At 59.9% G+C, this 112327-nt stretch carries 109 protein-coding genes, 1 pseudogene and 1 riboswitch; of the genes and pseudogenes, 55 read left to right on the forward strand and 55 right to left on the reverse strand.

All coding sequences use genetic code 11. The features are described 5' to 3' along the window. Positions 1 to 220 precede the first annotated feature (220 nt). From BMS17_RS13625 to BMS17_RS13635, 3 genes are read left to right on the forward strand one after another with little or no spacing between them, the layout of a single operon-like run. Entirely contained in the window at positions 221 to 1036 is an 816-nt protein-coding gene (locus BMS17_RS13625; RefSeq protein ID WP_175649028.1) for an HDOD domain-containing protein, read from the forward strand. Between the two features lie 28 nt (positions 1037 to 1064). Then, positions 1065 to 1877 (forward strand): bifunctional DNA-formamidopyrimidine glycosylase/DNA-(apurinic or apyrimidinic site) lyase, encoded by an 813-nt coding sequence (mutM, locus tag BMS17_RS13630; protein ID WP_046032338.1) that lies wholly within the window; start codon positions 1065 to 1067, stop codon positions 1875 to 1877. Positions 1878 to 1931: 54 nt separating this feature from the next. Beyond that, the gene (locus BMS17_RS13635) at positions 1932 to 2255 is read left to right on the forward strand and encodes a hypothetical protein (RefSeq protein ID WP_046032339.1); all 324 of its coding nucleotides are present in this window, start codon (positions 1932 to 1934) and stop codon (positions 2253 to 2255) included. 268 nt (positions 2256 to 2523) lie between these two features. On the opposite strand, the gene BMS17_RS13640 is transcribed toward BMS17_RS13635, so the two are convergent. From BMS17_RS13640 to BMS17_RS13665, 6 genes are all read right to left on the reverse strand, one after another. Next, positions 2524 to 3216 (reverse strand): IS110 family transposase, encoded by a 693-nt coding sequence (locus tag BMS17_RS13640; RefSeq protein WP_256577177.1) that lies wholly within the window; start codon positions 3214 to 3216, stop codon positions 2524 to 2526. A 143-nt stretch (positions 3217 to 3359) separates the two neighbouring features. Then, on the reverse strand, positions 3360 to 3611 hold the full coding sequence (locus BMS17_RS13645) for a YfhL family 4Fe-4S dicluster ferredoxin (protein WP_007945532.1): 252 nt from the start codon (positions 3609 to 3611) through the stop codon (positions 3360 to 3362). A 102-nt stretch (positions 3612 to 3713) separates the two neighbouring features. Then, positions 3714 to 4193 carry a pantetheine-phosphate adenylyltransferase gene (gene coaD, locus BMS17_RS13650; RefSeq protein WP_007945531.1) on the reverse strand — a complete coding sequence of 160 codons (480 nt, stop codon included), beginning with the start codon at positions 4191 to 4193 and terminating at the stop codon, positions 3714 to 3716. Positions 4194 to 4308: 115 nt separating this feature from the next. Further along, a complete protein-coding gene (locus BMS17_RS13655) occupies positions 4309 to 5904 on the reverse strand; it encodes a GMC family oxidoreductase (RefSeq protein WP_077431099.1) in 1596 nt (531 codons plus the stop codon). Between the two features lie 184 nt (positions 5905 to 6088). Further along, a complete protein-coding gene (locus tag BMS17_RS13660) occupies positions 6089 to 6634 on the reverse strand; it encodes a hypothetical protein (protein ID WP_046029691.1) in 546 nt (181 codons plus the stop codon). Positions 6635 to 6662: 28 nt separating this feature from the next. Beyond that, complete coding sequence (locus BMS17_RS13665) at positions 6663 to 8093, reverse strand: coniferyl aldehyde dehydrogenase (protein WP_046029692.1); 1431 nt, start codon at positions 8091 to 8093, stop codon at positions 6663 to 6665. Between the two features lie 165 nt (positions 8094 to 8258). Between BMS17_RS13665 and BMS17_RS13670 the strand changes: the two genes are divergently transcribed. Further along, on the forward strand, positions 8259 to 8927 hold the full coding sequence (locus BMS17_RS13670) for a TetR/AcrR family transcriptional regulator (RefSeq protein WP_046029693.1): 669 nt from the start codon (positions 8259 to 8261) through the stop codon (positions 8925 to 8927). Between the two features lie 35 nt (positions 8928 to 8962). Beyond that, positions 8963 to 9817: a sulfurtransferase gene (locus BMS17_RS13675; protein WP_046029695.1), complete on the forward strand. Its 855-nt coding sequence runs from the start codon at positions 8963 to 8965 to the stop codon at positions 9815 to 9817. A gap of 47 nt (positions 9818 to 9864) precedes the next feature. Here the strand turns inward: BMS17_RS13675 and BMS17_RS13680 are convergent, their stop codons facing one another. The 5 genes from BMS17_RS13680 to BMS17_RS13700 are packed head-to-tail and all read right to left on the reverse strand — an operon-like array spanning position 9865 to position 15211. After that, on the reverse strand, positions 9865 to 10704 hold the full coding sequence (locus tag BMS17_RS13680; protein WP_046029698.1) for an AraC family transcriptional regulator: 840 nt from the start codon (positions 10702 to 10704) through the stop codon (positions 9865 to 9867). Positions 10705 to 10707: 3 nt separating this feature from the next. Beyond that, the gene (locus tag BMS17_RS13685) at positions 10708 to 11706 is read right to left on the reverse strand and encodes a hydrolase (protein ID WP_046029700.1); all 999 of its coding nucleotides are present in this window, start codon (positions 11704 to 11706) and stop codon (positions 10708 to 10710) included. Between the two features lie 55 nt (positions 11707 to 11761). Further along, the gene (rsmD, locus tag BMS17_RS13690; RefSeq protein ID WP_046029702.1) at positions 11762 to 12373 is read right to left on the reverse strand and encodes a 16S rRNA (guanine(966)-N(2))-methyltransferase RsmD; all 612 of its coding nucleotides are present in this window, start codon (positions 12371 to 12373) and stop codon (positions 11762 to 11764) included. Continuing rightward, entirely contained in the window at positions 12373 to 13863 is a 1491-nt protein-coding gene (locus tag BMS17_RS13695; protein ID WP_077431100.1) for a pitrilysin family protein, read from the reverse strand. Before BMS17_RS13695 ends, rsmD begins: the two co-directional genes overlap by 1 nt. Beyond that, positions 13856 to 15211, reverse strand: coding sequence for a pitrilysin family protein (locus BMS17_RS13700; protein ID WP_046029708.1), 1356 nt, complete (start codon positions 15209 to 15211; stop codon positions 13856 to 13858). Before BMS17_RS13700 ends, BMS17_RS13695 begins: the two co-directional genes overlap by 8 nt. 344 nt (positions 15212 to 15555) lie before the next feature. Here BMS17_RS13700 and ftsY point away from each other — a divergent pair, with 344 nt between their 5' ends. The 4 genes from ftsY (at position 15556) to rpoH (ending at position 19730) form a co-directional block, all read left to right on the forward strand. Then, a complete protein-coding gene (gene ftsY, locus BMS17_RS13710; RefSeq protein WP_077431101.1) occupies positions 15556 to 17076 on the forward strand; it encodes a signal recognition particle-docking protein FtsY in 1521 nt (506 codons plus the stop codon). Further along, a complete protein-coding gene (gene ftsE / locus BMS17_RS13715; RefSeq protein WP_008026149.1) occupies positions 17073 to 17744 on the forward strand; it encodes a cell division ATP-binding protein FtsE in 672 nt (223 codons plus the stop codon). Before ftsY ends, ftsE begins: the two co-directional genes overlap by 4 nt. Beyond that, a complete protein-coding gene (gene ftsX / locus BMS17_RS13720) occupies positions 17741 to 18763 on the forward strand; it encodes a permease-like cell division protein FtsX (protein ID WP_046029714.1) in 1023 nt (340 codons plus the stop codon). The genes ftsE and ftsX overlap by 4 nt, the downstream gene beginning before the upstream one ends. A 112-nt stretch (positions 18764 to 18875) precedes the next feature. Then, positions 18876 to 19730, forward strand: coding sequence for an RNA polymerase sigma factor RpoH (rpoH, locus tag BMS17_RS13725; protein ID WP_007897890.1), 855 nt, complete (start codon positions 18876 to 18878; stop codon positions 19728 to 19730). A gap of 206 nt (positions 19731 to 19936) precedes the next feature. On the opposite strand, the gene mtgA is transcribed toward rpoH, so the two are convergent. Beyond that, positions 19937 to 20659, reverse strand: coding sequence for a monofunctional biosynthetic peptidoglycan transglycosylase (gene mtgA / locus BMS17_RS13730; RefSeq protein ID WP_046029718.1), 723 nt, complete (start codon positions 20657 to 20659; stop codon positions 19937 to 19939). A 74-nt stretch (positions 20660 to 20733) separates the two neighbouring features. On the opposite strand from mtgA, the gene BMS17_RS13735 reads away from it, so the two are divergent. The 5 genes from BMS17_RS13735 to BMS17_RS13755 all read left to right on the forward strand — a co-directional run bounded on the left by BMS17_RS13735 (position 20734) and on the right by BMS17_RS13755 (position 23958). Beyond that, positions 20734 to 21105, forward strand: a complete 372-nt coding sequence (locus BMS17_RS13735) for a DUF423 domain-containing protein (RefSeq protein ID WP_046029720.1) — start codon at positions 20734 to 20736, stop codon at positions 21103 to 21105. A 90-nt stretch (positions 21106 to 21195) separates the two neighbouring features. Continuing rightward, positions 21196 to 21396 carry a sulfur carrier protein ThiS gene (thiS, locus tag BMS17_RS13740; protein ID WP_175648963.1) on the forward strand — a complete coding sequence of 67 codons (201 nt, stop codon included), beginning with the start codon at positions 21196 to 21198 and terminating at the stop codon, positions 21394 to 21396. Positions 21397 to 21458: 62 nt separating this feature from the next. Further along, positions 21459 to 22253, forward strand: coding sequence for a thiazole synthase (locus BMS17_RS13745; protein ID WP_046029722.1), 795 nt, complete (start codon positions 21459 to 21461; stop codon positions 22251 to 22253). Positions 22254 to 22262: 9 nt separating this feature from the next. Continuing rightward, the gene (gene trmB / locus BMS17_RS13750; protein WP_046029724.1) at positions 22263 to 22988 is read left to right on the forward strand and encodes a tRNA (guanosine(46)-N7)-methyltransferase TrmB; all 726 of its coding nucleotides are present in this window, start codon (positions 22263 to 22265) and stop codon (positions 22986 to 22988) included. A 178-nt stretch (positions 22989 to 23166) separates the two neighbouring features. Continuing rightward, on the forward strand, positions 23167 to 23958 hold the full coding sequence (locus BMS17_RS13755; protein ID WP_046029726.1) for a hypothetical protein: 792 nt from the start codon (positions 23167 to 23169) through the stop codon (positions 23956 to 23958). 12 nt (positions 23959 to 23970) lie between these two features. Here BMS17_RS13755 and BMS17_RS13760 read toward each other — a convergent pair whose 3' ends face one another. The 10 genes from BMS17_RS13760 to BMS17_RS13805 form a co-directional block, all read right to left on the reverse strand. Beyond that, positions 23971 to 24294, reverse strand: a complete 324-nt coding sequence (locus BMS17_RS13760) for a DUF3392 domain-containing protein (protein ID WP_046029728.1) — start codon at positions 24292 to 24294, stop codon at positions 23971 to 23973. 22 nt (positions 24295 to 24316) lie between these two features. Further along, entirely contained in the window at positions 24317 to 25522 is a 1206-nt protein-coding gene (gene hemW, locus BMS17_RS13765) for a radical SAM family heme chaperone HemW (RefSeq protein WP_046029730.1), read from the reverse strand. Then, the gene (gene rdgB / locus BMS17_RS13770) at positions 25519 to 26115 is read right to left on the reverse strand and encodes an RdgB/HAM1 family non-canonical purine NTP pyrophosphatase (RefSeq protein ID WP_046029732.1); all 597 of its coding nucleotides are present in this window, start codon (positions 26113 to 26115) and stop codon (positions 25519 to 25521) included. Before rdgB ends, hemW begins: the two co-directional genes overlap by 4 nt. Further along, the gene (locus tag BMS17_RS13775) at positions 26112 to 26546 is read right to left on the reverse strand and encodes a DUF4426 domain-containing protein (protein WP_046029733.1); all 435 of its coding nucleotides are present in this window, start codon (positions 26544 to 26546) and stop codon (positions 26112 to 26114) included. The genes rdgB and BMS17_RS13775 overlap by 4 nt, the downstream gene beginning before the upstream one ends. A gap of 26 nt (positions 26547 to 26572) precedes the next feature. Further along, positions 26573 to 27193 (reverse strand): methionine biosynthesis protein MetW, encoded by a 621-nt coding sequence (metW, locus tag BMS17_RS13780; RefSeq protein WP_046029734.1) that lies wholly within the window; start codon positions 27191 to 27193, stop codon positions 26573 to 26575. A 7-nt stretch (positions 27194 to 27200) separates the two neighbouring features. Continuing rightward, a complete protein-coding gene (locus BMS17_RS13785; RefSeq protein WP_077431103.1) occupies positions 27201 to 28340 on the reverse strand; it encodes a homoserine O-acetyltransferase in 1140 nt (379 codons plus the stop codon). 183 nt (positions 28341 to 28523) lie between these two features. Further along, positions 28524 to 28820, reverse strand: coding sequence for a DUF167 domain-containing protein (locus BMS17_RS13790; RefSeq protein ID WP_046029736.1), 297 nt, complete (start codon positions 28818 to 28820; stop codon positions 28524 to 28526). Then, complete coding sequence (locus tag BMS17_RS13795; RefSeq protein ID WP_046029737.1) at positions 28820 to 29407, reverse strand: YggT family protein; 588 nt, start codon at positions 29405 to 29407, stop codon at positions 28820 to 28822. The genes BMS17_RS13790 and BMS17_RS13795 overlap by 1 nt, the downstream gene beginning before the upstream one ends. Positions 29408 to 29431: 24 nt before the next feature. After that, complete coding sequence (gene proC, locus BMS17_RS13800) at positions 29432 to 30250, reverse strand: pyrroline-5-carboxylate reductase (RefSeq protein ID WP_077431104.1); 819 nt, start codon at positions 30248 to 30250, stop codon at positions 29432 to 29434. A gap of 36 nt (positions 30251 to 30286) precedes the next feature. Then, entirely contained in the window at positions 30287 to 30973 is a 687-nt protein-coding gene (locus tag BMS17_RS13805; protein ID WP_046029739.1) for a YggS family pyridoxal phosphate-dependent enzyme, read from the reverse strand. 57 nt (positions 30974 to 31030) lie between these two features. On the opposite strand from BMS17_RS13805, the gene BMS17_RS13810 reads away from it, so the two are divergent. After that, positions 31031 to 32065, forward strand: a complete 1035-nt coding sequence (locus BMS17_RS13810) for a type IV pilus twitching motility protein PilT (protein WP_046029740.1) — start codon at positions 31031 to 31033, stop codon at positions 32063 to 32065. Positions 32066 to 32130: 65 nt separating this feature from the next. Here the strand turns inward: BMS17_RS13810 and BMS17_RS13815 are convergent, their stop codons facing one another. Further along, entirely contained in the window at positions 32131 to 32751 is a 621-nt protein-coding gene (locus tag BMS17_RS13815) for a C40 family peptidase (protein ID WP_046029741.1), read from the reverse strand. A gap of 250 nt (positions 32752 to 33001) precedes the next feature. Between BMS17_RS13815 and BMS17_RS13820 the strand changes: the two genes are divergently transcribed. Next, the gene (locus BMS17_RS13820) at positions 33002 to 33430 is read left to right on the forward strand and encodes a TM2 domain-containing protein (protein WP_077431105.1); all 429 of its coding nucleotides are present in this window, start codon (positions 33002 to 33004) and stop codon (positions 33428 to 33430) included. Between the two features lie 112 nt (positions 33431 to 33542). Here BMS17_RS13820 and BMS17_RS13825 read toward each other — a convergent pair whose 3' ends face one another. The 7 genes from BMS17_RS13825 to gshB all read right to left on the reverse strand — a co-directional run bounded on the left by BMS17_RS13825 (position 33543) and on the right by gshB (position 39566). Next, on the reverse strand, positions 33543 to 34814 hold the full coding sequence (locus BMS17_RS13825; RefSeq protein WP_046029743.1) for a dihydroorotase: 1272 nt from the start codon (positions 34812 to 34814) through the stop codon (positions 33543 to 33545). Continuing rightward, positions 34811 to 35815, reverse strand: coding sequence for an aspartate carbamoyltransferase catalytic subunit (locus tag BMS17_RS13830; protein ID WP_046029744.1), 1005 nt, complete (start codon positions 35813 to 35815; stop codon positions 34811 to 34813). Before BMS17_RS13830 ends, BMS17_RS13825 begins: the two co-directional genes overlap by 4 nt. A gap of 26 nt (positions 35816 to 35841) precedes the next feature. Next, positions 35842 to 36345 (reverse strand): bifunctional pyr operon transcriptional regulator/uracil phosphoribosyltransferase PyrR, encoded by a 504-nt coding sequence (gene pyrR / locus BMS17_RS13835; RefSeq protein WP_046029746.1) that lies wholly within the window; start codon positions 36343 to 36345, stop codon positions 35842 to 35844. An 88-nt stretch (positions 36346 to 36433) separates the two neighbouring features. After that, entirely contained in the window at positions 36434 to 36871 is a 438-nt protein-coding gene (ruvX, locus tag BMS17_RS13840) for a Holliday junction resolvase RuvX (RefSeq protein WP_003195067.1), read from the reverse strand. Then, positions 36871 to 37443 carry a YqgE/AlgH family protein gene (locus BMS17_RS13845; protein ID WP_077431106.1) on the reverse strand — a complete coding sequence of 191 codons (573 nt, stop codon included), beginning with the start codon at positions 37441 to 37443 and terminating at the stop codon, positions 36871 to 36873. Before BMS17_RS13845 ends, ruvX begins: the two co-directional genes overlap by 1 nt. A gap of 192 nt (positions 37444 to 37635) precedes the next feature. Continuing rightward, positions 37636 to 38535, reverse strand: coding sequence for an energy transducer TonB (locus BMS17_RS13850; RefSeq protein WP_077431107.1), 900 nt, complete (start codon positions 38533 to 38535; stop codon positions 37636 to 37638). Between the two features lie 77 nt (positions 38536 to 38612). Further along, positions 38613 to 39566 (reverse strand): glutathione synthase, encoded by a 954-nt coding sequence (gshB, locus tag BMS17_RS13855; protein ID WP_046029757.1) that lies wholly within the window; start codon positions 39564 to 39566, stop codon positions 38613 to 38615. A 223-nt stretch (positions 39567 to 39789) separates the two neighbouring features. Here gshB and pilG point away from each other — a divergent pair, with 223 nt between their 5' ends. From pilG to BMS17_RS13885, 6 genes are all read left to right on the forward strand, one after another. Then, positions 39790 to 40194 carry a twitching motility response regulator PilG gene (pilG, locus tag BMS17_RS13860; protein WP_027926573.1) on the forward strand — a complete coding sequence of 135 codons (405 nt, stop codon included), beginning with the start codon at positions 39790 to 39792 and terminating at the stop codon, positions 40192 to 40194. Between the two features lie 57 nt (positions 40195 to 40251). Beyond that, positions 40252 to 40617 (forward strand): twitching motility response regulator PilH, encoded by a 366-nt coding sequence (pilH, locus tag BMS17_RS13865; protein ID WP_008068134.1) that lies wholly within the window; start codon positions 40252 to 40254, stop codon positions 40615 to 40617. Between the two features lie 10 nt (positions 40618 to 40627). After that, positions 40628 to 41161 (forward strand): chemotaxis protein CheW, encoded by a 534-nt coding sequence (locus tag BMS17_RS13870; protein ID WP_077431108.1) that lies wholly within the window; start codon positions 40628 to 40630, stop codon positions 41159 to 41161. 137 nt (positions 41162 to 41298) lie between these two features. Beyond that, a complete protein-coding gene (locus BMS17_RS13875) occupies positions 41299 to 43356 on the forward strand; it encodes a methyl-accepting chemotaxis protein (RefSeq protein ID WP_046029762.1) in 2058 nt (685 codons plus the stop codon). Positions 43357 to 43405: 49 nt separating this feature from the next. After that, positions 43406 to 49321, forward strand: a complete 5916-nt coding sequence (locus BMS17_RS13880) for an Hpt domain-containing protein (protein ID WP_077431109.1) — start codon at positions 43406 to 43408, stop codon at positions 49319 to 49321. After that, positions 49314 to 49784, forward strand: a complete 471-nt coding sequence (locus BMS17_RS13885) for a chemotaxis protein CheW (RefSeq protein WP_046029767.1) — start codon at positions 49314 to 49316, stop codon at positions 49782 to 49784. Before BMS17_RS13880 ends, BMS17_RS13885 begins: the two co-directional genes overlap by 8 nt. 150 nt (positions 49785 to 49934) lie before the next feature. Here the strand turns inward: BMS17_RS13885 and BMS17_RS13890 are convergent, their stop codons facing one another. Further along, positions 49935 to 50321, reverse strand: coding sequence for a DUF6124 family protein (locus tag BMS17_RS13890; RefSeq protein WP_077431110.1), 387 nt, complete (start codon positions 50319 to 50321; stop codon positions 49935 to 49937). A 434-nt stretch (positions 50322 to 50755) separates the two neighbouring features. Between BMS17_RS13890 and BMS17_RS13895 the strand changes: the two genes are divergently transcribed. The 10 genes from BMS17_RS13895 (at position 50756) to madM (ending at position 58972) form a co-directional block, all read left to right on the forward strand. Further along, positions 50756 to 51385 (forward strand): transcriptional regulator, encoded by a 630-nt coding sequence (locus BMS17_RS13895; protein ID WP_077431111.1) that lies wholly within the window; start codon positions 50756 to 50758, stop codon positions 51383 to 51385. A 316-nt stretch (positions 51386 to 51701) separates the two neighbouring features. Next, positions 51702 to 53372 (forward strand): malonate decarboxylase subunit alpha, encoded by a 1671-nt coding sequence (mdcA, locus tag BMS17_RS13900; RefSeq protein WP_077431112.1) that lies wholly within the window; start codon positions 51702 to 51704, stop codon positions 53370 to 53372. Next, the gene (locus BMS17_RS13905; protein WP_077431113.1) at positions 53372 to 54247 is read left to right on the forward strand and encodes a triphosphoribosyl-dephospho-CoA synthase; all 876 of its coding nucleotides are present in this window, start codon (positions 53372 to 53374) and stop codon (positions 54245 to 54247) included. The genes mdcA and BMS17_RS13905 overlap by 1 nt, the downstream gene beginning before the upstream one ends. Further along, complete coding sequence (locus BMS17_RS13910) at positions 54247 to 54546, forward strand: malonate decarboxylase subunit delta (RefSeq protein WP_046029774.1); 300 nt, start codon at positions 54247 to 54249, stop codon at positions 54544 to 54546. Before BMS17_RS13905 ends, BMS17_RS13910 begins: the two co-directional genes overlap by 1 nt. Beyond that, complete coding sequence (locus BMS17_RS13915) at positions 54539 to 55402, forward strand: biotin-independent malonate decarboxylase subunit beta (protein WP_077431114.1); 864 nt, start codon at positions 54539 to 54541, stop codon at positions 55400 to 55402. The genes BMS17_RS13910 and BMS17_RS13915 overlap by 8 nt, the downstream gene beginning before the upstream one ends. Then, entirely contained in the window at positions 55399 to 56202 is an 804-nt protein-coding gene (gene mdcE, locus BMS17_RS13920; protein WP_077431115.1) for a biotin-independent malonate decarboxylase subunit gamma, read from the forward strand. The genes BMS17_RS13915 and mdcE overlap by 4 nt, the downstream gene beginning before the upstream one ends. Then, the gene (locus BMS17_RS13925; RefSeq protein WP_077431116.1) at positions 56196 to 56816 is read left to right on the forward strand and encodes a malonate decarboxylase holo-ACP synthase; all 621 of its coding nucleotides are present in this window, start codon (positions 56196 to 56198) and stop codon (positions 56814 to 56816) included. The genes mdcE and BMS17_RS13925 overlap by 7 nt, the downstream gene beginning before the upstream one ends. After that, a complete protein-coding gene (mdcH, locus tag BMS17_RS13930; protein ID WP_077431117.1) occupies positions 56813 to 57724 on the forward strand; it encodes a malonate decarboxylase subunit epsilon in 912 nt (303 codons plus the stop codon). The genes BMS17_RS13925 and mdcH overlap by 4 nt, the downstream gene beginning before the upstream one ends. A 65-nt stretch (positions 57725 to 57789) precedes the next feature. Continuing rightward, complete coding sequence (madL, locus tag BMS17_RS13935; RefSeq protein WP_077431118.1) at positions 57790 to 58206, forward strand: malonate transporter subunit MadL; 417 nt, start codon at positions 57790 to 57792, stop codon at positions 58204 to 58206. Between the two features lies 1 nt (position 58207). Beyond that, complete coding sequence (gene madM / locus BMS17_RS13940; RefSeq protein WP_046029781.1) at positions 58208 to 58972, forward strand: malonate transporter subunit MadM; 765 nt, start codon at positions 58208 to 58210, stop codon at positions 58970 to 58972. Positions 58973 to 59085: 113 nt separating this feature from the next. On the opposite strand, the gene BMS17_RS13945 is transcribed toward madM, so the two are convergent. Then, positions 59086 to 60000, reverse strand: a complete 915-nt coding sequence (locus BMS17_RS13945; protein ID WP_077431119.1) for a LysR substrate-binding domain-containing protein — start codon at positions 59998 to 60000, stop codon at positions 59086 to 59088. Positions 60001 to 60183: 183 nt separating this feature from the next. Here BMS17_RS13945 and BMS17_RS13950 point away from each other — a divergent pair, with 183 nt between their 5' ends. Next, positions 60184 to 60801 (forward strand): hemolysin III family protein, encoded by a 618-nt coding sequence (locus tag BMS17_RS13950; protein ID WP_046029783.1) that lies wholly within the window; start codon positions 60184 to 60186, stop codon positions 60799 to 60801. Between the two features lie 85 nt (positions 60802 to 60886). Here BMS17_RS13950 and BMS17_RS13955 read toward each other — a convergent pair whose 3' ends face one another. Both BMS17_RS13955 and BMS17_RS13960 read right to left on the reverse strand, forming a co-directional pair. Beyond that, a complete protein-coding gene (locus tag BMS17_RS13955; protein WP_046029784.1) occupies positions 60887 to 61606 on the reverse strand; it encodes a 16S rRNA (uracil(1498)-N(3))-methyltransferase in 720 nt (239 codons plus the stop codon). Between the two features lie 146 nt (positions 61607 to 61752). Further along, positions 61753 to 63159 carry an adenosylmethionine--8-amino-7-oxononanoate transaminase gene (locus BMS17_RS13960; protein WP_077431120.1) on the reverse strand — a complete coding sequence of 469 codons (1407 nt, stop codon included), beginning with the start codon at positions 63157 to 63159 and terminating at the stop codon, positions 61753 to 61755. Positions 63160 to 63380: 221 nt separating this feature from the next. Here BMS17_RS13960 and BMS17_RS13965 point away from each other — a divergent pair, with 221 nt between their 5' ends. The 3 genes from BMS17_RS13965 to BMS17_RS13975 all read left to right on the forward strand — a co-directional run bounded on the left by BMS17_RS13965 (position 63381) and on the right by BMS17_RS13975 (position 66562). Then, complete coding sequence (locus BMS17_RS13965; RefSeq protein WP_077431121.1) at positions 63381 to 65132, forward strand: flavin monoamine oxidase family protein; 1752 nt, start codon at positions 63381 to 63383, stop codon at positions 65130 to 65132. 262 nt (positions 65133 to 65394) lie between these two features. After that, positions 65395 to 65946 (forward strand): cytochrome b, encoded by a 552-nt coding sequence (locus tag BMS17_RS13970; protein WP_046029787.1) that lies wholly within the window; start codon positions 65395 to 65397, stop codon positions 65944 to 65946. A 31-nt stretch (positions 65947 to 65977) separates the two neighbouring features. Next, on the forward strand, positions 65978 to 66562 hold the full coding sequence (locus BMS17_RS13975; protein WP_046029788.1) for a YceI family protein: 585 nt from the start codon (positions 65978 to 65980) through the stop codon (positions 66560 to 66562). A gap of 167 nt (positions 66563 to 66729) precedes the next feature. On the opposite strand, the gene BMS17_RS13980 is transcribed toward BMS17_RS13975, so the two are convergent. The 4 genes from BMS17_RS13980 to ahcY form a co-directional block, all read right to left on the reverse strand. Further along, positions 66730 to 68607 carry a DEAD/DEAH box helicase gene (locus BMS17_RS13980; protein ID WP_077431122.1) on the reverse strand — a complete coding sequence of 626 codons (1878 nt, stop codon included), beginning with the start codon at positions 68605 to 68607 and terminating at the stop codon, positions 66730 to 66732. Positions 68608 to 68829: 222 nt separating this feature from the next. Then, positions 68830 to 69645: an ABC transporter substrate-binding protein gene (locus tag BMS17_RS13985; protein ID WP_077431123.1), complete on the reverse strand. Its 816-nt coding sequence runs from the start codon at positions 69643 to 69645 to the stop codon at positions 68830 to 68832. Positions 69646 to 69769: 124 nt separating this feature from the next. Continuing rightward, positions 69770 to 70615 (reverse strand): methylenetetrahydrofolate reductase [NAD(P)H], encoded by an 846-nt coding sequence (metF, locus tag BMS17_RS13990; RefSeq protein WP_046029791.1) that lies wholly within the window; start codon positions 70613 to 70615, stop codon positions 69770 to 69772. Between the two features lie 192 nt (positions 70616 to 70807). Then, the gene (gene ahcY / locus BMS17_RS13995) at positions 70808 to 72217 is read right to left on the reverse strand and encodes an adenosylhomocysteinase (RefSeq protein WP_046029792.1); all 1410 of its coding nucleotides are present in this window, start codon (positions 72215 to 72217) and stop codon (positions 70808 to 70810) included. A gap of 23 nt (positions 72218 to 72240) precedes the next feature. Further along, positions 72241 to 72343: riboswitch (S-adenosyl-L-homocysteine riboswitch) on the reverse strand. Between the two features lie 198 nt (positions 72344 to 72541). On the opposite strand from ahcY, the gene BMS17_RS14000 reads away from it, so the two are divergent. Both BMS17_RS14000 and BMS17_RS14005 read left to right on the forward strand, forming a co-directional pair. After that, positions 72542 to 72940 (forward strand): acyl-CoA thioesterase, encoded by a 399-nt coding sequence (locus BMS17_RS14000; RefSeq protein WP_046029793.1) that lies wholly within the window; start codon positions 72542 to 72544, stop codon positions 72938 to 72940. 168 nt (positions 72941 to 73108) lie between these two features. After that, positions 73109 to 73993: a formate/nitrite transporter family protein gene (locus tag BMS17_RS14005; protein ID WP_046029794.1), complete on the forward strand. Its 885-nt coding sequence runs from the start codon at positions 73109 to 73111 to the stop codon at positions 73991 to 73993. Between the two features lie 115 nt (positions 73994 to 74108). On the opposite strand, the gene BMS17_RS14010 is transcribed toward BMS17_RS14005, so the two are convergent. Next, entirely contained in the window at positions 74109 to 75278 is a 1170-nt protein-coding gene (locus BMS17_RS14010) for an MFS transporter (protein ID WP_046029795.1), read from the reverse strand. Between the two features lie 218 nt (positions 75279 to 75496). Between BMS17_RS14010 and BMS17_RS14015 the strand changes: the two genes are divergently transcribed. Next, positions 75497 to 76330: an EamA family transporter gene (locus BMS17_RS14015; protein WP_046029796.1), complete on the forward strand. Its 834-nt coding sequence runs from the start codon at positions 75497 to 75499 to the stop codon at positions 76328 to 76330. Positions 76331 to 76369: 39 nt separating this feature from the next. Further along, positions 76370 to 76753 (forward strand): MAPEG family protein, encoded by a 384-nt coding sequence (locus BMS17_RS14020; protein WP_046029797.1) that lies wholly within the window; start codon positions 76370 to 76372, stop codon positions 76751 to 76753. A 145-nt stretch (positions 76754 to 76898) separates the two neighbouring features. On the opposite strand, the gene BMS17_RS14025 is transcribed toward BMS17_RS14020, so the two are convergent. Beyond that, positions 76899 to 78083, reverse strand: coding sequence for a murein transglycosylase A (locus BMS17_RS14025; RefSeq protein WP_046029798.1), 1185 nt, complete (start codon positions 78081 to 78083; stop codon positions 76899 to 76901). A gap of 128 nt (positions 78084 to 78211) precedes the next feature. Between BMS17_RS14025 and BMS17_RS14030 the strand changes: the two genes are divergently transcribed. Continuing rightward, positions 78212 to 78661, forward strand: coding sequence for a cytochrome c (locus BMS17_RS14030; RefSeq protein WP_077431124.1), 450 nt, complete (start codon positions 78212 to 78214; stop codon positions 78659 to 78661). Between the two features lie 59 nt (positions 78662 to 78720). Here the strand turns inward: BMS17_RS14030 and BMS17_RS14035 are convergent, their stop codons facing one another. The 5 genes from BMS17_RS14035 to BMS17_RS29840 all read right to left on the reverse strand — a co-directional run bounded on the left by BMS17_RS14035 (position 78721) and on the right by BMS17_RS29840 (position 83484). Continuing rightward, the gene (locus tag BMS17_RS14035) at positions 78721 to 79116 is read right to left on the reverse strand and encodes a DUF1090 domain-containing protein (RefSeq protein ID WP_077431125.1); all 396 of its coding nucleotides are present in this window, start codon (positions 79114 to 79116) and stop codon (positions 78721 to 78723) included. 98 nt (positions 79117 to 79214) lie between these two features. Further along, the gene (gene ligB / locus BMS17_RS14040) at positions 79215 to 80888 is read right to left on the reverse strand and encodes an NAD-dependent DNA ligase LigB (RefSeq protein WP_077431126.1); all 1674 of its coding nucleotides are present in this window, start codon (positions 80886 to 80888) and stop codon (positions 79215 to 79217) included. 148 nt (positions 80889 to 81036) lie between these two features. Further along, positions 81037 to 82227, reverse strand: coding sequence for a methionine adenosyltransferase (metK, locus tag BMS17_RS14045; RefSeq protein WP_046029802.1), 1191 nt, complete (start codon positions 82225 to 82227; stop codon positions 81037 to 81039). A gap of 18 nt (positions 82228 to 82245) precedes the next feature. Further along, positions 82246 to 83241: a metalloregulator ArsR/SmtB family transcription factor gene (locus tag BMS17_RS14050; RefSeq protein ID WP_046029803.1), complete on the reverse strand. Its 996-nt coding sequence runs from the start codon at positions 83239 to 83241 to the stop codon at positions 82246 to 82248. 12 nt (positions 83242 to 83253) lie between these two features. Next, positions 83254 to 83484 carry a hypothetical protein gene (locus BMS17_RS29840; protein ID WP_139348088.1) on the reverse strand — a complete coding sequence of 77 codons (231 nt, stop codon included), beginning with the start codon at positions 83482 to 83484 and terminating at the stop codon, positions 83254 to 83256. A 30-nt stretch (positions 83485 to 83514) separates the two neighbouring features. Here BMS17_RS29840 and tkt point away from each other — a divergent pair, with 30 nt between their 5' ends. From tkt to BMS17_RS14100, 10 genes and pseudogenes are all read left to right on the forward strand, one after another. Further along, positions 83515 to 85512 (forward strand): transketolase, encoded by a 1998-nt coding sequence (gene tkt, locus BMS17_RS14055; RefSeq protein WP_077431127.1) that lies wholly within the window; start codon positions 83515 to 83517, stop codon positions 85510 to 85512. Positions 85513 to 85643: 131 nt separating this feature from the next. Further along, entirely contained in the window at positions 85644 to 86723 is a 1080-nt protein-coding gene (epd, locus tag BMS17_RS14060; RefSeq protein ID WP_077431128.1) for an erythrose-4-phosphate dehydrogenase, read from the forward strand. A 17-nt stretch (positions 86724 to 86740) separates the two neighbouring features. Beyond that, the gene (locus BMS17_RS14065; protein ID WP_046029806.1) at positions 86741 to 87904 is read left to right on the forward strand and encodes a phosphoglycerate kinase; all 1164 of its coding nucleotides are present in this window, start codon (positions 86741 to 86743) and stop codon (positions 87902 to 87904) included. Positions 87905 to 87938: 34 nt separating this feature from the next. Further along, positions 87939 to 88160 (forward strand): hypothetical protein, encoded by a 222-nt coding sequence (locus tag BMS17_RS14070; protein WP_046029807.1) that lies wholly within the window; start codon positions 87939 to 87941, stop codon positions 88158 to 88160. A gap of 56 nt (positions 88161 to 88216) precedes the next feature. Next, the gene (locus BMS17_RS14075) at positions 88217 to 88549 is read left to right on the forward strand and encodes an MliC family protein (protein ID WP_077431129.1); all 333 of its coding nucleotides are present in this window, start codon (positions 88217 to 88219) and stop codon (positions 88547 to 88549) included. Positions 88550 to 88813: 264 nt separating this feature from the next. Then, complete coding sequence (gene fba / locus BMS17_RS14080) at positions 88814 to 89878, forward strand: class II fructose-bisphosphate aldolase (protein ID WP_007945427.1); 1065 nt, start codon at positions 88814 to 88816, stop codon at positions 89876 to 89878. 749 nt (positions 89879 to 90627) lie between these two features. Next, positions 90628 to 90891: pseudogene (locus tag BMS17_RS14085) on the forward strand (class II fructose-bisphosphate aldolase); the annotation flags it as partial. A gap of 1139 nt (positions 90892 to 92030) precedes the next feature. Further along, a complete protein-coding gene (locus BMS17_RS14095) occupies positions 92031 to 92375 on the forward strand; it encodes a peptidylprolyl isomerase (protein ID WP_218191585.1) in 345 nt (114 codons plus the stop codon). 25 nt (positions 92376 to 92400) lie between these two features. Continuing rightward, positions 92401 to 92550 (forward strand): peptidylprolyl isomerase, encoded by a 150-nt coding sequence (locus tag BMS17_RS30935; protein WP_371916726.1) that lies wholly within the window; start codon positions 92401 to 92403, stop codon positions 92548 to 92550. 333 nt (positions 92551 to 92883) lie between these two features. Next, positions 92884 to 93117, forward strand: a complete 234-nt coding sequence (locus BMS17_RS14100; RefSeq protein WP_077431132.1) for a ubiquitin-like protein — start codon at positions 92884 to 92886, stop codon at positions 93115 to 93117. Between the two features lie 90 nt (positions 93118 to 93207). On the opposite strand, the gene BMS17_RS14105 is transcribed toward BMS17_RS14100, so the two are convergent. Continuing rightward, positions 93208 to 93876 (reverse strand): polysaccharide lyase family 7 protein, encoded by a 669-nt coding sequence (locus BMS17_RS14105; protein ID WP_046029815.1) that lies wholly within the window; start codon positions 93874 to 93876, stop codon positions 93208 to 93210. A gap of 319 nt (positions 93877 to 94195) precedes the next feature. Here BMS17_RS14105 and BMS17_RS14110 point away from each other — a divergent pair, with 319 nt between their 5' ends. The 3 genes from BMS17_RS14110 to BMS17_RS14120 are packed head-to-tail and all read left to right on the forward strand — an operon-like array spanning position 94196 to position 97178. Further along, positions 94196 to 96319, forward strand: a complete 2124-nt coding sequence (locus BMS17_RS14110; protein ID WP_077431133.1) for a bifunctional diguanylate cyclase/phosphodiesterase — start codon at positions 94196 to 94198, stop codon at positions 96317 to 96319. A 45-nt stretch (positions 96320 to 96364) separates the two neighbouring features. After that, entirely contained in the window at positions 96365 to 96856 is a 492-nt protein-coding gene (locus tag BMS17_RS14115; protein ID WP_046029818.1) for a M48 family metallopeptidase, read from the forward strand. A 25-nt stretch (positions 96857 to 96881) separates the two neighbouring features. Then, on the forward strand, positions 96882 to 97178 hold the full coding sequence (locus tag BMS17_RS14120) for a helix-turn-helix domain-containing protein (RefSeq protein ID WP_046029819.1): 297 nt from the start codon (positions 96882 to 96884) through the stop codon (positions 97176 to 97178). A 173-nt stretch (positions 97179 to 97351) separates the two neighbouring features. Here the strand turns inward: BMS17_RS14120 and BMS17_RS14125 are convergent, their stop codons facing one another. Then, entirely contained in the window at positions 97352 to 97804 is a 453-nt protein-coding gene (locus tag BMS17_RS14125) for a GNAT family N-acetyltransferase (RefSeq protein WP_046029820.1), read from the reverse strand. Positions 97805 to 98060: 256 nt separating this feature from the next. Here BMS17_RS14125 and BMS17_RS14130 point away from each other — a divergent pair, with 256 nt between their 5' ends. Next, entirely contained in the window at positions 98061 to 98798 is a 738-nt protein-coding gene (locus tag BMS17_RS14130; RefSeq protein ID WP_046029822.1) for an ABC transporter substrate-binding protein, read from the forward strand. Between the two features lie 152 nt (positions 98799 to 98950). On the opposite strand, the gene yccS is transcribed toward BMS17_RS14130, so the two are convergent. The 8 genes from yccS to betB all read right to left on the reverse strand — a co-directional run bounded on the left by yccS (position 98951) and on the right by betB (position 112257). Next, positions 98951 to 101134, reverse strand: coding sequence for a YccS family putative transporter (yccS, locus tag BMS17_RS14135; protein WP_046029823.1), 2184 nt, complete (start codon positions 101132 to 101134; stop codon positions 98951 to 98953). Between the two features lie 222 nt (positions 101135 to 101356). Next, positions 101357 to 102535, reverse strand: coding sequence for an NAD(P)/FAD-dependent oxidoreductase (locus BMS17_RS14140; RefSeq protein ID WP_046030057.1), 1179 nt, complete (start codon positions 102533 to 102535; stop codon positions 101357 to 101359). 159 nt (positions 102536 to 102694) lie between these two features. Continuing rightward, entirely contained in the window at positions 102695 to 104032 is a 1338-nt protein-coding gene (dbpA, locus tag BMS17_RS14145; protein ID WP_371916727.1) for an ATP-dependent RNA helicase DbpA, read from the reverse strand. Between the two features lie 231 nt (positions 104033 to 104263). Next, entirely contained in the window at positions 104264 to 105691 is a 1428-nt protein-coding gene (gene mdtD / locus BMS17_RS14150; protein ID WP_046029825.1) for a multidrug transporter subunit MdtD, read from the reverse strand. A 187-nt stretch (positions 105692 to 105878) separates the two neighbouring features. Beyond that, positions 105879 to 107216: a TldD/PmbA family protein gene (locus BMS17_RS14155; RefSeq protein ID WP_077431134.1), complete on the reverse strand. Its 1338-nt coding sequence runs from the start codon at positions 107214 to 107216 to the stop codon at positions 105879 to 105881. Next, positions 107216 to 108658 carry a TldD/PmbA family protein gene (locus tag BMS17_RS14160; protein ID WP_077431135.1) on the reverse strand — a complete coding sequence of 481 codons (1443 nt, stop codon included), beginning with the start codon at positions 108656 to 108658 and terminating at the stop codon, positions 107216 to 107218. Before BMS17_RS14160 ends, BMS17_RS14155 begins: the two co-directional genes overlap by 1 nt. 266 nt (positions 108659 to 108924) lie before the next feature. Beyond that, positions 108925 to 110628, reverse strand: a complete 1704-nt coding sequence (gene betA, locus BMS17_RS14165; RefSeq protein ID WP_077431136.1) for a choline dehydrogenase — start codon at positions 110626 to 110628, stop codon at positions 108925 to 108927. Between the two features lie 156 nt (positions 110629 to 110784). Then, positions 110785 to 112257: a betaine-aldehyde dehydrogenase gene (gene betB / locus BMS17_RS14170; protein WP_046029834.1), complete on the reverse strand. Its 1473-nt coding sequence runs from the start codon at positions 112255 to 112257 to the stop codon at positions 110785 to 110787. Between the last annotated feature and the right edge of the window lie 70 nt (positions 112258 to 112327).

Raw genomic sequence — 112327 nt, forward strand, 5'->3', positions numbered from 1 at the left:
CGGAAAAAAGAGCGGGAGTATAGCGTGTTGCGCAAGGCCACGGTTTGGCGGATGGACATGCGGTGAAGGTCGCGGCTGAAGATGAAACTTCAACAGATGGACCGTCCAAGGTGTCGGATCCAACTTTTAGAAGCTAGAATCTGCGCCTGGCCCAGAGTGTGTACTTATGTCCCAAGAGCTGACTACCGAACAGATCCAACAGTCCCTGCAAGGCATCAGCGTGCCCGCACAGCCGCAAATCATGGTGGATTTGCAGATGGAGCAGTACATGCCCGATCCGGATCTGGAGGTGATTGCGAAGCTGATCTCCCAGGACCCCGGCCTCTCTGGCGCCTTGCTGAAGATCGTCAACTCGCCGTATTACGGCTTGAGCAACAAGATCACCTCGATCCAGCGTGCGGTGAACCTGCTGGGCAGTCGTTCAATCATCAACCTGATCAACGCGCAGTCGATCAAGGGTGAGATGAATGACGACACCATCGTTACCTTGAACCGTTTCTGGGACACGGCTCAAGACGTGGCGATGACCTGCCTGACGCTGGCCAAGCGCATTGGTGCGCAGGCCGGCGATGAAGCGTATGCCCTGGGGTTGTTCCACGATTGTGGCGTGCCGTTGATGCTTCAGCGTTTCCCTGAGTACATGACCGTGCTCGAACAGGCTTACGCCAATGCCGGCCCTGAGTGCCGAGTGGTGGACACCGAGAACCGGGTGTTCAACACCAACCACGCCGTGGTCGGCTACTACACTGCCAAGTCCTGGCGTCTGCCGGACCATGTGACCGCCGCTATCGCCAATCACCACAACGCGTTGGCGATCTTCAGCGATGAGTCGTCGCGCAATGCCCAGCTCAAGAACCTGCTGGCGATCCTGAAGATGGCCGAGCACATTTGTGCGTCCTACCGGGTGTTGGGCAACCAGACCGAAGACCACGAATGGAACAGCATCGGGCATCTGGTGCTCGACTATGTCGGCCTCTCGGACTACGACTTCGAGACGCTCAAGCAAACGATTCGCGACCTTGGCACTCACCGCTGAGTGTTGGATACCCTGATTCGAGTGCGCCATGCCTGAACTGCCAGAAGTCGAAACCACCCGCCGCGGGATTGCGCCGTACCTGGAAGGCCAGCGGGTCTGCCGGGTGATCGTGCGTGACCGGCGTTTGCGCTGGCCGATTCCCGAAGACCTCGATGTGCGCTTGTCCGGGCAGCGCATCGTGCTGGTGGAACGGCGTGCCAAGTACCTGCTGATCAATGCCGAAGTCGGCACACTGATCAGCCATTTGGGCATGTCGGGGAATTTACGCTTGGTGGAAGCCGGACTGCCGGCGGCCAAGCACGAGCATGTGGATATCGAGCTGGAGTCCGGGCTGGCGCTGCGTTACACCGACCCGCGCCGGTTTGGCGCAATGCTCTGGAGCCTCGACCCGCTTAACCACGAATTGTTGATTCGCCTGGGGCCGGAGCCGTTGACCGACCTGTTCGACGGTGAACGCCTGTTCCAGCAGTCGCGCGGGCGATCCATGGCGGTCAAGCCGTTCATCATGGATAACGCAGTGGTGGTAGGTGTCGGCAATATCTACGCGACTGAAGCGCTGTTCGCCGCCGGCATCGATCCGCGCCGCGAAGCCAAAAGCATCTCCCGGGCGCGATATTTGAAACTGGCGATCGAGATCAAACGCATCCTCGCCGCGGCCATCGAGCGTGGTGGCACCACCCTGCGCGACTTTATCGGGGGTGACGGTCAGCCGGGTTACTTCCAGCAGGAACTGTTTGTGTACGGTCGAGGCCATGAGCCCTGCAAGGTTTGCGGCACAGAACTGCGGGATGTGAAGCTAGGCCAGCGCGCCAGCGTCTTTTGCCCACGCTGTCAGAGCTGAAAAACCCCACGGTCTATAGTCAGTGTTCTCACTGCCTTGCATAAGGACCGTGCCATGAGTCTTTTTCGAACCCTTGCCGTTGTTTTGCTGCTGGGCGTGGGTACCTCCGCGCTGGCGTCCAGCAGTGGCAGTGGCGATCCGCTCTACACCATCCACAATCCTCCGGCGTACGCCATGATCGGTGATTTGCTGATTGCCCGACCTTTGTTGGTCGTCGCGACGGTGATCGGTGCGGGCGTGTTTGTGGTGTCTTTGCCGTTTACCGCGCTGGGTGGCGGGGTGGGCGATGCGGGACAGGCGTTGGTCGTTGATCCGGCGAAAGCCGCGTTCGTGCGCTGCCTGGGGTGTATCGGGGAGGGGTTTGAGCAGCAGGAATGAAGGCTGTGGGTTTTTCCGTGTGGCTGATGGCCTCATCGTCGGAACGCCGCCCGGAGCAAGCTCGGCTCCTACATCTATGGTTACCCCCTTTTCTGCAATACTGTTTTTGATGTCGTGTTTGGCTTGCTTTCATCTATCCGGCGTCTGAGTGGGGCTGTCACCCCGCGCCTCGATGAGAATCGATGCCCAACGACCCTAATTAGTTGAACGGCCTTACAGCCGTGTAGGAGCTCAGGGTTGTCGTCAGGCCGGTTGGCCGTTCACGTCATCAGTTATCCAGCATCGCAAAACCAGGTGTGATCGGGCCGACACACGGCATGGTCATCAAACGAGCCGCCAGATCATCTTCAGCGGCCCGGCATTCCACCTCCTTGTCCAGCGCTTTGACCTTCCCATCCAGATAGTTGAAGTGCTCATGCAGCCCCATCAGAATTTTTTTGATGGAGCCGGAAAATGAACTCATCTCAAGCAACGCTGGAAGTTCTTTGATGGATTTGAAGCCGGGAGCCAGGCTGATACCCACCTCCAGCAGGGCTGCATGAATCCGATTGACGGTGGCGGTACGGTCTTTGATGAAGGCATCGCGGGTGGAGTTGAGCATCGCCAGCGCCTGCTGAGCCTGGGTTTTGGGGGGCACGAAGCGCATTGTGGGGCGAGACGCCGCCTCGCAGATCGCTTCGGCATCAGCGAAGTCGTTCTTGTTGCTTTTCACGTAAGGGCGTACCAGATGTGGCGCAATAAGCTTGGGCGTATGCCCCAGCTTGGCGACCTCCTGTGCCATGAAGTGGGCGCCGCCACAGGCTTCCATCACGACGGTGCAGGGTTCCAGTTTCGCCAGATATTGGGTGAGCGCTGCCCGCGTAAACTTTTTGCGGTGAACCTCGTGGCCGCGATCATCTTGGGCATGCAGATGAAAGGAGTGTTTTCCGAGGTCGATGGCGGCAATAGCTACGTTGTTCATGGCAATGATCTCCGATGAGCCCCCTGTGAAAGCTTAGTGGGCGATCACAGGGGGCAGCGGGGGTAGCCATTTCATTAGTTGATCGCGTGAATCTGTAGGAGCCGAGCTTGCTCGCGATGGCGGCATGGCAGGCAGAAAAAATCTCAAGCCTTGCCAGTAATCTTCCGGTACTTCTCCATCAACTCGTCTTCAGTCTCCGGATGCGCTTCGTCCAGCGGAATGCAATCCACCGGGCACACTTGCTGGCACTGAGGTTCGTCGTAGTGGCCGACGCACTGTGTGCACAGGTTCGGGTCGATCACGTAGATCTCTTCGCCTTGGGAAATAGCGGCGTTCGGGCACTCGGGTTCGCAGACGTCGCAGTTGATGCAATCGTCGGTGATGATCAGGGACATGCTAACTCCAGCCAGGGCGACAGGCCCGGGCGCAATAAACCAATGCGCACAATTGTGCCGCATTGGCGCCCGCAGTGCACGCAGGCGCCGATTCAGCGGTCGTTACTTCTTGAAGCGCTCGGTGAGGGCATCCGCCACCGCAGGGTGGACGAACTTGGTGATATCGCCGCCAAGCGCTGCGATTTCACGGACCAGCGTCGAGGAAATGAACGAATAACGCTCGGACGGTGTAAGAAACAGGCTTTCTACATCCGGCGCCAGTTGACGGTTCATGTTGGCCAGCTGGAATTCGTATTCAAAGTCCGACACCGCGCGCAAGCCACGCAGGAACACGTTGGCGTTCTTCTCTTTGGCGAAGTGCGCGAGCAGCGTCGAGAAGCCGACGACTTCAACGTTCGGCAGGTGTTTTGTGACCTCGCGGGCCAGCTCCACACGTTGCTCCAGAGGAAACAACGGGTTTTTCTTCGGGCTGGCGGCGACGGCAATGATGACATGATCGAACAGGCGCGCGGCGCGTTCGACCAAGTCGCCATGGCCCTTGGTAATAGGGTCGAAGGTACCTGGGTACAACACTCGGTTCATCGCGTCGTCCTGGCGGGAGTCCGTTGGGGAGTCGGATGGTATCGCAGCCTTCCCGGTCGGCCAAGTCGCCTGTTGGGTAAGAAAGCACTATAGACGATACGAATATTCTCCATTCTTATGGGTTTTTCAAACGTTCGGCCAGCGAAGTGGCCAATTGCGCTGTCAGCCCATAGACCGACAATTGCGGGTTCGCACCAATGCTGGTGGGAAACAGTGAGCCATCATGGATCGACAGATTGCTCAGCTGATGATGACGGCCAAGGCTGTCGGTCACGGCGTTTTTCGGGTCTTCGCCCATCGCGCAACCGCCCATCACATGGGCACTGCCCAGGCGTGTGCGATACAGCTCAAGACTCAAGCCATCGATCAGCGTGCGTGCTTCAGCCAGGGTTTTCACGTAGCGAGCGTCGGCGTGCATGGGCATGACCGCACTGGCGCCGCCGGCAAACTGGATCTCGGCCATGCTGTGAAAGGCTCGGCGCAGGCCCTCCCAGGCATAGGGCGAGACCTGATAGTCGAGCACCGGCGTATTGTCGCCGCGCAGCTCGACGCTACCGCCGGTGCTCTCTGGATGAAAACCGTCGCGCAACAGCGCCAGCATCGCATGGGTATGGGGCAGGTGCTCCATGTGCTGGGCGTTTTCCGTGCCGAAACCACCGAGCAGGGTCGTCGCCAGTGCCGGGTGCAGTGGCGGGACTTCAAGTTTGTAGGACATCTTGCCGGTGGTGCCGTCCTGCCATTGGAAATGGTCGGAATAGATCGACTGGGGCGCGCCGTAGAACGGGTTGACCACCTCGTCGAACAAGGCAGCGGACATGTTCACCAAATGCAAAAACGTTCGTTTGCCCAGGCGTTTATGGGGATCGGGCGCGTCGGAACGCAGGAGCAGCGCCGGGCTGTTGATGCCGCCGCCGGCCAATACGTAATGCCGCGCCTTGACCGTGATCGTGCGTCCGGTCGGCGCAACGCAACGGTCATCCATCGCTACGCATTGCAAGCCGGTGACTTTGCCATCCTTGATCGACAGCTGTTGCGCGCGGGCCAGGTACAACAGCTCGCCACCTTTTTCCAGCGTGGCGGGAATGGTCGTGACCAGCATCGATTGCTTGGCGTTGGTCGGGCAGCCCATGCCGCAATAGCCCAGGTTCCAGCAGCCACGCACGTTGCGCGGAATGACGTGCCAGCTGTAGCCGAGCTTTTCACAGCCTTTGCGGATCACGTCGTTGTTGGCGTTGGGCGGCACCCTCCACGGCGCGACACCGAGACGTTGTTCCATTTTCTCGAACCACGGCGCCATTTCGGCGGGGGAGTGGCCTTTGACATCGTGCTCCTTGGCCCAGTGTTCGAGCGTCGGGGTCGGCGTGCGAAAGCTCGACGTCCAGTTGATCAGCGTGGTGCCGCCCACGGCCCGGCCCTGGAGGATCGTGATCGCGCCATCCTTGCTCATGCGCCCGATGCCTTCCTGATAGAGGCTGGTGTAGGCCTGGTCTTCGAGCATCTTGAAGTCGCTGCTGGTCTTGAGCGGGCCTTCTTCGATCAGCAGCACTTTGTAACCGGCTGCACTGAGGATTTCAGCCGTGGTACCGCCGCCGGCACCGCTGCCGATGATCGCCACGTCCGCTTCGAGGGTCAGGTCTTGGGTCAGTTGCGAGCCATTGTAGGTTTTCCAGCCACGGGACAGGCCTTCTCGGAACGGATCGGGTACAGGCATCTTCAAGTTCTCTTTTTATTTTGTTTTTGGTGGTGAGGCGACTGGCGCCATCGTCGGAATGCCGCCCAGACCAAGCCCGGCTCCCACAGGATTTGAGGTGGGCCACCCTTTTATGAACGACTCAAACCCCTGTGGGAGCCGGGCTTGGTCTGGGCGGCATTCCGACGATGGGGGCGCCTCGATCTCAAACGGTAGGCGGCCCGGGATATCCGCAATGCACCCACGACTCCGCCCGGCTGTACCACGCCATCATCACCAGTTGCAGCAATGAGCTATGCCCCATGCGCAACAAGCTCAACGAGCTGTTTTCCCAGCGATCAAGAAAATGCCGGATCTCTTCGCTGCTGGCGTTTTCCCAGCTGCCCCAGATGCCGGTCAGCGGGCCGCGCGTCACCGTCATTCCCAGCACATCGAACAATTGCTGGGTCAGCTTGAGCATTTCCGGCGACAGGTGATTCAAGGCGTTATCCAGGCAGTGCAAGGTCTCGTCGACCGATGCCGGCATCTTTCCGGCGGCGACGCTGCCCTCGAGCATCACCGGGATCAGTGCGCGCAAAAACAGCAGGTCGCCGCTGCGCAGGATCACGAAGCCGTTCGCCGCAACACTCGACGAGCAGCCGGTGAGGCTCGCACCCAGTCCGGCGGTGGCGAGAAAGGCGGTGGCGCCGAGGCTGAATTTCAGCAGGCCGCGCCGTGACAGCGCGGGTGTATCGGTCAGGCTTGGGCTCATTATTGTTTTTACCCGGTGGTGGCGATCGTTAGCGGATGAACAGTTTCTGGATCAGTTTTTGAATGGACTTTCCGTACGGCGGGTAGATCAGTTTTGCTGCGTTGAACCGCTGCTTGATCAGTACACCTTTGGCCTTACTGAAGGTCAGGAAGCCTTCGTGGCCGTGGTAATGGCCCATGCCCGAAGCGCCGATACCGCCAAACGGCATGTCGTCTTGGGCGACATGGAGCAGGGTGTCATTGAGGCAAACCCCGCCGGAATGGGTTTCGTGGAGCACACGGTTTTGTTCACGCTTGTCGTAGCCGAAGTAGTACAGAGCCAGTGGGCGAGGGCGTTGGTTGATGTAGGCAAACGCCTCGTCCAGATGCTTGTACGGCACGATCGGCAGCAGCGGGCCGAAGATTTCGTCCTGCATCACCGTCATGTCGTCGGTGACATTGAGCAGCAGGCTGTGGCTCATGCGACGGCCCTGACCTTGATCGAACAGCGGGATCAGCAGCGCACCTTTGCTGGTGGCATCGCTGACGTAGCCGTTGAGGCGCGCCAGTTGCCGCTCGTTGATGATGGCGGTGTAGTCCGGGTTGTCAGCCAGTGTCGGATAAAAACCGCGAACCACCTGGCGATAGGCTTCGACAAACCCGCCCACGCGGTCTTCCGGCACCAGTACGTAGTCCGGGGCCACGCAGGTTTGCCCGGCGTTCAGGGTTTTGCCGAAGGCGATGCGTTCGGCGGCGTCTTTGAGGGGCACGTCGTGGGACACGATGGCCGGGGACTTGCCGCCGAGTTCCAAGGTGACCGGGGTGAGGTTCTCGGCCGCCGCACGCATCACGTGTTTGCCGATGCTGGTGGCACCGGTGAACAGCAGGTGATCGAAACGCAGGCGGGAGAATGCGACGCCGACATCGGCTTCGCCCAGCACCACGCAGACCAGGTCCTGAGGGAAGATCCGGGCGAACAGTTCCTTGAGCAGTGCACCGGTGGCGGGGGTTGATTCGCTGAGTTTGAGCATCACTCGGTTACCGGCCGACAGCGCGCCTACCAATGGACCGATGGCCAGGTACAACGGGTAGTTCCAGGGCACGATCACACCCACCACGCCCAGCGGTTGGTACACCACTTTGGCCGCCGCCGGCTGGAAAGCGATGCCCACTTTACGTCGCGAGGCCTTCATCCAGCCCTTGAGGTGCTGGCTGGCGTAATGGATGCCGTGAAGGCTGGGCATCAGTTCAGCGAGCAGGGTTTCGTCAGCGCTGCGGTGGCTGAAATCCTGGCTGATGGCCTCGATCAAGGCCTGACGTTCGCTGCTCAACAGATCGCGCAGGGCCTTCAGCCATTGCTGGCGCTGGGCGGCCGGCGGCATCGGGTTGGCGGCGTAAGCTGCGCGTTGCGCGTCGAACAGTGCCTGCATTTCTTCCAGAGGCTGATTCGAGCTCTGGAGGTAGGCGATGTCAGCAGTCATGATCGGCTCCGGATTTATTGTAGTGAGGCACTTTTTATTGTAGTGAGGCACTTTTTAGAGTCTATGCTCTATAAAGTCAAATGACATCTTGCGCGGGGTTGTTTCATCCGCTTGCGGATAGGTCGTAAGATGCCCGTCATCGCACTCTGAATTAAAGCTCAAGCCATGGCCCCTCGGATCAAAACCAGCGAGCGCATCGTGCAGAACAGCCTGGAGCTGTTCAATCAGCAGGGTGAGCGCAGCATCAGCACCAACCACATTGCCGCCCACATGGAAATTTCACCGGGCAACCTGTACTACCACTTCCCCAACAAGCAGGCGATCATCGCCGTGTTGTTCAGTGAGTACGAAAGCCTGGTGGACAGCTTCCTGCGCCCCCCTCAGGGTCGCGCGTCTACGGTCGAGGACAAGCGCTTCTACCTTCAGGAGCTGCTGGCGGCCATGTGGCGCTACCGGTTTTTGCATCGCGACCTCGAGCACTTGCTCGACAGCGATCCCGAACTGGCGGCCCGGTACCGACGGTTTTCCCAGCGCTGCCTGATTCATGGCACGCACATCTACGCGGCCTTCGTCGAGGCCGGCATCCTGCAAATGGACAAGGTTCAGATTGAGTCCCTGACGCTCAATGCGTGGATCATCCTGACGTCCTGGGTGCGGTTCCTGTGCACCACGCGGGAGAATTCCAACCACCTGAGCGAGCAGGCCATCAAACGGGGTGTGTATCAGGTGCTGGTGCTTGAGGCCGGGTTTGTCACGGATCAATCCCGCGACGCGGTCAATGCACTCTGCGAAGAGTTTTATGTGCCGTTGGCCCAGGCACTGGAAGAAGTGTAGTAGGACTCAATTCGACTTAATCACTGGAGCCCGTTATGCCCATTGCGCAACTGATCAGCCCGCAAGCACTGGACCTGAAAAAGGAGCAGTCGGGGCTGGTGATTCTGGATTGTCGTTTTGCCCTCGAAGACCCGGACTATGGCCAGCGTAGCTACGCCGAAGGGCACATCGCCGGGTCGAGCTTTGCCGATCTGGAACGTGATTTGAGTGGTGTTGTGGTCAAGGGGGTCACCGGGCGCCATCCCTTGCCCAAACCTGAAGACTTGATCGAACGCCTGCAAGCCTGGGGCATCAACGCTGACAGCGAAGTGGTTTTGTATGATGACGGTCCGGGTGCCTACGCGGCACGGGCCTGGTGGTTGCTGGCATGGCTGGGCAAGCGTGATGGCGTGTTCATTCTGGATGGCGGGCTCAAGGCCTGGCACGCGGCGGGGTTGCCGCTGAGCCTGGATGCGTGCGAGAGCAAGCGGGGCACCTTCACCGGTGTGCCGGACAACGCGTTGACCCTGAATGCGCAACAACTTCTGCAACGTCTCGGCCAGCCTGCGCTGACCTTGCTGGATGCCCGTGGCTTGCCGCGTTTCAAAGGCGAAGTTGAGCCTATCGATCCGATTGCCGGGCATATTCCGGGTGCGCAATGTGCAGCCTTTACCGACAACCTTGGCGCCGATGGGCGATTCCTGCCGGCGGATCAGCTCAAGCAGCGTTTTGCCGCAAAACTTGCCGATCGCTCGCCGAACGATCTGGTGGCGTACTGCGGTTCAGGCGTAACGGCGTGCCACAACCTGTTTGCGCTGTGCCTGGCGGGTTATCCGTTGGGGACGTTGTATGCCGGATCGTGGAGCGAGTGGATCAACGATCCTGCGCGGGGCATTGCTACCGGCGAATAAACGCAGCCTTACCCTGTGGAGTGAGCAGGCTCACTCCTAAGTAATGCTCATTTTCTGAGCGACTCCCGGGCACTGCGATACGCCCCCGGCCCCACCCCATAAACCTGCTTGAACTGCCGGCTCAGATGACTCTGGTCGGCAAATCCCAATTGCGTGGCCACTTCCAGCGGCAAACACCCGTTTTGTAACAGTGCCCTGGCCCGGGCGATGCGTTGTTGCATCAGCCAGGTGTGCGGCGGCATGCCGGTGGCTCGGCGGAACACCCGGGCAAAGTGAAACGGTGAAAGGTTCACCGCCGCCGCCAATTCCTCCAGTGACGGTGGTGCCGCCAACTGCGAATGCAGCAAATCCTTGGCCCGCGTCACCGCTCGATGCTCATTGCCGGGTTTGCCGGCAATCGGCACGGCCGCGTGTCGTTGCAGCAATAACAGCATCATTTCTCGCCAGACGGTTTGCTGTTGCAGGGCCGTGGATGGACTTTCCAGCAGACAATGCAGCTGGCAGAAACCCTTCACCAGGTCCGGGTCGCGATACAGCGTGGCGCCGAATGCCGGCAAGTGGTGGGTCGGCAATTCCAGCTCCGCCAGCAACGAAAGTAACTGGCTACTGTCCGGATAAAACGCCCGGTACAACCAGCCATCCTCCGTGCCTTTGTGGCCGGTGTGCAGTTCATCCGGGTTGATCAATACCAGCGTGCCACTGCCGGCCAGGTGTTCGGCTCCGCGATAGCGATAACGCTGGGCGCCGGCCATGATCATGCCGATCACATAACCCTCATGCACATGGGGTGCGAAGCGGTGCTCAATGTAGCGCGCGGACAACAACTCGACCCCGGCCAGCGGCGCGGTTTGCCAGAAGCGGATCGACTCGCCCTGATCGGCGTCCATGACCTATTCGCGCCCCACGGCGGCCAGCCACTGCGGGATGCGCCGTTCCAGGTAATAACCCGGTTGTCTGAACGAACCATCCACGAAACCAACATGCCCGCCCTTGGCCTGTAATTCGAGCAGTGTGCAGGCCGACAGTTCGTCGGCGTGGGGCAGGCTGTGGGGGAAAACAAAGGGATCGTCGGCCGCCTGAATAATCAGGGTCGGTGTGCGAATTTCCCCAAGGAAATAGCGGCTCGAGGCGCGGCGATAGTAATCCTCGGCATCGATATACCCGTTCAAGGGCGCCGTGACCCGGCCATCGAAATCCCAGAAGGTGCGCATGTTCTCCAGCGAACCCAACGCGGCCAGCGCCGCCAGGCCATCCTCGCGCCCGTCATGCTGGAACTGGCGCTGTTTGTTTTTGATGTAGGCGAGCATTTCGCGCATGAAGTGCGCCTGATAAACCTTGGAAAAGCCCTGGCCGATGCGATCTGCACATTGGTCGAGACGGAACGGCACCGAGACCGCCACTGCGCCGACCACGCCGCTGTCACTGCCGGACTCGCCCAAATGTTTAAGCAGGACATTACCGCCCAGGGAGTAGCCGACCGCGTACAGCGGCGCCAATGGACGTTTGGCCCGCAGGTGCCTGATGGTTTCGGCGAGGTCTTCACTGGCACCCGAATGGTAGCTGCGCGCCAACAGATTCGGCTCGCCGGAACAGCCACGCCAGTTCAGCGCGACACTGGCCCAGCCTTGGGTGGCAAGGGCCTTTTGCACGCCGGCCACATACGGTGAGTTCGATGAGCCCGTCAGGCCGTGCAACACCAGCACCAAGGGCGATGTCGCGCTGTGAGGGCCGTGCCAGTCGAGGTCGAGGAAGTCGCCGTCTTCGAGCCACAAGCGCTCGCGCTCGCGTTCAATATGCGTGGTTTTGCGCCAAAGCGGTCCCCACAAGGTTTGCAAGTGCGGGTTGCCCAGGCCCAAGGCGGGGGTAAAGCGTTCTGGCGGATGGGACACGATCACTCTCGATGCAGCGGTGCGCAACGTGTGCGCACCTTTTCAGGCCGGTCGATTAACCGGCGATCTCTGCCATACGTTGCCACAACGCGTAGTAGACCCGCCCGGATTTCTGTTCACGGTGCAGGCGCCAGTTGCCTGGCAAACCGAGGGACGACGGCGCGTTTTCGCTTTCAGTGTAGATCCAGGCTTCGTTGGCCAACCACTGACGCTCTTCCAGCAGCGTGCAAACGGAAGGCAGCAGGTCCTGGTTGAACGGCGGGTCGAGGAAGACCAGGTCGTACGCAGTCGCTGTCTGGGTTTCCAGATAGCGCAGGGCATCGGCAGTCTGAACGTGGCCGGTGGTGCAGCGCAGTGTGCCCAAGTGTTCCTTGATGCTGGAAACCGCAATGTTGCTGGCGTCCAGCGCCTGGCCCATGGCCGCGCCACGGGACAGGGCTTCTAGAAACAGTGCGCCGCTGCCGGCGAACGGGTCCAGCACCTTGGCGCCCGGGACATAAGGCGCGAGCCAGTTGAACAGGGTTTCACGCACCCGGTCCGGGGTCGGACGCAGGCCTGGGGCATCCGGGAAGCTCAGTTTGCGGCTGCCCCATTCGCCCCCGATGATGCGCAGTTGGTTCACGCCGTTATGGACGTTATGAACAGGTTTTTTTGGACGCGTGGCCATTAATGCTCCGGAACCCCGAGCGGTTGCTCGGCAGGTTTATCAGATGGGGCCGGTAACGGCTTTTGTGGCACGGTCGGGCCAGCGCTGACGATGACCATTTTGTCCGTGCTCAGGTGTTTGTTCAGTGCAGTCTTGACCTGTTCGATGGTCAGGCTCTGGGACTGACGCATGAAATCATTCAGATAACTGAGCGGCAGGTTGTAGAACCCCATGGCGCCCAACTGGCCGACGATATCGGCGTTGCTGGCGGTGGACAGCGGAAAGCTGCCGGCCAGTTCTCGCTTGGCGTCATCGAGTTCTTTCTGGGTCGGGCCGGTTTTAAGGTAGTCGGCCAGCACGTCTTGTACCAGCTTCAGCGTGCCTTCGCTCATCTCGGCGCGAGTTTGCAGGTTGATCATGAACGGGCCGCGCGCCTGCATCGGGGTGAAACCCGAGTACACGCCGTAGGCCAGGCCACGCTTCTCGCGGACTTCGCTCATCAGTCGGGTGCCGAAACCACCGCCGCCAAGGATCTGGTTGCCTAACGACAGAGCGGCGTAGTCCGGGTCGTCACGGTCGATGCCCAGTTGCGCGAGCATCAGGTTGGTTTGCTTGGACGGGAACTCGATGTGACCAATGCTGGCTTTGGGTTCTTCGGGCTGCGCGATTTTCGCCAGTGCCGGGCCTTTTGGCAGCGCGCTGGAGACTTGCGCGGCAATCGCTTCGGCCTCGGCGCGAGACAGGTCGCCCACCAGCGCAATCACCACGTTGCCCGCTGCGTAGGCTTTCTCATGGAACGCCTTCAGCTGAGCCTGCGTGATGGCGGGAACGGTTTTCGCCGTGCCGTCACTGGCGTGCGCGTAAGGATGATCACCGTACAAGCGGTTCATCAGCTCCAGACTCGCCAGTTTGCCGGGGTTTTGTTTCTGATACTCGAAGCCGGCCAGCATCTGATTCTTGATGCGTGCGAAGGAACCGGCGGGGAAGGTGGGTTTGCCGACCACTTCAGCGAACAGCTTCAGTGCCGGTTCGCGCTTGTCCTTGGCACTGAGGCTGCGCAAGGACGCGAGTGCCATGTCTTTGAACGCCCCGTTGCCAAAGTCCGCCCCCAGGCCTTCGAAGCCTTGCGCAATGGCGCCGACATCTTTCCCGGCTACCCCTTCGTTGAGCATCGCGTTGGTCAGCAGGGCCAGGCCCGGTGCATTGCCGTCCTGGCTGCTGCCGGCGGCGAAGATCAGGCGCAAGTCGAACATCGGCAGCTCGCGGGCTTCGACGAACAACACCTTGGCGCCTTCGGCGGTGTTCCAGGTCTGGACGTCGAGTGAGCGGTGGCTCGGTGCCTTGCCATCGAGTTCAGTCAGCGATTGCAACTTCTGGCTGGACTTGGCTTTGTCCAGGGCTTCGCTGGCCTTGGAGTCGCCGCTTCTGCTCAGGTAGAAGGCCGCGGAGCCGATCAGGGTGACAGCGATCAGGCCGATCAGGGCCAGGCGTGGTTTTTTACGCTCACTCATGAGTCGTCTCCAGTGGCAGGACATGGGCGACGCTGAGACGTTCGCGGGTGAAATACAGCTTGGCGGCTTTCTGGATGTCTTCTGGCGTTACGCTTTCCAGGTCGGCCAGTTCGGTGTCCATCAACTTCCATGACAGGCCGACGGTTTCCAGTTGACCGATGGACGTGGCCTGGCTGGTGATCGAATCACGTTCGTAGACCAGGCCGGCAATCACCTGAGCCCGCACGCGCTCCAGCTCTTCAGCGGACGGCGCAGTGGTTTTCAGCTGTTCGAGCAGTTTCCACAGACCGGCTTCGGCCTGGGCGATGGTTTTCTTTTTCTGTGAATTAGGGCTGGCCGACAAGGTGAACAGGCTGTCGCCGCGCGTGTAGGCGTCGTAACTCGACGAGCCGCCGGACACCAGCTCTTCGCCGCGTTCCAGTTGGGTCGGGATGCGGCCGCTGTAGCCGCCATCGAGCAGGGCCGCGATCAGGCGCAAGGCGTTCACCGAACGCTTGTCTTCGGCGGTGGCGATGCTCGGTACGTTGAAGCCCAGCATCAGGCTCGGCAGTTGGGTTTGCACATGCAGGGTGATCAGGCGTTCACCCGGCTCGGCCAGTTCCAGCGGGATTTTCGCCGGCGGTACGTCGCGCTTGGCGATCGGGCCAAAGTAGCGCTGGGCCAGGGCTTTGACCTCGTCTGGAGTCACGTCACCGACGACCACCAGCGTGGCGTTGTTCGGGGCGTACCAGGACTGGTACCAGTGGCGCAGTTCTTCGACTTTCATGCGATCCAGGTCAGCCATCCAGCCGATGGTCGGCGTGTGGTAACCGCTGGCGGGGTAAGCCATGGCCTTGAAGCGCTCGTAGGCTTTGGACATGGGCTTGTCGTCGGTACGCAGGCGACGTTCTTCTTTAATGACTTCGATTTCCCGGGCGAACTCGTCAGACGGCAGGCGCAGGCTGGCCATGCGGTCCGCTTCCAGTTCAAAGGCTACGCCCAGGCGGTCGCGGGCCAACACTTGGTAGTACGCGGTGAAATCGTCGCTGGTGAACGCGTTCTCTTCGGCGCCCAGGTCGCGCAGGATCAACGAAGCTTCGCCGGGGCCGACTTTCTCGCTGCCTTTGAACATCATGTGTTCGAGGGCATGGGACAGACCGGTCTGGCCCGGTGTTTCGTAGCTGGAACCGACCTTGTACCAGATCTGGGAAACCACCACCGGCGCGCGATGGTCCTCGCGCACGATCACTTTCAGACCGTTGTCGAGCGTGAATTCGTGGGTGGGTTGTGGATCGGCAGCCAAGGCTGACAGTGGCAGACAAACTGTGCTGAGCAGCAGGCCTGCAGCGCGGCGGGCTAGAGCATTCATTCGTTTTTTAAACCTGTTGGGCTGCCCGCTTGGTCTTAGCGTCAGCGGGCGAGAGGGTGCTAGGATAACGGTCCGTTTTACTGGCGGCCACGCCTATCAGGCCTTTGATCGGTCTGCAGGTTGTTTGGGTTTTCGGCTCGAGCGTTGAGTTTGTCAGCTAAACTCTGCGTTTTCGCCGACGATGCCGTTCCAGTCCTTCGAATTAGTCGACCTTTGGGGTGCGATTTGCACCCCGACAAAATGTTGCGCGTGAACAAGCTGGGTCAATCGCAGTCTGTTCTGCATCGAATATTTATTTGCCGGGGCGCCATTGGCGCGTCGCTACCGTGAGATAGCCGTCCTCCATGTTTGGTTCCAACGACGACAAGAAAGCCCCAGCTGCGGCTGGCGAGAAGAAAAGCCTGTTCGGATGGCTGCGCAAAAAGCCGCAGGAACCCGTCGTCGAACAGCCACAACCACTTCCTGAGCCCACGCCGGCGCCGGTTATAGAAGAAACACTCGCGCCGATCGTGTTGCCCGTCGCCGAACCGGTGCTGCAACCGGTGGTCGAGCCCGATCTCGTCGCTGAAGTTGTCACCCAAGCGCCCCTGACACCGATTGCCGAACCCTGGCTGACGCTGCCGGTGGCCGAGGAACCGGTGGCATTGGTTGAAGATGAGTTGGCGCCGCACATTACGCCGCCGATTCCCGCGCCGACTGCGTTTGCACCTGCTCCCGTTCAGGTTTCGGTGGTTGAGCCGGTCGTCGCGCCAGCCGTCGTGGCCGAGCCTGAACCGGTTGTTGCAGAGGCGGTGATTCCTGCTTTCGTTGCTCCGGTTGCTCCGGTTGCTCCGGTTGCTCCGGTTGCTCCGGTTGCTCCGGTTGTGCAGGCGCCAGCACCGGTCGCCGCTGTCATCGAAACACCTGTCGAACCGCCGCGTACAGAAGAAACCAAAGCCGGCTTCTTCGCCCGTCTCAAGCAGGGCCTGTCCAAGACCAGCGCCAGTATCGGCGAAGGCATGGCCAGTTTGTTTTTGGGCAAAAAGGCCATCGATGACGAGCTGCTGGAAGATCTCGAAACCCGTCTGCTGACCGCCGACGTTGGCGTCGAGGCCACTTCCGTGATCATCCAGCGCCTGACCCAAAAGGTTGCGCGCAAAGAGCTGGCCGATTCCGATGCGCTGTACAAATCCTTGCAGGCTGAGCTTGCCGCCATGCTCAAGCCGGTCGAGCAGCCGCTGAAAATCACGTCGCAGAACAAACCGTTCGTCATTCTGGTGGTAGGCGTCAACGGCGCCGGCAAGACCACCACCATCGGCAAACTGGCGAAGAAGCTGCAACTCGAAGGCAAGAAAGTCATGCTCGCCGCCGGTGACACCTTCCGCGCGGCAGCGGTCGAGCAGTTGCAGGTCTGGGGCGAGCGCAACAAGATCCCGGTCATCGCCCAGCACACCGGCGCCGACTCGGCTTCGGTTATCTTCGATGCCGTACAGGCCGCCAAGGCCCGTGGCATTGACGTGCTGATCGCCGACACCGCCGGTCGATTGCACACCAAAGACAACTTGATGGAAGAGCTGAAGAAAGTCCGCCGGGTCATTAGCAAGCTCGATGCCGATGCGCCGCACGAAGTGCTGTTGGTGCTTGATGCCGGTACGGGTCAGAACGCTATCAACCAGGCCAAACAATTCAACCAGACCGTCGAACTGACCGGCCTGGCGCTGACCAAGCTCGATGGCACCGCCAAGGGCGGGGTGATTTTTGCCCTGGCCAAGCAGTTCGGCCTGCCGATCCGCTACATCGGCGTCGGTGAGGGCATCGACGATTTGCGTACCTTTGAAGCTGAACCCTTTGTCCAGGCATTGTTTGCCGAGCGGGAGCGTTCATGATTCGTTTCGAACAGGTCGGTAAACGCTACCCGAACGGACACGTCGGCTTGCATGAGCTGAGCTTTCGAGTCCGTCGGGGCGAGTTTTTGTTTGTAACCGGCCATTCCGGCGCCGGTAAAAGCACCTTGTTGCGCCTGTTGCTGGCCATGGAGCGTCCGACCACCGGCAAGTTGCTGTTGGCCGGCCAGGACTTGGGCACCATCAGCAATGCGCAGATTCCTTACCTGCGTCGACAGATCGGCGTGGTGTTCCAGAATCACCAGTTGTTGTTCGATCGCACGGTGTTCAACAACGTCGCACTGCCATTGCAAATCCTCGGGCTGTCCAAAGCCGAGATCGCCAAGCGCGTGGATTCGGCCCTGGAGCGCGTGGCGCTCTCGGACAAGACCGATTTGTACCCGGGCGACCTGTCGACGGGGCAGCAACAGCGCGTCGGCATTGCCCGCGCCATCGTTCATCGCCCGGCCTTGCTGCTGGCGGACGAACCGACGGGTAACCTCGACCCGCGCCTGGCTGCCGAAATCATGGGCGTATTTGAAGACATCAATCGTTTGGGCACCAGTGTGCTGATTGCCAGCCACGACCTGGCGCTGATCGCTCGTATGCGTCACCGCATGCTCACACTGCAACGTGGCCGATTGATTGGCGATGGGGAGGCGGGCGAATGAGTGCGACACGCAGCCCTAAAGTTTCCGAACGTGTAGCCCCGAAGGCTGCCGAACCGCAACCGCAGAAGAAAAAACACGACGATGACGACGGCCCGGATTTCCCGACGTTGTTTCGGGCCTGGGTCGAAAGCCATCGCGCCAGCCTGCTGGACAGCTTGCGTCGCTTGGGCAAACAGCCGATCGGCAGCTTTTTCACCTGCCTGGTGATGGCCGTCGCGCTGAGCCTGCCCATGGGTCTGTCACTTTTGCTAAGTAACGTCGAGCGTCTGGGCGGATCCTGGCAACGTGCGGCGCAGATTTCCCTGTACCTGCAACTGGAAGCCAGCCCTGAGCAGGGTGAGTCGTTGCGCGAGCAAATCAAAGGGATGCCCGGCGTCGCTGATGCCGAGTACGTGGGGCGCGACCAGGCGCTGGAAGAGTTTCAGCAGCAATCTGGCTTGGGTGAGGCGCTGAAGGAATTGCCGGAAAACCCGCTACCCGGCGTGGTTCTGGTCACCCCGAAGGAAGTCGACAAGCCGGCGCTTGAAGCATTACGACAAAAACTTTCCGAGTTGCCGAAGGTACAACAGGCACAACTTGATCTAGTCTGGGTCGAGCGTCTGGCCGCGATCCTCAAGCTGGGCGACCGTTTTGTCTTTGGTCTGACCGTGCTGCTGGTTTCTGCATTACTTTTGGTGATAGGCAATACCATTCGTCTTCATATTGAAAACCGCCGCACAGAGATAGAAGTGATTAAACTCGTCGGCGGCACTGACAGCTATGTGCGCAGGCCCTTTCTATATATGGGTGCGCTTTATGGCTTCGGTGCGGGGATTCTGTCTTGGGGCGTACTGGCGTTTGGCCTGAACTGGCTCAACGACGCGGTGGTAGGACTGGCCGGTTTATACGGCAGTGATTTCGCACTGGCCGGAGTGCCAGTTGCCGACGGTCTGTCTCTCTTGCTTGGCGCGGTGCTGTTGGGGTATATCGGTGCATGGATTGCAGTCGCACGCCACCTGAGGGAGCTTGCGCCTAAGTAGTATCATTTTGCTCGTATTGACCTTTCAGCGTTTATGGGAACTTGTTTTTCGGTTTCCGGTCAATTTTCGCAGTGCTGAACTGCACGAGTTTGTAAGTGGGAGGTTTTTTCGTATGACCAATTCTTTGCAACCTGCATATGCTCTGGTCCCGGGTGCGAACCTGGAGGCCTATGTGCACACCGTCAACAGCATTCCATTGCTGACGCCGGAGCAGGAGCGTGAACTGGCCGAGAGTCTCTATTATGAGCAGGATTTGGGGGCGGCTCGGCAGATGGTGCTCGCCCACCTGCGTTTTGTCGTACATATCGCCCGTAGCTATTCCGGCTACGGTCTGGCTCAGGCTGACCTGATCCAGGAAGGCAACGTCGGGCTGATGAAGGCGGTCAAGCGCTTCAACCCGGAAATGGGTGTGCGTCTGGTTTCGTTTGCTGTGCACTGGATCAAGGCGGAAATCCACGAGTTCATCCTGCGCAACTGGCGCATTGTGAAAGTCGCGACGACCAAGGCCCAGCGCAAGTTGTTCTTCAACCTGCGCAGCCAGAAGAAGCGCCTGGCGTGGCTGAACAACGAGGAAGTCCATCGTGTGGCGGAAAGCCTCGGTGTAGAGCCTCGGGAAGTGCGCGAGATGGAAAGTCGCCTGACCGGCCATGACATGGCCTTCGACCCGGCCGCGGAAGCGGACGACGACAGTGCCTTCCAGTCGCCGGCCAACTACCTGGAAGACCACCGGTACGACCCGGCCCGTCAACTGGAAGATGCCGATTGGAGCGACAACTCCAACCACAACCTGCACGAAGCGCTGGAAGTGCTGGACGACCGCAGCCGCGACATCCTCTACCAGCGCTGGCTGGCGGAAGAAAAAGCCACGCTGCACGACCTGGCGCAGAAGTACAACGTGTCGGCCGAGCGTATCCGTCAGCTCGAGAAGAGCGCGATGAACAAGCTCAAGTTGTCGATTGCGGCATAACCGGCGCGAAGGCAATAAAAAACGCCCCGATCATTGATCGGGGCGTTTTTGTTTGTGCCCGGATTTATGCCTCACCCTGGCCCTTGTGGGAGCGAGCTTGCTCGCGAAAGCGGTGTATCAGTCAATAACTGTAGCGACTGACCAGACGCTATCGCGAGCAAGCTCGCTCCCACAGGGGATTTTCAGTGTTCGGGAATTGTGTTCGGCTACTGGGCCCAAGGCGCTCGGCGCGAATCATTGAGACCCACCAGATAACTGTCGCCACCCAGCTGACTCATCTGTTTGCGAATCCAGCCGGCTCGCCGCGCCACATAAGAGGTGGGATGGCTTGCACTCCAGACACGCGGGTTTGGCAGTACGGCGGCCAACAAGCTCGATTGTTGGCGACTGAGGCCTTTGGCGCTCACACCAAAGTGGTGTCTGGCTGCCGCCTCTGCGCCAAATACCCCGTCATCCCATTCCACACTGTTGAGGTACACCTCAAGAATCCGCTGCTTGGGCCACAACACCTCGATCAATCCGGTAAACCAGGCTTCCAGGCCTTTGCGCAGCCAGCTACGGCCGGACCAGAGAAACAGATTCTTCGAGACTTGCTGGCTCAAGGTGCTGGCACCTCGAATCGAGCCACCGAGCTCGTTGTGAGCCAGTGCTGCCTGAATCGCACCGAGATCAAACCCCCAGTGTTCCGGGAATTTTTGGTCTTCGCCGGCAATCACCGCGACTTTAAGGTCGTCGGAGATTTCATCCCACGGCTTCCAGGTGCGTTGCAGGTCAATGGGCTCGCCGTCGAACCAGGATTCGATCTTGCGCTCGACCATCAGCGCAGTCCCCGGTGGCGGGACCACGCGAAAGATCAACACCAGCAATACGCTGCCGCCCATGAACCAGAGCACGGCCTTCGTGAAACGACGGAAATAGATACGCAGCATAGAGATGGCTTGGCCGAACCCGTTGAGCGGGCCATTATACAGACCCTGTTGATCGAGTCTGACTGGAGTTCTTAATGCTGCGTGGCTTTCTGATGCTGGCCGCTTTCTTCGGCTTCACCGGCGTTGCCTTGGGCGCGTTCGCCGCCCACGGCTTGAAAAACCGTCTGACCCCCGAGTATCTGGCGATATTCCACACCGGCGTCACTTACCAATTGGTGCACACCCTGGCGTTGCTGGGCATTGCGTTACTGGCCACGCAAATTCAGGGGCGACTGATCACCTGGGCGGGCGCGTCGTTTGCCATCGGCATCCTGCTGTTTTCCGGCAGCCTGTACCTGCTTACCCTGACCGGTGTCAGCAAGCTCGGAATCATTACGCCCTTCGGCGGGCTCGCATTCCTGGTGGGCTGGGCGTGCCTGGGGCTTGCCGCCTGGCGGTTGAGCTGACCGGGTGGTCCATTTCATGACGAATGGCTTGGGTCACCAAGACTGATCGGGCTAGAATGCCAGCCCCTAAAAATGATGACGGCATTCGGTATGCGCATTCAGTTGAACGGCGAATCCCTTGAACTGCCCGACGGTGAAACCGTTGCGGCCCTGCTGACCCGTCTGGAACTGACCGGACGCCGGGTAGCGGTCGAACTCAATCTGGATATCGTCCCGCGCAGTCAGCATGCCGGAACTGCACTGAACGACGGCGACAGCGTCGAAGTCGTTCACGCCATCGGCGGCGGCTAGTCTGCACCCAGTCCGAAAGGGCAAGAATTCTGCAAGAACCTCACCCCTACAGAGGATTTCCCATGAGCATCGTTCGTAGCGACAAGCCTTTCGTCCTGGCCGGTCGTACTTACCAGTCGCGTTTGCTGGTCGGTACTGGCAAGTACCGTGACATGGAAGAAACCCGCCAGGCTATCGAAGCCTCGGGTGCCGAAATCGTCACCTTCGCCGTGCGCCGCACCAATCTGGGCCAGAACGAAGGCGAGCCGAACCTGCTCGATGTCCTGTCGCCGGATCGCTACACCTTCCTGCCGAACACCGCCGGTTGCTTCGACGCTGTCGAGGCCGTGCGCACCTGCCGCCTGGCTCGTGAACTGCTTGGCGGGCACAATCTGGTGAAGCTGGAGGTGCTGGCGGACCAGAAAACCCTGTTCCCCAACGTGATCGAAACCCTCAAGGCCGCCGAAGTGCTGGTCAAGGAAGGCTTCGACGTGATGGTGTACACCAGCGATGACCCGATCATCGCCCGTCAATTGGCGGAAATCGGCTGCATCGCGGTCATGCCGCTGGCCGGCCTGATCGGCACAGGCCTTGGGATCTGCAACCCGTACAACCTGCAGATCATCCTCGAAGAAGCCAAGATCCCGGTGCTGGTGGATGCCGGTGTCGGTACCGCGTCCGACGCCACCATCGCCATGGAACTGGGTTGCGAAGCCGTGCTGATGAACTCGGCCATCGCCCATGCCCAGCAGCCGATCATGATGGCTGAAGCCATGAAACACGCCATCGTTGCAGGTCGTTTGGCCTACCTCGCCGGCCGCATGCCGAAAAAACTCTATGCCAGCGCCTCCTCGCCGCTGGATGGTCTGATCAAGTAAGAGCCATTGATGACTGAATCAAACGACACGCCAATCCAGACGGAAGAAGGCGAAGAGCGCCAACACCGCCGCATCAAGAGTTTTGTGATGCGCGCCGGGCGCATGACCGAAGGCCAGCAAAAAGGCCTGGAGCAGGGCACGCCGCTGTTTGTCTTGCCGTTGGCCGATGCGCCGGTGGACTTCGATCAAGTGTTCGGCCGTTCGGCGCCGCGCTCGCTGGAAATCGGTTTCGGCATGGGCCATTCGCTGCTGGAAATGGCTGCTGCCTCGCCGGAGCAGGATTTCATTGGCGTGGAAGTTCACCGTCCGGGTGTGGGTGCGCTGCTCAATGGCGTGCTGACTCAGGGCCTGACCAACCTGCGGGTCTACGATTGCGACGCGATTGAAGTGCTCAATCGCTGCATCGCCGACAACAGCCTCGATCGCCTGATGCTGTTTTTCCCGGACCCGTGGCACAAGAGCCGTCACCACAAGCGTCGTATCGTTCAGGCGTCGTTCGCTGAACTGGTACGCAGCAAGCTGAAGGTGGGCGGTGTGCTGCACATGGCTACCGATTGGGAGCCGTACGCCGAGTACATGCTGGAAGTGATGAACGTCGCGCCGGGTTATCGCAACCTCGCCGAAGACGGCAAGTGCGTTCCGCGCCCGGCCGAGCGTCCGATCACCAAGTTCGAACGCCGCGGCGAACGGCTTGGGCACGGCGTGTGGGACCTGAAGTTCGAGAAACAGTCCTAAGCCTTACGCAACAAACTGTGGGAGCGAGCCTGCTCGCGAAAGCTTCATGACATTCAACACTTCGTTGATTGTCAGGCCTTCGCAAGCCGGCTGGCTCCCACCGTCGTTGTGTGTGGTGTTCAAGTTCAGTGGCGATCCGCCGACAACTCTACGCCCCCACTTGTAAAGGAAGACAGGTTTGAAAGCCCTCTTCGCCTGCACGTTGCTTTTGAGCCTGTTGGCCTCGACAGCCTGCGGCCCCGCCGTAACCCCCGATGAGTATTTTGCGCGCGCCCAGAAAGCGGCCGCGGATCTGCAGCGTAACGCCGATGAAATAATCAGGCTGGAGGCGGCAGGACAGCTCGATCTGACCAACAGGCCCGAGCAGTTGGAGAATGCAGAAAGTACCCTCGAAGTACTCGCAGATAATCTCAAGCGCGCATCTGATGGCGGGCACACGCTCGCGACGTACTTTCTGGCTAACCTACAAAGCAATCCGATGTATTCCGGGCAGTCGCCGAAAGAGGCCTGCGGCCTTTACCAAAAAGCCATGGACCAAGGCTTGTTGGCAGCCGCCATTGGCTATTACAACGTGTGCGATCGGGCCTACGAAAGGTTTGATCTGCACAACGCCGATCACCTGAAATACTTGCAAACACTGGAGCAGTTGCTTCAGAAGCCCGACATAAAGGGCGGCGGCTATCCGTTGATGGCCACGCGTTCCCTATGTTTCCAGGACGTGAATGCACCATTGCCCCAGCAAGGCATCATGGAGGCTATGCAGGCCCGCGCCGCCGCGCTGCTGCTGACAGAAGCGCAATATCGCGCCGAGGCCAATTACATTCTGGCGCTGACACGCGTGAACAAAAATGACCGTCCCGATAGCCAGAATATTGTCTATCTGGATAAAGCCGAGGCATTGGGCTGCAAAGACTTTCTGGGGCTGAGCGCCATGATGCGCAACGCAGTCATGGCGGCAGAGGCTAAATAGAAGGCGTTGACGTCAGCGGCGGTCAGCCACGACACCAATCAGCACCAGCACCACCAGCAACACGGGGGCCAGGCTGTAGTTGTTGAACTGGCTCAAGCCGCGAACGATCCATGGCGTCGCGTAAATCAGCGCGGCGCCGCTACCGATCATGCACAGCAGGGCCATCAGTGGCACGCGCAAGGCGCCGGCAATGCTGCCCAGCCGTTGCTCGACCCAACCTTTGAAGTCCGAACCAAACAGCACCAGCAGACAGCCCACCAAGGCCAAGGCGATTTCCGACAGGTTGCTGCGGCTCCAGCGGGACACGGTGGCGAGCAGGTCGAGTATCAAATCCATTCGTTTTCCCTTAAGGCTGAAATCAGCTCAGAAATGTCTGCAACAAGTCATTGAGAAACAGTTGTCCGCGCGTCGTGGCCGCCAGACGTGACGGTTCGACCTGCAACAAGCCACTTTGTTCGGCTTCGCGACGGTGTTCGGCAAGGCTTTCCAGGCTCAGCCCGGTGCGCTCCGGATACAGTCGCGATTCGACGCCCTCGGTCAGGCGCAGCGCGTTCATCAGGAACTCGAACGGCATCTCATCGTTGGTCAGCGCCTTCTCGCCCGCCTTGAAGCTTTTGGCCGGATTGAGGTAATCCTTGGGCAAGCGGGTCTTCCAGGTGCGCACGATGCGCCCGTCCGGATGGCTGAGCTTGCCGTGGGCACCCGCGCCAATACCGATGAAGTCGCCAAAGCTCCAGTAATTGAGGTTATGCCGCGCCGGGCGACCCGGCTGGGCATACGCTGACACTTCGTATTGCGCGTAACCGTGTTCGGCGAGCAGCGCCTGACCCGCTTCCTGAATGTCCCACAGGGTGTCGTCTTCCGGCAGCGTCGGTGGCTGGTTCCAGAACACCGTGTTCGGCTCCAGCGTCAGCTGATACCAGGATAAATGAGTCGGTTTCAGGGCGATGGCGGTACGCAGGTCGTTCAGGGCATCTTCCAGGGACTGATCGGGCAGGCCGTGCATCAAGTCCAGGTTGAAGTTATCGAACCCGGCCTGACGGGCCATGCCAGCGGCGCGTACCGCTTCGTCGCCGTTGTGAATCCGCCCCAGGGCCTTGAGTTTCTCTTCCTGAAAACTCTGGATGCCGATCGACAGGCGATTGATCCCCAGTTTCCGGTACGCCACGAACTTGTCTTGCTCGAACGTTCCCGGATTGGCTTCCAGGGTGATTTCGATGTCATGCGCAAACGGGATGCGTTGTTCCACGCCTTTGAGCAATCGGCCCAAGGCTTCGGCGCTGAACAGGCTTGGCGTGCCGCCACCGAAGAAGATCGAACTCAGTTCGCGGCCGTAAACCGCGTGCAAGTCTTCATCGAGGTCAGCCAGCAGCGCATCGACGTACTCTTCTTCCGGCAGCACCGGGCTGGCGGTATGGGAGTTGAAGTCGCAATAAGGGCATTTGCGCACACACCACGGAATGTGGATGTACAGCGCCAAGGGCGGCAGCACGGGCAGTGCCGCCCGTGGCGATTGGGCGTCACCGCCGAAGATCAGCGGCGACGCGGATGATTCACGGGTCATTTCAAGCCCAGACGCTGGCGCAGCAGATCCATTGCACGGGCGCGGTGACTGATCTGGTTCTTGTCGCTCGGGCTCAGTTCGGCGCTGGAGCAATCGCGCTCCGGCACCCAGAACAGCGGGTCATAGCCGAAACCGTGTTCACCGCTGGCCGCCGGCAGAATGCGCCCGTGCCACAGGCCTTCGCAGAGGATCGGCAACGGATCTTCGGCGTGACGCACCAGTGCCAATACACAGACGAACTGCGCGCCGCGCTCGGCCTCGGGCACGTCTTTCAAGACGTCGAGCAGCTTGGCGTTGTTCGCTGCATCGCCCTTGCCATCGGCATAACGAGCCGAATAGATACCCGGCGCACCGCCGAGGAAATCCACTGCCAGCCCAGAGTCGTCGGCGAGCGCCGGCAGGCCGGAGATGCGCGCGGCGTTGCGGGCCTTGAGGATGGCGTTCTCGACGAACGACAGGCCGGTTTCTTCAGGTTCGACGCTGCTGAACTCGCCGATCGAGCGCAGTTGCACCGAGTCGCCGAGCATGGCCTGGAGTTCCTTGAGTTTGCCGGCGTTATGGCTGGCCAATACGAGTTGCGTGAAGTTGATCATTCGCCGGGGAATAGCTCTTGGTTGAAATTGATGGTGTTGATTTTGTCACCGTTCTGCACCTTGATTTCGAAGGTGCGGACTTCCTGCTGATCCACCGGGTATTGCGCGATGTAGTAGATCGCACCTTGTTCGGTGATTTGTTTGAATTGCAGGGGCACGCTCTGGCTGGTCAGGTCTTTGACCGTGCCGCTCACCTGAGCCATCAGCGGCTTGCCTTCCTTGATCACGGCAACATTGATCACGCCCTGGTTCTTGCTGCGGATCAACTCCGCCGATTTGGCGATGTCCGGTGTCAGGAATGTGGAGTTGAAGGTGTTGTAGTGCACCGTCACGTCGCCAAAGGTTTCCTGGCGATCGCCCTTGATGGCGTCCGCGGCCATGGCCGTGACGCTCAGGCAGGCAGTGAGTAGAAACAGCGCTAGACGACCCATATTCGTTCTCCTTGGAATGTCGTGGTTCAGACAGCGACCTTGTGATCCTGCAGCCCGGGGCTGCTGACGCGGTAAATACCGATCTCACCTAACAGATTAGGCCATAGCTTACTGGCCCACCCGTGCCGATGCTGTTGATCCACGGCAAGCCGATCAATGACCTTGGCTTCACGTTCACGACACAACGCCTCAAAGTCTTCGAAGGTGCAGAAGTGGATGTTCGGCGTGTTGTACCAGGTGTACGGCAGAAACTCGGAGACCGGCATCCGGCCCTTGCTCGCCAGGTACCAGCGGCAGCGCCAGTGACCGAAGTTGGGGAAAGTGATGATGCACTGGCGCCCAACGCGCAGCATTTCGTCGAGGATCTTGTCCGGGTAATGCACGGCTTGCAGCGCCTGGGTCATGACCACGATGTCGAAGCTGTTGCTGGCAAAGTTGCCCAGGCCCTTGTCCAGGTCCTGCTCGATGACGTTGATGCCTTTGGCCACGCACTCGGCGATGTTGTCCGGGTCGTTTTCCAGGCCATAGCCGGTGACTTGCTTGTGGTCGCGCAGCCAGGTCAGCAGTTCGCCATCGCCGCAGCCGAGGTCGAGCACGCGGCTGCCGGCGGGGATCCATTCCTGGATGATTTCCAGATCGGCTCTCATGTCTTCCTCAAAGCGAAATGCGGTTCATGTAGTTGCTGAAGGCTTGCAGGTAGCGCGGGATCGGAATCAGGAAGGCGTCGTGGCCTTGCGGGGCGTCGATCTCGAGGTAGCAGACGTCTTTTTTCGCGGCCATCAGCGCGTCCACCAGTTCCCGCGAGCGGGCAGGGGAGAAGCGCCAGTCGGTGGTGAACGACATCACGCAGAACTTGGCCTGGGCATTGGCGAAGGTTTTCGCCAGGTCATCATCGAAGTTCGCTGCCGGGTCGAAGTAGTCCAGCGCCTTGGTCATCAGCAGGTAGGTGTTGGCGTCGAAGCGCCCGGAGAACTCTTCGCCCTGATAGCGCAGGTAACTTTCGACCTGGAATTCCACGCTGTGAAAATCGTAGTTGAGCTTTTCGCTTTTCAGGCCACGGCCGAATTTTTCGCCCATCGAATCATCGGACAGGTAGGTGATGTGCCCGACCATCCGGGCCAGCATCAGACCGCGCTTGGGAATCACGCCGGCTTCCTGGAACGAACCGCCGTGGAATTCGGGGTCGGTGAGGATGGCCTGGCGCGCCACTTCGTTGAACGCGATGTTCTGCGCCGATAGCTTTGGGGCCGAGGCGATGGCCAGGCAGTGACGAATGCGGTCGGGGTAAGTGATGCTCCATTGCATCGCCTGCATGCCGCCAAGGCTGCCACCGATCACTGCTGCCCATTGGCCGATGCCGAGGCGGTCGGCCAGACGCGCCTGGCTGTGCACCCAGTCTTCCACGGTCAGCACCGGGAAATCGGCGCCGAAGGGCTTGCCGGTGTCCGGGTTGATGCTGCTCGGGCCGGTAGAGCCGTTGCAACCGCCAAGGTTGTTCAGGCTGACCACGAAGAATTTGGTGGTGTCGATCGGCTTGCCGGGCCCGATGCAGCTGTCCCACCAACCGGGTTTACGGTCGTCGGCGCTGTGAAAACCGGCAGCGTGATGGTGACCGGACAACGCATGGCAAATCAGCACGGCGTTGCTCGCCGTGGCGTTCAGCGTGCCATAGGTTTCGTAGATCAGGTCATAGGCTGGAAGCGAACGCCCGCAGGCCAGGGCCAGGGGTTCGCTGAAGTGCGCCACTTGCGGCGTCACCAGACCAACAGAATCGGGGGGAAAGGCAGTTGGCATCGACCCTGCTCTCGTTGAAATGAGGCGTAAGTCTAAAGACCGGTGGGGTTAGCGGCAAGCAAAGGCCCGAGCTGATTTCTTCCTGTCAGGCCAAGGTGCGGCCATCGCGGGCAAGCCCGGCTCCCACAGGGGAATGCATGCCTCTGTAGGAGCTGGGCTTGCCCGCGATGAACGATGACGCGGTCAACCTGCCGGACGCACCAGATCAGGCAACTCCGGCAGCTTCTTCGGCGAACAAATCCGCACCCGTTTCTGCCGGTTCAGCTCACCGCTGATCAAACTCACCTGGCTCTTGGAGACCCCAAACGCCTTGGCCAGAAACGCCATCAGGTAAGCATTTGCCTTGCCTTCGACCGGTGGTGCGGTCAGGCGGATTTTCAGGCGATCCCCATGCAGCCCGCAGAAATCATCGCTGCGGGCGGCCGGTTGCAGGTGACACTCCAGAATCAGGTCGTCACCGTCCCAGCGGTAGTAGCTCATCAGATCAGGCCAAGCAGGCCCTGCGGCATGAACGCATAGAACGCAAGGCGCGGGATCAGCCAGCTTTGCAGCAGCTGGATCGCGATGAACGCGAAGATCGGCGAAATATCGAGGCCGCCCAGGTTCGGAATGATGCGGCGGAACGGCGCGAGTACCGGTTCAGTGATCTGGCCGACCAACTCAGCCCCCGGATTGTGGCTGCCCGGGGCGACCCAGGACAGAATCACGCTGATGATCATTGCGTAGAACAGCACATTCAAGAACAGCGAGAACAGCGCAATGATCGACCATGGCACCAACAGCAGCCAGTCAACGTCGAAGCCTTTGAGCGTGAGGATGACCGCCATCAGCAGCATCTGCAGGATCAGCGCCAGCACCAGCGACGACATGTCCAGCCCGAACATGCTCGGGATCACCCGGCGCAGTGGCTTGAGCAGCGGTTGGGTGGCTTTGACGATGAACTGGCAGAGCGGGTTGTAAAAATTCGCCCGGACCAGTTGCAGGATGAAGCGCAGCAGCACGATCAGCAGGTACAGGCTGCCCAAGGTTTTAATGATGAAAACGGCAGCGTCATTGAGTCCTAGCATTATTGAATCCTTTGTAAGAGCTGATTAGCGACCAAGTTGCTCAGCCATTTCGGCCGAGCGATGCGCGGCGGCGCCGAGTGCTGTTTCGACCAGGGCTTCGAAGCCGCCGGCCTGGAACGACTTGATCGCAGCTTCCGTGGTGCCCGCAGGCGACGTTACACGACGACGCAGTTCGGCGGCATCGACATCGCTGGCGACTGCCATGTGCGCGGCGCCCAGCGCGGTTTGCAGGGTGAGTTGTGCGGCGATGTCCGCTGGCAGGCCCAGCTTCACGCCCGCGGCGGTCATGGCTTCGATCAGCAGGAAAAAGTACGCCGGGCCGGAGCCGGACACCGCAGTGACGGCGTCCAGTTGCTGTTCTTCGTTGAGCCACAGGGCAATGCCGACAGCCGACAGCAGCTCTTGGGCTTGCTGGCGTTGATCGGCGTTCACTTGGGCCGTGGCGAACAAACCACTCACGCCCTGACGCAGCAGCGCCGGGGTATTAGGCATGCAGCGTACGATCGGCTGAGCACCGAGCCAGTTGTTCATGCTGGCGCAGGTGATGCCAGCGGCAATCGACACCACCAGTTGATTGGGCTTCAGGCTTGGGCGAATCGCTTCGCACACGGCTTTCATCGCCTGAGGTTTGACCGCCAGGACGACCACGTCGGCGTCTTGAATGGCGTCGGCATTGTCGGCGAATACTTCGATGCCGTGTTCGGCAGCGACCTTGGCGCGGGTTTCGGCACCGGGATCGCTGGCGCGGATCTGCGCAGCGTCCAGACCTTTGGCGCGCAGGCCGCCGATCAGGCTGGCGGCCATGTTGCCGGCACCGATAAAGGCAATACGGGTTTTGCTCATGTCAGGTCCTTATAAAGAGTGGTGTCAGCCAGGGTTTCAAGGCTGGCCGTAGTCGCGGGCGCCGAACAGGGCCGTACCAACGCGGACCCAGGTGGCGCCCATGGCAATGGCCGACTCAAGGTCGTGGCTCATGCCCATGGAAAGTGTGTCGAGCGGCAGGTTCAGGCTGGCTTGCAAGTGCTGCACGGCAGCAAAAGCGGCATCCTGGGCGGCGCGATCTTCAGTCGGCTCGGGAATTGCCATCAGCCCGCGCAGCTTTATGCGAGGCAAGGCGTTGATGGCATTGGCCAAGGCCGGCAGGTCGGCCGGGGTGCAGCCGGATTTGCTGGCTTCACCGCTGACGTTGACCTGGATGCAGATGTTCAGTGGCGGCAAATCGGCAGGGCGTTGTTCGGACAGGCGTTGTGCGATTTTCAAGCGATCCACGGAGTGCACCCAGTCGAAGTGCTCGGCGATAGCGCGAGTCTTGTTCGATTGAATGGGGCCGATGAAGTGCCAGATCAAGGGCAGGTCGGCCAGTTCGAGCTGTTTGCCCAGGGCTTCCTGCAGGTAGTTCTCGCCAACGTCGCGCAGGCCGGCGGCATAGGCTTCACGCACGGCTTCGGCGGGTTTGGTCTTGCTCACGGCCAGCAGCTGAACGCTGTGCTCATCGCGCCCGGCGGCCAGGGCGGCGGCACGGATGCGTGAACTAACCTGAGCAATGTTGTCTGCTATCGTGGACATTCAATGTGCGCCAGCGGTCTGAAGGTTCGCGGCATTCTACTGGAATTGAGGAGCGCTATGGATATCACTGAGCTGCTGGCTTTCAGCGCTAAACAGGGCGCATCCGACCTGCACTTGTCAGCCGGCCTGCCCCCGATGATCCGCGTCGACGGCGATGTGCGGCGCATCAACCTGCCGGCCCTGGATCACAAACAGGTTCAGGAGCTGATCCACGACATCATGAACGACACCCAGCGGGTGGACTTCGAGAAACACCTGGAAACTGATTTTTCCTTCGAAGTGCCCGGTGTGGCGCGTTTTCGGGTGAATGCGTTTAACCAGAACCGGGGCGCCGGGGCGGTGTTCAGGACCATTCCATCGAAGGTCCTGAGCATGGACGACCTCGGCATGGGCGAGGTGTTTCGCAAGATCACCGATGCGCCGCGCGGGCTGGTGCTGGTCACCGGGCCGACCGGTTCCGGCAAGTCCACCACGTTGGCGGCGATGATCGACTACCTGAACAGCCATCGCCATCACCACATCCTCACCATCGAAGACCCGATCGAGTTTGTCCACGAATCGCGCAAATGCCTGATCAACCAGCGCGAGGTGCATCGCGATACGCGCAGCTTTGCCACGGCCCTGCGCTCGGCCCTGCGCGAAGACCCGGACGTGATTCTGGTGGGGGAGATGCGGGACCTGGAGACCATTCGCCTGGCGCTGACCGCTGCCGAGACCGGGCATCTGGTGTTTGGCACGCTGCACACCACGTCAGCGGCGAAAACCATCGACCGGGTGGTGGATGTGTTCCCGGGGGATGAGAAGTCGATGGTGCGGTCGATGCTGTCGGAATCGTTGCTGGCGGTGGTGTCGCAGACACTGGTGAAGAAGATCGGCGGCGGGCGGATTGCGGCGCACGAGATCATGTTGGGCACGTCGGCAATCCGTAACCTGATCCGCGAGGACAAGGTGGCGCAGATGTACTCATCGATTCAGACGGGAGGATCGCTGGGGATGCAGACGCTGGATATGTGCTTGAAGGAGTTGGTGACCAAGGGCTTGATCAGTCGCGAGCATGCGCGGGACAAGGCACGGTCGCCGGATAACTTCTGAGGAGGAGGTGATCGCTCCCACGCAGAGCGTGGGAGTGATCATCCCGGGTCAGGCCCGGGATTTCATCAGCGCTGTACGACGCGCATCTGATTCGGTTCTTTTGGCAGAACCCGCTTGGCAACCACGTAGTGTTTTTCCCAGTACGGTTTCTTCAGCGTATCGATGCTCACCGACTTGCCACGGCGGGGCGCGTGGATGAAGCGGTCATTGCCCAGGTAGATGGCAACGTGATTGACTCGACGGCTTTTGATGTTGAAGAAAATCAGGTCGCCGGGCTTCAGTTCGTCGCGATCGACTTTCTCGCCATGACCGCTGGCCATGGCATTGGAAGTGCGCGGCAGGTCAAACGTAGCGTCGTTGAACGCGTATTTCACCAGGCCACTGCAATCGAACCCTTTACTTGGGCTACTGCCGCCCCAACGGTAGGGAGTACCGAGGACGTTGACGGCGCGGCTCAGCACATTGCTGCTTTCCTTGCTCGCCATCGGCGGTACAAGTTTGCTGTTGGCGTTGCTCGGTTCGCTCGACAGTTTTGCAGTTTGTTTGCTTTTGTTCGAAGGAGCAGAAGCATGGGATTTTGGGGTGTAACCATTAACGTTTGGAAGACGTTGCTCACGATTGGTGGCGTGGGCGGCCAGTGGCATCAAAAGGCAAATGGTTAGCCATGTCTTGAAAAATGGACGCATTAGGCAGGGCTCGAATGGGTGAACGCGCAACTTTATAACAGCTTTTTTTACCCTTCCGAGGCCGTTGGTCGATTCAACCTGGTGGCCATTTGAACCAAACAAGCGGCAGATTGACGCAATTGTCGGACAGAAGTCAGGTGCTATAAGGCTTTGACGGGACCCACGGTAGCATTTGCCATACGTCGGCTACCTGTAAAAAAGTCACAAAGATTTAAAGAATATTTCTCTATCGTGTGAATCGAGGTCATTCATGAACAGCTATCAACAGTCGGCCGCGCATCAGGATACTCACAGTAAAGTGATCGGGTATCTGCTGTGGATTTTTGGTTTTACCGGGGCTCACCGCTTCTATTACGGCAAGCCTGTGACCGGGACGATCTGGTTCTTCACCTTTGGTTTGCTGGGGATTGGCTGGCTGATCGACGTATTTCTGATCCCGGCTATGGACCGTGAAGCTGACCTTCGGTTCACCGCTGGGCCTATCGAGTACAACGTGGCGTGGATTCTGCTGACGTTTCTAGGGGTGTTCGGCGTGCACCGGATGTATCAGGGGAAGTGGATCAGCGGCTTGCTGTACCTGGTGACGGGCGGGTTGTTCTTTGTGGGGGTGCTGTATGACTTCTGGACACTGAATGACCAGGTTTCGCTGCGAAACGCCCAGAATAAGAGCGCTTTCTAAGACGCCATCGCGGGCAAGCCCGCTCCCACAGTGGTTTTGTGTGGACACAAATTTTGCGACCAGCCAATAACCCTGTGGGAGCGGGCTTGCCCGCGATTGGAACGACGCGGCCTTAAGCCTGGTGGCTAATCCGCCCATCCACCAGTGTGTAGCGCACTACGCCCGGCAGGCTATGCCCGATGAACGGGCAGTTTTCACCCTTGGACAACCAGGTTTCACCCGCCACCGTCGACGCTGTCGGGTCGAACAGCACGATGTCCGCCGGCCCGCCGACCGCCAAACGACCTGCCGGCAAGCGCAAGGCCTCGGCCGGGCCGGTGCTCAAACGCGCCAGTAACGTCGACAGGTCGAGCAAACCATCTTCCACCAGCGTCATCGCCAGCGGCAGCAGCAATTCAACGCTGCTGATGCCGGGCTCAGTAGCGCCGAACGGCGCCAGTTTGGCGTCCAGCTCGTGTGGCTGGTGATGGCTGGAAATGGCCGAGATTACACCCGATTTCACCGCCTCACGCAGGCCATCGCGGTCGGCGCGGGTACGTAGCGGTGGCTGGACATGATAGAGGCTGCTGAAGTCGATCAAGGCTTCATCCGTCAGAATCAGCTGATACAGGGCGACATCGGCGGTCACCGGCAGCCCGCGGGCCTGGGCCTGGGCGATCAAGGCAACGCCGCGAGCGCTGGTGAGCTGGCTGAAGTGCGCGCGCACGCCGCTCTGCTCGACCAACAGCAGATCGCGGGCCAGGGCCACGGTCTCCGCGGTTTCCGGTATGCCCGGCAAGCCGAGGAAACTGGCGGTAGGGCCTTCATGGGCCAGGCCACCTTCGGCCAGATCATGGTCCTGGGAATTGAAAATCACCGTCAGGTCGAATGTCGCCGCGTATTCCAGCGCCCGGCACAGGGTGCGGGTATTGCGAAAGCTCTCCAGGCCATTGCCGAAGGCCACGCAACCGGCATCGCGCAGCGCAACGAGCTCGGCAAGCTGTTCGCCGTCCAGGCCTTTGCTCAGGGCGCCAATCGGGAACACTTTGGTGTTGCCGGCTTCACGCGCGCGGTCGAGGATCAGTTCGGCCACGGCCGAAGTGTCCAGCACCGGTTTGGTTTTCGGCGGGCAGCACAGGCTGGTGACGCCACCGGCGGCGGCGGCGCGGGTTTCGCTGATGATCGAGCCTTTGCGGCTGTAACCCGGCTCGCGCAGGGCGACGTTCAGGTCAACCAGGCCGGGAGCAGCCACGAGGCCATGGGCGTCGATTGTGTCGACGGCGACAAAACCGGCTGGCGCAGCGCCAAGGGCGACGACTTTGCAGGCTTCAATGTGGATATCGGTTACTTGATCCAGCCCCGTGGCTGGATCGATCACGCGGGCGCCGAGAATACTGAGCTTCACTGGGCGTTCTCCTGCTCGAATTGACGTTGCGCAGTCTGCCCGCTCATGGCCATGGACAGCACGGCCATACGAATCGCAATACCGTAGGTGACCTGGTTGAGGATCACCGAGTGCGGGCCGTCGGCCACCGCCGACTCGATTTCCACCCCACGGTTGATCGGCCCCGGGTGCATGACGATGCAGTCGGGCTTAGCGCCGGCCAGGCGTGCGGTGGTCAGGCCGAACAGGCGGTAGAACTCGCCTTCGCTCGGCAGCAGGCCGCCGGCCATGCGCTCGCGCTGCAGGCGCAGCATGATCACCACGTCGACGTCTTTCAGGCCTTCGGTCATGTCGGTGTAAACCTTCACGCCGTATTGCTCGATGCCGATGGGCAGCAGGGTTTTCGGCGCGATCACGCGGATGTCCGGGCAACCCAGGGTTTTCAGGGCCAGCATGTTCGAGCGCGCCACCCGCGAGTGCAGGATGTCGCCGACGATGGCCACCGAGAGATTTTCAAAACCACCCTTGTGCCGGCGGATGGTGAGCATGTCGAGCATGCCCTGCGTCGGGTGCGCGTGACGGCCGTCGCCGCCGTTGATGATTGCCACTTGCGGGCACACATGCTCGGCGATGAAGTGCGCGGCGCCGGAGTCGCCGTGGCGCACGACGAACATGTCGGCGGCCATGGCCTCCAGGTTGCGCAGGGTGTCGAGCAGGGTTTCGCCCTTGCTCGCCGACGAGGTCGACACGTTCAGGGTGATCACGTCCGCCGACAGCCGCTGGGCCGCCAGTTCGAAGGTGGTGCGAGTGCGGGTCGAGTTTTCGAAGAACACGTTGCACACGGTCTTGCCGCGCAGCAACGGGACTTTCTTCACGGCCCGGGCGCCGACTTCGAGGAACGAGTCAGCGGTGTCGAGGATTTCCGTCAGCAGCTCGCGGCGCAAACCGTCGAGGGAGAGGAAGTGGCGCAGCTGGCCCTGATCATTGAGCTGCAGCGGGCGCTTGGTATCTAGAGGCGTCATCGCGAGGGGACTCTCAATAGGGCGGATTAAAGGGCGAGGTCTTGCAGTTCAAGCTTGAGTTCGGGGCCGGAAAGCTTCACTCGTTCATGGGCGGCCAGCGACAGCGTCGCGCCAACCACGTTCGGGCGGATTGGCAGTTCGCTGGCGTCCAGGTCCAGCAGGCAGACCAGCGTTACGCTGGCCGGGCGGCCGTAGTCGAAGAGTTCGTTCATGGCGGCGCGGATGGTCCGGCCGCTCATGAGCACGTCGTCGATCAGCACCAGATGCTGGCCTTCGATCTCGAATGGCAGTGCCGACGGGCGAACCTGTGGGTGCAGGCCGTTCTGGCTGAAGTCGTCGCGGTAGAAGGACACGTCCAGCGTACCGAGCGGCGAATCGCTGCCCAGTTCTTCGAGCAACGCCTGGGCGACCCAGACGCCGCCGGTACGGATACCGATATAACGCGGTTCGCTGATGCCACGGTGTTCCAGGTGTGCCTTGAGACGGATCGCCATCTGGCTGATCAGTTCGGCGGGATTGGGCAGGCTCATGGTTGCTCCTTCTTGGGCCCGAGCCGGGTTCTGCGGGTGTGACGCCTGGCTCGGGTTGTCGCTAAGTAGAGACGCTTGCTGCGCCTCTTCAGGATTCGAACAATGCGGTGTTTTCGTCGAGCCAGCCTTGCAGCAGCAGGGCGGCGGCGATGGCGTCCACCGGGTTGTCGCGGTAACTGCCTTTTTGCCCGCCACGATCACGTCGTTCGCCTTTGGCTTCAAACGTGGTCAGGCGTTCATCGTGGGTATAGAAAGGCAGGTTGTAGCGGCCGTTGAGACGGCGGGCGAATTTTTCCGCGCGCAGGCACATGTCGCTTGGGGTGCCATCCATGTTCAAGGGCAGGCCCACCACCACTGCGTCGGGTTTCCATTCTTTGATCAGGGCTTCGACCTGATTCCAGTCCGGAACGCCGTTCTGCGCTTTCAACGTACACAACTCGCGGGCCTGGCCGGTAATCACCTGCCCGACCGCGACGCCGATCTGTTTGGTGCCGTAGTCGAAACCCAATATCAGGCGCAGGGCCATCAGGCGTGCCCCGCCTGGCTGGTGAGCAGGCCGAGGTTGACGCCCAGATGCTTGGCCGCCGCTTCCAGACGCAGTTCGCTGCTGGTGTTGAACAGGATGTCGGCGTCGAACTGGCAGGTCAGCCAGGCGTTCTGGGCCAGTTCGGCGTCCAGTTGCCCGGCTTCCCAACCGGCGTAGCCGAGGGCAATCAGGCTTTTCGCCGGGCCGACACCGTCGGCAATGGCAAACAGTACGTCTTGAGAGGTGGACAGGGACAGATCGCCTTCCAGATCAACGGTCGCCTGATAACTCTGCCCTTTGGGGTGCAGGACAAAACCGCGATCCGTCTGCACCGGTCCGCCGATGAAAATCGGCACATGCCGGCACAGCGGTGGGGGCTCGATGTCCGGGCGCAGTTGCTCAAGGATCTCGGCCAGGTTCAGGTCTTGCGGGCGGTTGATCACCAGCCCCATGGCACCATTGGCCGTGTGCTCGACGATGTAGGTCAAGGTGTGCGCAAAGTTCGGGTCGGCCATGTGAGGCATGGCGATCAGGAAGTGATGCTTGAGGTAGCTGGGGCTGACATTCTTCATGAGCGCTAGTGTGGCGTTGGAGGGGCGAACTGACAAGCTGGGGATGCACGGGAAATGCCCCGATTTTCCCCGGCAACAGAGATCATTGTGGGAGCGGGCCTGCCCGCGAAGGCGTCAGGTCGGTCGACATTTATGCTGAATGTGCCGACCTCTTCGCGGGCAAGCCCGCTCCCACAGGGGGATATGCAGTGTTCAATTGCTCGAGAGGCGGTCGCCGCGGGCAAATTTCCAGGTGCGGATGATTTCCAGCCGGTCGATGTCCGACAGATCCCCGGTAAACGGCGCAAACGGGGCCGCGAGCCGCACGATCCGCTGTGCCGCCTGATCCAGCAGCGGCTGCCCGGACGACTCCAGCACCAGCACTTCATACAACGAGCCGTCCCGGTTGATCGAAACCATCAAGCGCAAATTGCCGTAAATCTGCTTGCGTCGGGCTTCGTCGGGGTAATTGAGGTTGCCGATGCGCTCGACCTTCTTGCGCCATTCGTCCTTATACCAGGCGCCTTTGTCGCGCATGGTCGAAGCCGCGCTCAAGCGGTGAATGCGCGGGCGCTTGGCGTACAGCTGTTGTTCATTGGCCAGTTCCGCTTCGAGGCTGGCGATGTCGCTGGACAGCTGGGCACTGTCAAACGTCGGCGCGGCCACGGCAGGCTTGGCCTGTGGCTTGACCTCTTCGTTCTTGGCCGGCGCTTTTTTAGGTTGGGGTGCGACGGTAGTCACGGCTGCCTTGGGCGCTGCTTCCTGTACTTCAGGCTTGGCGGCGGGCGGTGGCGTGACTTTCTGCACTTTGTTGTCCTGGAACGGCGCGACCTCGGTGGTCTTGGGAATCGCCTTTTTATCCAGGGTGCCGCTGCCTTGCTGATTTTCCTGGGCGAGGAAATCGGCTTTTTCGGGCTTCTTTTCACTTTTGAAGGTGGCGAGGGTGATTTCCAGGGTTTTGCTGATGGTTTTGGGTTCGACCATCGTAAAGCCGACGCCCAACAGCAAGGCCAGGTGAATCAACGCCGCGAGAAACAGGGTAAAACCGAGGCGATCGGCCGGGCGCACGCCACGATGGGCGAGTTCAGCAGGCAGATCGGACGGGAGGGTCATGGCAAGAAAACCAACATCGCGTTTTTCACAGGCCGCGCATGATAACGCAATGTTGGTGATTGCTTGGCTGTTCTATATCAACGAGCCTTGAGCTTCTGATCGATGGCATCCATCAGCAGGCCGCCGATGTCGGTGCCAAAGGCGTTATCGATTTCGCGGATGCAGGTCGGGCTGGTGACGTTGATTTCGGTCAGATGCTCGCCGATCACGTCCAGGCCAACAAACAAAAGACCTTTTTCACGCAGGGTAGGGCCCACTTGTGCCGCGATCCAGCGATCCTTCTCGGTCAATGGACGGGCTTCGCCACGACCACCGGCGGCGAGGTTGCCACGGGTTTCTCCGGCGGCCGGAATGCGCGCCAGGCAGTAATCCACCGGCTCGCCGTCGATCATCAGGATGCGTTTGTCGCCGTCCTTGATCGCCGGCAGGTACGCCTGGCCCATGATCTGCTGGGCGCCCAGCGCCGTCAGGGTTTCCAGGATCACCGACAGGTTCGGATCACCAGCGCGATGACGGAAGATCGACGTGCCACCCATGCCGTCCAGCGGCTTGAGGATCACGTCGCCGTGCTTGGCGGCGAATTCACGCAACACATCGGCGCGACGGCTGACCACGGTCGGTGGTGTGCACTGCGGAAACAACGTGGCGAACAGTTTTTCGTTGCAGTCACGCAGGCTCTGCGGCTTGTTGACCACCAGCACGCCGGCGCTTTCGGCTTGTTCCAGCAAATAGGTGGAGTAAACGAACTCCATGTCGAACGGTGGATCCTTGCGCATCAGGATCACGTTCAGATCGCTGAGCGGCGCATCGCTCTCGGCGCCCAGTTCGAACCATTTTTCCGGGTTGGCGAACACTTGCAGCGGACGCATCCGCGCGCGAGCCTGGCCTTCGCCCTGGTACAAATCGCGCTGTTCCATATAGAACAGTTCCCAGCCGCGCTTCTGCGCGGCCAGCAGCATGGCCAGCGAGCTATCCTTTTTATAGGAGATGCTGGCAATGGGGTCCATGACAATCCCGACGCGAACGCTCATGGGTTTTTCCTCGAATTTGGGTGGTCCGAATGGACATGAAAAAGTGGCGTCAGAGTGGCGCTGAGTGTGTTCCCGGTCAAGGAAAAACCATCGTGCAAGTCGGCCGATAGATTGGTTTTGGAGACTGTGCTAAAAAGGCTGCCATGTCATGCTGGCCCTTGAGTATCAAGGGTTTCGAGCGCAAACGGACAATTTGTTTCGCAAAGGCGACGGTAGAGCATTTATGGATCAGCATTCCAGCGCCTTGAAGGTCATGGTGATCGACGATTCGAAGACGATTCGTCGCACCGCCGAAACGCTGTTGAAGAATGTGGGTTGTGAAGTCATTACGGCCATCGACGGTTTCGATGCGCTGGCCAAGATTGCCGATAACCATCCCGGCATCATCTTTGTCGACATCATGATGCCGCGTCTGGATGGCTATCAGACCTGCGCTTTAATCAAGAACAATAGTGCGTTCAAGTCCACGCCAGTGATTATGCTGTCGTCCAAGGACGGGCTGTTCGACAAGGCCAAGGGGCGCATCGTTGGCTCCGACCAGTTTTTGACCAAGCCTTTCAGCAAGGAAGAACTGCTGAACGCGATCCAGGCCCATGTTCCGGGCTTCGCCGCCGTTTTGCCGCAGTAGGACACGCACAGTGACGCTCGGCCAGCGGGCCCGGCGTCGACAAGAATGGGGAAGACCATGGCTCGTATTCTGATCGTCGATGATTCGCCGACCGAAATGTACAAACTGACCGGCATGCTGGAAAAGCACGGTCACGAAGTGTTGAAAGCCGAAAACGGCGCCGACGGCGTGGCCCTGGCCCGTCAGGAAAAACCTGACGCGGTGCTGATGGACATCGTCATGCCTGGCCTCAACGGCTTCCAGGCGACTCGCCAGCTGACCAAAGACCCGGAAACCGGGCACATCCCGGTGATCATCATCACCACCAAGGATCAGGAAACCGACAAGGTCTGGGGCACGCGCCAGGGGGCCAAGGATTACCTGACCAAACCGGTCGACGAAGAAACCCTGATCAAAACCCTGAACAACGTGCTGGCCGGTTGAACGTCCGCCCATGACTGAATCGCTGACGGCTTTCGAGCTGCTGCTGCAGATCGATCAGCGCTGTCGTCTGCTGGCGGCGGATTTGCCGTCCCAGCCGACCCGACAGGACAGCTGGAGCGGCATTGGTTTCCGCTTGGGCGAGGACTGGTACGTCGCGCCGATGGGCGAAGTCAGCGAAGTCCTGCATGAACCGCGCTTCACCCAATTGCCGGGCGTCAAACCCTGGGTCAAAGGGGTGGCCAACTTGCGTGGGCGATTGCTGCCGATCATGGACCTGGGTGGTTTTTTTGGCCACGAAGCCTCGGCTGTGCGCAAGCAGCGGCGCGTGTTGGTGGTGGAACATAACGAAATTTTTGCCGGGTTGCTGGTCGACGAAGTCTTCGGCTTGCAGCACTTTGCCCAGGACAGCCTGGAGCCGGCAGATCATTTGAACGGGCCGATGTCGGGGTTCGTCAAAGGCCGGTTTCAGCATGAGCAGGCCTGGCAGGTGTTCAGCCCGTTTGCACTGGCGCAGTCACAAAGCTTTATGCATGTAGCGCTGTAATCCCCGGACCCTGTAGGAGCCGGGCTTGCCCGCGATGCAGACGGCGCGGTCTCACTTTGGACCGGGGTGATGCCATCGCGGGCAAGCCTTGCTCCTACAAGGGCGAGTAGTGAATTGGGCAGGACAGGCGAGGACCGATGACAAAAGCACAAACAGGCAAGCCAGAAGGATCGCGCAGTCGTTCGCAGATCATCGTGCTGTTTATCGCGCTGATCGTGTTCATCATGCTGCTGTTCGCCAATTTCGCTTACCTCAATACCCAAGCCACGTACGACAAACAGTACATCGGCCACGCCGGCGAGCTGCGGGTGCTGTCCCAGCGCATCGCCAAAAATGCCACCGAAGCTGCCGCTGGCAAAGCGGCCGCGTTCAAGTTGCTCAGTGATGCGCGCAACGACTTTGCCCTGCGTTGGGGATACCTGAAGAAGGGCGACCCGGCCACCGGCCTGCCGCCAGCGCCGTCCACCGTGCGCCCGGAAATGCGCGCCGTGCAGCTCGATTGGGAACGCTTGCTGAAAAACACCGACGCCATTCTCTCCAGCGAGCAGACGGTGCTGTCGCTGCATCAGGTCGCGGCGACCCTGGCCGAAACCGTGCCGCAGTTGCAGGTCGAGTACGAGAAAGTCGTCGAAATCCTCCTGCAACGCGGCGCACCGGCCGCGCAGGTGGCGATGGCCCAGCGCCAATCGCTGCTGGCCGAGCGCATCTTGGGCGCGGTGAACACCGTGCTGTCCGGCGACGAAAACTCGCAGCAGGCCGCCGACGCCTTCGGCCGCGATGCCGCGCGTTTCGGCCAGGTGCTCAACGGCATGCTTCAGGGCAATGTGGCGCTGAGAATCAGCCAGGTCGAGGACCGCGATGCTCGCGCTCGCTTGAGCGAGATTTCCGAGCTGTTTGAATTCGTCTCGGGCTCGGTGGATGAAATCCTCGAAACCTCCCCCGAATTGTTCAAGGTCCGCGAGTCGGCCACCAATATATTTACCCTGTCGCAAACCTTGCTCGATGAAGCCTCGCACTTGGCCACCGGGTTCGAAAACCTTGCCGGCGGGCGCAATACCGACACCATCGGCGGTTACGTGCTGGGCCTGCTGGCGCTGATGTCGATCATCCTGATCGGGATGGTGATGGTGCGCGAAACCAATCGTCAGCTTCGGGAAACCGCCGAAAAGAACGAACGTAACCAGAGCGCGATCATGCGCCTGCTGGACGAAATCGAAGACCTGGCCGACGGCGACTTGACCGTCACCGCCTCGGTGACCGAAGACTTCACCGGGACCATCGCCGACTCGATCAACTATTCCGTGGACCAATTGCGCGACCTGGTGGCGACCATCAACCTCACCGCCGGCCAGGTGGCCGCCGCCGTGCAGGAAACCCAGGCCACCGCCATGCACCTGGCGCAAGCCTCGGAGCATCAGGCGCAGCAGATCTCTGAAGCCTCGACGGCGATCAACGACATGGCCCAGTCCATCGATCAGGTCTCGGCCAATGCCGCCGAGTCGTCAGCGGTGGCCGAGCGTTCGGTGGAAATTGCCAACAAGGGCAACGAAGTGGTGCACAACACCATCCACGGCATGGACAACATTCGCGAGCAGATTCAGGACACCGCCAAGCGCATCAAGCGTCTGGGCGAGTCCTCCCAGGAAATTGGCGACATTGTCAGCCTGATCGATGACATTGCCGACCAGACCAACATACTCGCGCTCAACGCGGCGATCCAGGCATCGATGGCCGGTGACGCCGGGCGCGGTTTTGCCGTGGTGGCCGACGAAGTCCAGCGCCTGGCCGAGCGTTCATCCGCCGCGACCCGGCAAATCGAAACCCTGGTGCGGGCGATCCAGACGGACACCAACGAAGCGGTCATTTCCATGGAGCAGACCACCACCGAAGTGGTGCGGGGAGCGCGTCTGGCGCAGGATGCCGGTGTGGCCCTGGAAGAAATCGAAGGCGTATCGAAGACCCTCGCGGCGTTGATCCAGAGTATTTCCAATGCTGCGCAGCAACAAACGTCTTCGGCCGGGCAGATTTCCCTGACGATGAACGTGATTCAACAGATCACCTCGCAGACCTCGTCCGGTTCCACCGCCACTGCCGAGAGCATCGGCAACCTGGCTAAAATGGCCAGTCAGCTGCGGCGTTCGGTGTCCGGTTTCACCTTGCCGGCCGCCAAGGCGCAGGCGGCGGACAAGGCTTGAACCGGCCACAGGCGTATGATTTTTGAAAGGCGTAGGGACTGGAGTGGTTATGGGTGATCGGCACGACTATGTGGCCCTCGAGTGGGTCAAAGGCGAGATTGCCGAAACGCTGAAGCAGGCCCATCAAGCAATCGAAACGTTGCTTGATGACCCGCAGGCGCTGCACGCCTTGAGCGATTGCCTGGCGTACATCCATCAGGTTCACGGCAGTTTGCAGATGGTCGAGTTCTACGGCGCGGCCCTGCTCGCCGAAGAAATGGAACAGCTGGCCAGCGCCTTGCTGCAGCACCGCGTCAGCCATCGTGATGAAGCGCTGCACCTGTTGATGCAAGCCCTCGGGCAACTGCCGATTTACCTCGACCGCATACAAGGGGCGCGTCGTGACCTGCCCTTGGTGGTGTTGCCGCTGATCAACGACTTGCGCAGCGCCCGGGGTGAAACGCTGCTGTCGGAAACCAGCCTGTTCAGCCCGCAACTGGTGGACTTGCCACCGTTGGACGAAGCGTCGCTGGCCCTGCTGGAGCCTGCGGACTTCGCCAATGTGCTGCGCAAATTGCGCCAGATGCTGCAAATGGCACTGGTCGGGTTGCTGCGAGAACAGGATGACGACACCCATTTTAATTATCTGGCCAAGGTTTTTTCACGCCTTGAAGGGATATGCGCTGATGCGCCCCTGAGCCCGCTGTGGCAAGTCGCCTCGGCACTGGTCGAAGGCATGCGCACAGACGTGATCGCCAACAGCCCGGCGCTGCGCAGCCTGTTCAAGGACGCTGACAAAGAACTTAAGCGTTTGCTCGAACAAGGCATCCGCGGGATCAATCAGCCGGCACCGCCCGAGCTGCTCAAGAGTTTGCTGTTCTACATTGCCAAGGCCGAACTTCCTACCGGGCAGATGCTGACCATGAAAGATCGCTACTCACTGGACGACGCGTTGCCCGACAGCGCGATGGTCGATGAAGAACGCGCACGCCTGGCCGGTCCCGACCGCGATGCCATGCGTTCGGTGCTGGCCGCGCTCTGCGAAGAACTGGTGCGGGTCAAGGAGCGCCTGGACCTGTTCGTGCGCAGCGACCGTCAGCACACCTCGGACCTCGACAGCCTGCTGGCGCCACTGCGCCAGATCGCCGACACCCTGGCGGTGCTGGGGTTTGGGCAGCCGCGCAAAGTCATCATCGATCAACTGGCGGTGGTACTCAGCCTGGTTCAGGGCCAGCGCGAACCCAACGACGCCATCCTCATGGACGTCGCGGGCGCCTTGCTCTACGTCGAAGCCACCCTGGCCGGCATGGTCGGTACCGTGGAGCCCGAGAGCCAGGAAGAAAGCCGCCTGCCGACCACCGACCTGACTCAGATTCACCAGATCGTCATCCGCGAAGCGCGCATCTGCCTGCAACAAGCCAAGGACATGATCGTCGACTACATCGACGCCGACTGGGATCGCCAGCAACTGCAGGCGCTGCCGGCGTTGCTGACGCAAGTGCGCGGCGCGTTGTCGATGATCCCGTTGAGCCGGGCGGCGAGCCTGGTCGAAACCTGCAATCACTTCATTCGCGACCATTTGCTGCTGGAGCCGGACCAGCCCGATTGGCAGGAACTGGACAGCCTGGCCGATGTGGTGACCAGCATCGAGTATTACCTGGAACGCCTCGGCGACGATCCCGAAGCACCGGGCGAACAACTGCTCGATGTCGCTGAAAAAAGCCTGGCGTCGCTCGGGGTTTTCCCCAGCGAACTGCAAGTACCGATGCTCGACGATGTGCTCAGCCCGAGTGAAGCCCAGGTCATGCAGCAGATGCAGGTGCTCGATGACCCCGAGATCGTGCAGACGCTGGCCGATGTGCTGGCCAGCCCGGTGTCCTCCGTCAATCCGCCCGCGCTGACCACCCCAGGCAGCCTGTTGCCGCCGCCCGCCGGTGAGGAACCGGTCGACGAAGAGTTGCGCGAAGTCTTCCTCGAAGAGACCGATGAGGTCCTGGATATCCTCCAGGAATACTTGCCGCGCTGGACGTCCAACCCCGACGACAAGTGTGCCTTGAGCGAATTGCGCCGAGCCTTCCACACCTTGAAAGGCAGCGGCCGGATGGTCCGCGCGTTGGTGCTGGGCGAGCTGGCATGGGCGGTGGAAAACCTGCTCAACCGTGTGCTGGAGGACAACGTCGCGCCGGGGGCCGCCGTGCAACAACTGCTTGCCGATGCCCTGAATTTACTGCCGGAACTGGTGACCGAGTACGCCGGCAATGTCCAGCGTCAGCGCAACGATGTCGACCAGTTGGCCGCGCGCGCCCATGCCCTCGCCAAAGGCGATGCACCTGCCTGCGATGAAGATACCCAGGACGTGGCGGCCCTTGATCCGCTGTTGCTGGAGATCTTCCGCAAAGAAGCCGAAACCCACCTGGCCAGCCTCAATCGCTTCCTTGATCAGGCTGCCGAGCATGTGCCGCTTCAGGCCAGCGACGAATTGCAGCGAGCGTTGCACACGCTCAAGGGCAGTGCCTCGATGGCCGGCGTCTTGCCGATCGCCGAGCTGGCGACGCCACTGGATCAACTGGCCCGTGAGTACAAGGCGCATCTGATAGCGCTGGACCTGGACGAAGTCGAACTGTTGCTGGAAGCCGAAGGCTTGTTCCGGCTCGGCTTGCGCCAGCTCACGACCGATCCGCTGGCGCCGATTCGCGGTGCCGGCTCATTGATCGAACGCACCCAGTCATTACTCGCCGAACGTCTGCAAACGCTGTTGAGCACGCCCGATACCGCGCTGCGAACCAAGCGCGACCCGCAGTTGATCAACAACTTCCTGGCCCAGGGCATGGACATCCTGCTGGACGCCGAAAGCTTGTTGCAGCGCTGGCAACAGCATCCCGGCGAACGTCAGGAATTGACCGCGTTGCTGGATGAACTGACCACGCTCGGCGAGGGCGCGCACCTCGCCGATCTGCACCCGGTGGACGCACTCTGCGAAGCCTTGCTCGACCTGTATGGCGCGGTGGAAGAGAGCAGCCTGGCGGTCAGCGAGCGGTTTTTCCATGAAGCGCAAAGTGCTCACGAAGCGCTGATCAACATGCTCGACGAACTGGCCGCCGGCCAGGAAGTCAGCCCGCAGCCGGAACGCATCCGGGCGTTGCGCGAGTTGCTCGATGAAAGCCTCGACCCATCGTCCATGGGCCTGATTCGCAGTGACGGCAGCCGCACCCTGAGCATTCGCGAACTGGGCAGCGCCACCGCCGAACTTGAGCAAACGGCGACCCCGGTGGAGTTCGACGACGAAATCGTTTCCATCTTCCTCGAAGAAGCAATGGACATCCTCGAAAGTGCTGGTCAGGCCCTGCAACGCTGGTTGCGTGACCCGGACAACGCCGCCCCGTTGTCGTCCTTGCAGCGCGATTTGCACACGCTCAAGGGCGGTGCGCGGATGGCCGAAGTCGAGCCGGTCGGCGATTTGGCCCATGAACTGGAAAGCCTTTACGAAGGCTTGGTGGACCGCCGTTACAACCACAGTGAAACCCTGGCGCAGTTGCTGCAACAGAGCCATGAACGCCTCGCCCTGCTGCTTGAACAGTTGCAGAATCAGCAATCGCTGGGGACCCCGAGCGAGCTGATCGAGGCGATTCGCGCCTTTCGTCAAGGCAATGCCAGCGCCGCCGAAGTGGCCGAGCCCACACCGGCCAACGATTCGCCGGGTCATGATCCCGAGTTGCTGGAGATCTTCCTCGAAGAAGGTTTCGACATCATCGAAAACTCCGGCGCCGCGCTTGTGCGTTGGCAAGCCGAGCCGTCGAGCCGACAAGAAATAGAAACCCTGTTACGAGACTTGCACACGCTCAAGGGCGGCGCGCGCATGGTGGAAATCGCCCCCATCGGCGACCTTGCCCATGAGCTGGAGTTTCTCTACGAAAGCCTGTCGGCGGGCGCGTTGCAACCGAGCGCGGCGTTGTTCACGTTGTTGCAAAGCAGCCACGACCGGCTGGCGCAGATGCTGGATGCCACCCGCGCCGGTCAGCCGTTGCCGCCGGCTGATCGATTGATCGATGCCATCAAGAATTTCAGCCACCCGGCCGTGATCCAGCCGGCCAAGGTCCAATCGACCGTGGCGGCGCCTGCCGTGGCCAAGCCCGAGACACCTGTGGCACAAGCCGACGCCGGCGCCGACATGGTCAAGGTCTCGGCGGAACTGCTCGACGATCTGGTCAACCTGGCGGGCGAAACGTCGATCTTCCGTGGCCGTATCGAACAGCAGGTCAACGATGCGCGCGTCACCTTGAGCGAGATGGAAACCACCATCGAGCGGATGCGCGACCAGTTGCGCCGGCTGGATACCGAAACCCAGGGGCGGATTCTCAGCCGCCAGCAAGTCGACGCCGAACGCTTGGGCTACGAAGAATTCGACCCGCTGGAAATGGACCGCCACTCGCAATTGCAGCAACTGTCGCGTGCGCTGTTCGAATCGGCCTCTGACTTGCTGGACCTCAAGGAAACCCTCGACCGGCGCAATCAGGACGCGGAAAACCTGCTGCAGCAACAGGGCCGCATCAATACCGAGTTGCAAGAAGGCCTGATGCGCACGCGCATGGTGCCGTTCGAGCGGATGCTGCCGCGTTTGAAGCGCATCGTTCGACAGGTCTCCAGTGAGCTGGGCAAGGATGTGGAATTCATTGTCGGCAATGCTGAAGGCGAGATGGACCGCAACGTGCTCGAACGCATGGCCGCGCCGCTGGAGCACATGCTGCGCAACGCCGTGGACCATGGCCTGGAATCGGCCGAGGTGCGCGTCGCGGCCGGCAAACCGGCGCAGGGGCGGATCACCCTGGACTTGTCTCGCGAGGGTGGCGACATGATTTTCGACATCCGCGACGACGGAGCCGGCGTGCCGCTTGACGCGGTGCGACGCAAGGCGATCAAGCGCGGTTTGCTGGCCGAAGATGCGGATATCAGTGACCGCGACGTGTTGCAGTTCATCCTTCAGCCGGGGTTTTCCACGGCCGAGAAGATCACCCAGATTTCAGGGCGCGGCGTCGGCATGGACGTGGTCCACGAAGAAGTTCGACAGCTCGGTGGCACGATGGTCATCGACTCTGTGCCGGGGCGGGGCGTGCATTTCCGGATTCGCCTGCCGTTCACCGTGTCGGTCAACCGCGCGCTGATGGTGCAGTGCCTTGAGGATCAATACGCGATCCCGCTGAACACCATCGACGGCATCGTCCGTGTGTTGCCCAACGAACTGGAAGGGCATTACCGGCTCGATCCGCCAAGGTACAAATACGCCGGGCAACACTATGAGCTGTGCTACCTGGGCGAGCTGCTGAAAACCAGCACCCGCCCGAAATTACTGGGCCAAAGCCTGCCATTGCCGGTGTTGCTGGTGCAATGCAACGACCGGCACATTGCCGTGCAGGTCGATTCCATGGCCGGCACGCGCGAGATCGTGGTGAAAAGCCTCGGCCCGCAGTTTGCGGCGGTGCAGGGTTTGTCCGGCGCGACGATCCTGGGCGATGGCCGGGTGGTGCTGATCGTTGATTTGCTGGCGCCGATCCGGGCGATGCAGGCGCATGTGCCGCCCCCGACGCTTATTCAGGACGCAGAGGCCGAGCCACAAAAACCGCTGCTGGTGCTGGTGGTCGATGACTCGGTGACTGTGCGCAAGGTCACCAGCCGATTGCTCGAACGCCACGGCATGAACGTGCTGACCGCCAAGGACGGGGTCGACGCCATGCTGCTGCTCGAAGAGCACATGCCGGACGTGATGCTGCTGGACATCGAGATGCCGCGCATGGACGGTTTCGAAGTCGCGACCCAGGTGCGCGCCGATGAGCGTTTGCAGCACCTGCCGATCATCATGATCACCTCACGTACCGGGCAGAAACACCGCGACCGCGCGATGGCCATCGGCGTCAACGATTACCTTGGCAAGCCGTACCAGGAATCGGTGCTGCTCGAAAGCATCGCCCTGTGGAGCAAATCCCATGCTTGATGACCATTTTTACCAGCGCACCAACAACCTCACCGGCCTGTTGCTGCCCTTGGCCGACCGCAATCTGATCGTGCCCAATGTCGCGGTGGCGGAGCTGATCGACTATCAACCGGGGGCGTTCGATCTGGATACGCCGCCGTGGTACCTGGGGCTGGTGAAGTGGCGGGACCGGCAAATTCCGCTGCTCAGTTTTGAATCGGCGTGTGGCGATAAAGTCGTCATCGGCGAGCGGGTGCGCATCGTGATTCTCAACGCGCTGGGCGGGCGGCCAGCGTTGAAGTTCATTGCGTTGCTGGTGCAGGGGATTCCTCGCTCGTACAAGCTCGACAGTCAGTTGAGCTATGTCGATGTGCCGTTGTGTTCGCTGGAGCAAGCGGCGGTGCAGGTGGGCGAGCAAGTGGCCAAGGTGCCGGACTTGCTGGCGCTGGAGGAGTTGTTGGTTACGGCTGGTTTAGCCAACTGATCTGGATATTGTGGTGATTTCGCCGGCCTCATCGCGGGCAAGCCCGCTCCCACAGGTATTGTGGATGACTCAGGATTTGAGCAAGTCACGGACACTGTGGGAGCGGGCTTGCCCGCGATATAGGCCGTCAATTTACCGAATACCTCACTGCTAAACCTTGGCCTGAGCCCTCATCTGCATTTGCAACGCCTCGTAATGATCCAGCGCCCGCTCCACCAACAACTGCACCCCGTCCGCCATTCGGCTGATCGCCAAGGCAACCGAGCGGCGAGAGCCTTCCACATCGTCCGCCAGATCGGCAGCAATCGCGCTGATCGACAGCATGTCTTCGGAGGCGTTGGCCAGCAGGGCTTCGGCGTCGATGTCGGGGCATACCGTGAAGAGCCGGGATTTGTTACGGCGTCTCGATGGTTTGTCGCGAGCAGGGGGGAAGTAATGGGCGAAGGCGCGGTCGGCGGCTTCCTTGAGCTTTTCGGCTTCGAGGGGGTCGTCGGAATCGGTATCGGTTTCTGGGGGATTGGGAGTGGCTTTAAACATAGTGAAGCTCCATACAGGGGTGAAGCTGGCCCATTTGGTTTCCAAGCGAATGGGTGGCAGCTGTACGCGGTTGGAAACCCGGGGTACGGAGACCCGGCAGACCCTAAGGTCTTCCGCGCACAGCCGCCATAACGGAGTGCACACTTTGAAGGTGCGCAAGCATACGTTATGAAGGACGCTTTTGCGTCCCGTACTCATGGGGTTTCCAGCCCCGGTCGCTGAATTGTCAGCGACCCGTAAACGATAAAGCCCAGCGCAAAACCCCACCAGTCAGCGGCTTCCGGCATTGCTGTAGGCGGCGACGCCAGAGTGCGTAGCCTCGCACCCTTCCTGCTTACAAACTTTTAAACACAAAATCCCATTCGACAGGCTAAGGTTGAAGATTCCCAAAAAGGGACCTATCGTTCCCTTTTTGGGACTTATCGGTTGCCACTGTGAAAAACCTATCCCTCAGCGAAGCCCTGTTCACGACCACTCAGCAAAAAGTGTTGGGTTTGTTGTTCGGCAAACCCGACCGCAGTTTTTACGCCAACGAGATCGCCCGCTGGGCTCAAGTGGGTAAAGGCAGCCTCATGCGCGAGCTGGATCGGTTGCAGCAGGCCGGCGTGCTGACCCTGAGCCGCCAGGGCAACCAGACCCACTATCAAGCCAATCCGCAATGCCCGATCTATGCCGAACTGCTAGGCATCGCCCGCAAGACGTTCGGTATTGCCGAGCCTTTGCGCCAAGCGCTGCAACCCTTTGCCGAACAGATCACCTGGGCATTTGTGTACGGCTCCATCGCCAAGGATTCGGCAAACGCATCCAGTGACATTGATCTCATGCTGATCGGCGAAAGCCTCCACTACTGTGAAGTGATCGAGCGGCTCATGCCTCTGGAAGAGCAACTGGGCCGCGTCCTCAACCCGACGCTCTACACCCCCGACGACTGGGCCGCAAAACTGGCGGCTGAAAACAGCTTTCTCGTGCGGGTGGCGCAGCAGGACAAGATCAACCTGATGGGGGGAAACCCTTTGGAGTCCAAGGATGGGCAGCAACGAGAATCTGGAGAACCTGATACGTAGCGGCGGACTGAAAGCCGAGCCGCCGGATCGCAAGGAATGCGAAGGGCTGATGCGTTCCGCTGTGGTCGATTGAAAGATGCGCTGATTTTTCAGGCCCCCTCGCGGGCAAGCCCGCTCCCACAGTGTTAGTGAATGACCCAGTTTCTGAGGCAACCACAAATCCTGTGGGAGCGGGCTTGCCCGCGATGGCGTCATCAATGACAGCACATTTTTTGTGATCATTACCCTAACCGTAACGATCCACCGCTCAGCTTGATTGATGCCCCCACCCAACACTCCTAAGGTGACCCCACGACAGCGAACCCGTGGAGTGGTCATGACAACAACAATATCCCCCGACTCGCGATGGACGCGCCGACGCAGCGAAAAGCAGCGGCGTCTGGCGTTGGTCAAGGATCTGGCCGACGGTGTGGTGTTGCCCACCGACAACATCGTCGCCGCGCTGGAGGCGTTGATCCTGCCCGGCGACCGTGTGGTGCTGGAGGGCAATAACCAGAAGCAGGCGGATTTCCTCTCCCGTTCCCTGGTCAAGGCCGATCCCGCCAAGCTGCACGATCTGCACATGATCATGCCCAGCGTCGGGCGTGCCGAGCATCTGGACCTGTTCGAACGCGGCATTGCCCGCAAACTCGACTTTTCCTTCGCGGGCACCCAAAGCCTGCGCATCAGCCAGCTGCTGGAAGACGGCCTGCTGGAAATCGGCGCGATCCACACTTACATCGAGCTCTATGCGCGGCTGGTGGTCGACCTGATTCCCAACGTCGTGCTCTCGGCCGGTTTCATGGCCGACCGTGCCGGCAACATCTACACCGGGGCGAGCACCGAAGACACTCCCGCACTCATTGAACCGGCTGCCTTCAGCGACGGCATCGTCATCGTTCAGGTCAACCAGTTGGTCGACGATGTCAGCGACCTGCCGCGCGTCGACATCCCCGCCTCTTGGGTCGATTTTGTGGTGGTGGCCGACAAGCCGTTCTACATTGAGCCGCTGTTCACCCGCGACCCACGGCACATCAAGCCTGTGCACATCTTGATGGCGATGATGGCGATCCGCGGCATCTACGAAAAACACAACGTTCAGTCGCTCAATCACGGCATCGGTTTCAACACCGCCGCCATCGAACTGATCCTGCCGACCTACGGTGAATCCCTCGGCCTCAAAGGCAAAATCTGCCGCAACTGGACGCTCAATCCGCACCCGACCTTGATCCCGGCGATTGAAAGCGGCTGGGTTGAAAGCGTGCATTGTTTCGGCACCGAACTGGGCATGGAAAACTACATCGCCGCACGACCGGACGTGTTCTTCACCGGGCGCGATGGCTCGCTGCGTTCCAACCGGATGTTCAGCCAACTGGCCGGGCAATACGCGGTGGACCTGTTCATTGGCGCCACGCTGCAAGTTGACGGTGATGGTCATTCTTCCACCGTAACCCGCGGGCGCCTCGCGGGTTTCGGCGGTGCGCCGAACATGGGCCACGACCCACGCGGTCGCCGTCACGGCACGCCAGCCTGGCTCGACATGCGCCACACCGACGGGCCAGAGCCCATGCTCGAACGCGGGAAAAAACTCGTGGTGCAAATGGTCGAGACGTTCCAGGAGGGCGGCAAACCGACCTTCGTCGAAACCCTCGACGCGGTGGAGGTGGCGAAGAAAAGCGGCATGCCGCTGGCGCCGATCATGATCTACGGCGACGACGTCACCCACCTGCTGACCGAAGAAGGCATCGCCTACCTGTACAAGGCGCGCTCGCTGGAAGAACGCCAGGCGATGATCGCCGCCGTCGCCGGGGTGACCGTCATCGGCCTGCGCCATAACCCGAAAGACACCGCACGCATGCGCCGCGAAGGCCTGATTGCCTTGCCCGAAGACCTCGGCATCCGCCGCACCGACGCCACCCGCGAATTGCTCGCGGCGAAAAGTGTGGCTGACCTGGTGGAGTGGTCCGGTGGTCTCTACAACCCGCCCGCCAAGTTCAGGAGCTGGTAATGCACGCACTTAACCTGCAACCGAAAACCCTGACCCTGGCCGAGCAATTGGCAGACCTGGCGGTGGACGTACTGATCGACGAAGCAGACCTGTCGCCAAAACCGGCGCTGGTCGATCGTCGTGGCAACGGCGCGCATACCGACTTGCACCTGGGGCTGATGCACGCTTCGGCGTTGTCGTTGTGGCCGGCCTTTAGAGAAATGGCTGAAGCCGCCATCGAGTTCGGCCAAATCGGCTTGCCGCTGCGTGAAGCGGTGGGGCGGATTGGACGCGAAGGTGAGCAAGCGATGCTCGCCACCACGGGTGGGGTGAATACCCATCGCGGAGCGATCTGGGCCTTGGGGCTGTTGGTCACGGGCGCTGCGCTGGACCCTCAATCCACTGGCGCCAGCAGCGTGTCGTTACGCGCTGCACGCCTCGCGTTACTCGACGACCGCCATGCCCCGCGCCCGCTCAGCCATGGCGCTCAAGTCGCCCGGCGTTACGGCGCACGCGGTGCTCGTGAAGAAGCGCAGCTGGGCTTTCCGGCGGTGATCCAGCGTGCACTGCCGCAACTCAAACGCAGCCGCGCCGCTGGCCACGGCGAGCAGAACGCTCGACTCGATGCCTTGCTGGCAATCATGACAACGCTGGCCGACACCTGCGTGCTCTATCGCGCCGGTGAGCAAGGCCTGCACACCATGCAGAGGGGGGCTCAAGCGGTCCTCGACGCCGGCGGCAGTGCCAGCCTCGCCGGTCGCCGTCGTTTGCATGAGCTGGATGAACAATTAATCGCGTTGAATGCCTCGCCCGGCGGCGCTGCCGACTTGCTCGCAGCCTGCCTGTTTGTCGACCGTATCGAGTCGTGCGACGGCCTCACCCAGGGAGCTTTTTGATGGAAACCTTATCCTTTGAATTCCCCGCCGGCCAACCGCCACGGGGCCGCACGCTAGTGGGCTGTGTCGGCTCGGGCGATCTGGAAGTGCTGATCGAACCGGGTCAGGCCGGCAAGCTGACGATCACCGTGCAAACCTCGGTCAATGGCAGCGAACAACGCTGGGAGCATCTGTTTACGCGGATGTTCGAGGGCCAGACACCGCCGGCGATGGACATCGATATCCACGATTTCGGCGCGACCCCCGGCGTGGTGCGCTTGCGTCTGGAGCAAGGCTTTGAGGAGATCGGCCATGACTGACAGCGCAGAACTCTTGCAGCCATACCTACAAAGACGCAGCTTCGTCGAACTCGGCGCCCGGCAACGAGCAAGAGCCTTGCTTGACCCTGGCACCTATCGTGAATTGCTCGACCCGTTCCAGCGCGTCATGTCGCCGTGGCTGTCGCGCCAGGGCGTGGTGCCGCAAGCGGACGACGGCGTGGTCATCGCCAAGGGCAGCATCGGTGGATTGCCGGTGGTGATCGCGGCCATTGAAGGTGCCTTTCAGGGTGGCAGCCTTGGCGAAGTCGGCGGAGCGAAGATGGCGGGCGCGCTGGAGCTGGCCGCCGATGACAACCGCAACGGCATTCCAACCCGCGCCGTGTTGCTGCTGGAAACCGGTGGGGTGCGTTTGCAGGAGGCCAATCTCGGGCTGGCGGCGATTGCCGATATTCATGCGGCGATTGTTGATCTGCGCCAATACCAGCCAGTGGTTGGTGTGGTGGCGGGCAGCGTCGGCTGCTTTGGCGGGATGTCGATTGCTGCCGGGTTGTGCAGTTATTTGCTGGTGACCCAGGAAGCGCGCCTTGGCCTGAATGGTCCGCAAGTGATCGAACAGGAAGCGGGCCTTGAGGAGTACGACTCCCGCGACCGGCCTTTCATCTGGAGCCTGACCGGTGGCGAGCAACGTTTCGCCAGCGGTTTGGTGGATCGTTATGTCGCCGATGATGTGGCGCAGATTCAGCAACACGTCAGTGAATTGCTGCAACAAGGCTTGCCCGCACAACAACGCAGCCGCCAGGCCGAGCTGTTCCTGCAGCGGCTGGCCCGCCTCGATGCCGAGCCGCAAATCGAAGCGGCGACGGTTCGCGATCTGTACCAAGGAGAACGCTCATGAGTACGTATTCCCTGAGAGGGTTGCACTGGTTCAACGCCTTGAGTGCAGGCGCCAAACCGGTTGAGGGTTTGCCGGCTTCGTTGAAAGTGGCCGATGGTGTGCTGGGTAGTCAGCCTGCGCGGTTTATTGCGGTGGTGGCTGATCCGGACAACCGTTTTGTCCGCGCTCGCAACGGTGAAGTGGGTTTGCTCGAAGGCTGGGGCTTGGCCAAAGCCGTGGATGAAGTGATCGCCGCTGACCGTGACAAACCACACAAGCGTGCCTTGATCGCCATCGTCGATGTACCGAGTCAGGCGTACGGTCGGCGCGAAGAAGCGCTCGGGATTCATCAGGCCTTGGCCGGGGCGGCGGACAGTTATGCCCGCGCTCGATTGGCCGGCCATGCGGTGATCGGTTTGCTGGTGGGCAAGGCGATGTCCGGGGCGTTTCTGGCTCACGGTTATCAGGCCAACCGCCTGATTGCGTTGCGTGATCCGGGGGTGATGGTGCATGCCATGGGCAAGGCCTCGGCGGCCCGAGTGACGTTGCGCAGTGTCGAAGAACTGGAGACGTTGGCGGCCAGCGTGCCGCCCATGGCGTATGACATCGACAGTTACGCCAGCCTTGGATTGCTCTGGGAAACCTTGTCGATGGAGCAGATCGAACAACCCACGGCGGCGGACCTTACACGGGTGACGGAATGCCTGAGCCTGGCCATCGAGGATGTCGCCGCCAAGGGACGCGACTTGAGCAGCCGCTTGGGCGCGACCCATCGCGCCGCCTCCAGCCAGGTTCGCCAACTGCTGAGAGCGCAGTGGTGAATACGCTCCTGGCCCACGACTTGCTCTGGGGGATGACGCCAGAGCAGTTGCCTGCGGATGCGCCTGCGTGGGTGGTCGAGTCGATTTGCGCGGGTCAGCCGGTAGTGGTTCGGCGCGCGATGACGGCGCCGGATCACATCGCGGTCGGGGTGCGTGGGCGTTTGCGCGAGCAGCGTTATGCAACGTCGATGGCCATCGCGGCGATTTCGCGTCGGGTCAGGCCGGAAGACCTCAGTCATGTCGAGTCGACTCGCGATCTGCCGGCGCTGCGAGCACTGGCGCAACTGCGGCCGATGCTCGACGCCTGCGGTTGGATATGGGGTATCAGCGGCAGCGCCGGTTTCGAATTGGCCAGCGGTTTTTCCGCGCTGCATGAGCGCAGCGATCTCGATTTGATTCTGCGCACACCGCAGCCGCTGAGCCGTACTCAAGCGCAGGCGTTGGTGAAGGTTCTCGACACCGCTGAGTGTCGGGTGGACATGCAATTGCAGACACCGTTTGGCGCAGTCGCACTGCGCGAATGGGCCAGGTCTTCGTCTCAGGTTTTGCTGAAAAGCGACCGGGTTGCCTGTTTGGTCGGCAACCCCTGGAACCCTCAGGAGCAAGCAGCGTGAGCAGTTTGCTGGTGTTCCCCGGTCAGGGCGCGCAACAGCCGGGCATGCTGCAGCGCTTGCCTCGGGACGTGTTGAACGAGGCGAGTGATGTGCTGGGCGAGGACGTACTGTGGCTCGATGGCGCCGAGGCATTGAGGTCGACGAGGGCGGTTCAGCTTTGCCTGTTGATCGCAGGCGTCGCGGCGGCACGACAATTGTCGATGAAGCCCGATTACGTGGCCGGGTTATCCATTGGCGCTTACCCGGCAGCGGTGGTCGCGGGTGCCTTGAGTTTCAGCGATGCGCTGCATCTGGTCAGTCTGCGCGGTGAACTGATGCAGCAGGCTTATCCACAGGGCTATGGCATGACCGCGATCATCGGTCTGGATTTATCCACCGTGGAAAAACTGCTGGCGCAGGTTCACAGCATCGACACACCGGTTTACCTGGCCAACATCAACGCCGATAACCAGGTGGTGATAGCCGGCAGCGACGAGGCAATGAAAGCAGTGGCGGCGTTGGCGAAAGGTCACGGTGCCGGTCTGGCCAAACGGTTGGCAGTGAGCGTGCCTTCGCACTGCCCGCTACTGGAGGGGCCGGCAAAAATTCTGGCGGAAGCATTCGCCAAGGTGTCATTGAAAACGCCGACCTTGGGCTACCTGAGCGGCAGTCGCGCCCGGCCGCTGATCAACCCCGAAGCGGTGCGCGATGACCTCGCTTTCAACATGTGCCGCGTCGTTGATTGGCGTGGCACGGTACAAAGCGCCTATGAGCGCGGCGTACGACTTCAGATCGAATTGCCGCCCGGTGCGGTGCTGACCGGGCTGGCGCGCCGGGTGTTCGAGCAAGGCACCGTGATTGCCTTCGACGGTGCGCGGCTCGATACCTTGCAGGCGCTGTTGCGTGAGGAGGGAAGCCGCCAACTCTAGACCTCCGACTCAGGCCTTCGAACAACAAAAACAACATTCGACGATGCATTTTGAGGACTACAACAATGATTATTTACGGTGTGGCGCTGTTGGCGATTTGTACGCTGGCAGGGGTGATCATGGGTGACGCGCTTGGCGTGTTACTGGGCGTCAAATCCAACGTCGGCGGGGTCGGGATCGCGATGATCCTGCTGATCTGCGCGCGGTTGTGGATGCAGAAGCGCGGTGGCATGACCAAGGATTGCGAGATGGGCGTCGGCTTCTGGGGCGCCATGTACATTCCGGTGGTGGTCGCGATGGCCGCGCAACAGAACGTCGTCACCGCGCTGCACGGCGGCCCGGTCGCGGTGCTCGCGGCGATTGGTTCAGTGGTGATCTGCGGCTGCACCATTGCGCTGATCAGCCGGACACATAAAGGCGAACCGTTACCCGATGAACCGGCGGAGATTACCCCGGTCGGCACACCAGTAGGAGGTCGCTGATATGTGGGAACTCATTGATAAAGGCTTGACCGCTAATGGTCTGGTGACCGCGTTTGCCTTTGTAGGCGTGATCATGTGGGTGTCGGTTGTCTTGTCGAAGCGTCTGACATTCGGACGAATTCACGGCTCGGCCATTGCCATCGTCATCGGGCTGGTGTTGGCCTGGGTCGGCGGCACCCTGACCGGTGGGCAAAAAGGCCTGGCGGACCTGACGTTGTTTTCCGGCATCGGTCTGATGGGCGGCGCCATGCTGCGAGACTTTGCGATCGTCGCCACGGCATTCGAAGTGCAAGCAACCGAAGCGAAAAAGGCTGGTTTGATCGGCGTGATTGCGCTGCTTCTGGGCACGATCTTGCCGTTCATTGTCGGCGCGAGCATGGCTTGGGTGTTTGGTTATCGTGATGCGATCAGCATGACCACCATCGGTGCGGGCGCTGTGACGTACATCGTCGGGCCGGTGACCGGGGCGGCAATTGGTGCAAGTTCCGACGTGGTGGCGTTGTCGATTGCCACCGGGTTGATCAAGGCGATTCTGGTGATGGTCGGCACACCCATGGCCGCACGCTGGATGGGGTTGGATAACCCGCGTTCGGCAATGGTGTTCGGCGGGTTGGCCGGGACGGTCAGCGGGGTGACCGCAGGCTTGGCCGCGACGGATCGGCGGTTGGTGCCTTACGGGGCGTTGACGGCGACGTTCCACACCGGGCTTGGGTGCTTGCTTGGGCCTTCGCTGCTGTACTTCATTGTTCGCGCGATTGTTGGCTAAGCCGCTGGATCTTCGCTGACTGTAATGACGTCATCGCGGGCAAGCCCGCTCCCACAAGAGTTGCGCAGTTCTTGTGGGAGCGTGGCTTGCCCGCGATGCAGGCGCCACAGGTTTCAGGCTTGGCGATTGGCATGCATCCGGCACTCTGCCAACAACGCCAGCAAATTCGGGTCGCGCTCCTTGGCCTTCAAGAACACCACCCCGATGTGCTGCTGCAGCCGGTACTTTTCCTGCAAGGGGATCAGCTTCACCCGGTTCTCATACACCGCCGCAATCCTCCCCGGCAGCAACGCATAACCCACGCCCGAGCTGACCATGCTCAGCAGGGTGAAGATGTCGTTGACCTGCATCGCCACCTTCGGCTCGAACCCCGCCTGCTTGAACACCCGATTACCGTCCTGGTGCGTGGCAAAGCCTTGGGTCAGCGTAATGAATGTCTCGTCGCGCACTTCGGCCAGATCAACTTCCGTGCGCTGGGCGAACTTTGAATCCGCCGGCGTGGCGAGAAAGATGTCGTCGGAAAACAGCGGGATCTGCTCGCAGTCCGGGTCGTTGACGCTGTCGTCCAGCGACACCAGGATCGCGTCGACTTCCATGTTCTTGAGCTTGTACAGCAGGTCGAAGTTCGAACCGAGGATCAGGTCGATGTTGAGTTCGCTGCGGCGGATCTTCAGGCCCATGATCAGCTGCGGCACGGTCTTCACTGTCAGTGAGTACAGCGAGCCAAGCTTGAAGCGTTCCGCAGAAAAACCGGCGGCTTCACGGGTCAGGCGCACAGTTTCGACCACGTCCTGAATCAGTTTCTGCGCTCTTTCTTCGAGCACGTAAGCGCTTTCCAGCGGTGTCAGGTTACGACCTTCATGTTTGAACAGCGGGCAGCGCAAGGCACTTTCCAGGGAATGGATCGCCCTGTGTACGCTGACGTTACTGGTCTGCAACTCGGCGGCGGCGCGAGCCAGATTGCCGGTGCGCATGAAGGCCAGGAACACCTCGAGCTTTTTCAGGGTCAATTCTTCGTCGATCAGCATGGCCCGGACTCTTATTCGAATGGCTCGATTGTGCACGCATGCGATGTTTTGTAGCAGCTATGTAGGAGCTGTGTAGGAGCTGTCGAGTGAAACGAGGCTGCGAATTTCTGACCACAACCTCGTTCCACTCGACAGCCCCCACAGTTTGCGCGATGTTGCATCAAATTTTGAGGTGAGCAACGCATGTACCACGGGGAACGATTGAACGCCTGGACGCATTTGGTCGGGGCGGTGGCGGCAACGGTTGGTGTGGTGTGGATGCTGGTGATCGCCAGCATGGACGGCAGCCCATGGAAAATCGTCAGCGTGGCGATTTACGGTTTCACTTTGTTGGTGCTGTACAGCGCCTCGACCGTTTATCACAGCGTGCGCGGGCGCAAGAAAGCGATCATGCAGAAGGTCGATCACTTTTCGATCTATTTGCTGATTGCCGGCAGCTACACACCGTTCTGCCTGGTGACCCTGCGCGGGCCGTGGGGCTGGACGTTGTTCGGGATTGTCTGGGGGCTGGCGCTGATCGGAATCCTGCAAGAGATAAAACCGCGGTCGGAAGCGCGGATTCTGTCGATCGTGATCTACGCGGTGATGGGCTGGATCGTGCTGGTGGCGGTCAAACCATTGCTCGCGGCGTTGGGCAGTGCGGGGTTTGCCTGGCTGGCGGCGGGCGGGGTGTTGTACACCGTGGGGATTATCTTTTTCGCCCTCGATCATCGTCTGCGGCATGCCCATGGGATCTGGCATTTGTTTGTGATTGCCGGGAGCTTGCTGCACTTTGTGGCGATTTTCTTTTATGTCCTTTAGACCGCGTCGCGGCCATTCGCGAGCAGGCTCGCTCCTACATTGAAATGCATTTCAATGTAGGAGCGAGCCTGCTCGCAAAAGGGCCCTAGAAATCACCCCAAAGCTGTTGAGCCACAGCTAACGCAACCACCGGCGCGGTCTCAGTGCGCAACACCCGAGGACCGAGGCGGGCGGCATGGAACCCGGCCGACTTAGCCTGATCGACTTCAGCGTCGGACAACCCGCCTTCCGGGCCGATCAGAAACGCCAGCGTCGCAGGCTTCGCATGACTCACCAACGGCTCAGCCACCGGGTGCAGGACCAGTTTCAACTCGGCGTCTGTCTGCTTCAGCCAATCCGCCAACAACACCGGCGGATGAATCACCGGCACCCGCGACCGTCCACATTGCTCGCACGCACTGATCGCCACTTGGCGCCAGTGCATCAGGCGCTTGTCGGCGCGCTCGTCTTTAAGGCGGACTTCGCAGCGATCGCTGAAGATCGGGGTGATTTCGGTCACGCCCAGTTCTGTCGCTTTCTGGATGGCCCAGTCCATGCGCTCGCCACGGGACAAGCCCTGGCCCAGATGGATCGCCAGCGGCGATTCAACCTGGCCGGCGAAGCTTTCGTCGATCTGCACCACCACGCGCTTCTTGCCGACTTCTACCAGCGTGGCGCGAAACTCATGGCCCGAGCCGTCGAACAGCTGCAACGCATCACCCTCGGCCATGCGCAGCACGCGGCTGATGTAATGGGCCTGGGCTTCGGGCAACTCATGCTCGCCGGTGCTCAGGGGGGCGTCGATAAAGAAGCGGGACAGTCTCATCTTGGGTCTCTGAAAAAGGTGTGAAAGTCTGGCGGCCTCATCGCGGGCAAGCCCGGCTCCTACAGGGTATATGCGGTCAACTGTGGGAGCCGGGCTTGCCCGCGATGGCGGCGGTCCAGGCTCCACAGTAGTCCAAGTGAAATCAATCAGCCTGGATCGCGGAAGCCGGGATGGAAGTCTTTCGGCACCGCCACGCTGACGCTGTTGCGCGTGGCGATGTCGATGCCTTCGCTGGCGACTTCCGCCAGAAAGTCGATCTGCTCGGGCGTAATCACGTACGGCGGCAGGAAATACACCACGCTGCCCAACGGACGAAGTAAAGCACCCCGTTCCAATGCATGCTGGAACACCTTCAAGCCGCGACGTTCCTGCCACGGGTAAGCTTCTTTCGTAGCCTTGTCCTTGACCATTTCGATGGCCAGCACCATGCCGGTCTGGCGCACTTCCGAGACGTTCGGATGGTCGACGAGATGCGCGGTGGAGGAGGCCATGCGCTGCGCCAGGGCCTTGTTGTTCTCGATGACGTTGTCTTCTTCGAAGATGTCCAGCGTTGCCAGGGCTGCCGCGCACGCCAGCGGATTGCCGGTGTAGCTGTGCGAGTGCAGGAAGGCGCGCAGGGTCGGGTAGTCGTCGTAGAAGGCGCTGTAGACGTCTTCGGTCGTCACGCAGGCCGCCAGCGGCAGGTAACCGCCAGTCAGGGCCTTGGACAGGCACAGGAAGTCGGGGCGGATGCCCGCCTGTTCGCAGGCGAACATTGTGCCGGTGCGGCCGAAGCCGACGGCGATCTCATCGTGGATCAAGTGCACGCCATAGCGGTCGCAGGCGTCGCGCAGCAGCTTGAGGTACACCGGGTGGTACATGCGCATGCCACCAGCGCCCTGAATCAGCGGCTCGACGATGACTGCCGCGACAGTGTCATGATGCTCTGCCAGGGTCTGTTCCATGGCCGCGAACATGTTGCGCGAATGTTCTTCCCAGCTCATGCCTTCCGGGCGCAGGTAGCAATCGGGGCTCGGCACCTTGATGGTGTCCAGCAGCAGGGCCTTGTAGGTTTCGGTGAACAGCGGCACGTCGCCCACCGACATCGCCGCCATGGTTTCGCCATGGTAGCTGTTGGTCAGGGTGACGAAGCGCTTCTTGTTCGGCTGGCCGCGATTGAGCCAGTAGTGAAAGCTCATTTTCAGCGCGACTTCGATGCAGGACGAACCGTTATCGGCGTAGAAGCACCGGGTCAGGCCTTCCGGCGTCATCTTCACCAGGCGCTCGGACAACTCGATCACCGGTTGATGGCTGAAGCCGGCGAGGATCACATGCTCCAGTTGATCGACCTGGTCCTTGATGCGCTGGTTGATGCGCGGATTGGCATGGCCAAACACGTTGACCCACCAGGAGCTGACAGCGTCGAGGTAGCGCTTGCCTTCGAAGTCTTCCAGCCACACGCCTTCACCGCGCTTGATCGGGATCAGCGGCAGTTGTTCGTGGTCTTTCATTTGGGTGCAGGGATGCCACAACACCGCGAGATCGCGTTCCATCCACTGTTTATTCAGGCCCATTTTCTGTCTCCTGGAGGCTACCCGTGACGTAGGCGGGTAAACAATCGCGCAAGCCTATGCAATGCGTCGCGCCGGGACAACCCATTGTGTCGATTGAGCTACTTTGTATGGGCCGATAGACGTTGCTGGCGGGCGTCTGAAGCCTGACGTATCCTTCGCGGTTCTTGGAGTCGACTGACTCGTAAAACTGCATTTTTCTCATGATTTCCGGAGTTCGCTGAATGTCTGTCGGTTGGCTGCGCGCCTGTGCGCTGGTGATGTTGGGGCTGTTCAGCGTGTCTGCGCTGGCCAAGGATAAAACCGCGATCGTGATCGGCGGCGGGCTGTCCGGCCTGACCGCGGCTTACGAGCTGCAGAACAAAGGCTGGCAGGTCACGTTGCTGGAAGCCAAATCGAGCCTGGGCGGTCGCTCCGGGATGGCCACCAGCGAGTGGATAGGCAACGACAAGGCCCAGCCGGTGCTGAACAAGTACGTGTCGACCTTCAAGCTGAGCACCACGCCGGCCCCTGAATTCGTGCGCACCCCAAGCTACCTGATCGATGGCGAGTACTTCTCGGCCGCTGATCTGACGACCAAGCAACCGGCCACCGCCGACGCGATCAAGCGCTACGAAAAGACCCTGGACGATCTGGCGCGCTCGATTGACGACCCGCTGAACCCGCTCGCTACCAACACGCTGCAATCGCTGGATTCGATCACCGTGTCCAACTGGCTCGACAAGCAGAACCTGCCGGCCACTGCGCGTCAGTTGATCAACCAGCAGATTCGTAGCCGCTACGACGAACCTTCGCGTCTGTCTCTGCTGTACTTCGCACAGCAAAGCCGTGTCTACCGTGGCATTTCCGATCGTGACCTGCGCGCTTCGCGATTGGTCGGCGGCAGCCCGGTGCTGGCCCAGGCGTTCGTCAAGCAACTGAAAACCATCAAGACCAACTCCCCGGTCTCGGCAATCATTCAGGACAAGGACGGCGTCACCGTCAAAGTCGACAACGTCGGGTATCAGGCTGACTACGTGGTACTGGCCGTGCCGCTGCGCGCGCTGAACAAGATCCAGATGACCCCGGCGCTGGACGCCCAGCACCTGGGTGCGATCAAAGGCACCAACTACGGTTGGCGCGACCAGATCATGCTCAAGTTCAAGACGCCTGTGTGGGAACCCAAGGCGCGCATGTCCGGCGAAGTCTTCAGCAACACCGGGCTGGGCATGCTGTGGATCGAGCCTGCCTTGAAGGGCGGCGCCAACGTAGTGATTAACCTGTCCGGCGACAACGCGCGGGTGATGCAGGCGTTCGGCGACAAACAGATGGTCGATCAGGTGTTGATCCGTCTGCACACGTTCTATCCACAGGCGCGTGGTTCGTTCACCGGTTATGAAATCCGTCGCTACAGCACCGACCCATCGACTGGCGGTGCCTACCTGGCCTTCGGTCCAGGCCAGATCAGCAAGTTCTGGCGTCTGTGGGAACGTCCGATTCAGCGTGTAACCTTCGCAGGCGAACACACCGACACCTTGTACCCGGGCACTCTGGAAGGCGCATTGCGCACTGGCCAGCGTGCAGCCAGTCAGGTAGAAGACCTGGCGGCGGGCAAGTCGTTTGAACCGGCTAAAGTGGGTCCGGCAGCAGCTGCTGCGGCGGCCGGCGCCGTGGCGGCGAAGAAAGGCAACTTCTTCAGCAACCTGTTCGGCGGTTCGGATGACGACAAGAAGCCAGAGCCGGTCAAGGCGCCTGAGCCTGTCGCTCCACCAGCACCGATCCCAGCACCGGTCGTTGCACCGGCACCGGTTGAAGCACCGAAGCCTGCAACACCCGTGAAAGCCGAACCCGCCAAAAAGGCGCCGGCCAAAGCTCCGGCGAAGAAACCGGCAGCCAAACCCGAAACCAAAAAGGCTCCGGCGAAGAAAGCTGAGACCGCGAAGAAGCCAGCGGCCAAGCCCGCTACGACTCCGGTAGCGGATGCCAAGACGCAGTAAGCGTCGGGATTAAAAAAACGCGGCAGCAATGTCGCGTTTTTTTATGCCTGTAGAAAACCAGGACCAGGAGTCGAATAAACACCGGGGGGCAGGTGTTCTTTAGTTGGACTTCATTTTTTCTCACACGTTGGTCTTTAATCTTTCCTTAACACGCCTATTTCAAGCTCTTGATCGTATTTCTCGATATTTCAAAGCGAAATTTTCGGCTTTAATTCGATAGATAACTCGATAGTCTTGGGCCAGAACTTACAGGGACTTGGCAATGCAACTACGAAACTCTATCTCTCGCTACGGCTGGGTCAGCATCTTCATGCACTGGGGTGTAGCGCTGGCAGTGTTCGGTTTGTTCGGTCTGGGTCTGTGGATGGTCGATCTCGGCTACTACGACCCTTGGCGCAAGGCAGGACCGGATCTGCACAAGAGCATCGGTCTGATCCTGCTGGGTGTCATGGTGTTGCGTGTGTTGTGGCGCTTCATCAGCCCACCGCCGCCAACGCTGACCAGCTACAGCCGCATGACGCGCCTCGGCGCCATGTTCGGGCATGCTTTTCTGTATCTCTGTCTGTTCGCTGTGATGATTGCCGGTTACCTGATTTCCACCGCAGAGGGTGTCGGGATTCCGGTGTTTGACTGGTTTGAAGTGCCTGCACTGGTTTCCGGACTACCGGACCAGGCAGATAACGCGGGTGCGATTCATCTCTACCTGGCGTGGGCGCTGGTGATTTTTTCCGGTCTCCATGCGTTGGCAGCATTGAAACACCACTTTATCGACCGTGATGTGACCCTCAAACGAATGCTGGGCCGCAAGGCCTGAAGTTCAACTTACCCCCCAAGGAATACAAGACATGTTGAAAAAGACGCTCGCCGCTTTGGCAATCGGTTCCGCCCTGCTGTCCGCTAACGTGATGGCAGCTGACTACACCGTCGACAAAGAAGGCCAGCACGCCTTCGTTGACTTCAAGATCAGTCACCTGGGTTACAGCTTCATCACCGGCACTTTCAAGGACATCGACGGCAAGTTCAGCTTCGATGCTGCCAAGCCGGAAGACAGCAAGATCGAGTTCAACGTCAACACTGCGAGCGTTTTCACCAACAATGCCGAGCGTGACAAGCACATCTCCAGCAAAGACTTCCTGAACGCCAGCAAAGCCACGTTTGTTTCCACCAGCGTAAAATCCACCGGTAAAAACGCCGCTGGCAAAGACACTGCTGACGTGGCTGGTGATCTGACAATCCTCGGTGTGACCAAGCCAATCGTGGTCAAGGCTACTTTCCTGGGTGAAGGCAAGGATCCATGGGGCGGCTACCGTGCAGGCTTTGAGGGTACTTTCAGCCTCAAGCGTTCCGATTTCGGCAAGCAAAAAGACTTGGGCCCATCGTCCGATGCGGTTGAGATGTACGTGACCTTTGAAGGTGTGAAAGCGAAGTAATGCTGAGACCGTAGGAGCCGAGCTTGCTCGCGATAGCGCAATTGGCAACACCTGCAATACCGAGGTGAACCCATCGCGGGCAAGCCTTGCTCCTACAGGTTTACGTTAGTGCATAAAAAATGCCCCTGATCGCGAGATCAGGGGCATTTTTTTATGGCAGGAAAAACTTAGCGGTTGCGGGTCAGCAATGCTGGTTTTTCGCCACGCGGACGGCCTGGCAGTTGATCAAGTTGTTCAGGAGTCGGGAAACGATCGGTTTTCGACTCCTTGTGAATGATCTTCGGCGCTGGACCGCGCGGGTTCTGCACGGCCGGTTCCGAACGCGGCTGATCGTCACGAGCAGGACGACGGTTGCGACCTTCTTCACGACGGGCCTGACCGTCACGTGGAGCGCCGCTGCGTGGACCGCTGCGCTTGGCTGGCGGCGTGCCGGTGGTGGCGCCGTCGCTGCTGCGCGGACCGCTTTGGCGACCCTGAGGCTTGCCGCCGGTACGCGGAGCAGCTGCGCCAGCGGCCGAACCCTGTGCCGGAGCACCCGGACGGCGGCCACGACCCTGAGCCGGTTTGGCTTGAGGAACGTAATCGACGCGGTTACCAAAGTTATCGATATCGTCGTCCAGGAACTCGTCTGGGGCACGGTCAGCCGAGGCAGCGCGCGGCGCCGGACGCTGTTGTTCGCGCGCCGGGGTGCCTTCGCGTGGCTTGTGTTCACGTGCCGGGCGATCACCGCGGGCCGTGGCGGCAGGTTTTTCCTTGCCGCCCTTGTCCTTGCCCTTGTCTTTACGACCGCCACCACCGCCGGTGCCGTTCGGGCCGTCGCCGCGCGGGCCACGTGGGTTGCGCGGGTTACGCACATCCGGACGCTCACGGACTTCAGGTTTCTCGGCTTCTACAGCGCTGGAGTCGAAGCCCATCAGGTCGCCGTCGGCGATTTTCTGCTTGGTCATGCGCTCGATGCTTTTGAGCAATTTCTCTTCGTCGGGCGCGACCAGCGAAATCGCTTCGCCCGAACGACCGGCACGGCCAGTACGGCCAATGCGGTGAACGTAGTCTTCGTCGACGTTCGGCAGTTCGAAGTTGACCACGTGGGGCAACTGGTCGATGTCCAGGCCACGCGCCGCGATGTCGGTGGCTACCAGAATGCGCACTTCACCGGCCTTGAAGTCGGCCAGGGCTTTGGTGCGAGCGTTCTGGCTCTTGTTACCGTGGATCGCGACAGCGCTGAGGCCGTGTTTGTCCAGGTACTCGGCCAGGCGGTTGGCGCCGTGCTTGGTGCGGGTGAACACCAGCACCTGTTCCCAGGCGCCATTGGTGATCAGGTGGGCCAGCAACGAGCGCTTGTGGCTGGCAGCCAGGCGGAACACACGCTGTTCGATACGCTCGACCGTGGTGTTCGGCGGCGTGACTTCAATGCGTTCCGGGTTGTGCAGCAGCTTGCCGGCGAGGTCGGTGATGTCCTTGGAGAACGTCGCCGAGAACAGCAGGTTCTGCCGTTTGGCCGGCAGGCGGGCCAAAACCTTCTTCACGTCATGGACAAAGCCCATGTCGAGCATGCGGTCGGCTTCGTCCAGCACGAGGATTTCCACGTGGGACAAATCGACGCTGCCTTGGCCGGCGAGGTCGAGCAAGCGGCCAGGGCAGGCCACCAGCACGTCAACACCGCGAGACATGGCCTGAACCTGCGGGTTCATGCCGACGCCGCCGAAGATGCAGGCGCTGACGAACTTCAGGTCACGGGCATAGAGCTTGAAGCTCTCGTGTACTTGAGCCGCGAGTTCGCGAGTCGGGGTCAGGACCAGTACGCGCGGTTGGCGCGGGCCGTGACGCTGGGATTTGTCCGGGTGACCGTTGGGGAACAACCGCTCCAGAATCGGAAGGGCGAAGCCGCCGGTTTTACCGGTACCTGTCTGAGCCGCGACCATCAGGTCGCGACCTTGCAACACGGCGGGAATAGCCCGCTGTTGCACCGGAGTAGGCTCGGTATAGCCCGCTGCCTCGATGGCGCGGACTAAAGCCTCGGAGAGACCGAGGGAAGCAAAGGACATGAGTAATCCTGTTTTAGTTAGGGCTTGGCCCAATGGGAGTCTTGCCTGGCGCGAATCGCGTTTAAGAGGAACGCAATCCCGTCCGGTCCTGCTGGAACTCAAAAGCTCGTCTGGAGTGCTCGCGCGGGCCGAAAGCTGCGCTGTAGCGGGGTCGAGATGCCTTGAACAAGTCCGAGCGTCCGGGCGTGAGCCTGGCGGGAACGCCGGAGTATAACAGAGCAATCACTGCGCGCCGCTTTCCTGCTGCTCAACGGTTTTTATAGGGTTCGCGTTGGCGGTGTCGGTGTTAAGGGCGGCACCGGGTTGCGCCCCGTATCGGGCGCTCAGTTCCGCGTAGGCGGGCTCGCGCTTGAAGCGCTTGAGTTCGGCGCCGAAACGCTGCACCAGCAAATCCATGCCGGCATTGCGACGTACCGCCAGAAACTGACTCTGGTGGCTGATGACGGTCGGATTTTCGGTGATCCTGTCGCGAATGCCCAATTCATCGAGCAAATGCTGGCCGACCCGGCGATCAGTGATCAGCAGGTCGATCCTCCCCCGTACCAGCTTGCCGAAGTTGGCTTCATGGGTGGGCGCCGGTTCACGGATGAACAGCGGCGAGTCGCTGAAATCCTTGCTGTAGAGGTAGCCCGGAGAGGTGCCGATGGTCAGGCCTTTCAGATCGCTCAAGGTGCGAAACGGGTGGGGCCGCTCATTGGCGTAGAACATCACGAACTCGACTTCAGAGAGCGGTTCACCAGGATAGAGCAGGGTCGCATCACGTTCGGCACTGTGGAAAATATCCAGCGCGCCATCGGCCTGACCGGTTTCAAGCATCGACAGGCAGCGTTTCCACGGCAGGAACTGCCACTCCACTTCGATCCCCAGGCGTTTGAAGACGATGGCTGTGGTTTCGTAATCCAGCCCCAGGAATTTGCCATTTTCCTCATAGACATAAGGCGCCCACGGTTCGGTGACAATGCGCAGCTTCTCGCCTTGGGCGGCAAAGCTCAGGCAAGTAAAAAGCAGAACTGTCAGAAATCGCGAAATCAGGGGCATGGCGTGAGATTACGACGAGAAACCATAAAGAGCCAGAAACTGGATCCGAAAGCTCTGGCACAAAGTAAATCCCATAAAAAAGGCCCTGGATTTCTCCAGAGCCTTTTCATGATGTTGCACTGTTTCAGCGCGGCAACTTCAGGTTGTTCCACACCGCCAGACTCGCTTCAGCCTGGTTCAGTGTGTAGAAGTGCAGGCCGGGTGCGCCACCTTGCAGCAGGCGTTCGCACATCTCGGTGATGACTTGTTCACCAAAGCCTTGAATGCTTTGGGTGTCGTCGCCGTAGGCTTCCAGCTGTTTGCGGATCCAGCGCGGGATTTCCGCACCGCAGGCGTCAGAGAAGCGCGCCAGTTTGCTGTAGTTGGTGATCGGCATGATCCCCGGCACGATCGGGATGTTCACGCCCATCGCCCGTACACGCTCGACAAAGTAGAAGTAGCTGTCGGCGTTGAAGAAGTACTGGGTGATAGCACTGTCGGCACCGGCGTTAGCCTTGCGCACGAAGTTGGCGATGTCATCTTCGAAATTGCGCGCTTGCGGGTGCATTTCCGGGTAGGCGGCGACTTCGATGTGGAAATGATCGCCGGTTTCTTCACGAATGAACTCGACCAGGTCATTGGCGTGGCGCATTTCACCGCTGGCCATGCCCATGCCCGAAGGCAGGTCACCGCGCAGGGCAACGATACGCTTGATGCCGGCGGCCTTGTATTGGGCCAGCAGGCCGCGCAAGTCGTCCTTGCTGTCGCCTACGCAAGACAGATGCGGTGCGGCAGGGACTTTGACTTCGCTTTCGAGCTGCAACACGGTGTTGAGGGTGCGATCACGAGTCGAACCGCCAGCGCCATAGGTGCAGGAGAAGAAATCGGGGTTGTAGGTGGCCAGCTGACGAGCAGTGGCGATCAGCTTTTCATGCCCAGCATCGGTCTTCGTAGGGAAGAACTCGAAGCTGTAGCGACGATCTTGGGACATGGGAATACCCTTGAAAACGCGTAAGCCTGGAAGTCTTGCATATCCCAATGTGGGGGCGGGCTTTTGTGGGAGCTGGCTTGCCTGCGATGGCATTACCCAGGTGTAACTGAAGCACCGAGGCGCCTGCATCGCGGGCAAGCCCGACTCCCACAAAAGCCCGCTCCCACAAGGGAGAGCGGACAGCGGGACTAATCAGTAGCGGTAAGCGTGCGGCTTGAACGGACCTTCGACGGTCACGCCGATGTAGTCGGCCTGGGTCTTGGTCAGTTGAGTCACAACACCGCCGAAACCGCGGACCATTTCCAGGGCCACTTCTTCGTCGAGCTTCTTCGGCAGTACTTCAACGGTCAGGCGCTCGGCTTTCTGGGCTGGCGACAGGTCGGCGTATTTCTGGCCGAACAGGAAGATCTGAGCCAGAACCTGGTTGGCGAACGAACCGTCCATGATGCGGCTTGGGTGACCGGTAGCGTTACCCAGGTTAACCAGACGGCCTTCGGCCAGCAGGATCAGGTAGTCATCGTTCTGAGCGTCGAAAGCGCCCGGGCCGGTGCGGTGGATTTTGTGAACCTGTGGCTTCACTTCTTCCCACGCCCAGTTCTTGCGCATGAAAGCGGTGTCGATTTCGTTGTCGAAGTGACCGATGTTGCAGACTACGGCGCGCTTCTTCAGGGCTTTGAGCATGTTCGAGTCGCAAACATTGACGTTGCCGGTGGTGGTCACGATCAGGTCGATCTTGCCCAGCAGGGCTTTGTCGATGCTCGCTTCGGTACCGTTGTTGATACCGTCGATGAACGGCGAAACCAGTTCAAAACCGTCCATGCAAGCTTGCATGGCGCAGATCGGGTCGACTTCGGACACTTTAACGATCATGCCTTCCTGACGCAGGGACTGGGCCGAGCCCTTGCCCACGTCACCGTAACCGATGACCAGCGCTTGTTTGCCGGACAGCAGGTGGTCGGTACCGCGCTTGATCGCGTCGTTCAGGCTGTGACGGCAGCCGTACTTGTTGTCGTTCTTGCTCTTGGTCACCGAGTCGTTGACGTTGATGGCCGGGATTTTCAGCTCGCCCTTGGCCAGCATGTCCAGCAGGCGGTGTACGCCGGTGGTGGTTTCTTCGGTAACGCCGTGGACGCGGTCGAGGATCGCCGGGTATTTCTTGTGCAGCAGCTCGGTCAGGTCGCCGCCGTCGTCGAGGATCATGTTGGCATCCCAAGGCGCGCCATCTTTGAGGATGGTTTGCTCCAGGCACCACTCGTACTCTTCTTCAGTCTCGCCTTTCCAGGCGAAAACCGCGATGCCGGCAGCAGCGATAGCGGCAGCGGCCTGGTCTTGAGTCGAGAAAATGTTGCAGGACGACCAACGTACTTCGGCACCCAGGGCAACCAGGGTTTCGATCAGCACGGCAGTCTGAATGGTCATGTGGATGCAGCCGAGGATTTTTGCGCCTTTGAGCGGCTGCTCACCAGCGTATTTACGGCGTAGACCCATCAGGGCAGGCATTTCGGATTCGGCGATGATGGTTTCGCGACGGCCCCAGGCAGCCAGGGACATGTCGGCAACTTTGTAATCGTTGAAATCTGCAGGCGTGTTGACAGCGCTCATGAAGAGCCTCCATTCGTAATGTATGCGAATGGGCGCCGTTGTGCGTTTAGTGTCTGACCGATAACGGTCAAGCAACGCCCCATCCGAGCCTGACAGGTCGAACCTGCTGCAGCGCCCCTCGGACAGGTGGCGGGAAAACGGTATCAGTGGATCGTTACCGTTTCGAAACGGGGGCGATTATAGCGGGCTATGCTGATCTTCCAAAGCGTTTCTGTTGGTCAATGTCTGAACGGTAATCGAGACCATAGTCTATGCGTAATAGAGCTCTAGGTCGGGCTCTGCCATGATGCCCTCCATCATTCGGCAAGACGCTCAGGAGTGAATATGAATTTCCACACCCGCAAATGGGTAAAACCTGAAGACCTCAACCCCAACGGCACGCTGTTCGGCGGCAGCCTGTTGCGCTGGATCGACGAAGAAGCGGCGATCTATGCCATCGTTCAACTGGGCAACCAGCGCGTTGTCACCAAGTACATTTCCGAAATCAACTTCGTCAGCGCCTCGCGCCAGGGCGACATCATCGAATTGGGCATCACCGCCACCGAGTTCGGTCGTACCTCGATCACCCTGACGTGTGAAGTGCGCAACAAAATCACCCGAAAAAGCATCCTCACCGTGGAAAAGATGGTGTTCGTCAACCTGGGCGAAGACGGCTTGCCGGCGCCGCATGGCCGTACCGAGATCAAATACGTCAAAGACCAGTTTCAAGATGACGTCGAGTAGGAGCCGAACTCGCTCGCGATGACGTCTTTCGCATCATCGCCGCCACCGGGCTGAACCCATCGCGGGCAAGCCGTGCTCCTACAGGCGTGGTTTCGTTTTTCCGAACACTGAACAGCTCCGAACCACGCGTGTCGTACCTTCATGACACGCCACTGGTTCAGGAATGCTATGGATACCCCAAAAGACGGCAAGACCCCGAACCTTTCGGCTGAAGAAGAGCACGAAGTCGAAAAGAACCAGCCACCTCGTGCGGCGGTACTGCATGAAATCATCCGTACCCAAGGCGACCAGGAACTGGAGCGCAGCATTGCTGCGCTGTGGTGGTCGGCGCTGGCAGCGGGGTTGACCATGGGCCTGTCGTTGATGGGCATGGGTTTGCTCAACTCGCGCCTGCCGGACGGTGAAGGTTTCAAGGTGATTGCGAGCTTCGGCTATTGCGCCGGCTTTCTCGCCGTGATTCTCGCCCGCCAGCAACTGTTCACCGAAAACACCCTGACCGCCGTGCTACCGGTGATGACCAAACCGACACTGGTTAACGTCGGCCGATTGCTGCGGCTGTGGACGGTGGTGCTGGTGGGTAATCTGTGCGGCACGTTGTTGGTGGCGTATGTGATGCTGCATTTGCCGATTTTCGACAGTAAAACCGACCTGGCCTTCCTTGAAATCGGGCGCAAGGTCATGGAAAACCACACCGGCCAAATGTTCGCCAAGGGCATTGTCTCCGGCTGGATGATCGCCACTATGGTCTGGATGATTCCGTCCATGGAAAGCGCGAAGATGTGGATCATCATCCTCATCACCTATTTCATGGCGCTGGGAGACTTCACCCACATCGTCGTCGGGTCGGCCGAGGTGTCTTACCTGGTGTTTGCCGGCGAGTTGCCGTGGAAGGATTTCTGGCTGGTGTTCGCCGGGCCGACGCTGGCGGGAAATATCATCGGCGGCAGCTTTATCTTTGCCCTGATCAGCCATGCGCAGATCCGCAGTGAAAGCGGGCCACCGAAGAAGGATGCGGATCAGGCGCCGGATTCACGCAAACGCGAAGAGGAGTAAAGACAGGTGCATCGCGTCAACTTCATCGCGAGCAGGCTCACTCCTACAGGGAAGGGCGCGGTCCATGTAGGAGTGAGCCTGCTCGCGATAGCAATGTCATGGGCGATGCAGCTATTCAGCCTAAGACATTGACCGCAGCCGCACTACGACGCTGCAGGTAAATAAAGAACAACGCTGTCAGCACCGTCAAACCGCTGACCAGCGCGCCGGTCCATGGCAAGTCCGCCAGGTCGGCACCACTGGCGACCACCAGTCCGCCAATCCACGCGCCGGTCGCATTGCCGAGGTTGAATGCGCTTTGGTTCAGTGTCGAGCCGAGGTTGGGCGCTTCGTGCGCCTGATCGATGATCAGCAGTTGCAGGATCGGGCACAGGGCGAAAGCAAAAATCCCCCACAACACCAGCGTGATCGCCGCCGGGATGACCGAGTGACTGGTCTGCGTGAACGCCGCCAGCACCACCAGCACAGCCAGTGCCATGCCCACCAGCGAGGGCAGTAAACGGCTGTCCGCCAATCGACCGCCGAGCATGCTGCCCGCCGTCAAACCTACGCCGAACAGCAACAACATGATGGTCACGCCATGCGGGCTGACGCCGGTGATGTCTTGCAGGATCGGCGCGATGTAGGTGAACACGCTGAACAGGCTGGTCGACGCCAGCACGCTCATGCCCAGCGCCAACAACACATTGATCTTGCCCAGCACCTTGAACTCGCTGGCGAGATTGGCCTTGTCCATGGCGATGTGTTTCGGCAACCAGAGCCATTGCGCGATGGCGGCAATCACACCAATTACCGAGACCGCCCAGAAAGTCGAGCGCCAACCGGCGTATTGCCCAAGCGCGGTGCCCAATGGCACGCCCAGTACGTTGGCCAGCGTCAGGCCGGTGAACATCATTGCAATGGCCTGTGCCCGCTTGTTTGGTGCGACCAGGCCGGCCGCGACCACCGAACCGATGCCGAAGAACGCACCGTGGCATAGGGCCGTGACCACGCGAGCCGCCATCAACGTGGCGTAGTTCGGCGCGAGCGCGCACAAGACGTTGCCCAGAATGAACATCAGCGTCATCCCCAGCAATGTCGCCTTGCGCGGCATGTTGGCGGTGCCGACCGCCAGGATCGGCGCGCCGAACACTACGCCCAGGGCGTAGCCGGTGATCAGCAGGCCCGCGTGCGGGATGCTGACGGCGAGGTCGCGAGCGACATCGGGCAACAGGCCCATGATGACGAATTCAGTGGTGCCGATGCCGAACGCGGCAACAGCGAGGGCAAGCAAGGCGAGTGGCATGCGCAAGGTCTCTGTCGGTAGTCTTGACGCTGTGATCAGGCATACGCAGCCCGACGACCGATCTCGGAGAGAGCGGGCATGGACAGGCATTATTGGAATTAGTCTGTGTGCAACTGAGTGCGGCGTGGTCGCTTGCAGTATAAACAGCAGCTGATATATGACGTATCAATTATCTGGGCGCTTCCCGCAGGGAACAAAAACAAATAAAGGAGTGTGCTGTGCTTGCGACGGCTCTGGTGTTGGTGGCGGCGCTGTTGCACGCGGCGTGGAATACCCTGATCAAATTCAGTGCGGAGCGCTTGTTGGTAGTGGCCTGCATGGACAGCGTGGCACTGTTGTTTGTCGCGGTGATGGTGCCGTTCTTGAACGTGCCGCCCATCGACATCTGGCCGTGGATTCTGGCGTCGGCGGCGTTCGAGTTGCTTTACCGTTACTTGCTGATCCAGGCGTATCGGGTCGGTGACCTTGGCCTGGTGTACCCGCTGATGCGTGGCTTGTCGCCGCTGGTGGTGCTGACCTTGACGCTGATCTTTGCCGGGGAAGTGCTGACGAACCAGCAGATCTTTGGAATTCTGCTGATCCCGTTCGGTATGGCGTGCCTGCTGTGGCAGGGCGGTGGCGGCGCGCGATTGCCGTGGTCGATGCTACCCGTGGTGGCACTGATCGGCTTGTGCATCGGTTGCTATACCTACATCGACGGCCAGGCGTTGCGGCGCTGGTCTCATCCTCTGGATTATCTGGTCTGGGTCACGTTGCTCAGTGCCTGGCCATTCCCCTTGCTGGCGTTGGTGCGCAAGCGCCCGGCATTCAAGTTGTTCTGGCGTGAACAATGGCGACTGGGGTTGGCGGTCGGGTTCTGTGTGTTGTTCAGCTACGCTCTGGTGCTGTGGGCTATGCAGCTGGGTTCTATTGCCGAAGCGGCGGCGTTGCGTGAGATCAGCGTAATTCTGGTGGTGCTGTTTGGCATGCGTTACCTGAAAGAACCTTTTGGTCGACCGCGACTCCTTGCCTGTGGGCTGGTGATGATTGGCATATTGGTGATGAAGTTTTAATCGAAACCCGAATGTCTAAAACTGAAAAAGGATTGCTCTATGACGGTTGCACTGTGGTGCATTTTGATCGCGATTTTCCTGCCGTATATCTGCACGGGTGTCGCCAAGATCAGTGGCGGGTACAGGCTGAAAGATAACCATGACCCCCGGGATTTTCTTGATTCGCTGGAGGGGTTGGGCAGACGTGCGCATGCCGCGCAACTGAACAGTTTTGAAGTGACCCCGGCATTTGCGGCTGCGGTGATCGTGGCTCACCTGGCGGGCAATGCCGAGCTGGTGACGATCAACGTGCTGTCGGTGTTGTTCATCACCAGCCGGTTGCTGTACATCATTTGCTATTTGGCCGACTGGGCGACTTTGCGGTCGTTGGTGTGGTTTGTCGGGATGGGGTTGATTGTCAGTTTCTTTGTGGTGTCGGTCTGACAGCAACCTCGGCGATTGCGCTGGCCCCTTCGCGGGCAAGCCCGCTCCAACAGGATCTGTGGTGAAACACAAAATTTGTATTCACTGAAGATCAACTGTGGGAGCGAGCCTGCTCGCGAAAGCAATCTAACTGTCGCGGCAGAATTCAAGGTTTAGTGTCGGTCGCATCGGCCACCTGAGGCACTTGTGGCAACGGCGCACCTTTAGGCCACAACATCCAGATCTGCCCCTGCTGTTTCATGTCGCCGGCCAATTGCCCGGCCGCTTCACCTGTGCCCCAGAACAGGTCCGCACGAACCTCGCCGGCAATTGCGCCGCCGGTATCCTGAGCCGCCACCGGGCGAACCAGCGCAGTGCCGTCCGGTTTCGTGGTGGACAGCCACAACAGGCTGCCCAGCGGAATCACTTTACGGTCCACCGCCGCGCTATACCCCGCCGTCAACGGCACATTCAATGAACCGCGAGGCCCTTCGTTGCTGTCCGGGTTACGAGTGAAAAACACATAGCTGGGGTTGCTGGCGAGCAGTTCGGGAATACGAGTCGGGTTGGCTTTGGCCCAGGTGCTGATCGCGCCCATGGTCACGTCTTCTTTCTTCAGTTCACCTTGCTCCACCAGCCAGCGCCCGATGGGCCGATACGGATGGCCGTTCTGGTCGGCGTAAGCGATGCGCAGCTGGCGCCCGTCATCGAGCTGAATACGCCCCGATCCCTGGATTTGCAGGAATTGCAGGTTCATCGGATCGGTCAGCCAGGCAACGACGGGTGCCTTGGCCCCTTTGGTCCCAATCGTTGCCGCATCGTCGTAAGGCTTGAGCACTCGTCCTTCAAGTCGACCGCGCAGGCGTTTGCCTTTGAGCTCCGGGTAGATGCTGTCCAGCGAGACAATGATCATGTCGTCGGGCACGCCGTACACCGGGATGTTTGCGCTGGTGGTCTGGGTCAGGCTGCCCGGGTAGACCGGTTCGTAGTAGCCCGTGATCAAACCATTGGGGTTGTCATTGGCGGCGCGTAGGCCATAGACATCCAGATTCTGTTTCAGGAAGCCGCGGATGTCGGCGGCGGTTTGCGGCACATTGGTGGACGCCGCGCAGGTTGAACCCCAGACCGGGTCGGCCTTGAGTCGGTTGCACGCGCTGCGCCACGAGCCGAACCCGGCGATCAGGTCGCTGTCGGACACTGCTGGCAATGCTTCCCAGGTAGCACCGGAATAGGTAGCCAGTGCGTGGGTTTTCGGCTTGTTGTTATCGCCGCCGGTGCAGCCGGCGAGCACGGCCACCATTGGGAGAGCCCACGCGAGGGGGCGACGCCATGCCTTGAAACGGCTGTTCATGGAGTAATTCCTTTGCCGGTTGCCTGAGTGCTCCATGCGCTCAAACAACCCATATTGATAATAGGGCTATTGGTCTTTTCCGATGACGCGAGGATACTGGCCGCCGTTTCCCGTGACCTGTAGCCACCATGACTCTTAAAAGACTTTCTGTTGTATTGCTGGCCTGTCTGACGTTGTCCGCCTGCGGCGGCGTCGACCCGAATTCTCCGCTGGGTCAACGCAAGGCGATCTTCAAGCAAATGCTCAAGACCGGCGAGGACCTGGGCGGTATGTTGCGTGGGCGCATTCCATTTGATGGCCAAAAATTCGCCGACGGCGCCGTGAAGCTCGATGCGCTGTCCCGCGAGCCGTGGAAGCATTTTCCACAGGTGCGCGAAGAAGATCACACCAGCGCCAAGGACAATGTCTGGCAGCAGCAGGCACGTTTTCAGGAAATGTCCCGCGACCTTGAAGCCGCCACCGGTGAGTTGGTGATTGCCAGCCAGGTCCAGCCCTACAAGGCCAGCAACCTGGGGCCGGCGGTGCAGAAAGTCGAGGATGCCTGTAGTGCGTGTCATAAACAGTTTCGGGATCATTGATTCTCGCTTGTTGATCGTTCCCACGCGGTGCGTGGGAACGATCAGTCCTGAACTGATCCTTACTTGTCCAGCTCATCGAGGGAGTCCTGCAATTCCTTGCGGGCCTCGGCGAGTTTGTCTTTGCGTTTGTTGATTTTGTCGGGGTCGCCGTTCTTCATGGCTTTGTCGAGATCGGCCTGACGCTTGCTGACTTCGCGCTTGGCGTCGAGGACTTTATTTTCCCGTTCTTTCTTCAGCGAGGCGTCAGTGCAGTGTTCGGTGACCTCGCGCAAGGCAGTCTCCAGGCCGGCCTGCTGGTCGGCATTGCCGTGTGACTTGGCCAGATCGATCTGATTGATGATGCCCTGTTTCTTGGCCGCGCAGCCGGTCAGTTCCGGTGCTTCTTCAGCAGCCATCAGTGGAGCGGCCATCACGCTGCAAAAGGTCAGCAGGACGAGCGGTGAAAGAAATTTCATAAAAGCTCCATGTGCAAAGACAAGCGGGTCGGTGTGGCGATGGGCGTTGGAGCGCATCGACCCCCGGGGGTTCCCGGGCTGCCGGGCGTTACCGGTCTTTAAAAACCGTCAATGCCGGCAATACGTAATGTTTCACTCAAGGCCAGGACCTGCGGATCGCGGAAAAACGCGCTCAATTGGGTCGCACGTCCCGGGCCGATACCGGCTTCAGCCTGCCATTGTTCGGTGTTTCGATTCGCCAGTTCCTGCCATGAATCGGCAAGCTTTGCCTGGCCGGTCGGAGGCAACCCCAAGGCTTTAAGCCAGCGAGCGAACGGGCGTTGCCGCGCACTGTTGAAACTGTCTATCAGGCGAGCGCTGCTGCGTTCGCCGAAGCCATCAATGTTAGCAAGCTCCCGGGCATCGAGGGTCAACCAATCCAGCAGGCCGTTGAGATGGCCTGTATCGAAAAGTTTCTCCCAAGTGCCGGCGCCGACGTGGGGTAAGGCCAGGCCCCGCTTGCCACTGAGCCAGGTCAGTCGCGCGAGAAATTGACTTTCGCATCCCGGTGTCGGCTCCCAGCAACTCAAATGATGGAAGGCGGCAGCCTGCGGAACATTCAGTTGAGGGCGTTCGGTGCTGCGCAGCACAACGCTGTCGAGCCTGGGAATGGTCAGCCCGGCGAGGCTGATGGACACCTGGTCGCCGGGGAGGATGTCCAGCTCTGTCCAGCGCCGCAGGGAGCTGACGCTCACGCGTTTGATCTGCCGGTCATCCAGCGTCACCGGTTTGAGGTGCAGTACGGGGGTGATTCGTCCGGTACGACCGATCTTGAATTCGACTTTTCGCACCTCGGCCAGCGCCTGGGCAAAAGGGTATTTCCAGGCGACGGCCCAGTAGGGTGATTTAGCCTGCCAGCGTTCAGCCGAGGGGCGCTGATTTTGCCGCAAGACAACGCCATCGCTGGCAAACGGCAGGGGCGAGCGATACCAGCGATCGCGCCAGTGTTCGGCATCGGCCAAGGTCCGAACCGGCTGGCTGTAGGGTGCCATGCTCGGGAAGCCCAAATCCTCCAGCGCCGCGATACGTTCGGGCACAGTGGCCGGGCCTTGTGGCCAGTCCCAGACAAACAGCCTGATGTTGTCGGCGTGCTCCGGGTCGAGTGCCTTGCGAGCCATCAAGCCGGCCACCATGGAGCGTGCATTGAGGCTGCCGGCCTTCGCTTGTACATGGTCAGTCAGGTGCCAATAAAGTTCGCCTTGCACCTGCACGTCCAGCGGTTGTGCAAGTTGTCGGGGGATGCCGGGAACCTGTCGCGCCGAAGAAGTCCAGTCCTGCCCGTGGATGCCGTCGCCCCGGCTGATCGCCTGATACAGCAGGCCTTTGCGATAGGTCAGCGTCACGGCGACACCGTCGACCTTGGGTTGTATCCAGATGCCCTCGCGATCACGCAGCCAGTGTTCAACGGCTCGGCCATCGCGCAGTTTGTCCAGACCCGTGTGGGCGATGGGGTGGGCTAACTTTCCACCCGCAGTGCGCAACGGTTCGGGAGCCAGACCCACGTCAAAACACTCACGCCATGCGATCAGTTGTGCACGGGACTGATCATAGATTTCGTCGGCAACCAGAGAGCGCCCGCCCCGGTGATAGTGGTCGTCCCACAAGTCGATCTGTTTTTGCAGGGCGGCAATTTCGTCGAACGCGCGGGCGGCAGGCCAGTCAGGGCAGTCGGCTGCGTTTGAAGGCAGGCAAATCAGCGTCAGAAAAAAAGCGGAAAACAGGCGCAGAAGCATCGTGAGCGTCCTTGCTCAAATGAAGTTCTGGAAGGCTAGGACGGATTTGAGAATCGAGGCGGCCGGGAGTTTTTCGGCGTGTGTCGACGGGCAATAAAAAGCCCCGCACGGCGAACCGTGCAGGGCTTTTGGTACCGCCGGGGAAGTCTTACAGGCCGGCTGCCTGACGCAGGTCGTCGGCGCGGTCGGTTTTTTCCCAGGTGAACGTGGTGAAGGTGTCTTCGCCAACGGTCTTGGTGGCCGGGGTGCGACCGAAGTGGCCGTACGCAGCGGTTTCCTGGTACATCGGGTGCAGCAGGTCGAGCATGGTGGTGATTGCGTATGGACGCAGGTCGAACACTTCGCGAACCAGTTTGACGATTTTGTCGTCGCTGATCTTGCCGGTGCCGAAGGTGTTCAACGAGATCGACGTAGGCTGGGCAACACCGATCGCGTAGGAAACCTGAATCTCGCAGCGCTCGGCCAGGCCGGCAGCGACGATGTTCTTGGCCACGTAACGACCAGCGTAAGCGGCCGAACGGTCAACCTTCGATGGATCTTTACCGGAGAACGCGCCGCCACCATGGCGAGCCATGCCGCCGTAGCTGTCGACGATGATCTTGCGACCGGTCAGGCCGCAGTCGCCAACCGGGCCACCGATGATGAACTGGCCAGTCGGGTTGATGTGGAACTGGGTGTCCTTGGTCAGCAGTTCGGCAGGCAGTACGTGCTTGACGATCAGCTCCATCACGCCTTCGCGCAGGTCTTTGTACGACACTTCCGGGTTGTGCTGGGTCGACAGAACAACGGCGTCGATACCAACAACCTTGCCGCCTTCGTAACGGCAAGTCACTTGCGACTTGGCGTCCGGGCGCAGCCATGGCAGCAGGCCGGATTTACGGGCTTCGGCCTGGCGCTGAACCAGTTGATGCGAGAACGTGATCGGTGCTGGCATCAGCACGTCGGTTTCGTTGCTGGCGTAGCCGAACATCAGGCCTTGGTCGCCGGCACCCTGATCTTCAGGCTTGGCACGGTCAACACCTTGGTTGATGTCTGGGGACTGCTTGCCGATGATGTTCATCACACCGCAAGTGGCGCCGTCGAAGCCGACATCGGAGCTGTTGTAGCCGATGTCCAGAATGACGTTACGCACGATTTCTTCCAGATCGACCCAAGCCGACGTGGTGACTTCGCCGGCGATGATGGCAACGCCGGTTTTTACCAGAGTCTCGCACGCCACACGGGCGAACTTGTCTTCAGCAATGATGGCGTCCAGCACCGCATCGGAAATCTGGTCGGCGATTTTGTCCGGATGTCCTTCAGACACGGACTCGGAGGTGAAGAGGGAGTATTCGCTCATCTCGATGTTTTCCTGAATTTACCGATGGTGAGTGTCGCCAGTCGGTCGCTGAAAGTGGCGAACCTGGATCTGGAAACCATTACGTAAGCCTACATAGAGGCTTTCCCCGGGAACGAGTCCCGCAGCGGTGGCCCAACGGGCCAAATCGTCCTGTTCAAACCCCAACCAGAGATCACCGCAGGCCTCCCTGGCCCAACTCTGGTTGTGGCTACATAACTCTGTCACGAGCAGGCTACCGCCCGGTTGCAGCAAGTCGGCCATGTGCTTGAGCGCTTCGGCCGGCGCGGCGAAATGGTGCAATACCATGTTCAGTACAACGCAATCGGCATGAAGGCTGACACCGTTCAATGCATCGGCCAATTGCAGGCTGACGTTAGCCAGCTTTTCACGCTCGCATACCTGGCGCGTCAGTTCGAGCATCGCCGGGCTGTTGTCCAGCGCCGTGACCTGCGTGAAGCGACGTGCCAGTTCCGGCAGAAATTCGCCGTCACCCGGGCCGACTTCAATGGCCGTGGCATCTTTGCTGAAACTCAACTTGTCGAGCAATGCCACCACGCTTTCGCGGTACTGCGGCAGGCCGGCGATCAAGTCTTGCTGGGCACGGAATTTCTCCGCCACCCGTGAGAAAAAGTCCTGGCTGGCCGCCGCTCGTTGCCCATGCACCTGACCGATCCGCGACTGCACATCGGCAGGCAGGGTCAGGTTGTCTACTTCTTCCAGCAAGGCAGCGTGCAGCTTGCCGCCTAGCAGGTCGGTGTGGGGCAGGGCGCGACGGTAGAAAATCGCGTTGCCTTCACGGCGGGTCGCCACCAGGTCGGCCTGGGCCAATACCTTGAGATGGTGACTCATGCCGGACTGGCCGATGCCGAAGATCTGCGCCAGCTCCAGTACGCCGAACGAATCGTTGGCCAGTGCGCGCAATACATTCAGACGCAGAGGGTCGCCGCCAGCCTTGCAGAGGGCCGCCAGCTCGTCGCAATCGTCATGTTGAATGGAAGGCACGCGTAAATTCATAAGGCCAGCAGTCTAGTGACGGGTAGAAATCACTGCAAGAGCAATATCAAAAAGTTTTGATATTGCTCGATAGATGGCACTTCCAGGCTTGCCATTCACTCTACAAACGAATAGCAGAAAGGTTTCATCAGCCGAAACCTTGGTAATCCATTGGAAAAACGCCTCCAGATGACTATCTGTCATTGCCCCGAGGCGTCCGGGTGAGGGAAAATGCTCGCCTTTTTTCCGATTCATTTTATTCACTCTCGATTCAATATCCGCAGGAGATCAGCGATGCCAAGCCGTCGTGAGCGTGCCAACGCCATTCGTGCCCTCAGCATGGATGCCGTGCAAAAAGCCAACAGCGGCCATCCGGGTGCCCCTATGGGTATGGCGGATATCGCCGAAGTGCTGTGGCGTGACTACCTCAAGCACAACCCGAGCAATCCATCGTTCGCCGACCGTGACCGCTTCGTGCTGTCCAACGGCCATGGCTCGATGTTGATCTACTCGCTGCTGCACCTGACTGGCTACGACCTGTCGATCGACGATCTGAAACAATTCCGCCAACTGCACAGCCGCACCCCGGGTCACCCGGAACTCGGCTACACCCCAGGCGTTGAAACCACCACCGGTCCACTGGGCCAAGGCCTGGCCAACGCCATCGGTTTTGCCCTGGCTGAAAAAGTCATGGCCGCACAATTCAACCGTCCGGGCCACAACATCGTTGATCACCACACCTACGTTTTCCTGGGTGATGGCTGCATGATGGAAGGCATTTCCCACGAAGTCGCTTCCCTGGCCGGTACCTTGGGCCTGGGCAAGCTGATCGCCTTCTATGATGACAACGGCATTTCCATCGACGGCGAAGTCGAAGGCTGGTTCACCGACGACACGCCGAAGCGTTTCGAAGCCTACAACTGGCAGGTGATCCGCAACGTCGACGGTCACGACCCTGAAGAAATCAAGACCGCGATCGAGACTGCACGCAAAAGCACGCAGCCAACCCTGATCTGCTGCAAGACCACCATCGGTTTCGGTTCGCCGAACAAGCAAGGCAAGGAAGACTGCCACGGCGCCCCACTGGGTGACGCGGAAATCGCCCTGACCCGCGCGGCTCTGAAGTGGAACCACGGTCCGTTCGAAATTCCGGCCGACATCTACGCCGAGTGGGACGCCAAGGAAGCCGGTAAAGCGGTCGAAGCCGAGTGGGATCAGCGTTTCGCTGCTTACTCCGCCGCGTTCCCGACCGAAGCCAACGAACTGATCCGTCGTCTGAGCGGTGACCTGCCAGCCGACTTCAGCGAAAAAGCCGCGGCCTACATCGCCGAAGTGGCCGCCAAAGGCGAAACCATCGCCAGCCGTAAAGCCAGCCAGAACGCGCTGAATGCCTACGGTCCGATGTTGCCGGAATTCCTCGGCGGCTCGGCTGACCTGGCCGGTTCCAACCTGACCCTGTGGAAAGGTTGCAAAGGCGTCACCGCCGAAGACGCCAGCGGCAACTACATGTACTACGGCGTTCGCGAGTTCGGCATGACTGCCATCATGAACGGCGTTGCCCTGCACGGCGGCCTGGTGCCTTACGGCGCGACCTTCCTGATGTTCATGGAATACGCTCGCAACGCAGTGCGCATGTCGGCCCTGATGAAGCAGCGTGTGATCCATGTCTACACCCACGACTCCATCGGTCTGGGCGAAGACGGCCCGACTCACCAGCCAATCGAGCAACTGACCAGCCTGCGCAGCACGCCGAACCTGGACACCTGGCGTCCGGCTGACGCCGTTGAAGCGGCGGTGTGCTGGAAGTTCGCGCTGGAGCGTAAAGACGGTCCTTCGGCCTTGATCTTCTCGCGTCAGAACCTGCAGCACCAAACCCGTGACGCCGGCCAGATCGCCGACATCAGCCGTGGTGGTTATGTGCTGAAGGACTGTGCAGGCGAGCCTGAGCTGATCCTGATCGCCACCGGTTCCGAAGTGGGCCTGGCGGTTCAGGCCTTCGACAAACTGACTGAGCAAGGCCGCAAGGTTCGCGTGGTTTCCATGCCTTGCACCAGCGTGTTCGATGCCCAGGACGCCGGCTACAAGCAAGCGGTCCTGCCGTTGCAGGTCAGCGCCCGTATCGCCATTGAAGCCGCCCATGCGGACTTCTGGTTCAAGTACGTGGGCCTGGAAGGTCGCGTGATCGGCATGACCACCTACGGCGAGTCGGCGCCTGCGCCTGCCTTGTTCGAAGAGTTCGGCTTCACCCTGGAAAACATCCTGGGTCAGGCTGAAGAGTTGCTGGAAGACTGATCCAGAAAATGTGTCGTCTGGGCTGACGCCATCGCGGGCAAGCCCGGCTCCTACAGATCACGTTGACTTGTAGGAGCCGGGCTTGCCCGCGATAGCGGTCTAACGGATTCACCACGGTAATCGAGAACCCCATGCCTCAACCGCGTCCTTACAAAGTTGCACTCAACGGCTACGGCCGGATTGGTCGTTGCGTCTTGCGTGCGTTGTTTGAGCGGGGCGAGAAGGCCGGGTTTGAAATTGTCGCGATCAACGATCTGGCCGACATGGCCAGCATCGAATACCTGACGCGCTTTGACTCCACTCACGGGCGATTTCCCGGTGAAGTGCGGGTTGACGGCGACTGTCTGCATATTCAAGGCGACTGCGTGAAGGTCCTGCGCAGTGCCACCCCCGAAGGCATCGATTGGGCGTCGTTGGGCGTCGATCTGGTGCTGGAGTGCTCCGGCGCTTATCACACCCGTGAAGACGGTCAGCGTTTCCTCGACGCCGGTGCGCCACGGGTACTGTTTTCCCAGCCGATGGCCAGCGAGTCGGATGTCGACGCCACCATCGTCTACGGCGTGAACCAGGATTGCCTGACCGGCGACGAACTGCTGGTGTCCAACGCGTCCTGCACCACCAACTGCGGCGTACCGCTGTTGCGCCTGCTGGATCAGGCCATTGGCCTGGAATACGTGTCGATCACCACCATTCACTCGGCGATGAACGATCAGCCGGTGATTGACGCCTATCACCACGAAGACCTGCGCCGTACCCGTTCGGCGTTTCAATCGGTGATCCCGGTGTCCACCGGTCTGGCGCGCGGCATCGAACGCCTGTTGCCGGAACTTGCCGGGCGAATTCAGGCCAAAGCCGTACGGGTGCCGACGGTGAACGTGTCTTGCCTCGATATTACGATGCAGACCGTCAGCGATACCGACGCCACCGAGGTCAACCGGATACTGCGCGAAGCCGCCACCAGCGGCCCGCTCAAAGGCCTCCTGGCCTATACCGAGTTGCCTCACGCCAGTTGTGATTTTAACCATGACCCACATTCGGCGATCGTCGATGCCAGTCAGACCCGAGTTTCCGGCCCGCGGCTGGTAAACATCCTGGCCTGGTTCGACAACGAATGGGGGTTTGCAAACCGGATGCTGGACGTTGCAGAACACTATCTGCAAACAGCTATTTCCAAACCTGAATCACCACTCTCTACCTCTCAAAATCAGTAACCCAGGAATTGCGACCCATGACCGTGTTGAAGATGTCCGACCTCGATCTGCAAGGTAAGCGCGTACTGATTCGCGAAGACCTCAACGTCCCAGTCAAGGACGGTGTTGTCACCAGCGATGCGCGAATCCTGGCTTCGCTGCCGACCATCAAGCTGGCCCTGGAAAAAGGCGCGGCCGTGATGGTCTGCTCGCACCTTGGCCGTCCTACCGAAGGCGAATTTTCCGCCGAGAACAGCCTCAAGCCTGTCGCTGACTACCTGAGCAAGGCGCTGGGTCGTGAAGTGCCGCTGGTCGCTGACTATCTGGGCGGCGTCGATGTGAAGGCCGGCGAGATCGTGCTGTTCGAAAACGTGCGCTTTAACAAGGGCGAGAAAAAGAACGCTGACGAGCTGGCCCAGCAATACGCGGCCCTGTGCGACGTGTTCGTGATGGACGCCTTCGGCACCGCTCACCGTGCCGAGGGTTCGACCCACGGCGTGGCCAAGTTCGCCAAAGTCGCCGCCGCAGGCCCGTTGCTGGCTGCCGAGCTGGACGCACTGGGCAAAGCCCTCGGCGCCCCGGCCCAGCCAATGGCTGCCATCGTTGCCGGCTCCAAGGTGTCGACCAAGCTCGACGTGCTGAACAGCCTGAGCCAGATCTGCAACCAGTTGATCGTCGGCGGCGGCATTGCCAACACCTTCCTGGCCGCTGCCGGTCACCCGGTCGGCAAGTCCCTGTACGAACCTGACCTGCTGGACACCGCTCGCGAAATCGCCGCCAAAGTCAGCGTGCCGTTGCCGGTGGATGTTGTGGTTGCCAAGGAATTCGCCGAAAGCGCCACCGCGACTGTCAAACTGATCGCCGACGTGGCCGCCGACGACATGATCCTGGACATCGGCCCACAGACTGCGGCGAATTTCGCCGAGCTGCTGAAGTCGTCGAAAACCATCCTGTGGAACGGCCCGGTCGGCGTGTTCGAATTCGACCAGTTCGGTAACGGCACCAAAGTCCTGGCCCAGGCCATCGCCGAAAGCACGGCGTTCTCCATCGCGGGCGGTGGCGACACCCTGGCGGCCATCGATAAATATGGCGTTGCCGAGCAGATCTCCTACATTTCTACCGGCGGTGGCGCATTCCTCGAGTTCGTTGAAGGCAAAGTGCTGCCAGCCGTTGAAGTCCTGGAAAGCCGGGCCAAGGCCTGAGGCCATCCCGTTGACCAGGCAAAGGAGTGGTTACATGGTCAGGTTGTTAACGCTGTTGATCGTCGCGGGTTCATTGGCGGCTTGCGGGAGTAACCCGAAAGCCACGCCGGAGCCCGCGCCGTCCGCGCCGCAAAACGGTTGCTACCAGGCCGATTGGCAAGCGGAAACCAACCCGGTGCTCAACAAGCGTTCCGGGCCGGATGGCCTGGATAAATACGAGACACAGACCCCGGCCAAGGAACATGGTTGCCCTTGACGGGTCTGACACTTTACTCAGGGCTGGCGGCGTGCGCCGTCAGTCGAGGAACATGGATGAAAGGTTTTATCGCCGTTACGGCGCTGGCGTTGCTGGCCGGTTGCGCACAGTTGAACCTGTTCCAGTCGTCCGCCCCTGTGGATAACTGGACCACCTGGACGTGCGACAGCCAGGCCAAAGTGCTGTGGCGCTACACCGACGACAGCCGCAAGGAAGTCGACGTGCGCCTGGGCGGGGCCGATCAGGTCTATCGCCTCAAGCTTGAGCCAGGCGCCGAAGGTTCGCTGTACAGCAACGATATGCTGGCGTTTCACGTAAAAGGTGAGGAAGGCCTGGTGTACTGGGTCGCCACCAATGATTTGATCGGCCGTGGCTGTAAAGCGCAGTAACACGATTGATTTGAAGTGCAGAGATCCAAATGTGGGAGCGGGCTTGCTCGCGAAAGCGGTGGTTCAGCTTGCATAGATGTTGAATGTTGAGCCGCATTCGCGAGCAAGCCCGCTCCCACAAGGGTTCTGTGCAGTTGTTGAGATTTAGGCAACACCCGAATTCGCAGCCCGGGCCTAACCCCCGATCTGCAATAACTTGAATAGCCGCCGCCGCTACGGCAGGCTGGCACGATTAACGACCCTCAACCGGGAGAGACACACACAATGGCACTTATCAGCATGCGCCAGATGCTGGACCACGCAGCCGAGTTCGGCTACGGCGTTCCAGCCTTCAACGTCAACAACCTTGAGCAGATGCGCGCCATCATGGAAGCCGCTGACAAGACTGACTCTCCGGTGATCGTCCAGGCTTCGGCCGGTGCTCGCAAATACGCCGGCGCCCCGTTCCTGCGCCACCTGATCCTGGCGGCCATCGAAGAATTCCCGCACATCCCGGTGTGCATGCACCAGGACCACGGCACCAGCCCTGACGTCTGCCAGCGCTCCATCCAACTGGGCTTCAGCTCGGTGATGATGGACGGTTCCCTGGGCGAAGACGGCAAGACCCCGACCGACTACGACTACAACGTCCGTGTTACCCAACAAACCGTGGCCATGGCTCACGCCTGCGGCGTTTCGGTAGAAGGCGAGCTGGGCTGCCTGGGTTCGCTGGAAACCGGCATGGCCGGTGAAGAAGACGGCATCGGCGCCGAAGGCGTTCTGGATCACAGCCAAATGCTGACCGACCCGGAAGAAGCCGCTGACTTCGTCAAACGCACTCAAGTTGATGCCCTGGCCATCGCCATCGGCACCAGCCACGGCGCGTACAAGTTCACCAAGCCGCCTACCGGCGACGTACTGGCCATCGACCGCATCAAAGAAATCCACAAACGCATCCCGAACACCCACCTGGTGATGCACGGTTCGTCTTCGGTTCCGCAAGAGTGGCTGGCGATCATCAACCAGTACGGCGGCGACATCAAAGAAACCTACGGCGTACCGGTTGAGGAAATCGTCGAAGGCATCAAGCACGGCGTGCGCAAGGTCAACATCGACACCGACCTGCGTTTGGCGTCCACCGGCGCAATGCGTCGCCTGATGGCCACCAACCCGAGCGAATTCGACCCGCGTAAATTCTTCGGCGCGACCGTGACTGCGATGCGTGATGTGTGTATCGACCGTTATAACCAGTTTGGTACTGCTGGTAATGCTTCGAAGATCAAGCCGATCTCGTTGGAAGGGATGTATCAGCGTTATTTGAAGGGGGAGTTGAACGCTAAGGTAAACTAAGCCTGGAGCGTTTGATTCGCACTAAAAAACCCGCCCAGAGGCGGGTTTTTTGTGCTTGAAGCCAATGAGTGTAAGCTGCTGAATTTTCAATTTAATACTCTACTCATTGAAGCTGTTTGCCGGGCTGTTGTACCTGGCGTAGTTTGATGTAATACGCTGCTGGTATGTTTTATATGCGTTATGAATATCTCTACTTTTCTGTGCGTAACTCCGAAGCTATCTATAATTTTTAGGTTTCGCTGTTTTAGTTGCACCTACTTACTCTGATGTTTCCCTTGCAGTTTACGAGGTTTTCGACTTGTGACTGGGTGATTGTAGACTGACTGTCTAATCTTTCTTGGATCTCTCTTGAATTCCAGCTGTTAGGATCTTCTGGTCGAGTGTTTCCAGTTAGACATTTGGCATGTATTTCGCACTTGGGGAATGGCTGCATGCCATCGGTAGGTTCGATTAATTTGATCGGAGTTATATTTAGTGTGCAGGATTGGGAGGCGGAACTTTTTGCCCAAGAGTCATCGCAGATGTCGGCCCTTACAGGAGTTGCCAGTGTCCCCGACGATATTATTATTAGTAGGACGGTTTCTTTAAGTTTGTTCATTGGGCTGCCCTCATGAATTTCAGTTCATATCTAATTACTACTGGTTTGGAGATCTTGGGGGGGAGAGCGGAGGGGGCGATACTGTTATATTTGACAGTTCTATATATTTTTTCGAAATTTAAAAGGGTGCATGTCGTGAAAGAGACGCTTCAAGCACGGTGTGCATAAGGTCAACATTGATTCTAACCTGCGTCTTGCGTCGACGGGTGCGATGCGTCGTTTGATGGCTACCAATCCTACCGAGTTTGATCCGCGTAAGTTCTTTGGTGCGACTGTGACGGCGATGCGTGATGTGTGCATTGATCGTTATAACCAGTTTGGTACTGCTGGCAATGCTTCGAAGATCAAGCCGATCTCGCTGGAAGGGATGTGTCAGCGTTATTTGAAGGGTGAATTGAGCGCTAAGGTGAACTAAGCCTGGAGCGTTTGATTCGCACTTAAAACCCGCCGAGAGGCGGGTTTTTAGTGGGTGGTGATTAAGAACGAAAAATAATTTCAACGAATAGCGCCCTTCCAATCAATATGTTTGGCGCTTTTAACTTTTCGATTTTAGGCTGAACTATTGTCGTCTCAACTCTATAGAGCCTTGGGCGTTTGGGCTGCCGTCCTGGTATCGAATATATCGTACCCCTGTTAGTAATTCGTAGTTAGATCGATCGGCCGTGAATTCCCAATTTTCAAATTGGGCTGAAGAGCCATTAGTGCATTGTAATTGTACGTTAATTTTTGTTTCTGGGCCGGTATCATTCTCAAAATGATAAATTCCACTGCCTTGGTAGTTGTATGCTCCTTGGGCTAACGAGGCTTTAAATATTCCGTTGTCATCATTAGCCTGACTAATTTAAAGTTTAAACTCTGTTTTCGATCCACCACCGAAATATATTCCGTCCAAATTTCTCATGGCCTAACCCTTTTTGTGTGGTTTTTGAATTGAGAGAAATGGGTGTCATCCTTATTCTCTAATGGGTATTGCATGGAAAGGTTAGAGCGCACTCGGAGCTGCGTCACCTGTAATAAATAACAGTTCTTTATATGGTGTGGGTATAAGAGTGGATTAGATAAAAGCAAACTGAACTAAAAAATAAGGGGAGGCGTAATTTGGGTGGATCTGTTTAATTGTCCCGAGACTCGCAACGGGATAAAAATACACTTTCAGGTCGAATAGCGTTTTGAGTTTTCGCAGATTTTCGAGGTAGCGCTGGTATTTATACGCCCCGGCGAACAACCTTCCTGTTGTGGCCGAGTTGCACGACGTGGTGTGGGTAGCTGGGTAACAAAGCATGTCCAATTATGGGTATATAGCCTCCTAAGTCTGTGTAGTGATGGGGGTAGCCGCAAATAGACGTGCTTCTGGCGGAAAAGCCGTATTCAGTATTCCTCTTGGAAGTTATATCTGCTATCGCAAAATCGTATTAAAACTGTCATTTGTTACAGATGATTTAATGCTGATTGCTACTTATTGTTTGATGTGTCAGCTGATAAAAAATGAGTGGCGGATCAATAGATGAAATCAAATCTGCCTCTTTATTTTCTAATCATTAATAAGGTGTGCGCATGTCCAGACCAAAAGTATTTTTCGATATCAGTATCAACGGTGTGGGTGCGGGCCGCATAGTCATGGAGCTGTTCGATGACGTGGTGCCGATAACCGCCGAGAACTTCCGTGCCCTGTGCACTGGTGAGAAAGGCGTCGGTGAATGTGGCAAGCCCTTGCACTACAAAGGGGCTGAGTTCCACAGTGTGATACCCGGCTTCATGCTGCAAGGTGGTGACTTTACTAGAAACAACGGCACCGGCGGTGAGTCGATCTACGGTGGTAAATTTGCAGACGAAAACTTTATTCTGAAACACACCGGGGCAGGCATTCTCATCTATGATGAACGCCGGACCGGACTCTAACGGCAGCCAGTTTTTCATATGTACGATGAGAACCGCATGGCTGGATGGCAAGAACGTGGTGTTTGGCAGCGTCGTCGAAGGTTTGGATGTGATTAAAAACATCGAGAGTTTGGGATCAACTTCTGGCAGTCCCAGTAAGCTAGTCCAGATCGCCGACTGCGGCCAGCTCAATTGAACTCTCGGATCAAAGGGGATTGATTCTGAGAGGTCCCCGCTTTTTCTACGGGTTTAATAGATCTGTCCCTCTATCGATTTTTTCGTCCCGTAGTCAATAGACGTGCTCCTGGCGGAAAAGCTGTTTTCAGTATTTTTTCCTATAGATATACGTGTTATCGCAAATTTGTATTAAAAACTAGTAATTCTTACAGGTGTTTTAGCACTCGTTGCTAACTATTGTTTAATCCGTGGTGAAGGAATAGGGTGTTTGGCTAAATTGATTTTTGCCGTTATCTTCTTTGTTCCTTCTGGCGTGTGAGTGTTGTATCTGATGGTTTTTAATGGAGGATATATGCAGATCACAGTTCAGTCAGTTAAGTCGGTAATTTTGGAAGTTGAACCAATGAATACTATTGAAAATATAAAAGCTAAATATCAAGATAAAGAAGGCGTTCCGCCGGACCAGCAGCGTTTGATTTTTTCCGGGAGGCAACTGGAGGATGGGCGCACATTGTCGGATTACAATATTGAAAAAAATTCGATACTACATTTGGTACCTCACAGTACTTCGCTGAGTGGAGGTTGATTGTTCAAACTAAATTTAATGGTTGTTCGGGTGCTCAGATAGTTTGCTTGTAGCAGCTGCTCGGCAGCTGCTACGGGGATAGGCGGCTGATTACTTATCGTGATCAATATCCAGCTTGCTGAACGTCACTTTGCCGCCCTCGCTGGTGTACCCGGTGTTGTCCTGCACATACACCCCGGCCTTGAAATACAGCGGCTTCACCCGCCACGTCGCGCTGATGTTGGTGTCCCATTGATACCCCGCCGCGCTGATACCCAATGCGCCGCCAGGGCTCAGGTGGATGAGGTAGGAAAACTCCTGATCCAGCTTCACGCCGGTCGCAATGGTAATCACCCGACCTACGTCATCATCCGGGTGCATGCGCACTTTGGCGACGATGTTGCCGGTCGCGGTTTTGGTTTTGTATTGATACTCGACCTTCACCAAGGGCTTCTGGCTTTCATAGGCGTGGATCTGGCCGATGACGATTTTCCCTGAGCTGGGGACCTGATTCACCGCCAGGGTCGCGCGCAACATATTGTCGGCATCCGGGTAATACCAATTGCGCAGGGTGCCGTTGCTGTAGGTTTCGCGAAGTTCGGTTCGTGGATAGATGGCGTTTTCAGTCTTTGAGCCGGTCACCGGGGACCAGAAGAACAACGTGCCGGTGTCGGAGTGGAAGTATTGATCCTTGAAGCCGTCCACCAGTTTTGAGGTTTCAACGGTGTAGGGCGGGCTGCCGACGGGAACGCTGAGGTTCCAGGTTGCGAGATCGATCATAGAAAGCTTCCACAAATTTTTGCTGCACGCACGTGCCAGAAGCTCTAGCACGCGCATCGGGGGGCGGTCTTTATAAGCGTACGAGGCCACTTTGTTAATGCCTGCCCGGCAGAGATTTGGCGTCAACGTCCTGTCGAAAGGCCATCTATCCCGGTTTTCGGGGCTCTCAGGACCGACCGTTAGTCGGCAAATTAACGTGATGGTTAAATGATGGCGCTCTGATGGCTTCTGCTTTTGCGGTTCCCGGTCTAGAGTGCAGGCTAAGTATTTGTCCGGTTTTCACGAGAAACCGGTCTGACGTCCCGACAAGAGAAGCAGCATGGAATGCGCGCAACCCACGCCAACCGACGGCAGCTCAATCCTTTTAATCGTCGATGATTACCCTGAAAACCTGATCAGCATGCGCGCGTTGCTCCAGCGCCAGGACTGGCAGGTCATGACCGCCGCCTCCGGCTTCGAAGCGCTCAGCCTGTTGCTCGAACACGAAGTCGACCTGGTGCTGCTCGATGTGCAGATGCCCGGCATGGACGGTTTTGAAGTGGCGCGCCTGATGCGTGGCAGTCAACGAACCCGCCTCACGCCGATTATCTTCCTGACGGCCAATGAACAATCCCAGGACGCGGTGATCAAGGGCTACGCCAGCGGCGCGGTGGATTACCTGTTCAAACCGTTCGACCCGCAGATTCTCAAACCCAAAGTGCAGGCCTTGCTGGAACACCAGCGCAATCGCCGTGCGTTGCAGCGCTTGAGCCACGACCTGGAAGTCGCTCGCGCCTTTAATGCCTCGGTGCTGGAGAACGCGGCCGAAGGCATTCTGGTGGTGAGTGAGGACGGGGTAATCCGTTTCGCCAACCCGGCCATGTCGCGGCTGCTGAATGCCACGGTGCAGGATCTGCAAGGCAAAGAGTTTCTGGATTTCCTGCAAAAACCGCACATCCCGGTCTGGCTGGATTCCGAGATTTACAGCGGTTACAAGCGTGGCGAAACCTTGCGCCTGCATGACGCGATGCTGCGTACCACGCCCGGTCAACAGGTGCCGGTGGCGCTGTCATGCGCGCCGTTGCCCGCGGAACAACACGCGATGGTGGTGACGGTGCTGGACATGTCGGTGGTGCGTCATCTGCATCAGCAACTGGAGTTCCAGGCCGTTACCGACCCGTTGACCGGCCTGCTCAATCGCCGGGGGTTCTACCAGACCGTGGAAAACCTGTTGCTACGCGGTGAGCGCGCCGACAGCGCTTGGGTGTTGCTGTACCTGGACCTTGACGGGTTCAAACGGGTCAATGATTCCCTCGGCCATGATGCCGGCGACCGTGTGCTGCGCTGGGTGTCCGAGCAGTTGAAGGCGTGCTTGCGCCCCTTCGACATTCTGGCGCGCATGGGCGGCGATGAATTTACCGCGCTGCTGGACCTGGAGTTTCCAGAACAGGCGGCGAAGATTGCCGAGAAGCTCATCGAGCGGGTATCGATCTGTCAGCAGATTGATGGGCTGGACATCGCGTTGGGCGCCAGCATCGGGATTGCGACGTACCCGGATTGCGGGGCCAACCTCGACGGCTTGTTGCGGGCCTCGGACATTGCCATGTACGAAGCCAAGCGAGCGGGCCGTCAGCAGTACCGCTTTTACGATCACGAAATGAACGGCCGCGCGCGTTCGCGGCTGATGCTCGAAGAAAGTGTGCGCACGGCCATCGAAAACCGTGATTTCAACTTGGTCTACCAACCCCAGGTGTCCATCGCCAGCGGGCAACTGCGTGGGTTCGAGGCATTGCTGCGCTGGCATCACCCGAGCGTGGGCGATGTCCCGCCGGGGCTGTTTCTGCCGTTGCTGGAAGAGGCACGGCTGATCAGTCGGTTGGGCAGCTGGATTTATCATCGCGGGGCCGGGCAGCGAAAGGCCTGGGAAACCCTGTTTGCCGACGACCTGGTGCTCGGCGTCAGTTTGAGCAGCACCCAGTTCGGCATGCCCAACCTGGTCACCGAGTTACGCCAGGTGCTGGAACGCCATGGCCTGCAACCGCGTCATCTGGAAGTCGAGGTGACGGAAGAAGCGCTGATGCAAAACCCTGAAGAAACCCGCAAGACCCTGCGTTTGCTGCGCAACCTTGGGGTGCGGGTGGCACTGGATGACTTTGGTTCGGGGGCTTGCTCCTTGACCCATCTGCGCGACCTGGAGCTGGACACACTCAAGTTCGACCGGCACTTGATTGCCCGGTTACCCGAGTCCTCGCGGGATGCAGCGCTGGTGCGCAATGTGATCGACCTGTGCAAGCAATATGGAATGCTGGTGATCGCCGAAGGCGTGGAAACGCTTGCTCAATATCAATGGCTGCAAGCGAATGGCTGTGAGTACGTGCAAGGTTTTCTGGTGGCGCGGCCGATGATGTCCGAGGATGTCGGCGACTTTGTGCAGCCGTTCGACTGGAGCGCACTGAACAGTTGAATTCGCTACACTGGCGACCTTTTCGTGATTCGTGTTGCCGCCCCAATGACCGCGTTGAAATACCTCCAGGCCTATCCTGCTGCATTGCAGGATCAAGTGCGCCAGCTGATCGCCGAAGATCGGCTGGGCGACTACCTGAGCAAGCGCTACCCGGAAAAGCACGGTGTGCAGAGTGACAAGGCGCTGTACACCTACGCGCTGGACCTCAAGCAGGAATACCTGCGCAATGCTCCGTCCATCGACAAAGTGCTGTTCGACAACCGTCTGGACCTCACGCATCGTGCCCTGGGCTTGCACACCACCATCTCGCGGGTGCAGGGCGGCAAGCTCAAGGCCAAGAAAGAAATCCGTGTGGCCTCGCTGTTCAAGGAAGCGCCTTCAGAGTTTCTGAAAATGATCGTGGTGCATGAACTGGCGCACTTTAAAGAGTCAGATCACAACAAGGCGTTCTACAAACTGTGTGAACACATGTTGCCGGGGTATCACCAGGTGGAGTTCGACCTGCGTGTGTACCTGACCTGGCGGGACATGCAGTAACCGATCAACTGCCGGGAGTGTTTGAATGGAAGTCAGCAAGACCAAGAGCAGCTTCTACCGCCGGTTATACGTGGCGTACCTGATCGACAGCGGGCTGGCCAGCAGTGTCCCGGCCCTGACCGACGTGACCGGCATGCCCCGGCGCACGGCGCAGGACACGATTGCGGCATTGGCGGACCTGGACATCATTTGCGAGTTCGAGCAGGAAGAGGGCGCGCGCAATCATGCGGGGCGCTATCGGATTCGTGAGTGGGGGGCGATTGATCGGGGATGGATCGAGCGGAATTTGCGGCAGATAAAAGTGGTGCTTGAGTACCCTTGATTTCTGCGGTGCCGCAGGTGACGCCATCGCGGGCAAGCCCGGCTCCCACAGGGATCTACTGAGTGGCATAGAAAGTAGTCACACTTCAGACCCCACAAGGTTCAATTGTGTGGCATAGACAGTGGGCACACTACTGATCCCTGTGGGAGCCGGGCTTGCCCGCGATGAGGCCTTTAAGGTCGACGCATCCCGATGTGTGGAATGTCATCCTCCAGATATTCCTCGCCCGCCACGACAAACCCGTACTTGCCGTAATAGCCCTGCAAATGCGCCTGGGCCGACAGATAAACCGGCGTGCCCGGCCAGTGCTTTTCAGCCTGCTTCAACGCCTGTGCCATCAGTTCGTGCCCGAGCCCGGCGCCACGTGCCGCCGGGGCAACAATCACCCGGCCGATCACCACATCGCCACCCTGCGTCTGTGGGTCAAGCAATCGCAGGTAACCCACCAGCCGATTCTCGTCCCACGCCATTAAATGGCAGGTGTCACCTTCCAGATCCTGGCCATCGATGTCCTGATAAACGCATTTCTGCTCGACGACAAACACCTCCGTACGCAGTTGCAGAATGGCGTACAACTGCTCTTTGCCCAGATCACTGTGGTGTTTGCAGATCCAATCAATAGTCATCTTCACTTTCCTTGAACATCGTCACGCCGATACTAAGCGTCCTGAAGATGGATGTCTTTATGGTCGGTAAATCTGTGACAAAGGCCAAAATGCCATCATTCATTTCGCTCGGCGTGGTCTTCTTTGTGTAATCTGCGATGACGCGCTGTGCAGTGGCTTCAATGAGCTAATGTTGAGTACCGGGTGCCGGTATAGGGATCTTGGAGTCTGGGCTGAAAAACACGTCGGGCAACCCGCCCGCTAAGGATTTTCTAGCATGCCGCGATTGCATCGAGCTTGTGCTTTGATTGTATTGCTGTTGCTGACACAGGGCGCGGCAGCGGAAAAGCTGCGACTGGTCGCCGATGCCTGGCCACCCTTTACCGATGCCACGCTGGTCAACGGCGGGTTGGCGACGGACATTGTCAGCACCGCGCTGGCCCGGGCCGGCTATGCCAGTGATTTCGAACAGGTGCCTTGGGCGCGAGCCCTGATGGGCGTGGGCGAGGGGCGGTATGACGTATTGGTCAATGCCTGGTACACCAATGAACGCACCAAGCTTGGCCAGTTCTCCGGCGAGTATCTGCTTAATCGCGTGCGCTTTCTGAAGCGCAAAGACGCCCCCATCGAATACAACAACTTGCAGCAACTGCACACTTATCCGATTGCAATCGTGCGCGGGTATGCCTATTCCCCTGAGTTCGATGACGACGCATCGTTGCAGAAAGTCCCGGTGCATAACTTTTCCATGGCGGTGCGCATGGTTGCAGCGGACCGGGTCAAGTTGACGCTTGAAGATGAATTCGTCGCCCGTTATTACCTGGCGCGCGAAACCTCCAAAGTGCGCAATGCCGTGGAGTTTTTGCCCAAACCGTTGAGCGAGAACAGCCTGCACATATTGGTCAGTCTGAAAAACCCGCAACACGAACAGATTGTCGCCAGTTTCGACCGCGAGATTGCCGAGATGAAGGCGGATGGCAGTTATGAGCGCCTGATGAAGCAACATGGGATGTAAGGCTGATCCCAGGTGTCTGGTGTGGCCGATGCCTTCATCGCGGGCAAGTCGAATCGTCGCACCGCCGCTCCCACACTGATCCAGGGTGTTGCAAAGATCTCCTGTGGGAGCCGGGCTTGCCCGCGATGAGGCCGGCCCAGACAACACACAACTTAGTCTTCGCTGGTGTCTTTAATCAAATGCGCCGCCAACGTCCGCAACGGTCCAAGCTGCCGACAAATCAACGCCAATTGCGTCTGCACCAGCCGCTGCCCTTCATCGATTTCATCCGGCATCTGCTCAAGGGTGTTGGCCAGCGCCTCTTCCTCATCACTCTGAATGGCAATCGGCTGTTTGCTTGCCAGGCCTTGGGCGATTTCGTCGATGCTCGCGGCCAGGCTCACTCCGGCGCCGTCGATCAACTGTTCACGCACCTCCGCTGGCAGTGGGGTTTCGCGATGCGCCCCCAGCCCGGACAAATAGCTGAGCAACGTGTGTGACAGCACCAGAAAACGAAAGCCGACATCCGCTTCTTTCCGGAAGTGCCCAGGCTCCATGAGCATGTTGGCCAGCGTCGTCGACAGCGCCGCGTCGGCGTTGTGCGCGTTGCGTCGCGCCAGGCGATACGCCAGGTCGTCACTTTTGCCAGACGCGTATTGCTGCATGATCTGGCGCAGGTAAATGCTGTTGCAGGTGAGGGTGTTGGCCAGCACCTTGTTCAGGCGTCGACCCTGCCAGTCCGGCAGGAACAGGAACACCGCCAGCCCGGCGATCAGGCTGCCGAGCAAGGTATCGAGCAGCCGCGGCAGGAACAGCCCGTAACCGTCGCCGACCTGGTTGAAGCAGAACAGCACCATCAAGGTGATCGCCGCCGTGGCCAAGGTGTAGCGCGTCGTACGGTTGATAAAGAACACCACCCCGGCGGCGATTGCGAAGCACGACTGGATCAACGGATTGGGAAACAGATCGAACAACGCCCAGGCCACCGTCAGGCCGATCGCGGTGCCGATGATCCGTTGGCCGAGTTTGCGGCGGGTGGCGCCGTAGTTCGGCTGACACACGAACAGCGTGGTGAGGATGATCCAGTAGCCCTGGGACGGGTGAATCAAGTGCACCATGCCGTAGCCGATGCTCAACGCGAGGGGCAAACGCAGTGCATGGCGGAACAGCAACGACGTCGGCGTCAGTTGTGTGCGCAAGCGCATCCACACATCTTTGAGGTTGCGCGGCGAACGGTCGAGCAGGCTGCTGTCGGTAGCATCGGCCAGCGCATCGGGGTTGCTCGCGTCGCTGAGCAAACGGTCGAGTGTCGCCAGGTTGGCCGCCAGTGCCCGCAGCGATCGCAACAGGCCTCGCCAGGCCGGGTTGCTCTGGATGCGCAGGTGTTCGATGGAGGCGTTCAGATCGCCCAGGGCTTCGGCGAAACTCGCGTCATAGATGAACGGCTGGCGCATCTGGATCGATTCGGCGAGGGCGCGGCACGCCTTGCCTTGCTGACGTAGCAGGCGCTGGCAGCGGAACAGCACGTCGCTGTGGAAAAAGGCCTCGGCGAGTGCGTTGTAGGGGTAGTGCGAAGAACTGGCGCGCTCGTGGATGTCCTGGGCGAGGAAATACAATTTCAGGTAGCGACTGACTTTCGAGCCCGGCCGCCCATTGCCGACCCGGTGCAGAATGATTTCCTTGGCCGCGTTCAATGCCGCCACCACACGCCCATTCTGCTGGGCCAGTTCCAGGCGCCGCGCTTCCACGTCCATCTGCCGGATCGGCTCGAACAGCGACGACTTGAGCTTCAGGTAAAAACCCAGTTCGCGGAACAACCGCGCCAGGCTCTGCTGCACAGGCTGGTTGGAAAACATCGCCTGCCACAGCACCGACAGCAAACCGTACCAGGCCGCACCGGCTACCAGCAGCACCGGTTCATGCCAGAAATCGGTGACCGCACCACCGCGCTGGTCCACGCCGATCATCGTGTAGACCGAGAGAATCAGCGTCGCCGAGGCAATGGCGCCATAACGTTCGCCGAGGGCGCCGAGCATTGTCAGGCCGAAGCTGGCCAGGGCCAGGGCAATGATGAATATGTAGGGGTAGGGAAACAGCAGTTCGACGGAGAAGGCCGCAACGCTGAAACACACCAGCGTTACGGCCAGCGCGTTGAGGCGGCCCTGCCAACTGTCGTCGGTCTCGGCCAGGGCGCTGGCGATAATCCCCAGGAACAATGGGATCAGCAGGCCCATTTCATCCTGATACCAACAGACCGCCATGCTGCCGGTCAGGGCGATGAACACCCGCACGCTGTAGCTGAATTTATCCAGTGCCCAGAGGCGACGCAGAGACTGACGAAGAGGAGTCGATGACATGAAGTGCGAAGGCCTTCCGAGGCAATGACGCTAAATTGAGCCAGTAATGACGCCGACGCAATGGCGCCGATCACATCTGACAGCAAAATCTGTTCCTTGATACCACACGTGGTCAATGTAGGAGCCGAGCTTGCTCGCGATAGCGGTCTAACGTTCAGCATCATTGTTGAACGTTAATCCGTCATCGCGAGCAAGCTCGGCTCCTACAGGTATTGCGCTGAATCAGGTGTATTGTGCGGCGGCGTAGCCGGAGGCCCACGCCCACTGGAAGTTGAAACCGCCCAGATGCCCGGTGACATCCAGCACTTCACCGATGAAGTACAACCCCGGGCTTTTCAGCGACTCCATGGTTTTGGATGACACTTCGTTCGTGTCGACGCCGCCCAGCGTTACCTCGGCCGTACGATAACCTTCGGTACCGGCCGGCACCACTTTCCAGCTCGCCAGTTTCTCGGCGATGTCGGCAATTTCCGCGTGGGTGTACTGCTTCATCGGTTTGGACACGAACCAGTTGTCCGCCAGCAGGTTGGCCATCTTCTTGGTGAAGATTTCCCCCAGCAGGGTTTTCAGTTCGCTGTTCGCGCGTTCAGCCTGCTGCTGTTGCAGCCAGGCGTGTACGTCGTGGTCCGGCATCAGGTTGATCTCAACCGTGTCGCCGGATTCCCAGAACGAAGAAATCTGCAAAATCGCCGGGCCACTGAGGCCGCGGTGAGTGAACAGGATGTTTTCGCGAAAGCTTTGATCGTTGCAACTGACCAGGCAATCCACCGAGGTACCGGACAATTCGGTGCAAAGCTCTTTGAGCTGATCGGTGATGGTGAACGGCACCAGGCCGGCGCGGGTTGGCAGCAAGTCGTGGCCAAACTGTTTGGCGACTTGATAGCCGAAACCGGTCGCGCCCAGCGTCGGGATCGACAGGCCGCCCGTGGCGATCACCAGGGATTCGCAGGTGATTTGGTCTAGCGTCGTGTCCAGCAGATAACCGCTTTCGAGCTTCTCGATGGTCTGGATCGAGGTGTCCAGGTGCAGGCTCACGCCGACCTGATCGCATTCGTTGAGCAGCATCTCCAGGATGTCGCTGGATTTGTTATCGCAGAACAGTTGGCCGAGCTTCTTCTCGTGGTACGGCACGCCGTGTTTGGCGACCATGCCGATGAAGTCCCACTGGGTGTAGCGCGCCAGTGCAGATTTGCAGAAGTGTTCGTTTTGCGAGAGGAAATTGCCCGGTTCGGTGTACATGTTGGTGAAATTGCAGCGGCCACCGCCCGACATCAGGATTTTTTTGCCGGCCTTGTTTGCATGGTCGAGCAACATCACCTTGCGCCCGCGCCCGGCGGCGGTCAGCGCACACATCAACCCTGCGGCGCCAGCGCCAATGATCACGACTTCGGTAGAGCGCAAAACGGTGTCCTCTTCATGTAACACCACAAAACAAACTGTGGGACCGGCGGTGCGACGATTCGACTTGCCCGCGATGAGGCCTGCACATTCAACATCATTGTTGACTGTTAGTCCGTCATCGCGGGCAAGCCCGGCTCCCACAGGGGTTATTCGTTGTTCTTACAAAATCCGTACGCGCAGCGAGCGGCCCTTGATCTTGCCGTCGTTCAGGCGCTGCAAGGCTTGTTTGGCGATTCCGCGTTCAACGGCCACAAAAGCCTGGAAGTCGAAAATCGCGATCTTGCCGACCTGAGCGCCCGGAATGCCGGCATCACCGGTCAGTGCGCCCAGAATGTCACCCGGACGAACCTTGTCTTTACGGCCGGCGCCGATGCACAGGGTGCTCATCTGCGGCAGCAACGGACCACCGCCCTGGCTGGTGAGGTTGTCCACCAGGTCCCAGGTCAATGGCGTCTGCTGCAAATGTTCGATGGCTTGGGCGCGCTGCGCTTCGGGCGGTGCGACCAGGCTGATCGCGAGGCCTTTCTCACCGGCGCGACCGGTACGGCCGACGCGGTGGATGTGGATTTCCGAATCGCGGGCCAGTTCGACGTTGATCACCATGTCCAGCGAGTCGATGTCCAGGCCGCGAGCGGCGACGTCGGTGGCTACCAGTACTGAAGTACTGCGGTTGGCGAACATCGCCAGCACCTGGTCGCGGTCACGCTGTTCCAGATCGCCGTGCAGGCCGACGGCGGAGATGCCTTTGGCGGTCAGGTGATCGACGGTTTCCTGAACCTGTTGCTTGGTGTAGCAGAAGGCTACGCAGGACGCCGGGCGGAAGTGGCCGAGGACCTTGGTCACGACGCTCATGCGCTCTTCCGGGGATATCTCGTAGAAGCGCTGTTCGATCTGTGAGTCGTCGTGGAACGCCTCGGCCTTCACTTGCTGCGGGTTGCGCATGAACTTCGAGGCCAACTGCTTGATGCCCACCGGGTAGGTGGCGGAAAACAGCAGGGTCTGGCGACGCTCCGGCGCCTGCATGATGATCTCTTCGATGGAGTCGTAGAAACCCATGTCGAGCATGCGGTCAGCTTCGTCGAGAATCAGCGTGTTGAGGCCGTGCAATACCAGCGAACCTTTGCGCAGGTGCTGCTGAATGCGCCCCGGCGTGCCGACGATGATGTGCGCGCCATGTTCCAGCGAAGCGATCTGCGGGCCGAGGGACACGCCGCCGCACAGGGTCAGGACCTTGATGTTGTCTTCGGCACGGGCCAGGCGACGGATTTCCTTGGCGACCTGGTCGGCCAGCTCGCGGGTCGGGCACAGGATCAGCGCCTGGCAACCGAAGTAGCGCGGATTGATCGGGTTCAGCAGGCCGATACCGAAGGCGGCGGTCTTGCCGCTGCCGGTCTTGGCCTGGGCGATCAGGTCCATCCCCTTGAGGATCACCGGCAAGCTTTGCGCCTGGATCGGCGTCATCTGGGCATAACCGAGGGAGTCGAGGTTAGCCAGCATGGCGGCGGACAGCGGCAAAGTATTAAAAGCGGTGGCGATGGTGGTCACGGGACTGGCCTGCAAAACAAAATGTCGCGCAGTGTACCAGTCTCGCCCTCTCTACCTGCAAATTCTGGACGAATAGCCTGTAGCAGCTGCCGAGGCACGAGGCTGCGTTGCGTGTCCGCAGGACCGCTATCGGGGGCCGCTTCGCAGCCCAACGCAGCCTCGTGCCTCGGCAGCTGCTACAAGTCAGTGCTCTATATCGTGCTCGCGGCTGACCATCCGTCGGCCATCTGTTGGTGAGAGCTGGGAAAATATCGTGGCGGCGAGCATTGCCATGATGCCGACGGTCACAAACGTCAGTTGGAACGCGCCCAGAACCGTCTCCACGCCATCGTTGCCGATCTCTGCGGTAAAGCCGCCGAGCAACGCACCGGCGCACGCAACCCCCAGGCTCAGGGACAATTGCGCCACCACCGACAACAGGCTGTTGCCGCTGCTGGCGCTGGCGTCGTCGAGGTCGATCAGGGTCACGGTGTTCATCGCGGTAAATTGCAGCGAGTTGATCGCCCCGAGAATCGCCAGCAGACACAGCAGCAGCCAGTACGGCGTCTGTTCGCTGACCAGGCCCATGCTCGCCAACATGATCCCCAGCGCCAAGGTGTTGCCGGTGAGCACGATGCGATAGCCCCAACGCTCGATCAGCGGTCGCGCGACCCACTTGGCGATCATCGCCGCCGCGGCCAGCGGCAGCATGCTCATCCCGGCCTGTGACGGCGAGTAACCCAGCGCCACTTGCAGCAACAACGGCACGAGGAAGGGCAGGGCGCCGCTGCCGAGCCGGGCGAACAGATTGCCGAGAATGCCGACGGCGAAGGTCCGGGTCTTGAACAGCGACGGCGCGAACAGCGGATTGTCGATATGCCCGGCCCGCAACCAGTACGCCGCCAGGCAGGCCATGCCGCCGAACAACAGCAGCATCACCCGCAAGTGAGGCAGGTGCAGTTCGCCCAGGCCTTCCATGGCGATGGTGATCAAAATCATCGCCGCGCCAAACAGCACAAAGCCCAGGCTATCGAAACGGGTGCGCTCGGAGCCACGCAGGTCCGGGATGAATTTCCACACGGCGTAGCAACCGACCAGCCCGACCGGCAGGTTGATCAGAAAGATCCAGTGCCATGTCAGGTATTGCACCATCCAGCCGCCCATAGTCGGGCCGATCAACGGGCCGAGCAGGCCGGGAATGGTGATGAACCCCATGATCCGCACCAGTTCCGAACGCGGGTAGGCACGCAGTACCACCAGTCGACCGACCGGCAGCATCAGCGCCCCGCCCAGACCCTGAATCACTCGGGCGCCGTTCAGCATGGTCAGGCTGCTGGATAGGGCGCAGAGCAATGAGCCGAGACTGAACAACAGGATCGCGCTGAAGAAGATCTTCTTGGTGCCGAAGCGGTCGGCGATCCAGCCAGAGGCGGGGATCAGCAAGGCGACGGTAAGCATGTAGGCGATGATCACGCCCTGCATGCGCAACGGGTCTTCCGCCAGGTCCCGAGCCATGGCCGGCAGGGCGGTGTTGAGGATGGTCCCGTCGAGGGACTGCATGAAAAAAGCAATGGCGACGACCCACGGGATCCAGCGGGCGGTGACAGCGTCGAGAGGTGGGCGGTTGGGCATGGGACCTCTTGCGGGTTTTAGGCGAAACAATCTGCAGAACGGTGAACCCTGTAGCAGCTGGCGGAGCCTGCGTTCGAGGACGAAGTCCTCGCAAATCGGCCACGGTGTTCCGTCTGTAATACCGTGATTGCTGAACCGGCGAGGACTGCGTCCTCGAACGCAGGCTTCGCCAGCTGCTACAGGGTAATTACAGGGTCAGTGTAAGTTTTTTGATTAGGGCCCCCGGCAGCAACGCCGACGCCGTGGCCCGCTGGCTGTAGGTACTCGCCGACAGCAACAACTCGCGTTCCTCGGTCAATGCTTCCAGCTGCGAACCGAGCAAACTGTAGGCGCTGTCATCAAAACGCATGGTGCTCACCGGTGCCTGAATCTCGCCGTTCTCGACCCAGAACGTCGCAAACCGCGTCATGCCGGTCATGCGTGCCCCCGGTTGATCGGAGTAATTCAAGTACCAGAGGTTGCTGATGTACAACCCCGTGCCCAGTTGCTTGAGGATCTCGGCTTCAGGCAACGTCCCGGCCGCCATGTTCAATGCGCTCGGCATCTCACCGCCGCCGGCCCCGTTGGCGGTCAAGCCGTACTCGGCTGCGCTGCGGGAACTGACCATTTGCGCGCCGGCCTTGCCTTCGACGATCAACCCCAGATCACTGCGTGGGTAACCTTCGCCGGAGAACGCCGGGCTTAACGAACCACTGACTTTTTCATCAATGGACACCTGCGGGCTGAATGCACTGTCCCCCGCATAAAGCTTTTGCAGCGGGCTGGTTTTGCTGGCAATCGACTGCGCCGAAAATCCCCCCCAGCAGAGCATGCCCATGATTTCTTCAAGCGCCGCCGGGGCGAGGTAGGCGCGGTACTGCCCCGGTGCCAACGTACGCAACGGTCGACCGAGAAACGCCAGCTGCTCACGTGCCTGCTGGAAGCGCTTGGCGAACCCTTCACTGTTCCAGTCGTGCCCGGCGTAACTGGCTTTCACCGCCTGGCCATTGTCGTGGAACAGGCTGAAATCGAAGTTGAAACTGTTGGCTTGATGCCAGCCAAACGCGCCCGACGAACTGGCGAAGCCACGGCTGATCGGGCCTGCCGCGTAGAAACCCACCAGGTCCAGCCCTTCGGCGGCCTGAGTGATTTCGGCAACTACCTGCTCGGTATCCGGCAGCGGATGATCCTGCACATTCTTGCTCTGCCAGCCGTTGTGGTTGAGCAGCAGGTACGGATCCTGCGGCAACAATGGCAAGGTTTCGCGCAGCTGTTGCAGGCCTTCGGCCAGACGCTGCACGTCAACGTCCGGGTCGCCGGCCAGTGTGATTTCAAGGTCGGCGTGGCGGCCATCGTTGACCAGTTTGAAACCGAGACTCGCCTGCTGCACCTGCCCGGCCTGCCGCACCTTGGCGTGGTTGAAACGCACGAAGGCCGAGGATTCGGCGGCGTAGCTGAGGGTGAACTGTTCCGGCTCGCGAATCGCCTCGCGCAGCCACTTGACCAATGCCTTGAACGACTCGGCCTGATTGTTTGACGTACTCATCAGGCGTCTCCTCCAAACACATCTACGTTGCTGAACACACAAGCCGGCGAGGCGTGGCCGACGCGGATCACCTGGTTCGGTTCACCTTTGCCGCAGTTGGGGGTGCCCAGGACCTTGAAGGTGCTGGCGTCACCGACGGCGCTGAGGCTTTTCCAGAAGTGCGCGGAAATCGCCCGGTAGTTCGGGTTTTTCACCACGCCTTTGAGCTCACCGTTTTCAATCAACTGTGCCCATTCGCAACCGAACTGGAACTTGTTGCGCGCATCGTCGATGGACCACGATCGATTGGTCGACATCATGATGCCGTGTTCGATATTGCCGATCAGTTGCGCCAGCGGTTGATCGCCGGGTTCGATGTTGAGGTTGGCCATGCGGTCGATCGGCGGGCGGTTCCAGCCGCAGGCGCGGCTGTTGGCGACGCCGTCCATGCCCGCGCGGAACTGCGACAGCGCACCGCCCAATGGACGTAGCAGCAAACCTTCCTTGATCAGGAACTGCTTGCTCGCGGCGGTGCCGTCGTCGTCATGGCCGTAGCTGGCGAGCTGCTCGGGGATGTCCGGGTCGAAGGTCACGTTGAGTAGCTTTGAGCCGTATTGCAGATGGCCGAAATCCTCTGTCTTGACGAAGCTGGTGCCGGCGTAATTACGCTCGTCACCGAGGATGCGGTCCAGCTCCAGCGGGTGGCCGATGGATTCGTGGATCTGCAGCATCATCTGGTCGGGCATCAGCAACAGATCACGCGGACCTTGCGGAGTGTTCGGCGCCAGCAGCAATTGCAGTGCCTGATCGGCGACGGTCGGGCCGGCGCCGATCAGGCCGCAACGGCTGATGACATCGGCGCCGCCCTGCTGGCCAAAATTCTCGCGGCCCAGGCTGCGGGTCTGGCTGTCGCTGCCGTCATAGGCGGTGACGTCCAGGCCCGGGTAGACAAAACGCTGGGCCTGACGCAGTTCGGCGCCGGCGCTGTTGAGGTAAATCTGTTCGACGTGGGTGATGCCAATGCTCACCTGCCAGTTCACTAATCGCTCGTCCTTGGGCACTGACGCGGATTCGGCACCGAGCAATTGGTAGCAGTCGCTCAGGGACGGGAAGGGCTGGTCGAGGTTGGGCGAAAAGTAGTCGGCGCGATCACTGGAGACGGGTTGGTCACGCAGGTCGAGCAACGCGTGGGGCTTGAGCCGGCGGGCTTGTTGTTCGGCTCGGTCCAGGGCTGATTGCAGGCCTTGTTGCGACAGGTCGTTGGTGGCGGCGTAGGCTTCGACGCCGTTGACCCGCACGGTCAACATTGCCCCTTCGTCACGGCTCAGGCTTGGAGGTTCGGCGACGTTCTTGCGCACCGACAGGTATTGGCCGGACTCGCGCACATAACGCAGCGAAAAAAATTCAGCGCCCGTGCGCAAGGCAGCAAAGCGCTGCTTGAGCTGGGGGTGGAAATCGAACATTCGGGAACCTCCTTGGAATGGAGTGGCGGTGCTGCGGTCGTGCGAGGGGGGAGGTGAAACGTTTGCGTGGCGCTAGATTAGGCCTGCGCGGGGGGTAGGATCAAGCTTGGATCGGTGTAGGAAAATGTTACCGGGAGAGGTGTGGTGTTATGGCGGCCCCCTTCGCGAGCAAGCCCGCTCCCACATTTGACCGCGTCGTTATCTGGCGACTCGGTCAAATGTGGGAGCGGGCTTGCTCGCGAAGGCAGCGCCTCGGTGTGACGGTCTTACTGAGCAGTAGCGCTCACATCACGCAAAGGCTTGCCCTTCACCGGCGCTTCGCCCGCCACATAGTAGTTGGCGGTGCTGCGCGGCAACGGCTTGCGGCCACGGATCTTGTCGGCGATTTTCTCGGCCATCATGATCGTCGGCGCGTTCAGGTTGCCGGTGGTGATGATCGGCATGATCGAGGCATCGACCACGCGCAGACCTTGCATGCCATGCACGCGGCCTTCGCCATCGACCACTGCCATCTCGTCGGTGCCCATCTTGCACGAGCAGGACGGGTGGAACGCGGTTTCGGCGTGCTCGCGGATGAACGTGTCCAGTTGCTCGTCGGTCTGCACGTCGATGCCGGGGCTGATTTCGCGGCCACGGAAAGCGTCGAGAGCCGGCTGTTGCATGATTTCACGGGTCAGGCGGATGCCGTCGCGGAATTCTTGCCAGTCTTGCTCGGTGGCCATGTAGTTGAACAGGATGCTCGGGTACTCGCGCGGATCCTTGGACTTGGCCTGGATGCGGCCACGGCTTGGCGAACGCATGGAACCCATGTGCGCCTGGAAACCGTGCTCTTGCACACCGTTGCTGCCGTTGTAGTTAATCGCGACCGGCAGGAAGTGGTACTGGATGTTCGGCCATTCGAATTCCGGACGGGTGCGGATGAAACCGCCGGCTTCGAACTGGTTGCTGGCGCCGATGCCGGTGCCGTTGAACAGCCATTCGGCACCGATGGCTGGCTGGTTGTACCAGAGCAGCGACGGGTACAGCGAAACCGGTTGGGTGCAGGCGTATTGCAGGTACAGCTCAAGGTGATCCTGCAGGTTTTCGCCGACGCCTGGCAGGTCGTGGACCACCGGGATGTCGAGCTTGTTGAGCAGTTCGGCCGGGCCGACGCCGGAGCGTTGCAGAATCTGCGGCGAAGCGATGGCGCCGGAGCACAGCAGCACTTCTTTGCGGGCACGGACTTCAACGCGCTCTTCGGCGGCACCGATCAGGTAACGCACGCCAACGGCACGCTTGCCTTCGAACAGGATCTTGTCAGTCAGGGCGTGGGTGACGATGGACAGGGTCGAACGCTTCTTGGCGACGTCCAGGTAACCGCGAGCGGTGGAGGCACGACGACCTTTCGGCGTCACGGTACGGTCCATCGGGCCGAAGCCTTCTTGCTGGTAACCGTTCAAGTCTTCAGTGCGCGGGTAGCCGGCTTGCACGCCCGCTTCAACCATGGCGTGGAACAGCGGGTTGTTGCCGGCTTTTGGCGTGGTCACGCTGACCGGGCCATCGCCACCGTGGTAATCGTTCGGGCCGATGTCGCGGGTTTCGGCTTTGCGGAAATACGGCAGGCAGTTCAGGTAATCCCAGTCTTCCAGGCCTGGCAGCTTGGCCCAGTTGTCGTAGTCCATCGCGTTGCCGCGGATGTAGCACATGCCGTTGATCAGCGAGGAACCACCGAGGCCCTTGCCGCGACCGCATTCCATCCGGCGACCGTCCATGTAGGGTTCTGGATCGGTTTCGTAGGCCCAGTTGTAGCGACGACCTTGCAGCGGGAACGCCAGGGCGGCCGGCATCTGTGTGCGGAAGTCGAAACGGTAATCCGGGCCGCCGGCTTCCAGCAGCAGGACAGTGACGCCTTCGTCTTCAGTCAGACGGGTCGCCAGGGTGTTACCGGCCGAACCGGCACCGATGATGATGTAATCGAATTCTTGGGACATTGAATGCACCCTCTTTGAAGTTGGTCAGGTCACCTGTAGCAGCTGCCGAGGCACGAGGCTGCGTTGGGTTGCGCAGCGACCCCTTTGAGGGCGGTCCTGCGGACGCGCAACGCAGCCTCGTTCCTCGGCAGCTGCTACAGGGTTTTCGGGTGCGCCTTAGAACACCGAGGCGTAATCGCCCAGTTCGACCTGTACCGATTTGATGCGGGTGAAGTTGTTCAGTGAGCTGATGCCGTTCTCACGGCCAACGCCCGACTGCTTGTAACCGCCGACCGGCATCTTGGCGTCGGATTCGCCCCAGGCGTTGATCCAGCAGATACCGGCTTCCAGTTGATGAATCACGCGGTGAGCGCGGTTCAGGTCCTTGGTGACAACGCCAGCGGCCAGGCCGAAGTCGGTGTCGTTGGCACGACGGATCACTTCTTCTTCGGTTTCGTAAGTCAGGATCGCCATCACCGGGCCGAAGATTTCTTCGCGCACGATGGTCATGTCGTCGGTGCAGTCGGTGAACACGGTCGGGGCCACGAATGCGCCTTTGGCGAATTCGCCTTCGGTCAGACGGCTGCCGCCGCACAGAACGCGAGCGCCTTCTTCTTTACCCTTGGCGATGTAACCCAGCACGCTCTCCATGTGAGCGAAGCTGACCAGCGGGCCGAAGTTGGTGTTTTCGTCTTCCGGGTTGCCAACGCGGATGCGCGCAACGCGTTCAGCGATCTTGGCTTCGAAAGCGGCTTTCAAGTGGCTCGGTACGAACACGCGAGTGCCGTTGGTGCAGACCTGGCCGGAGCTGTAGAAGTTGGCCATCATTGCAGTGTCGGCAGCGCGATCGAGGTCGGCGTCGTCGAAAATGATCAGCGGGGACTTGCCGCCCAGTTCCATGGTCACGTCTTTGAGCGACGAGGCCGAAGCGCTGGCCATGACCTTCTTGCCGGTGTCGGTGCCGCCGGTGAAGGAGATTTTTTCGATACGTGGGTGTTCGGTCAACCAGGTGCCGACTTCACGGCCGCTGCCGGTCAGCACGTTGAATACACCCGCTGGCAAGCCGGCTTCGGTGTAGATCTCGGCCAGTTTCAGGGTGGTCAGCGAGGTGACTTCGCTTGGTTTGAAGATCATCGCGTTACCGGCCGCCAGGGCAGGTGCGGATTTCCACAGGGCGATCTGGATCGGGTAGTTCCACGCGCCGATCCCGGCCACGACACCCAGCGGCTCGCGACGGGTGTAGACGAATGAAGTGGTGCGCAGCGGGATCTGCTCGCCTTCGATGGCTGGCACCAGGCCTGCGTAGTATTCCAGCACGTCAGCGCCGGTGACGATGTCGACGTAGCGGGTTTCGGAGTACGACTTGCCGGTGTCCAGGGTTTCCAGGGCGGCCAGCTCATCGTTGCGCTCGCGCAGGATGTCGACGGCACGACGCAGGATGCGCGAACGCTCCATGGCGGTCATCGCGGCCCAGATTTTCTGGCCCTTTTCGGCGCTGACCACGGCGCGCTCGACGTCTGACTGGGTCGCGCGTTGTACTTTTGCGAGGACTTCACCGTTAGCCGGGTTGATGGCTTCGAAAGTGGCGTCGCTGCTGGCGTCACTGTAGCCGCCATCGATGTAGAGTTTTTGCAGTTCGAAACGGGCCATAAAGTCCTCGCAAGTGCATAAGTGGTTGGCGTTGACCACCGGGGCGTGCCGTGAAGCGTTGGCGGCGCTG

This window comes from Pseudomonas sp. C9 (assembly GCF_002000165.1).
Lineage (GTDB): Bacteria > Pseudomonadota > Gammaproteobacteria > Pseudomonadales > Pseudomonadaceae > Aquipseudomonas.

What these genes read in the sequence shown, in the direction of transcription:
- yccS (WP_046029823.1), bottom strand. Translation starts at nt 101,134, where the DNA reads ATGTCATCGACTCCTCTTCGTCAGTCTCTGCGTCGCCTCTGGGCACTG.
- BMS17_RS14100 (WP_077431132.1), top strand. Translation starts at nt 92,884, where the DNA reads ATGCAGATCACAGTTCAGTCAGTTAAGTCGGTAATTTTGGAAGTTGAA.
- BMS17_RS13955 (WP_046029784.1), bottom strand. Translation starts at nt 61,606, where the DNA reads ATGAGACTGTCCCGCTTCTTTATCGACGCCCCCCTGAGCACCGGCGAG.
- trmB (WP_046029724.1), top strand. Translation starts at nt 22,263, where the DNA reads ATGACTGAATCAAACGACACGCCAATCCAGACGGAAGAAGGCGAAGAG.
- BMS17_RS14020 (WP_046029797.1), top strand. Translation starts at nt 76,370, where the DNA reads ATGACGGTTGCACTGTGGTGCATTTTGATCGCGATTTTCCTGCCGTAT.
- BMS17_RS13815 (WP_046029741.1), bottom strand. Translation starts at nt 32,751, where the DNA reads ATGCGTCCATTTTTCAAGACATGGCTAACCATTTGCCTTTTGATGCCA.
- BMS17_RS13775 (WP_046029733.1), bottom strand. Translation starts at nt 26,546, where the DNA reads ATGGGTCGTCTAGCGCTGTTTCTACTCACTGCCTGCCTGAGCGTCACG.
- BMS17_RS13985 (WP_077431123.1), bottom strand. Translation starts at nt 69,645, where the DNA reads ATGCCCCTGATTTCGCGATTTCTGACAGTTCTGCTTTTTACTTGCCTG.
- BMS17_RS13670 (WP_046029693.1), top strand. Translation starts at nt 8,259, where the DNA reads ATGGCCCCTCGGATCAAAACCAGCGAGCGCATCGTGCAGAACAGCCTG.
- BMS17_RS13850 (WP_077431107.1), bottom strand. Translation starts at nt 38,535, where the DNA reads ATGACCCTCCCGTCCGATCTGCCTGCTGAACTCGCCCATCGTGGCGTG.
- BMS17_RS13830 (WP_046029744.1), bottom strand. Translation starts at nt 35,815, where the DNA reads ATGACGCCTCTAGATACCAAGCGCCCGCTGCAGCTCAATGATCAGGGC.
- BMS17_RS13885 (WP_046029767.1), top strand. Translation starts at nt 49,314, where the DNA reads ATGCTTGATGACCATTTTTACCAGCGCACCAACAACCTCACCGGCCTG.
- BMS17_RS13660 (WP_046029691.1), bottom strand. Translation starts at nt 6,634, where the DNA reads ATGAGCCCAAGCCTGACCGATACACCCGCGCTGTCACGGCGCGGCCTG.
- mdcA (WP_077431112.1), top strand. Translation starts at nt 51,702, where the DNA reads ATGACAACAACAATATCCCCCGACTCGCGATGGACGCGCCGACGCAGC.
- ahcY (WP_046029792.1), bottom strand. Translation starts at nt 72,217, where the DNA reads ATGAGCGCTGTCAACACGCCTGCAGATTTCAACGATTACAAAGTTGCC.
- metW (WP_046029734.1), bottom strand. Translation starts at nt 27,193, where the DNA reads ATGAGAGCCGATCTGGAAATCATCCAGGAATGGATCCCCGCCGGCAGC.
- BMS17_RS13870 (WP_077431108.1), top strand. Translation starts at nt 40,628, where the DNA reads ATGACTGAATCGCTGACGGCTTTCGAGCTGCTGCTGCAGATCGATCAG.
- pilG (WP_027926573.1), top strand. Translation starts at nt 39,790, where the DNA reads ATGGATCAGCATTCCAGCGCCTTGAAGGTCATGGTGATCGACGATTCG.
- BMS17_RS13880 (WP_077431109.1), top strand. Translation starts at nt 43,406, where the DNA reads ATGGGTGATCGGCACGACTATGTGGCCCTCGAGTGGGTCAAAGGCGAG.
- BMS17_RS13975 (WP_046029788.1), top strand. Translation starts at nt 65,978, where the DNA reads ATGTTGAAAAAGACGCTCGCCGCTTTGGCAATCGGTTCCGCCCTGCTG.
- betB (WP_046029834.1), bottom strand. Translation starts at nt 112,257, where the DNA reads ATGGCCCGTTTCGAACTGCAAAAACTCTACATCGATGGCGGCTACAGT.
- ftsE (WP_008026149.1), top strand. Translation starts at nt 17,073, where the DNA reads ATGATTCGTTTCGAACAGGTCGGTAAACGCTACCCGAACGGACACGTC.
- BMS17_RS13910 (WP_046029774.1), top strand. Translation starts at nt 54,247, where the DNA reads ATGGAAACCTTATCCTTTGAATTCCCCGCCGGCCAACCGCCACGGGGC.
- BMS17_RS14125 (WP_046029820.1), bottom strand. Translation starts at nt 97,804, where the DNA reads ATGACTATTGATTGGATCTGCAAACACCACAGTGATCTGGGCAAAGAG.
- BMS17_RS14095 (WP_218191585.1), top strand. Translation starts at nt 92,031, where the DNA reads ATGTCCAGACCAAAAGTATTTTTCGATATCAGTATCAACGGTGTGGGT.
- BMS17_RS13890 (WP_077431110.1), bottom strand. Translation starts at nt 50,321, where the DNA reads ATGTTTAAAGCCACTCCCAATCCCCCAGAAACCGATACCGATTCCGAC.
- BMS17_RS13945 (WP_077431119.1), bottom strand. Translation starts at nt 60,000, where the DNA reads ATGCTGATCGACGAAGAATTGACCCTGAAAAAGCTCGAGGTGTTCCTG.
- BMS17_RS13695 (WP_077431100.1), bottom strand. Translation starts at nt 13,863, where the DNA reads ATGAGTGAGCGTAAAAAACCACGCCTGGCCCTGATCGGCCTGATCGCT.
- gshB (WP_046029757.1), bottom strand. Translation starts at nt 39,566, where the DNA reads ATGAGCGTTCGCGTCGGGATTGTCATGGACCCCATTGCCAGCATCTCC.
- ftsY (WP_077431101.1), top strand. Translation starts at nt 15,556, where the DNA reads ATGTTTGGTTCCAACGACGACAAGAAAGCCCCAGCTGCGGCTGGCGAG.
- tkt (WP_077431127.1), top strand. Translation starts at nt 83,515, where the DNA reads ATGCCAAGCCGTCGTGAGCGTGCCAACGCCATTCGTGCCCTCAGCATG.
- BMS17_RS14105 (WP_046029815.1), bottom strand. Translation starts at nt 93,876, where the DNA reads ATGATCGATCTCGCAACCTGGAACCTCAGCGTTCCCGTCGGCAGCCCG.
- BMS17_RS13645 (WP_007945532.1), bottom strand. Translation starts at nt 3,611, where the DNA reads ATGTCCCTGATCATCACCGACGATTGCATCAACTGCGACGTCTGCGAA.
- metK (WP_046029802.1), bottom strand. Translation starts at nt 82,227, where the DNA reads ATGAGCGAATACTCCCTCTTCACCTCCGAGTCCGTGTCTGAAGGACAT.
- ruvX (WP_003195067.1), bottom strand. Translation starts at nt 36,871, where the DNA reads ATGGCCCTGCGCCTGATATTGGGTTTCGACTACGGCACCAAACAGATC.
- mutM (WP_046032338.1), top strand. Translation starts at nt 1,065, where the DNA reads ATGCCTGAACTGCCAGAAGTCGAAACCACCCGCCGCGGGATTGCGCCG.
- ftsX (WP_046029714.1), top strand. Translation starts at nt 17,741, where the DNA reads ATGAGTGCGACACGCAGCCCTAAAGTTTCCGAACGTGTAGCCCCGAAG.
- BMS17_RS13665 (WP_046029692.1), bottom strand. Translation starts at nt 8,093, where the DNA reads ATGACTGCTGACATCGCCTACCTCCAGAGCTCGAATCAGCCTCTGGAA.
- rdgB (WP_046029732.1), bottom strand. Translation starts at nt 26,115, where the DNA reads ATGATCAACTTCACGCAACTCGTATTGGCCAGCCATAACGCCGGCAAA.
- BMS17_RS13795 (WP_046029737.1), bottom strand. Translation starts at nt 29,407, where the DNA reads ATGCTAGGACTCAATGACGCTGCCGTTTTCATCATTAAAACCTTGGGC.
- mtgA (WP_046029718.1), bottom strand. Translation starts at nt 20,659, where the DNA reads ATGCTGCGTATCTATTTCCGTCGTTTCACGAAGGCCGTGCTCTGGTTC.
- dbpA (WP_371916727.1), bottom strand. Translation starts at nt 104,032, where the DNA reads ATGCTGGCTAACCTCGACTCCCTCGGTTATGCCCAGATGACGCCGATC.
- BMS17_RS13700 (WP_046029708.1), bottom strand. Translation starts at nt 15,211, where the DNA reads ATGAATGCTCTAGCCCGCCGCGCTGCAGGCCTGCTGCTCAGCACAGTT.
- BMS17_RS13760 (WP_046029728.1), bottom strand. Translation starts at nt 24,294, where the DNA reads ATGGATTTGATACTCGACCTGCTCGCCACCGTGTCCCGCTGGAGCCGC.
- betA (WP_077431136.1), bottom strand. Translation starts at nt 110,628, where the DNA reads ATGTCCCAAGAATTCGATTACATCATCATCGGTGCCGGTTCGGCCGGT.
- BMS17_RS13820 (WP_077431105.1), top strand. Translation starts at nt 33,002, where the DNA reads ATGAACAGCTATCAACAGTCGGCCGCGCATCAGGATACTCACAGTAAA.
- madM (WP_046029781.1), top strand. Translation starts at nt 58,208, where the DNA reads ATGTGGGAACTCATTGATAAAGGCTTGACCGCTAATGGTCTGGTGACC.
- BMS17_RS14110 (WP_077431133.1), top strand. Translation starts at nt 94,196, where the DNA reads ATGGAATGCGCGCAACCCACGCCAACCGACGGCAGCTCAATCCTTTTA.
- metF (WP_046029791.1), bottom strand. Translation starts at nt 70,615, where the DNA reads ATGTCCCAAGATCGTCGCTACAGCTTCGAGTTCTTCCCTACGAAGACC.
- BMS17_RS14035 (WP_077431125.1), bottom strand. Translation starts at nt 79,116, where the DNA reads ATGAAATTTCTTTCACCGCTCGTCCTGCTGACCTTTTGCAGCGTGATG.
- BMS17_RS13675 (WP_046029695.1), top strand. Translation starts at nt 8,963, where the DNA reads ATGCCCATTGCGCAACTGATCAGCCCGCAAGCACTGGACCTGAAAAAG.
- BMS17_RS14155 (WP_077431134.1), bottom strand. Translation starts at nt 107,216, where the DNA reads ATGAGTACGTCAAACAATCAGGCCGAGTCGTTCAAGGCATTGGTCAAG.
- BMS17_RS14120 (WP_046029819.1), top strand. Translation starts at nt 96,882, where the DNA reads ATGGAAGTCAGCAAGACCAAGAGCAGCTTCTACCGCCGGTTATACGTG.
- mdtD (WP_046029825.1), bottom strand. Translation starts at nt 105,691, where the DNA reads ATGCCCAACCGCCCACCTCTCGACGCTGTCACCGCCCGCTGGATCCCG.
- BMS17_RS13640 (WP_256577177.1), bottom strand. Translation starts at nt 3,216, where the DNA reads ATGAACAACGTAGCTATTGCCGCCATCGACCTCGGAAAACACTCCTTT.
- BMS17_RS13785 (WP_077431103.1), bottom strand. Translation starts at nt 28,340, where the DNA reads ATGCCAACTGCCTTTCCCCCCGATTCTGTTGGTCTGGTGACGCCGCAA.
- BMS17_RS14030 (WP_077431124.1), top strand. Translation starts at nt 78,212, where the DNA reads ATGACTCTTAAAAGACTTTCTGTTGTATTGCTGGCCTGTCTGACGTTG.
- BMS17_RS13980 (WP_077431122.1), bottom strand. Translation starts at nt 68,607, where the DNA reads ATGTCCTTTGCTTCCCTCGGTCTCTCCGAGGCTTTAGTCCGCGCCATC.
- BMS17_RS14010 (WP_046029795.1), bottom strand. Translation starts at nt 75,278, where the DNA reads ATGCCACTCGCCTTGCTTGCCCTCGCTGTTGCCGCGTTCGGCATCGGC.
- BMS17_RS13635 (WP_046032339.1), top strand. Translation starts at nt 1,932, where the DNA reads ATGAGTCTTTTTCGAACCCTTGCCGTTGTTTTGCTGCTGGGCGTGGGT.
- epd (WP_077431128.1), top strand. Translation starts at nt 85,644, where the DNA reads ATGCCTCAACCGCGTCCTTACAAAGTTGCACTCAACGGCTACGGCCGG.
- BMS17_RS13655 (WP_077431099.1), bottom strand. Translation starts at nt 5,904, where the DNA reads ATGCCTGTACCCGATCCGTTCCGAGAAGGCCTGTCCCGTGGCTGGAAA.
- BMS17_RS14000 (WP_046029793.1), top strand. Translation starts at nt 72,542, where the DNA reads ATGAATTTCCACACCCGCAAATGGGTAAAACCTGAAGACCTCAACCCC.
- BMS17_RS14070 (WP_046029807.1), top strand. Translation starts at nt 87,939, where the DNA reads ATGGTCAGGTTGTTAACGCTGTTGATCGTCGCGGGTTCATTGGCGGCT.
- BMS17_RS14130 (WP_046029822.1), top strand. Translation starts at nt 98,061, where the DNA reads ATGCCGCGATTGCATCGAGCTTGTGCTTTGATTGTATTGCTGTTGCTG.
- BMS17_RS13790 (WP_046029736.1), bottom strand. Translation starts at nt 28,820, where the DNA reads ATGAGCTACTACCGCTGGGACGGTGACGACCTGATTCTGGAGTGTCAC.
- BMS17_RS30935 (WP_371916726.1), top strand. Translation starts at nt 92,401, where the DNA reads ATGAGAACCGCATGGCTGGATGGCAAGAACGTGGTGTTTGGCAGCGTC.
- rpoH (WP_007897890.1), top strand. Translation starts at nt 18,876, where the DNA reads ATGACCAATTCTTTGCAACCTGCATATGCTCTGGTCCCGGGTGCGAAC.
- coaD (WP_007945531.1), bottom strand. Translation starts at nt 4,193, where the DNA reads ATGAACCGAGTGTTGTACCCAGGTACCTTCGACCCTATTACCAAGGGC.
- BMS17_RS13960 (WP_077431120.1), bottom strand. Translation starts at nt 63,159, where the DNA reads ATGGGCCTGAATAAACAGTGGATGGAACGCGATCTCGCGGTGTTGTGG.
- proC (WP_077431104.1), bottom strand. Translation starts at nt 30,250, where the DNA reads ATGAGCAAAACCCGTATTGCCTTTATCGGTGCCGGCAACATGGCCGCC.
- BMS17_RS14160 (WP_077431135.1), bottom strand. Translation starts at nt 108,658, where the DNA reads ATGTTCGATTTCCACCCCCAGCTCAAGCAGCGCTTTGCTGCCTTGCGC.
- pyrR (WP_046029746.1), bottom strand. Translation starts at nt 36,345, where the DNA reads ATGAGCCTGCCCAATCCCGCCGAACTGATCAGCCAGATGGCGATCCGT.
- BMS17_RS13810 (WP_046029740.1), top strand. Translation starts at nt 31,031, where the DNA reads ATGGATATCACTGAGCTGCTGGCTTTCAGCGCTAAACAGGGCGCATCC.
- BMS17_RS13680 (WP_046029698.1), bottom strand. Translation starts at nt 10,704, where the DNA reads ATGGACGCCGATCAGGGCGAGTCGATCCGCTTCTGGCAAACCGCGCCG.
- pilH (WP_008068134.1), top strand. Translation starts at nt 40,252, where the DNA reads ATGGCTCGTATTCTGATCGTCGATGATTCGCCGACCGAAATGTACAAA.
- mdcE (WP_077431115.1), top strand. Translation starts at nt 55,399, where the DNA reads ATGAGTACGTATTCCCTGAGAGGGTTGCACTGGTTCAACGCCTTGAGT.
- madL (WP_077431118.1), top strand. Translation starts at nt 57,790, where the DNA reads ATGATTATTTACGGTGTGGCGCTGTTGGCGATTTGTACGCTGGCAGGG.
- BMS17_RS14115 (WP_046029818.1), top strand. Translation starts at nt 96,365, where the DNA reads ATGACCGCGTTGAAATACCTCCAGGCCTATCCTGCTGCATTGCAGGAT.
- BMS17_RS13970 (WP_046029787.1), top strand. Translation starts at nt 65,395, where the DNA reads ATGCAACTACGAAACTCTATCTCTCGCTACGGCTGGGTCAGCATCTTC.
- rsmD (WP_046029702.1), bottom strand. Translation starts at nt 12,373, where the DNA reads ATGGCCACGCGTCCAAAAAAACCTGTTCATAACGTCCATAACGGCGTG.
- BMS17_RS13805 (WP_046029739.1), bottom strand. Translation starts at nt 30,973, where the DNA reads ATGTCCACGATAGCAGACAACATTGCTCAGGTTAGTTCACGCATCCGT.
- BMS17_RS13845 (WP_077431106.1), bottom strand. Translation starts at nt 37,443, where the DNA reads ATGAAGAATGTCAGCCCCAGCTACCTCAAGCATCACTTCCTGATCGCC.
- BMS17_RS13950 (WP_046029783.1), top strand. Translation starts at nt 60,184, where the DNA reads ATGTACCACGGGGAACGATTGAACGCCTGGACGCATTTGGTCGGGGCG.
- BMS17_RS13965 (WP_077431121.1), top strand. Translation starts at nt 63,381, where the DNA reads ATGTCTGTCGGTTGGCTGCGCGCCTGTGCGCTGGTGATGTTGGGGCTG.
- ligB (WP_077431126.1), bottom strand. Translation starts at nt 80,888, where the DNA reads ATGCTTCTGCGCCTGTTTTCCGCTTTTTTTCTGACGCTGATTTGCCTG.
- fba (WP_007945427.1), top strand. Translation starts at nt 88,814, where the DNA reads ATGGCACTTATCAGCATGCGCCAGATGCTGGACCACGCAGCCGAGTTC.
- BMS17_RS14050 (WP_046029803.1), bottom strand. Translation starts at nt 83,241, where the DNA reads ATGAATTTACGCGTGCCTTCCATTCAACATGACGATTGCGACGAGCTG.
- BMS17_RS13905 (WP_077431113.1), top strand. Translation starts at nt 53,372, where the DNA reads ATGCACGCACTTAACCTGCAACCGAAAACCCTGACCCTGGCCGAGCAA.
- BMS17_RS13735 (WP_046029720.1), top strand. Translation starts at nt 20,734, where the DNA reads ATGCTGCGTGGCTTTCTGATGCTGGCCGCTTTCTTCGGCTTCACCGGC.
- thiS (WP_175648963.1), top strand. Translation starts at nt 21,196, where the DNA reads ATGCGCATTCAGTTGAACGGCGAATCCCTTGAACTGCCCGACGGTGAA.
- hemW (WP_046029730.1), bottom strand. Translation starts at nt 25,522, where the DNA reads ATGACCCGTGAATCATCCGCGTCGCCGCTGATCTTCGGCGGTGACGCC.
- BMS17_RS14025 (WP_046029798.1), bottom strand. Translation starts at nt 78,083, where the DNA reads ATGAACAGCCGTTTCAAGGCATGGCGTCGCCCCCTCGCGTGGGCTCTC.
- BMS17_RS14065 (WP_046029806.1), top strand. Translation starts at nt 86,741, where the DNA reads ATGACCGTGTTGAAGATGTCCGACCTCGATCTGCAAGGTAAGCGCGTA.
- BMS17_RS13915 (WP_077431114.1), top strand. Translation starts at nt 54,539, where the DNA reads ATGACTGACAGCGCAGAACTCTTGCAGCCATACCTACAAAGACGCAGC.
- BMS17_RS14075 (WP_077431129.1), top strand. Translation starts at nt 88,217, where the DNA reads ATGAAAGGTTTTATCGCCGTTACGGCGCTGGCGTTGCTGGCCGGTTGC.
- BMS17_RS13875 (WP_046029762.1), top strand. Translation starts at nt 41,299, where the DNA reads ATGACAAAAGCACAAACAGGCAAGCCAGAAGGATCGCGCAGTCGTTCG.
- BMS17_RS13745 (WP_046029722.1), top strand. Translation starts at nt 21,459, where the DNA reads ATGAGCATCGTTCGTAGCGACAAGCCTTTCGTCCTGGCCGGTCGTACT.
- BMS17_RS14005 (WP_046029794.1), top strand. Translation starts at nt 73,109, where the DNA reads ATGGATACCCCAAAAGACGGCAAGACCCCGAACCTTTCGGCTGAAGAA.